Source organism: Shewanella nanhaiensis (genome assembly GCF_019457885.1).
GTDB lineage: Bacteria > Pseudomonadota > Gammaproteobacteria > Enterobacterales > Shewanellaceae > Shewanella > Shewanella nanhaiensis.
Genome location: NZ_JAHZST010000020.1, coordinates 1 through 82,036 on the forward strand (window position 1 = coordinate 1; position 82,036 = coordinate 82,036).

An 82,036-nucleotide genomic window follows, 5' to 3' on the forward strand; every position below is an offset into this window, starting at 1 on the left:
AATGTGCTTTTACCTAAATCAATCCCTATAACGCGAAAGTTAGACATGATGACCACCTCTTCTTTGTTAACCAGACAAACTGGAGTTTAACACTAGGTTGGGGCGTACCATCTTATTAATGCGTTAGTGCATTGAGTTGAATTAAGCTGATATTGATTAGAAAAAGTATCTTAATTTCCTAATTCGCTCCGACCCCTTTATCCGCAATAGAATCCACAACACTCCGCCGGTCAACCTTGTTTCTGGCTTATCCAAGTCTTAGTAAGTAAATGCCTAGCTAACCTCTATACTTCTTACTTAGGTAACAACACTTCATGACAAGTAGAGGCCGATTATGCACTTTACTTCTATGTGGATAGCAATTCCCTACCTGCTACCTTCACTAACAATGGCTCATGCAGATCTCTGCTCTGAGCATTTACAAAATGTCATCAACATTGAAAGTTTCGATGATATTGCCTCACAACTTAAGACCATTCCAAACTTGAAAGATGAGTATGAAACCACAGCGGCCTTCAATAACCGAGTCACCGTGGCAACTAATAAAATCAACAAAAAGTTTTTTGTCTACACATCATTCGATCCTAGCCAATTGACCTATGATGCTGACAATAAAACGCTATCGATTAAATCCTATGCTATTGATAACAAGAGAACTAAGTATTCTAGAATCTTTGGTTATGGCAGTAACTTTTTAGATCAAGTTGAATACTCCTCCGACAACATAGATGTTGTAGTGTCGTCAAAAGATAAGCGTAAAGGTACCTACACAGGTCAAAATAGCTTTGGGGTTAAAACTAAGATCTCGGCTATTGAACGCACAACAAAGGCAATTTTCGATAAAAAAGCTGCTTATGGAGCCGATATACTTGTAACACCTTATCCTAATGGCCGCTCTGTAGATCGCTCTTATGTCATTGGTGTTTTCGCTAATGTTAGCCCTGAAATAGCGAAAAAGTTTAAAGAAACAGCCTTGTCTGCAGTATTAATTGAGCCTAAACATCCTTATTACGTCAAAGGAGGGACTTCAAAATGGGGGGAACCTACCTTGTCAAACCCGGTGAAAATTGTTGAAACGCTTGAAGTTATAGTTGCCGATATACAGTGCGCTTTTATCACAAATGCCGAGCACAAAGTCTTTCTCAGTATTAAAACCAATTGATACCAGTCAATGTCTAGAAATCTGATCCATTCATGCTTCTATTTACCACAAACTTTATAAGGCTTTTCTTTATCATCGACTAAAATTGTACTCACTTCTTTAGTCGTGAAATGGATATTATTCATGGTTAAGTTTATTCAAACATTGGGGGTAGTCATTGTATCAGTGTGGCTTTGGGGTACAGCTGGTATGACTATCTATTACGAAATTGACCGTAAAATTGACTGTGTAGAAAACGAAGGATTTTTCAAAGGTTTTTTCTGGTGTGAAACCACAACCTTATCACGCACAGCTTTTTATGCCAACCACACTACACTGTTCTTCAAAGCAATGCTTTGGCCTGTAACTGCTTATGATAGTTTTTTAGAAGAATCACATGACGGCTCAGATGTAGAAAGGAGACTGGGTGTAGCTGTTATACAAGAGTCACACGATATTACTAGTTTAGATCTGTCTCATGAGTACTTATGCCATCAATTTATGGAAGACTCTAGAAGCGTATACCTTGGTGAGAAGGAATTTGAATCCATTCCGAATCTATATCAATACGGTACATATATTGCCACCGATGATGTACTGGCCAATAAGTTGATTAATTTAGCTCAGAGCTATTATGGTAAGTCGCCAAATAATGAAGAGTTTGAATATTTCGGTAAATTGATTTCTACTGAAATATTCAATGTGTGCAACAAAGAGCCTTTTATACATGTCAAAAAAGCTATGATAATCGCTGCGAAAAATGTTTAACCAGCAACGAGTCAATCAGTATCAATTACACCAGCGTTCTGGCTTCCCTTGCCATGTTCGGCCTAATTATGATTAATGTAGTGGACAAAAATATTGGCCACTGTTTTGTATGTTAACCAGCTACAACTCAAGATCTATCATTATAGATAGCTATGTCATTAGCAATAGTGAGTAACTAAATCCTACCAAGTAAAACCAAATCGAAGAGATAAATTATCCGGTGTAAGTGAGCTCGAGGACTTCGATTTCAGGGATGAAATCGTAGAGCGCCCATGGACGGGTTTACAGCGTACCGAGAGATTACTTGCACATAAGCCTGCAGCAGGCAGTTGATTGTAAATGAAGGAATGACCTTCAATCCCCCCCCAATACCAAACTAGTCAAATGAATCAGATCAAAAAATGTAATCAGACTTCATTCGAAGGCCCACTAAAGAACCAGTAGAACTTTAATCCAAGGGAGAGTTTCCGAGAAACCAAGATCAAGTTTTCAGTGATTTCCAAGCCAATCAGTTCCCCAGTACCACCATATCCAACCATATCCAACCTTATATCGACCTCATCGTTCATCAAGAACAAGTTCTTCCTGAATTAGAAGTTACAAATTAAGCCTCTGATATCAATAAGATATTGCACAAAGCACTATCTAAGAGCATTCTATACACTAGTGAGATTTTAAATAGACCCAATTGAAATCTAGCAAGAGGAAAAGAGCTCACAATGCCATCTCTGCTTCGAACGGCCTCAATAATATTCCCAGTTATCTTATTACCGATAAAGACACACGCCACCGTTATTGAACTCACCACTTACCTAGGGGGCAGCGAAGGAAAGCTGGCTAACAAACCTGCGCTTATCTACAAGTTCAGTGACGGTTCGCAGCAAAACCGCTGCAGTATTATCACCACAGAGAGCTACCTCGTTAATTCAAAAAACAGATTGGAGAACATCAACCTAAGCGAGCCTAACTTCTACTTCGACTGTGTATGGGATGGAAGATACTATTTCCTATCTAATCGGCACAGAACCTATGCAGAGGTGATAATCAAGCAACCAGATATGAATTTTCCTATGTCGATGCACATAGAAGCAAAACTTATCAACATCATAGGTGAGCGCGCCGAAATCATCAGCGGTGATATATCTCTGAGAAGAACTGGAAAGTAACCAAGAAAAAGGCTCCCCAGCTCCATCATTCACCTTAAATTAGTTTTCCAAAAAACACTCTGAGTAGATCACTTTCTTATACTGGTTGGTATAACTAATCAGCCAAACGGATCAGATGTTCAGCATAAAGCTTAACGTCATCCCAGTCGGTGTAATCGATAACTGATTTAGGATCAGTTGGTCCATCCGTCATCTTCATGATGAGCTGAATAGCGAGTCTGTCCCACCAGCGCCATGAGGGGTAATCGACCTTACCAGCAATCACTTTGACATCGTTTGGCTTCCAAGGTGAAAGCTCAATAAACTTCTGCAGATACTTGTTGTTTTCAGGCACACGCTTTTCTGGATTACGCGCCACCACATTGACACTGTAGAAGCTGTTTGGTTTCTCACTAAGGGCGGCTTGATGCTCGGTTGTAAACGCAAAAACACTTTTATCGTAGCTGCCATACATGACACAAGCTCCCAGTGCGACGCTGTCATACTTGGCCCAATCTAGCCCCTCTTTTACCGCTTCGCTAATATGCATCACCCGAGATTTATGGCCTTGGTGTTCAATATGCTCAGCAATGGCACGACTAATTTTAGCGGTATGCCCGCCTCGGGAGTAATACAGTACGAGAATAGATTTCATTCATATGCCTAATTTATAATCTTGATAGCTTCCTATATTGTTTCAGTCTGTCGAAGAATAAACAGGATAATTGATCACAAATTAGCGCTAGCTCATATAATTTACACTCAAAATTGAGATCTCGACTAGGGTCGGTATCATTGTCATTACAGAACAACTCAATTAGAATTGGCTAATCCTAGGAGTGAGTCACCCTATGCAAAAAGAAATCGATGTAGATGCTATGGTATCTAATGCAGAAAATGCAGCAAAGTGGCTAAAGGCGATCGCCAATCCCTACCGCTTGATGATCTTATGTTTATTACTTGAGAATGAATATAGCGTCACTGAGTTGAATGAAACTGTCCCGCTAAGCCAGTCTGCACTATCACAACACTTAGCTGTGTTACGGGCACAAGATCTTGTCTCTACACGCAAGAGCTCTCAGGTTGTTTTCTATAAGCTTAAAAATGAGCAGGTCACAGAAGTGATCTCCATACTGCATAAGCAGTACTGCGCTTAACGATGAACCACTGGAATTAGCAGTTCTAGAAACAAGCAAGCCTGCTTAAAGCAGGCTTTTTTATAGGTGAAAATCAAAATCTATCTATCGGCAAATGCCTTGCCAAACTCCTCAACCTGCTGCCAGTTGGTAAACTCATAAGTGCCCGATGTATCCGTGGGCCCCTTAGTCATCCACATGATAAAACGTATCATGGTCTTATCAAAAAAACGGTATTTTGGGTAATCGATTTTACCGGCAAAGACACCTAACTGCTGAGGCTTCCACAGCGATAGCTCAAGAAACTTCTTCATATAGGGGTTCGTTTCTGGAGTGTTTTTCTCAGGCTTTCTTGCCACTACATTCACGGTAAAAAACGCATTGGGCTTGGCACTCAGTACCGCATGATGATTATTGATATACTGATAAAGTTCAGGCCTGTGCTTACCATATCGAATACTGGCACCGATCATCACCTTGTCAAAGTCAGCCAAACTCAACGCTTTGGCCTCCTCAAGTGAAGCCAATGTCACCTCACTTTCAGCGGTTTGATTTACCCCTTTCATTAACTCACAAATTGCACGGGTTTGTCCGTCAACCGTCGAGTAGATAATAAGCGTCTTATTCATCAATAATCCTAAAGTAGTGTTTGCTAGTTTTTCCAGAATGTAGGGGTAAACAGCACGAGCAAGGTGAACACCTCAAGCCGACCAAACAGCATGGCCATTAACAGTACCCACTTCTCACCATCACCTATACTGGCATAATTACTCGCCACTTCACCAAGGCCTGGGCCTAGGTTATTAAGACAAGCCGCGGTGGCGCTAAATGCTGTGATGTTATCCATTCCCATCGCCATCAATAGCAGCATACAGAGCACAAATACCAAAGCGTAAGCTGAGAAGAAGCCCCACACAGCATCGATAATTCTATCTGGCAGGGCCTTATCACCGATACGGATTGAGAACATGCCTCTGGGATGGACAAGACGCTTTAACTCTCTCGAGCCCTGCTTTAACAACAAGATCATACGTATCACCTTGATGCCGCCAGCGGTAGAACCACCACAGCCACCGATAAAGCTGGAGAAGATGAGTAGCATAGGAAGAAACAGCGGCCACATATGGAAGCTCTCGGTACCGAAACCTGCCGTCGTCGAGATAGATACCGCCTGAAATAGAGCGAAATCTAATGTCTGCTCGGGGGAGTCATAGATCCCCGAGTGGTATAGCACACCAAAACAGATCCCCGTGAGCACCAACTGCACTATCACTAAGGCTTTAAATTCCGCATCTTTAAAGTAGATCTTCAGGTTGATCCCCCGCCGTGTAAACGCGGCAAAGTGCAAACTAAAATTAAGCGCAGCGATCAATAGAAACACCACACAAACCATGTTTATCGCAGTGCTATCAAAGTAACCCATACTGGCATCATGGGTAGAGAAGCCACCTATGGCTATGGTTGAGAATGAGTGACAGATGGCGTCAAACACATCCATCCCTGCCAGCCAATAAGCCACGGCGCAGGCGATAGTCAGCGCAAAGTAGATATACCAAAGCGCCTTAGCGGTTTCGGCAATACGTGGGGTCATCTTGCTATCTTTTACAGGTCCAGGCATCTCGGCCCGGTATAACTGCATCCCCCCAATACCTAACATAGGCAAAATGGCCACAGCGAGTACAATGATCCCCATGCCACCCAGCCACTGCAGCAGATGTCGATAGAAGAGAATGGCCTTAGGAAGAGAATCCAGACCAACAATCACAGTCGCCCCTGTGGTCGTGAGTGCAGAGAAGGATTCAAAAAAACTGTCGGTTATGCTCAGATCTGGTTGATTCGTGAAGATGAATGGCACTGCACCGATAGATCCCAATACGGCCCAAAACAACACGACCAGCAAGAAGCCCTCACGAGTTCGAAGATCTTTTTTGTGTCTACGATTAGGGTACCAGAGCAGGAAGCCTAAAAAGAGACTGAGAAAAAAAGCCTGGATAAAAGCGGTACCACCACCATCTTTGTAGATCACCGCAACCAAGGCTGGAGGAAGCAGTGATAGGGAGAAGAGTCCCATTAAGAATCCAGTGATTCTTATTATTGTTCTATATTGCATTCAGGTTTTATCACGTCCATTTTCCATAGGTGGCAATTCGGCCACGAATGCTAGTTTCTCACAAAATGGTAACCCATCACAGAAACAAATTAATGGGTTGAATCACTCTTCTGAAAATCAAACTTAGCCGCTAAAAGCCCTTGGCTCATGGTTGCTAGGTCACGGTTTAATTCAGTTTGAAACCGCTTAGGGATCGCAAAGTTGAGGGTCACCTTCTCCATAAAGTCCCGCTCCTCAATCACGCCATCATATTGCGCTAATAGATACTCAACATCTTTAAGCTGGCCATAATCACATACAAGTAAGCCGGGATAACGGATCTGTTTTAACTGAGTCTCTAGCTGAGTCAGCCCCTGTTTTATCCCTGAGCTATATGCTCTCACTAATCCACCAACACCTAACTTAGTACCACCAAAATAACGCACCACAACGGCACCTATCTCACCCACATCGGCACCCTGCAAAGTCGCCAACATAGGACGACCAGCACTACCTGATGGCTCACCATCATCACTGGAGCCCATAGCGACGGTATTATCAGGCTCAGCAGCGACAAAAGCATAGCAATAGTGGTTAGCTCCAGGGTAATCAGCTTTTATGTTAGTGAGTGCACACTTAAGCTCTTCGTAAGACTGGCAGTGAAAAAGAAAAGAGATAAAGCGACTATGCTTTATCTCCTCCTCTATAATCAATTCAGCCGACGGGATCCGATAACTGTCAGTCAATATCGCTCACCACTTTAAAAACATACATGCAATAATTTCCATTCTTTATGCCAATACACATCAAATCCAACGAGATAACTTCCATCTCTTAAACAATAATCTGCTCGCCACGCAGTGAACTAAAATTGAGGTGCGAAGCAGATCAATTTAAGCCACAATCACGAGTCATATTCTCATTTTGATCAGCATGAACGATGACATTATCTTCAATTCTGATCCCACCAAATGGACGCAAAAGGTCAACAGTCTGCCAGTTCACCTGTTTCTTACGATTATCCTGTTTTAACTCATTTAGCAGAGAGTCAATGATATAAAGACCCGGCTCGATAGTCAGCACCTGATTTGCGGCTAATGTACGTGTACATCGCAAAAATGGATGTGCATCAGGAGCGGCAATATGGGTGCCGCGCTCATCATGGAGGAATCCCCCCATATCATGAACCTGAAGCCCCAACATATGCCCTAGTCCATGGGGGAAGAAAACATTGGTAATGCCCTGCTCCACTAGTGACTGAGGATCCCCTGAGGCGATATCGAAATCGACTAATATCTTGGCCAGTTTTTGATGAGTTGCAATATGCAGGTCCACGTACTTCACACCGGGGCGCATCATAGAGATGATCTCAAGTTGCATCTTATCCATGGCCTCAATAAGCTCACTGAAGATATTTTTTTCGAAAGCGTAAGTACGGGTGATATCTGAAGCGTAGCCAAAAAAGTTAGCCCCAGCATCGATAAGGAAGGAGTTTCTACTCTCAGGGCGCACACTCTCTAACTTGGTGTAATGCAAAATAGCAGCGTTCTCATTGAGGGCCACGATATTACTGTAAGGTACCTCATTCTCCCCCTGATTTGTTGCAGTCAGATACTCCTGCTGGATCTCAAACTCGCTCCCACCATTAAAGAAGGCATTTTTAGCAGCAAGATGACCCTTAACAGCTATCTCGTTTGCGTTACGTAAACAGCACAACTCATATTGTGTCTTACTTGCTCTGTGATAGTGAAGATAGCTCATCACAGCATCTGGATTACGGGTTTTAAATCCAAGTACTTCAGCCACATCTAAGTGCTCACCAATATAAGCCCACTGACTGATATCACTTGGTAAAAGTTCAGCCACTTTATCGGCTTTAGTGAGCAGTTTTATCTCCACATGTTCTGTCCAGAAAGCATCAGGAAGGTCGGCAACCTTGTGCCAAAAATCAACGGGGCGATAAAAGATCAATTGTGGTTTATCTCGTCCATTGACCAATAACCAGCAGTGAGGATTATCTAAAATAGGTAGCCAAGCTTTAAAGTGCGGATTCACCTTAAAGGGGTAGTCCATATCATCAAGAAACTGACGGTGAGGTTGACCGGAATGGATCACTAAACCTGAGAGGTTTTCACGGGAGATAATCTCAGCAACACGATGATTTAATTCTGCTATGTGAGATTTAAAATGATTAGCCAGTTGATCCATATCTTTTATCCTATTATTAATTCTAATTCTTTAAATCGGAAGCAAATCTGTAACTAAAAACAGTTTAACATAAAGCATAAAAATCACTCTACTTAAGCAACAATCAAACAAGTGTTTAAATTGGGTGTTGTAATTTATTTGATTTCGTCGCACACTGACAGCAACTGGTCAGATGATGACCTAAGGCGAGATAGAGAAATTACCCGGGTAAACAGACCCTACAGTCACAACATTCTAAGACGGGTATCACGCAAAAGGAAGCAAGCAATGATCTACCAAAGTCCTACGATTCAGGTTGAGTTACTTGAAGACAATATTGCTCGGTTATGCTTTAACGCTGCCGGCTCTGTCAATAAACTAGACAGAGAGACAATAGACTCACTCAATGCTGCATTAGACGCAATTAAGCAAGACACGAATATTCAAGGTCTAGTTCTGACTTCAGGAAAAGGCGCTTTTATTGTCGGTGCTGACATCACTGAGTTTCTCGGTCTATTTGCTCAAGAGGAGAGTGTACTTCTTCCTTGGATTGCTGAAGCAAACGTTGTTTTCAATAAGATTGAAGACCTGCCATTCCCCACTATCTCAGCCATTAATGGCTTTGCACTGGGTGGCGGTTTTGAAACCGTACTCGCAACGGATTTCCGTATTGCAGATACCACAGCCAAGCTTGGCCTACCAGAAACTAAGCTAGGATTAATTCCAGGTTTTGGTGGCACAGTTCGTCTGCCTCGCCTTATTGGTGCCGATAACGCACTGGAGTGGATCACGACGGGTAAAGATCATAAACCAGAAGCCGCTCTTAAAGTTGGCGCTATCGACGCAGTTGTTGCCCCAGAGAATTTAGAAGCATCGGCTATCGCCATATTGAAAGAAGCCTTAACTGAAAAGTTAGATTGGCAGGCACGCCGCGCCAAAAAGCAGGCTCCGCTAAACCTACCTAAGCTTGAAGCTATGATGTCATTCGCCACCGCTAAGGGCATGGTATTTAAGATTGCTGGCAAACACTACCCAGCGCCGATGACAGCGATTAGCGTTATCGAGCAAGCTGCTCGCAGTGAACGCGCTGACGCATTAATGGTCGAGCATCAAGCCTTTATCAAGCTCGCTAAAACCGACGTAGCACAGGCACTAATCGGTATCTTCCTTAATGACCAACTAGTCAAAGGCAAAGCTAAGAAAGCCGGTAAGTTAGCTAAAAATGTCGACAGTGCAGCTGTACTTGGTGCAGGCATCATGGGTGGTGGTATCGCATACCAGAGTGCCAGCAAAGGCACACCAATTGTGATGAAAGATATCGCACAGCCAGCGCTTGATCTTGGCCTAGGCGAAGCATCTAAGCTATTAGCCGCTCAAATTAAGCGTGGCCGCTCTACACCAGAGAAGATGGCTAAAGTACTGAACAACATCACCGCAACACTGGACTACGCACCAGTTAAAGATGTCGATGTTGTGGTCGAAGCCGTTGTCGAGCATCCAAAAGTAAAATCCATGGTGCTTACTGAAGTTGAGCAAAATGTCAGTGACGATGCCATCATCACATCAAACACCTCAACCATCTCAATCAACCTGCTAGCTAAGAGTCTTAAGAAGCCTGAACGCTTCTGTGGAATGCACTTCTTTAACCCAGTGCATAAGATGCCACTTGTTGAAGTTATTCGTGGCGAAAACAGCTCTGAAGAGACTATCGCTTCGGTCGTGGCTTATGCCAGTAAGATGGGTAAGACACCTATCGTTGTTAATGATTGCCCAGGCTTCTTCGTAAACCGCGTACTCTTCCCTTACTTTGCTGGCTTTAGCGGCTTACTCGCCGATGGCGCAGATTTCGCGGCAATCGATAAAGTGATGGAGAAGCAGTTTGGTTGGCCTATGGGTCCTGCATACTTGCTTGATGTTGTCGGTATCGATACCGGTCATCATGCTCAAGCAGTAATGGCTGAAGGTTTCCCTGATCGCATGGGTAAAGATGGCAAAGATGCCATCGATATCATGTTTGAGTCAGAGCGTTTCGGCCAGAAGAACAATAAAGGTTTCTACGCTTACTCAGTAGACCGCCGCGGCAAACCAAAGAAAGATCTCGACCCAAAGAGCTATGAGCTACTTGGCGCAGAGTTTGGTGAACTAAAGGCATTTGAGTCCGATGAGATTATCGCTCGTACTATGATCCCTATGATTATCGAAACAGTTCGTTGTCTCGAAGAGGGGATTATCGCAACGCCTGCAGAAGCTGATATGGGGCTAGTATTTGGTCTTGGCTTCCCACCATTTAGAGGTGGTGTATTCCGCTATATCGATACCATGGGTGTCGCTAATTTCGTCGCACTTGCTGATAAGTACGCCCACTTAGGTGGACTATACCAAGTGACTGATGCGATGCGCGAACTCGCCGCTAATAATGGCAGCTACTATCAAGCTTAATAAGTGGGAAGGAATAGAACAATGAAACAAGCAGTTATCGTAGATTGCATCCGTACTCCCATGGGCCGTTCTAAGGCTGGAGTATTTAGAAATGTACGCGCAGAGACACTCTCTGCAGAGTTAATGAAAGCCCTCTTGGCTCGCAATCCAAAACTAGATCCAAAAGATATCGAAGATGTGATTTGGGGATGTGTACAGCAAACCTTAGAGCAAGGTTTCAATATCGCTCGTAATGCCGCTCTACTTGCTGGCATTCCGAAAGAGGCTGGTGCTGTTACCGTAAACCGTCTATGTGGTTCATCTATGGATGCCCTACATCAAGCGGCACGTGCCATCATGACGGGCCAAGGTGATACCTTCATTATTGGCGGCGTCGAGCACATGGGTCACGTCCCGATGAACCACGGTGTCGATTTCCACCCAGGTCTTGCTAACAATGTCGCGAAAGCCTCAGGCATGATGGGTCTTACCGCTGAGATGCTGGGTAAGATGCATGGCATTAGCCGTGAACAGCAAGATGAGTTTGCAGTACGTTCACATCAACGTGCTCACGCTGCAACGGTTGAGGGTCGCTTTGCAAATGAGATCCACCCAGTCGAAGGTCATGATGCTAACGGCGTTTTGATCAAGGTTGAGCATGACGAAGTGATCCGTCCGGAGACCTCAATGGAATCACTGTCGGGTCTTCGCCCAGCTTTCGATCCAGCAAACGGCACAGTAACCGCAGGCACCTCATCGGCTCTCTCTGATGGCGCATCAGCCATGCTAGTTATGGAAGAGGAGAAAGCCAAAGCGTTAGGCCTACCTATCCGTGCACGCATTCGCTCAATGGCTGTTGCTGGTTGTGATGCGGCAATCATGGGTTACGGCCCAGTACCTGCCACAAAGAAAGCGCTAGAGCGTGCAGGCCTAACAATTGATGATCTCGATGTTATCGAGCTTAACGAAGCCTTCGCCGCTCAGTCTCTACCATGTGTTAAAGATCTTGGTTTGATGGATGTGGTTGATGAGAAGATTAACCTTAACGGTGGCGCTATTGCGCTAGGTCATCCACTAGGTTGTTCAGGCGCTCGTATCTCGACAACACTGATCAATCTGATGGAAGCCAAAGATGCAAAATATGGTTTAGCAACCATGTGTATCGGTCTAGGACAAGGTATCGCAACCGTATTTGAACGCCCATAGATCTGGATAGATTTTATTGCGTTAATACCCAATCGATATTAACTAAACGGCAAGCTCTGTGAGCTTGCCGTTTTTATTTACAGTAAAAATTCATCAGGCTATTGTATCCCTAGAACATACGATAACTAGGTTGATAATATGGAAATTAATTTACTTAAGGATAAGCCAAATTTTATTCCTCAAATCGCAAAATGGTATAGCGATCAGTGGGGCTATATCGATGATGGCTCTGACAAAGAGAGTCGCTCCACAATCGCTCTGGAGATCAAGCTCGCCGAGTACCTCAATTCCGACACGATTCCATTGATGCTAGTCGCAACTAAAAAACGATCTTTAATCGCCGCCGCTCAACTAAGATTTCAGGAAAACTCTCTCTACCCTAGCGACTCACATTGGTTAGGAGGCGTTTACGTGTGTGAGTCTCATCGTGGCAATGGTGCAGGCCAAGCTCTGCTAGAAGCTATCGTTACCAAGGCTAAGCAGCTAAACGTCCAACAGCTTTACTTGCAAACTGAAGATCTCTCAGGAGGACTCTATAAAAAGATGGGGTGGAAAGCTGTAGAGGAGGTAAAATACTGTGACATCGATTTATTGATCATGAAGCGAGATCTAATAACCTAATGAGCATTGAGTTATGACACCAGCAATCAACAGCCTGAAACGTGCAAAACAAGCGTACCGTATCCTTGAATATCATCATGATGCCAATGCAGGCGCTTATGGGATTGAGGCCGCCACTAAGCTAAGTTTAGATCCCTCCTTGGTCTTTAAAACCTTAGTGGCCAAACTAGACAATGAAAAGCTCGTTGTCGCCATCATTCCTGTAGCTGAGAAGCTCAATATGAAGCTCTTAGCTAAAGCAGCTGGCGTAAAGAAGGCTGCGATGGCATCGGCACAGGAGGTGGAACGCTCAACGGGTTACGTACTGGGCGGTGTCAGTCCCTTAGGTCAAAAACGCCCTCTTGCCACTTTCATCGATATCAGTGCAGAGTCACTTGAACAGATATATGTTAGTGGTGGTAAGCGCGGACTTGATATCGAGCTGACTCCAGCGAGCCTGCAGCAGTTAACCAAGGCAAACTTTACCCCTCTGACGGTTTAGCATCTAAATGTTCCACGTGGAACATCTGCCACTTGTTAAGCATAACTTCACAAATTCACCTGCCTAACTTGGCATCGTTTTAAGGCTAGCGTAATATTAGCCTCCCCTGTTAAAACGACCTTGGCAATTAGGCTACACACATGAGCAATCAATTTTCAGAAGCACAACATCAACTCGACGCACTTGGACTCAGATGTCCGGAACCCGTAATGATGGTTCGCAAATCAGTGCGTAAGATGGCTCAAGGTGAAACCTTACTTATCATTGCCGATGACCCAGCAACCACTCGTGATATTCCTAGCTTCTGCGAATTTATGGATCATAAGCTGCTTGCCAGCCAAACAGAGACAACCCCCTATCAATACTTGATCCAAAAAGGCTTATAGGCGAATCTAAGCTTTCAGCACTTAAAAGAACATGAAAGTAGCAGGAGCCAAAATGCCAACACTAACAGCTATAGGATTTAAACCGGTAAAGCAAGGCCCAATGACGCTTGTCAATACAGCTCAAGTTACCAAATCAGCTGGCGTGGAACAGGACTTTTTTGGCCGGCCAGGAAAGCGACAGGTCACTGTAATGTCACAGGAGCAATGGAGCCTAGTCTGTCTTGAGCTTAATAAACCCCTTCCGTGGATAACACGACGCGCTAACCTACTTATCCAAGATTACAGTTTTTCGGCTTCAGATAGAGGTAAGCTATTAAAAATTGGAAGCTTAGAGTTGCTTATCACAGGTGAAACCGATCCCTGCAAGAAGATGGAGATAGCACAAGCAGGCTTAGAAAAAGCGCTGACTCCAGATTGGCGAGGTGGTGTTACCTGCCGAGTACTCAATGATGCACAAATATCTCAAGGTGATCTTGTCACCATTTCAGAGCTCCCAGAGTAACTTTCACTTACCAGCTAATTCATAAAAAACCATCTACTCCAGTAGCAAATAGCACAAGATGTTTGTTACTGAACCTTTCATCCCCATCCCCAACATCCTTTAACAAAATTACTACACTGTTTTTGTTTTCCTGCTCAGCTAAATATGCGATAAATAACACCAAATATTTTAAAGAAACACCAATACCTACAACAAGTTTAACCAAGCAGTTAACCCTAACAATAACTAAAAATGCCGCACCGCGGCCATCATAGAGATGCACAGCAGATCTATTAAGGGACCCACCAATGTTAAAACATAAATTAACGCCACTGTACGCGGCTATAGCGCTCAGCTTCAGCTCCCCCTCTTTTGCCGAAGAGTCTAGTGATAAAAAAGAGGCCAAATGGCAGGTCAATGCACCGGCCAATGCGCCATTAGAAAAGGTCGATATCAATGTAACCGAAGGCACTTGGATGAACGTTAGTGTCAGCCCAAACGGTAAAAATATCGTATTCGACATGCTAGGTGATATCTACCAGATGCCGATAGAGGGTGGCGAAGCCAAAGTGCTCGCTGAAGGGATCGCTTGGCAGATGCAGCCAGTATATAGCCCAGATGGTAAATATATCGCTTTCACCTCAGATGAGGATGGCGGTGATAATATCTGGATAATGGAAGCCGATGGTAGCAACCCTAGAGCGGTAACAGAGGAAACATTTAGGCTGCTCAATAGTCCAGCCTGGAGCCCTGACTCTCAATACCTAGTTGCCCGTAAACATTACACAGGTTCACGTAGCTTAGGCGCTGGTGAAGTTTGGATGTACCATGTTGCTGGTGGAGAAGGCGTCAAACTCACTGAGCGACCTAACGAACAGAAAGATCTAGGCGAACCCGCCTACTCTCCAGACGGCCGCTATATCTACTTCAGCCAAGATGCAACCCCAGGAAAGACCTTCCACTACTCAAAAGATTCGGTCAAAGGGATCTACAAAATAAAGCGTTATGATACTCAAACCGGTGATATAGAGGTATTAATCGAGGGCACAGGTGGTGCTATTCGCCCAACCCCAAGTCCTGATGGTACTAAACTTGCCTATATCAAGCGCGACGGATTTCAATCATCTTTATACCTACTAGATCTTAAGTCGGGTAAAATCGATAAGCTTTACGGCAAGCTCGACAGAGATATGCAGGAGACCTGGGCTATTCATGGCGTCTACCCAAGCATGAGCTGGACCAGTGACAACCAAGAGATTGTCTTCTGGGCTGGCGGCAAGATCAATAAGCTAGATGTCGAATCTAAGTCAGTTGAGCAGATCCCCTTCTCCGTTAAAACTAAACTCGATGTGCAACCTGCAGTTCGCTTCACTCAAAACTTAGATCAAGATAAGTTCGATGTGAAGATGCTACGAATGGCTCAGGTATCACCAGATGGTAAAAAAGTCGTCTATGAAGCATTGGGTAAACTTTGGGTCAAATCCCTAGCTAATGGCAAGCGAACGCGACTAACTAAGCTCGATTCCGAGCTAAGAGAACTATTTCCTCAGTGGTCACGTGATGGGAAAAGCATTGTCTTTTCAACATGGGATGATGAAAAGCAAGGTAGTGTCCGTGTCGTCAATGTCAGAAACAAGCGAGCTAAAACCTTAACCAAAGAGCCTGGCAAATATGTAGAACCCACCTTCTCTCCTGACGGCTCATTCGTGGTTTATCGCAAGGCTAAAGGCGGCTATATAACGCCGAGAACTTGGTCTCAAGAAACCGGTCTTTACCGCGTCGATATCAAAGGTAAAGAGAGTATTAAGATCACTCCTGACGGCTATCAACCGCAATTTGGTGCCGACTCAGATCGTGTCTACTTTATGGATCACGGTGAAACACCTGAACTGGCTTCCATCAACCTAAACGGTTTTCAAAAACGTGTTCACTATACCAGTAAGCATGCCACAGAGTTTCGCGTCTCTCCCGATGGAAAGCAGCTCGCCTTCGCCGAACGTTTTAAGGTTTTTGTCACCCCTTTTGCTAAGCATGGTGAGACCATCAATATCGGTCCTAAAGCTAACAACCTTCCAGTGACTCAACTCAGTGTCCGTGCAGGTGAGAGTATCAGCTGGAACAATGATAGCGACCAGCTTTACTGGACTTTAGGTCCTGAACTTTACCAAGTGGCAGTCGACAACTCCTATGGAACAGATAAGTCCACAGCCTCTGATAGCAAAGCAGATAAGGCAGCAGAGCCGAAAATTACCGACCTTGGATTTACTCAAAAAGCAGATGTTCCACGTGGAACAGTTGCATTTGTCGGTGGCAATATCATCACAATGGAAGACGATAAGGTGATAGAAAATGGTATCGTAATTGTCAAAGATAACCATATTGTCAGCGTTGGTGATGCCAGTACTGAAGTACCAAGCGATGCTCTGGTGATCGACATTAAAGGTAAGAGTTTGATGCCGGGTCTATTCGATGCTCACGCTCATGGTGCACAGGGCGAGAACGAAATAATCCCGCAACAAAACTGGGAACTATACGCAAACCTTGCACTGGGTGTCACCACCATTCATGATCCATCCAATGACACAACTGAGATCTTTGCCGCATCAGAGCAACAGAAAGCAGGTAATATTGCAGGCCCTCGTATCTTCTCAACCGGTACCATTCTTTATGGTGCAAATGCACCAGGTTACACCTCACACATAGACTCACTCGACGATGCTAAATTCCATCTAGAACGTCTTAAAAAAGTCGGTGCTTTCAGCGTTAAGAGCTACAACCAACCGAGACGTAACCAGAGACAACAAGTGATAGCAGCAGCCCGTGAACTTGAGATGATGGTGGTTCCAGAAGGTGGAAGCTTACTGCAACATAACCTGACGATGATCGCTGACGGTCATACAGGTATCGAGCATTCACTTCCAGCTGGTGCCATCTACAACGACATTAAGCAGTTCTGGAGTCAGACTGAAGTGGGTTACACCCCTACTCTGGTAGTTGCTTACGGTGGTATCTCTGGTGAGAACTACTGGTATGATAAAACTGATGTTTGGGCTCATCCTCGTCTCTCTCAATATGTGCCAGGGGATCTACTCCAAGCGCGTTCTATGCGTCGCCCAACGGCACCAGATGAACACTACAACCATTTCAATGTGGCACGAGTGGCCAATGAGATGAACGATTTAGGCATTAAGCCAAATATCGGTGCTCATGGTCAACGTGAAGGTTTAGCTGCTCACTGGGAGATGTGGATGTTTGCCCAAGGTGGCATGTCGAACCTTGAGGTATTAAAAACCGCAACAATCAATCCTGCAAAACATTTTGCGATGGATCATCAAATTGGTTCGATCAAGCAGGGTAAACTTGCCGACCTGATTGTTATTGACGGTAACCCGCTGGAAGATATTCGAGTCACAGATAGGGTCACCCACACCATGGTCAATGGCAAACTTTATAATGCCGAGACAATGGATCAACTAAATGGAGAGGAAGATAAGCGAAAGCCGTTCTTTTTTGAACTTTAAGAGCGGTTTTTAATTTTAAAATCTGGCTAACTTTGGGCGCAAATTTATATTTCATAAAAATTATTTTTTAAGTGAAAAAGCCAAAAAATAATTGAAATCGCTTCGCGATGTTGATTTGTGAAAAGCCAAAGACTTCCAAATGCAAAAAGGAGTGTTCCACGTGGAACACTCCTTTTTATTTGTAAGCTGATAAAGACAAGCTAGAAAAACAAGAAGCAAAGAAAGTAGATCCTGAAACAAGTTTAGGATGACGGATAAATAAGTGAGCTTTCGAACCTTCCGTAATCCGTGAGCGAAGCATTCACGCCTGCCTTTATCCTTCCTAGGATCTTTCTTAGCTTTTCCTCGGCTCACCTAAATCATAGCAAAAACAATCTGTTGTATGATCATTTACCAAGCCTACAGCTTGCATAAAGGCATAACAGATAGTAGGGCCAACAAAATTAAAGCCTAGTTTTTTCAAGGCCTTAGACATAGCTTCAGACTCAGGCGTTTGAGCAGGTACTTCTGACATAGAGTTAAACTTGTTAACTATGGGCTTTCCCCCGACAAAACTCCAAATAAACGTAGAGAAATCATCACCCTGAGTGTCAGAAAAATGAGTCATATAAGCACGAGCATTTTTGATGATCGAGTTAACCTTTAATCGGTTACGCACAATCCCTTTATCAAGTAGTAACTCCTCCACTTTATCATCATCAAACTTGGCAATGATAGCAGGGTCAAAATTGGCGAAAGCGGCTTCATAATTATGCTGCTTTTTAAGGATAGTGATCCAAGATAAACCCGCCTGTTGACCGTCAAGGCAGAGCTTAGCAAACAGCTCTTGGCTATCAAAAACAGGCCTTCCCCACACCTCATCATGATAGGCTTGATATAGATCATCAGCGCCAACCCAGCTACAACGTTGCTTTTCCATGGTAAAAATTCCAAGTTTTATTTGATGAGATAAAAAATAACCTACATATGCCTTTTTCTTCAAGGTATAATCGAAACCATTTTTTAAATTTCCAAACTAGCTCTGCATGCTGAAATAGCATAATTGAGAGGTTGGTTTCATCTTGACGGCGTAGATAGTAGACATGACGACGAAACATGACGTAAAGACATTCCAGGGCTTCATTATGACCCTGCAGGAATACTGGGCGCAGCAAGGTTGCGCTATCGTTCAACCTCTGGACATGGAGGTTGGTGCTGGTACATTCCACCCACAGACTTTCCTACGTTCATTAGGTCCAGAGCCAATGAGCAGTGCTTATGTGCAGCCATGTCGCCGCCCTACTGATGGCCGCTACGGTGAAAACCCAAATCGCCTTCAGCACTATTATCAGTATCAGGTCGTTCTAAAGCCTTCACCAAGCAATATTCAAGAGCTCTACTTAGGCTCACTTGAAGCCCTTGGCGTCGATATGAACGTCCATGATGTCCGCTTCGTAGAAGATAACTGGGAGTCACCAACATTGGGCGCTTGGGGCCTAGGCTGGGAAGTCTGGTTAAATGGTATGGAAGTATCACAGTTCACCTACTTTCAGCAAGTTGGCGGACTTGAATGTAGCCCAGTAACCGGAGAGATCACTTACGGTCTTGAGCGTCTGGCCATGTATATTCAGGAAGTAGACAGTGTTTACGACCTAGTGTGGACCGATGGCCCAATGGGCAAAGTCATGTATGGTGATATCTTCCATCAAAATGAAGTTGAGCAATCAACCTATAACTTCGAACATGCTGACGTCGATGTACTATTTAAGATGTTTGATGACTGTGAAGTTGCTTGTCAGCGCCTGTTGACCTTAGAGAAGCCGCTTCCGCTGCCAGCCTATGAGCAGGTAATGAAAGCATCCCACGCATTTAACCTGCTAGATGCTCGCCACGCAATCTCAGTAACAGAGCGCCAGCGTTATATTCTCCGCGTTCGTACTATGGCCAAAGGCGTAGCAGAATCCTATTATCAAGCCCGTGAAGCTCTTGGCTTCCCAATGTGTAAGTAGAGGTATATAGAATGAATTTTGAAAACTTACTCATTGAAGTTGGTACCGAAGAGCTGCCTCCAAAAGCCCTGCGCAAACTGGCTGAGTCTTTTGTTAGCAACTTTACCGATGAACTTGAAAAAGCAGAACTAAGCTTCGAATCGGCCCAATGGCACGCAGCTCCTCGTCGCCTAGCCTTTACTGTAAACCAGTTAGTTCTAGCACAGGCTGACAAGGTCGTTGAGAAGCGCGGACCTGCGATTGCTCAAGCATTTGATGCCGATGGCAACCCAACTAAAGCCGCCATGGGCTGGGCTCGTGGTAACGGTATTACTGTTGAACAAGCTGAGCGTCTAAAAACAGATAAAGGTGAATGGCTACTTCACCAAGCTAAAGTTGTTGGTGTTGAAACTAAAAGCCTTATCAATGACATGGCACAACGTGCCCTCGATAAACTACCAATTCCTAAACCAATGCGTTGGGGAACAAGCAAGACTCAATTTATCCGTCCAGTACACACAGTCACTATGCTACTAGGCAGTGAGCTGGTTGAAGGTGAGTTACTTGGTGTTAAATCGGCTCGTGTTATTCGCGGTCACAGATTCATGGGTAAGAAGAGTTTTGAGTTAGATCATGCAGATAACTACCTGTCAGCACTGAAAGAGCAAGGCATGGTTCTCGCCGATTATGAAGCGCGTAAAGCGATCATAAAGGCAGATGCAGAAGCTGCAGCCGCTAAGATTGGTGGTGTTGCAGATCTTGAAGATGATCTACTTGAGGAGGTTACCTCCCTAGTTGAATGGCCAGTTGTGCTAACCGCAAACTTCGAAGAGAAGTTCCTCGATGTGCCGGCAGAAGCCCTGGTTTACACCATGAAAGGCGATCAGAAATACTTCCCTGTCTTCGATAAAACTGGCCAGTTACTACCTCACTTCATCTTCGTGACCAATATCGAATCGAAAGATCCTCAAGTGATCATCTCTGGTAATGAGAAAGTGGTTCGTCCACGTCTTGCCGATGCAGAGTTCTTCTTCGAAACCGATAAGAAACAGACTCTTGAGTCTCGCCTTGCAAGCCTAGAAACGGTTGTTTTCCAAAAACAACTTGGCACTATCAAGCAGCGTGTTGAGCGTATCTCACAACTGGCAGGCTATATTGCTAATTCAATAGATGCAGATAGCGATGAAGCGTCACGTGCAGGTCTACTCTCTAAGTCAGATCTGATGACAAACATGGTAATGGAGTTCACCGATCTTCAAGGCACCATGGGTATGCACTATGCGCGCCTAAATGGTGAAACAGAAGCTGTCGCTGTAGCTCTTGCTGAGCAGTATAAGCCTAAGTTCTCTGGCGATACCGTACCAACAGCGCCTATCTCTGTCTGCGTTGCACTGGCTGAAAAGCTAGATACCTTGGTCGGTATTTTCGGCATCGGACAAGCACCAAAAGGCGCAGCGGATCCGTTTGCACTACGCCGTGCTGCCATTGGTGTATTGCGAATCTGTTTAGAGAACAACCTACCACTAGATCTTGTAGATTTGATAGCTAAAGCACAAGAACTACACGGTGATAACCTCACCAATGACAAGGCCGCAGAGCAGGTACTTGAGTTCTTTATGGGTCGTTTCCGCGCTTGGTACCAAGACCAAGGTGTGAGCGTAGATGTGATCTTAGCTGTACTGGCTCGACGTCCTACAGCGCCTGCCGATTTCGATAGCCGCATTAAAGCCGTTGCGCACTTCAGAGGACTTGAACAGGCCTCTGCACTTGCCGCAGCCAACAAGCGTGTATCAAATATTCTGGCAAAAGTTGAAGGTGAACTTGCCACTGACATCAGCAGTGAGTTATTGGTAGAAAGCGCTGAAAAGGCACTAGCAGAAAAACTAAATGAGCTTCAGCCTCAACTAGCACCTCTGTTTGCTGCTGCTAACTATCAGCAAGCCCTATCTTTGCTCGCCGATCTACGTGAAAGCGTCGATACCTTCTTCGAAGATGTGATGGTGATGGCAGATGATGAAGCCCTGAAGAATAACCGCTTAGCCCTGCTATCAAGCCTGCGCGAACAGTTCCTTCACGCTGCAGATATCTCATTGCTTCAGTAAAGAAGCTACGAGGGCATAAGGGCGAGTTCCTAGGAAAGACATCAAGCCCCAGCTAGACTGGGGCTTTTTTTTAGAACATTTTCAACTTCTCATGGTAGATATCGAACTGCTCACGGGTCAAATTTGCATCCATCAGCAACCTGCTTAAACAATCCTCATCCAACTGATTTGCCTGAAATAGCATTGAACATTCGCTGACTAAATTTGCTCGCCAAACAGCCAGAGCAAGCTCATCTGATGGTTTAGAGTGGCTACTGGCAAGCTGACTCAATGACGTTTCAAAGATAGCGGGAAGCTGCCAATGCTTTGCCAACAGGGCACTTAAACTGAGCGACTTTGTGGTCATCACCTGCTTAAACAGTGAAGAGTTAGGCTGCTCACCTGGTTCAGCCTGATGAAACGCATCTAATAGCATCTTAAAGATCGCAATCTTCCCCACATCATGGAGTAGACCCAGCATAAATGCCGTGTCAGGGTCGCACTTGCCGAACTCGGCCGACAGATAGGAAACCTGCTGAGAATGGCGCCAAATCTGTAGACCAAAACGGCGATAATAGATGGGCTTTATCTCAACGACCTCCGCCATCAGAGATGTAGTAACCAGCCGCCTAATCTGCTCCCTACCTAGCTGAACAAAAGCTTGTTGCAGGTTAGTCACCTCTTTATCAGAGCGTTTAAAAGCTGGAGAGTTACATAACTTAAGTACTTCAACACTCAATACAGGCTTAGTCTTAAACACCTCCAGCAGAGTCTCAATATCAACACTGTCATCCCTAAGTTTCTGATCTAAAGCCGCCAGTTGGCTGGGAAGCTTCAATACTTTTTCAGCAATATCTCCAGGGCAGGCAAGCGCACTCTCTACCTCTGAGATCACACTCTTCTCAAGGTTATTGGCAATACCTGTGTCGGCCCCACTTTGAGAGGGAAACAGCATGCCATAGAACAGGGCTGAAACATCAACGCTTCTTTCTGGCGTCACAACATTCAGAGGAGTCTGGGGTTTGAGAGTGGCATTATTTGCTGCGGTTGATAGCTTTTGGAAGCCAAGCTCGGTAGAAAGCACCTTAGGCTTTTCTACTGAGACCTTGTCTCTAACATTGAAAATTTTCTTAATGATTCTCTTAACCAATTTTAATGACCAATCATCTATTTGATAGTAGTAAAGTATAGCAAGTCGAATCGAAGTTTGATGAGATAAAATCGTTTCTAGCTTGTTTTCCTAGTAACAAATACCGACACTATCAAAATACAATAACTTAATATGATTAAGGTCAAGAATGATCAATACCAGCCCTAAGGTATATCGCTTAGGGGAGAGGGCTATCGTACTCGACTGCAGCGAACTTTTCCCAGCACTCTCCAAGCTAACCATTCAGAACAGGATCTGGGAATTGGCTCAAAAGTGCAGAGAAAATAGGATCTTTACCGATCTTGTCCCTGGAATGAATAATCTGACCCTATTTATTAAAGATGCCAATCAACTGGCAGACTGGATTGCGAGGCTTCCAGAGCTTTGGAGCGATACCACAGGCATAAAGCTTGATAAACCAAGCGTAGAGATCCCTGTTGTTTACGGTGGTAAATATGGTCCAGATCTCGACGAGGTTGCCAGAATCCACCAGCTGGACACGAGTGAGGTGATCCGCATGCACACAGCTCCTGAGTACACGGTACTATTTCTTGGTTTCCAGCCGGGATTTCCCTACTTAGATGGCCTTAATAATCAGTTATTCACCCCAAGACTTAGCACTCCAAGGTTATCCATACCGGCAGGCTCTGTAGGTATTGGTGGCGAGCAAACGGGTATTTATCCCAAAGAAGCACCGGGTGGCTGGCAGCTCATCGGCCGCACAAATCTTCCCCTGTTCACACCTGACAACCCAGAGAGTCCAACCCTTCTCGCTCCCGGATACAGAGTACGATTTACACAAGTCAGCAGTTTAGAGTTTCCCCAATGATAAATAGTCCCCAAGAAGTGGCACACTCGAGTGCAGATATTGAGGTTCTCACCCCAGGACTATTTAGCACAGTCCAAGGCATAGGTTTAACTGGATACCGACATCTAGGCATCCCCATTGGCGGCGCGCTGGACAGTCACGCACTGATCTTAGGAAACCGGCTATTAGGCAATCCAGATAACACTCATGGGATTGAACTGACCAGCGGAAAAGTGGAGCTTAAGTTTAACCGTGACAGTTGGTTTGTCGTCACCGGGGCTCAATATCAGATATCCATAGGTGACCGAAATATCTGGAGTGGTTGGCGTAACAAAATCAAAGCCGGTGAAACCTTAACCCTTAAAGGTCCAAGCTCCAAAATGCACGCTTACCTGACGATAGATGGCGGTATTGTGCAGCACTCACCTCTAGGCATAGGAGGCTCTACCTCCCAAGCACTTGGGCGGGGAGATCGACTACAACTCGGTAAAACTCTCTCTATCACCAAGCCTATAGGTGCAGTGCAAAGAGGTTACTGTGATGAGATCCGCGCTTTACCTGGGCCGGAGATGTCACTTTTTACAGCCACATCACGCAAAGCCTTCTGGCATAACCGATGGCAGCTGACGAATGCCAGCAACCGCATGGGAGCTCGGCTTGATGGCGAAGCGCTCTCTCTGAGTGCACCTAAAGAGCTTAACTCTCATGCCGTGATGCCAGGCGTAGTGCAAGTACCGCCATCAGGTCAGCCCATCGTTCTGCTCGCCGATGCACAAACTACAGGTGGATACCCTAAAATTGCTACCGTGATTGAGGCTGATTTATGGAAGCTGGCTCAAACTCGGCCTGGACAAAGCATTCGATTCGTTCATGTCAGCCCAAGCCAAGCCGATGATGCAAACTACGAGTGGCAACAATATTTTTATCGCCTCCAAAGAGCCATGAATGGCTCGTAACTCATAGAAAGTAAGGTTATATGGTTATGGCCAGAGTAAACGTGAAAAACTACCCTATCGACCTCAATGCGGATCTGGGTGAAGGAGGTCTCCATGATGAAGCTCTGCTTCAAATTGTCACTTCGGCCAATATCGCTTGTGGTGGTCACACTGGCGATCAGCAAACCATGACTGCTGCTGTTAAAGCTGCAGTAGAGAACAAGGTAAAAATAGGCGCCCACCCCAGCTATCCCGATACCATTCATTTCGGACGCGCTCCCATGGAGATCTCAAATCAGGCATTACGTGAGTCTATATCTAAGCAGATAAGGGCACTAAAGAGTGTCTGTGAGCGACAGGGCGCAGAAATGTTCCACGTGAAACCTCATGGTGCCTTTTACAATAAAGTCGCTAAGGATGAGGCTATGGGGCTTATTTTAATAGAGGTGATTAAACAGATAGATCCTAATCTTAAGTTGATGATCTTGGCAGCAAGTCCCTTAGTCAAGCAAGCAGAACTTGCGGGTCTCACAGTGATTCAGGAGGCGTTCGCCGATCGCGCCTACCTTAACGATGGCTCGCTAGCCCCCCGTGACAGAGAAGGAGCAGTCATACACGATAAGCAGGCCGCACTAACTCAAGTGAAACAGTTTATCGCCCAGCAACCAGTCACCAGCTTAGATGGCCAAGCTTTGACAATTAAAGCCGATACCATCTGCCTCCACGGTGATAATGAACACGCATTAGAGTTTGCCAAGCTGATAAAAGACTCGCTTTAAAGACATTTCCCAACTCCCTATAGGTCAGTGATAGAAATGCACAGAGATGTAGGAACATCTCCTGCCATGTGCAACGTCTATTTGTATACATCCCTGTGCAAACCCCTTCATACAGGATGTATGAAATGTGCTACAGATGTAGGGAACATTTCAAGTGCCGTGGTGCTCAGGGATAAATACATCCTAATACAAATCCCCTCTAACGCTGTGACCAACATGGATGTATGGAAATGTGCTACAGATGTAGGGAACATCTAGCCCCCATGCGTTCGGGGATAAATATATCCTTATACAAATCCCCTCTAACGCTGTCCCTGCGTTCGGGGATAAGCACATCCATGTGCAAAAAAGCCCCAGATTTTCATCTAGGGCTTATCAATTTTGCAGTTAACTCTTAATATCTTTACCACGCAGTGGTCTCAATAGAGGTGCGCAGCAGATCTATTAAACGTCCAGATTAGCTACGTTCAAGGCGTTAGACTCAATAAAGTCACGACGCGGTTCAACGTGATCACCCATCAAGCAGGTAAACAGTTGATCCGCGGCAATCGCATCTTCGATGGTCACAACTAGCATACGGCGCGACTCAGGATCCATTGTAGTTTCCCACAACTGCTCAGGGTTCATCTCGCCCAATCCCTTATAACGTTGGATATAAAGGCCACGTTTAGAGTCATTCATCAACCAGTTAAGTGCTTCAACGAAGGTAGAGATCTCCTTCATACGCTCACCACGTTTAACGTAACCACCCTCTTCAATCAAACCTTCAAGGGCATTGGCTAGCTTGGTCATCAACTCATAATCATGTGAGTGAAGGAAGTCGTAAGTAAACAGGAAGTTAGTGTCGATACCGTGCTTACGGATAGTCACCTTAGGTAGGTAAACCTTACGCTCAGGATCGAGGAAAGCTTCAGCACTGTAGTGAACGCCACCGGTGTCACGATCTTCGAGGTCAGCCACATAGGCATCACACCACAGCTTCACTTTAGCCTCATCGGTCAATAGCTCATGGCTAAGACCTGGGTGATAAAGCATACGCTCAGTCAGTAATGTCGGATATCTCTGCTCAAGACGCTCAAAGATAGCTTCAACTTCACGGTACTGATAAACCAATCTCTCTAACGGTGCACCAGACATAGCAGGCGCATCGGCAGATGGATGGATCTCACCACCATCAAGTGCCAAGTTAGTTAGGTACTCAGTTAATGCAGGATCATCTTTAAGATACTGCTCTTGCTTACCTTTCTTCACTTTATATAGCGGTGGCTGTGCAATATAAACGTAACCACGCTCAATCAACTCAGGCATTTGACGGAAGAAGAAAGTCAGTAGCAGAGTACGAATGTGCGATCCATCGACGTCCGCATCGGTCATGATAACGATATTGTGGTAACGGGTCTTATCAGGATCGTATTCATCACGGCCGATACCACAACCTAGGGCGGTAATAAGCGTGACCACTTCCTGAGATGAAAGCATCTTATCGAAACGGGCTTTCTCAACGTTTAAGATCTTACCTTTAAGTGGCAGAATCGCTTGGTTCTTACGGTTACGCCCCTGCTTGGCGCTACCGCCAGCAGAGTCCCCTTCCACTATGTATATTTCAGAAAGAGCAGGGTCTTTCTCTTGGCAATCTGCAAGCTTACCAGGCAGGCCACCTAAATCTAATGCGCCTTTACGACGAGTCATTTCACGGGCTTTACGCGCCGCTTCACGGGCACGGGCTGCATCGATAATCTTACCGACAATCAGCTTAGCTTCGTTTGGATGCTCCATTAGGTAATCACCTAACTGCTCACCCATGGTCTGTTCAACGGCAGACTTAACTTCGCTCGATACCAACTTATCTTTAGTTTGTGAGCTGAACTTAGGATCCGGTACCTTAACTGAGATAACAGCGGTCAAACCTTCACGGGCATCATCACCAGTCGCACCAGTCTTACCTTTCTTGTTATAACCCTCACGCTCCATGTAGGAGTTAAGGTTACGGGTTAACGCACCACGGAAACCAGCAAGGTGAGTACCACCATCACGCTGAGGGATGTTGTTGGTGAAACAGAAGATATTCTCCTGGAAACCATCGTTCCACTGCATCGCCACTTCAACGGTAATGCCGTCATCTCGCTCTTGGATAAAGTGGAATACATCTTTGTTAACCGGAGTCTTGTTCACATTCAAGTAATCAACGAAGGCACTGATACCGCCCTCATACTTGAAAAACTCATCCTTGTTATCACGCTCATCAACTAAGCGGATACCAACACCTGAGTTTAGGAAAGAGAGTTCACGAACACGCTTGGCCAGAATATCGAAGTGAAACAGGGTATCGGAGAAAGTTTCGCTGCTTGGCCAGAAACGGATCTCGGTACCTGTGTTTGTTGCATCACCAATCGCTTTGATCGGTTCAACAGGCTCACCCATGTTATAGAACTGCTCATAAAGCTTACCATCACGACGGATCGTAAGTTGAAGCTTGCTAGATAGGGCGTTTACAACCGAAACACCAACACCGTGAAGACCACCGGAAACCTTGTAAGAGTTATCATCGAACTTACCACCAGCATGCAGTACCGTCATGATCACTTCTGCAGCAGAAACCCCCTCTTCAGGGTGAATGGCTACCGGGATACCGCGTCCATCATCTTTTACAGATACTGAACCATCAGCATGGATAGTGATGATAACGTCGTTACAATGGCCCGCTAAAGCTTCATCGATAGAGTTATCGACCACTTCGAATACCATGTGGTGCAGACCAGTACCATCGTCGGTATCACCGATATACATCCCTGGTCTCTTACGTACCGCATCAAGGCCTTTTAGAACCTTGATACTCGAAGAATCGTAACTATTCTCTGACATATTATTCTCTCGTCGGTTTATCTATTACCGTTACACACCCCTGTTCCACATGGAACATCTTACTTGGTGGTGTGGTTAACGAATCGACTATCGCTGCAGGATCGATAGCGGTGACAAAAATTTGTGCGCCGGTATCCATCAATTGCTGCAACAATAGTTGCCTGTGCTTCGCATCCAATTCCGATGGAAGGTCATCCACCAGATAAATACTATTTTTATCTGTTTGTTGTTTTAGCAACTTTCCCTGTGCAATACGTAATGCACAGACTAACAATTTCAATTGACCCCTAGACAAGGCATCTTGTACGGGCAAGGTGCCAACACGCAATCGTAAGTCGGCTTTATGGGGACCACTGCCTGTATTTCCCGCCGCGACATCTCTAAGATATTGCGTCTCGAGCAGTTGTCCAAAATCCGTTTTACTGTCCCAACCACGTGTAAATGAAACTTTCACTTCAACCTGAGGTAAAAACTCTACGATTATACCCTTAAGTTGTTCATTTAACGAGTCTACATATTCTTTTCGTATCTGGGTTACCAGCTCAGAATAACGCACCAACTCCTTATCCCAAAACTGAATCTGGCTATAGGAAACTTGATTTTTAAGTAGCTGATTTCTTTGCTTTAAAATTCGCTTCACATTGGCCCATGCCGAGTGAAAACTTTTATCACTATGAAACGCTCCCCAATCGATAAACTGACGCCTCGATTTAGGCCCCTCAAACAGCAAAGAAAAACTCTCAGGCGTGATCACCTGAATGGGTAAAGTCTCGGCTAAGGTCGATAAACGTTTTATCTTATCGCCATTGATCTTAACCTCGGTTTCACCACTTCTAAAACGGCGCAAACCGATTTTACTCTCCTGCTCGCCCAAACTCAGATTGGCAAACAGGGTCAACTTATCATCTTGGTGCTGAATCACCCTTTGAGACAGATGACTCCGAAAAGAGCGCCCCATTCCCAGAAAGTAGATCGCCTCAAGCAGACTCGTTTTACCACTGCCATTTTGCCCATAAATCAGATTTAAACCGTCACTGGGATGCAGTTGAGCAGAACTAATATTTCGAAAAGTTTCGATATGAAGACGTGTCAGGCTCATTTAGTACTCAATTCACACCCAGATGCTTGGCTTAGGCAACAATGACAATCTGTTGATAAAACGCAAAATAGCCAAGAAGATTAGCATATCCGTAAGCGACATCAAAGCCTCTAAAAATCATCAAATTAGCCCCAGATATAACCTAAAGAACAGAAACAAAAAAAGACTGAATAATCAGTCTTTTAATATAAACTCTTTCAGTATTGCTTTGCAGTAAAGCCCTACAGACGCATCGGCATCACAACATACATAGAGTCCTCTTCGATGTGATTCTCAATCAAGGCACTAGAGTTGCCATCAATTAAGGTGATACGCACATCATCCGAGGGTAGGTTATTGAGCACATCAAGCAGGTAACTCACATTGAAGCCAATCTCAAGGGGGGTATTCTCATACTCCACATCTAAGATCTCCTCCGCCTCCTCCTGTTCAGGGTTATTGGCAGTGATCTTAATTAAGTTCTCTTCAAGCTGAACACGCACACCACGGAACTTCTCATTCGACAGAATCGAGGCACGAAGTAGTGCTTGTTTTAGATGATTACGGCTCGCAACCACGACCTTGTCGCCGCCCTTAGGCAGAACTCGACGATAATCAGGGAAGCGGCCATCAACTAGCTTACTGGTAAACACAGCGCTTGCTGTCGTCGCTCTAATAGCGTTGTCACCAATCGCAATAGTGATATCTAACTCTTCACCTTCAAAAAGACGTTGAAGCTCAACAACACCTTTACGGGGAACGATAACCTGCTTTTCAGGCAAGGTATCCTGTATCTGTCTATGACTTAACGCCAAGCGATGACCATCGGTCGCAATGGCGCGCAGCACATTGCCCTCAGTCTCCAGCAGCAAGCCATTAAGGTAGTAGCGGACATCTTGGTTAGCCATAGAGAATTGAGTGGCATCGATCAGCGACTTCAATGTGCCCTGATTTATAGTGAACTCTATCTCAGCCTGAAAGGCCTCAACATTGGGATACTCTTCCGCCGGGAGTGTGGCTAAAGTAAAGCGGCTACGACCAGAGCGGAGTAACAGGCGATTTTCCTGTTGCTCAATTTTAAGCTCAACTTGATCGGGTAGTGATTTAACAATATCGAGGAATTTCTTCGCCGGAATCGTGGTGCGTCCCTCTTGGACCTCGCCTTCGAGCTGAACCTGACCAACCAATTCAACCTCTAAATCGGTTCCGGTCATCTTAAGTGAGTGACCACTCACTTCTACTAAAAGGTTTGCCAGGATGGGTAAGTTATGTCGTCTCTCCACCGCGCCTGTAACGAGTTGCAACGGCTTTAATAGGGCGTCCCTATCAATTGAAAATTTCATCAGTTCCAATTTCCCAGATTTATGAAGATAACGTACGGATCAAGTTAGCATAATCTTCTTTCGTGTCATGACTTTCTTCACGTAACTGTGCAATTTTACGACAGGCATGCAAAACAGTTGTATGGTCACGACCACCAAAAGCATCACCAATCTCTGGCAAGCTATGGTTCGTTAGCTCTTTAGACAGTGCCATCGCCACTTGACGTGGACGAGCAACACTGCGCGAACGACGCTTAGATAGCATATCGGCCATCTTGATCTTGTAGTATTCAGCTACAGTTTTCTGAATATTATCTATAGTGACCAATTTTTCCTGCAGAGCCAAGAGATCTCTAAGGGCTTCTCGCACAAAATCAATAGTAATTGGTCGACCTGTGAAGTTAGCATTCGCAATAACACGATTCAATGCGCCTTCGAGCTCACGAACGTTCGATCGTAAACGCTTAGCAATAAAAAATGCCACTTCATCTGGGAGGTTAATGCCACTCTCTTGTGCCTTACGCATCAAGATCGCCACACGTGTTTCTAATTCTGGTGGTTCAATTGCAACCGTTAGGCCCCAACCGAAACGCGATTTAAGTCTATCTTCAACACCATCGATCTCTTTTGGATAGCGATCTGAGGTTAAGATGATTTGATGATTTCCCTCTAACAGTGCATTAAAGGTATGGAAAAACTCTTCCTGAGATCTATCTTTATTAGCAAAGAATTGAATATCATCAATAAACAGTGCATCGACACTGCGGTAGTAACGCTTAAACTCTTCGATGGCATTATTTTGCAATGCCTTAACCATATCTTGAACAAAACGCTCAGAATGCATATATACCACTTTTGCATTCGGCTTATTCTTAATGATGCCATTACCCACAGCATGTAATAAGTGAGTCTTACCTAAACCGGTTCCGCCATAAAGGAAGAGTGGGTTATAAGCACCACCTGGATTTTCAGCGACTTGTAGCGCGGCCGCCTTACCAAGCTGGTTAGACTTACCCTCGACGAAGTTTTCAAACTGATAGGTAGGATTGATATTACTTCTGTGATTAGCCGTCGCTGCTGGCTCAGGGGCGTTAACATTAAACGCAGTCTGGCTCTTTTGCGGGCTCGACTCTAACTTAGGCTTAACCACCGCAGCGGTCGCCTGAATAGGTTTAGGCGCAGAAGGTTTGCTACCAATATCAAAACGTAGCTTAGGTGCATCGCTTCCCATCTGTTCAGTAAAGAACTGATTGATGATATTGATGTACTTATCTCTAACCCAGTCGAGTACAAAGCGATTTGGCGCATAAAGAACAAGTGTGTCCCCATCCATCTCTGCTTGCAAAGGTCTGATCCACATACTGAACTGCTGAGCCGAAAGCTCATCTTGTAGTCGCCCGATGCATTGCTGCCAAAGTGAAACCGCCACGTACTTATCCCCAAAAGATCACTCAAAGAAAGGTATTCTATAGTGAGATCACAATGATCGCTATCCTTATAATAACTTTATCCCCAGATAGATCGTCTTTTTGTGTAAATACCGATCCAAAAGGATCCCTAGGGATCCTTCTATTTTAAAAAAGCGTTAAATCCAGCTTTATTAAGCGATCCAGATCGATCTATAATTGGCGGCCTTAGATCAGCTTTATGATCACTGGATCCACAAGATGTAGTGTCCATGCACAGAGTTATCCACACTCAGTGGTAGCTTTGGATAACTGACTAAGGAATAATTTGCCGATATTTTTAACGCTTGATGCTTTTGCTTGTTGACGAGCAAACTTAAAGTGATTACAATTCGGCCTCTTTTTTGCCCTTACCTTAATTATTTTTTGAGTGTAAGGATTGTTAACTACCAAAGACGGATTGCCACAATGAGTAAACGTACTTTTCAACCAAGCACCCTAAAGCGCAAGCGTTCTCACGGCTTCCGCGCTCGTATGGCTACAGTAAGCGGCCGTAAGGTACTGGCTCGTCGCCGTGCCAAGGGTCGTGCTCGCCTTTCAGCTTAATTTTAAGTTGGAACTCAGGTGACTATTAGCTACACCTTTACGCGGGAGTTACGTTTGTTAACTCCCGCGCAATTTAAATCTGTATTCTCAAAACCCATCAAAGCTTCCTCCGCTGAAATAACTTTACTTGCTATTCCAAATACTGAACAACATCCGCGTATCGGACTCACTGTTGCTAAGCGTTTTGTAAAGAAAGCCCATCAGCGAAACAGAATTAAACGTATCATTAGGGATAATTTTCGTCTGCATCAGCACGAACTTCCCGCTATCGATATCGTTGTGCTCGTCAGAAATGGCGTGGTAGAGATGGAAAATGCAGAGCTCCATAAATTGGTAGAAAAGCTATGGCGAAAACTCAATCGCCGTTACAATGGCTAGCAACCACGTTAATTCGTGGCTACCAAGTCTTCATCAGCCCCTTTTTAGGGGCTAATAAGTGCCGTTTTCATCCAACTTGTTCCACATATGCGATTGAAGCGATTCGTTTGCATGGATCTGTAAAAGGTTGTTGGCTTGCTGCACGACGCATACTAAAATGTCACCCTTTGCATCCGGGCGGAATCGATCCCGTCCCCCCAAAAACACACAGGTGTAATAAATAGGCTATGGAATCTCAACGCAATATATTGCTTATCGGTCTGCTTTTTGTCAGCTTTTTGCTTTGGCAACAGTGGCAGACAGATCAAGCCCCACAACCAGTAGCGACTCAATCTTCATCGGTTGTCACTGCTTCGTCAGCTTCTGATTCTCACAGCTCTGATGTACCCGATGCAGACTCAGCACTTCCTGCTGCCGTTGTCGCATCGAAAGATCTCATCACAGTGAACACTGATCAGTTAATCATTAAGATTAATCCGGTTGGTGGTGATATCGTTTATTCAGCCCTAGTTGAACATAAACTTGAGCTAGAAAATGACGAGCCATTCGTACTACTAGAGCAAACTAATGATATTAACTATATTGCTCAGAGTGGACTTATCGGCCGTGACGGTATCGACAGCAGTGTTAAGGGCCGCGCGCACTTCGACAGTGCTTCACGCAACTACAGCTTAGCTGCAGATCAAGACACTCTAGAAGTGCCACTGACCTATGTTGCTGAAAATGGTGCAACTTACACTAAGATGTTTATCTTCCATCGTGGCAAGTTCGACGTAGATGTCGATTATGTTATCGATAACAAAACAGATAAACAGCTGCAAGTTCAGATGTACGGTCAGATTAAACACAGCATCAAGAAAAGCGAAAGCAGCATGATGATGCCTACCTATCGCGGCGCGGCTTTCTCGACTCAAGACACACGTTACGAGAAGTACAGCTTCGAAGATATGGCTGATAAGAATCTAGACAAGAAAACGTTAGGTGGCTGGGCAGCGATGCTACAGCACTACTTCGTATCTGCTTGGGTACCACCAGCGAACGATCAAAACATCATCTTCTCTAGCATCAGTGCTGGCGGTCAGGCAAACATAGGTTTCCGTGGCGCCATCTATGATGTAGCACCTGGAGCGACTCAAGAGATCACCTCTCAGTTCTACGTTGGTCCTAAAGATCAGGCAGCACTATCGGCTATCTCTCCAAGTCTTAACTTGGTTGTCGATTATGGTTTCCTATGGTGGCTAGCAGTACCAATCTACAAGCTATTGATGTTCTTCCAATCAATTGTAGGTAACTGGGGTGCAGCAATTATCCTTATCACCCTAACGGTACGCGGTCTGTTATACCCACTGACTAAAGCTCAATACACCTCTATGGCTAAGATGCGTAATCTACAGCCTAAGCTTGCTGAGATGAAAGAGCGTTTCGGTGATGACCGTCAGAAGATGGGTCAGGCCATGATGGAGCTGTACAAGAAAGAGAAAGTTAACCCTATGGGTGGCTGTCTACCTATCTTGTTACAGATGCCAATCTTCATCGCCCTATACTGGGTACTGCTTGAAAGTGTTGAACTGCGTCATGCACCGTTCATGCTTTGGATCACCGACCTTTCGGTACAAGACCCTTACTACGTGATGCCAATCCTAATGGGTGTCTCTATGTTTGTGATGCAGAAGATGCAACCTATGGCACCGACAATGGATCCAATGCAGGTTAAGATGATGCAGTGGATGCCAGTGGTATTTACCGTGTTCTTCCTATGGTTCCCTGCAGGTCTAGTACTTTACTGGTTAGTGGGTAACTTAGTTGCAATCACGCAGCAGAAGATCATCTACGCTGGTTTGGAGAAAAAAGGGTTAAAATAACCCTTAACTCCAACTAAGAAAAAGCGGTTAATACTTGGTATTGGCCGCTTTTTGCTTTTTATGAGAGATATACTTTTCTAACTTATCTTCATTTTTCATTATCCAAATGTAGGAATCACAGTAATGACAACAGATACTATCGTGGCACAGGCAACCGCTCCCGGGCGAGGCGGTGTAGGTATCATTCGGATCTCAGGAGACAAGGCCAGCGATGTTGCTATGGCCGTGTTAGGTCACCTGCCAAAGACACGATATGCCGATTACTGTGACTTTAAAGATGCCGATAACGGTGTAATTGACCAAGGTATCGCCCTCTACTTCCAAGGCCCAAACTCCTTTACTGGAGAAGATGTGCTTGAGCTACAGGGACACGGCGGCCAGATAGTTCTAGATATGCTGATTAAGCGTGTTATGGAAGTGGACGGTGTACGTATCGCTAAACCAGGTGAGTTCAGCGAGCAAGCCTTTATGAATGACAAGATGGATCTAACTCAAGCGGAAGCGATTGCCGATCTTATCGATGCCACCAGCGAACAAGCGGCTAAAAGCGCCCTAAACTCACTACAAGGCGAGTTCTCGGTGCAGATACATGAACTCGTTGAGCAGGTCACCAACCTGCGCTTATATGTCGAAGCAGCCATTGACTTCCCCGACGAAGAGGTCGATTTCCTCTCTGACGGTAAGATTGCAGGCTCACTTAATCGCATCATCACTAAACTCGGCAACGTACAGGCCAGTGCCAAGCAAGGCGCCATCATACGTGAAGGGATGAAAGTGGTGATTGCAGGCCGTCCCAATGCAGGTAAGTCTAGTCTACTGAATGCATTGGCAGGCAAAGAGTCCGCTATTGTCACCGAAATAGCCGGTACCACACGTGATGTCCTGCGTGAGCATATCCACCTAGATGGTATGCCACTGCATATTATCGACACTGCCGGTCTTCGTGATACCGATGATACCGTCGAGATGATAGGGATTGAGCGCGCCTGGGCTGAGATAGAGACCGCAGATCAGGTACTCTTTATGGTTGATGGCACCACAACCGATGCCGTCGATCCCCGCGAGATCTGGCCAGACTTTATCGACCGTCTGCCTAAAAATTTAGGGATCACTGTGGTGCGCAACAAAGCCGATATCACAGGGGAGCCTTTAACCTTAACCCAAGATCATGGCCACAGCGTATTTAAGATCTCAGCCAAAACAGGCTTAGGCGTTGAATCGCTACAACAGCACCTTAAATCATTAATGGGCTACCAAAGTAACCTTGAAGGTGGCTTTATCGCACGACGTCGTCACCTAGAAGCCCTAGATCTTGCCAGCAGTCATCTGATGATAGGTAAAGAGCAGTTAGAGGTCTATTTAGCGGGTGAACTGCTAGCCGAAGAGTTAAGGATGACCCAGATGGCCTTGTCTGAGATTACCGGTAAATTCACCTCTGATGATCTGCTCGGCAAGATCTTCAGCAGCTTCTGTATCGGTAAATAGCAAAATAAAAGAGTGCCATCTATTTCTCAGATGGCACTCATACAACCCCAATGTGAATACTCATCTGCGCTCAACTTATCCCCAAACCACTTCAAAAAGATGGATCCTGAAACAAGTTCAGGATGACGAAAACTGCTCAAAATAGAGCGATCTACAAGGGTAAAAAAAATGATGAATTTTATCCCCAAACGGTGGATAAAACTCCATCTATATACTACCCACCACAGGATCCCACAGCTATCTTGACCCCATAAAATTCAATGATCTTGATCAAAACAATCAACAGAGATATCAACAAGCTGTGCAAAGTCAACTTAAGATCTTAACCCCTGTTTAGATCCTTGTGTAAGATATTGATTTTTATTTATTTAAAAACAGATCTACTTTTAAATAAAACTAAATAATTATTAAAAAATATTTTCGCTGTAGATAAGTTATACGCAAATAGATCGATTAAAATAGTGATCTACACGGTAAAAGATCTTTTTATCCACAAGGGATCATAATTGCCTTAACAGAACCTAGCTTGTTTTCGGCCATTTACACCTCAAAAAACAGATTAAAAATTTAAATCTCAGCAAAAAGCATCGAGGTATTCTGCTATTTTAAAAAACTAACTTTTTAACTTTTTCTGCTTTTAAAAATCACTAAGCCAAGTCTGTTTCATAAAAATTTAAAAACGGTTCATTTTATGTCCAATACGCGACTTGCTTTACGATATTGGATCTTCCAACCAAGCCAACGAGGCAGCTCCCAACGCTTAGGACCCCCCTTTCTTAATCCACTGGCATAAACTAGGGTGACCAGCTTACGTTTTGGTTGATACTCTACACTCAACTTAAGCTCAGCCAGTTCCAGCTTTAAGGGGTACATGGCATCAAACTCCTCACGCTCCCACTCAGGTATCCCCTCAAACAGAAGATCCTCAGGCTCTACAAGCTCAAGATCATCGAAAGACTCAACCCCTAACTCAGATAACTTATCCTTAAGGTAAGTGTTAAGTTCCAAGACCGGCATCTCACTCTCTGCTCTACCTAATGCTAACCAGATATTCCAAGCTGAGATATCACGCTCCAAACGAGCTGCAACGCCCTTAAAAATTCGTCCAACGCTGATACTACGTACTATCGCCTCAATGGCTTGCCCCCCCTCAACCTCCTTGAGGTGAGTACCTATCACCCTGCCAGCATAGAGGGTTTCCACAAGAAGTTTATGTTTACTTCCCTGTTCACGATTATCCGCCAGGCGCTCCTCACCTAAGCCAGCTTCAAGCAGCATCTTCACACTAATAGGTGCCATGCAGCTGGCTAAATTAAGCGTCTGCTTACTGCCTTTACCTGCAATAGAGTGTTGATCAAACACCAGAGCAGCAAGGGCGCTCTCTCGGCCCTGGCTATCTTTAAGTTCACTGCAGAAACGACTATCTCGACCTATCTGAACCTCACTAAAACCATTGCCTAGAGCTGTTATTCGTTTTTCACGACGCACAAAAGCCAACTCAGGTAGCGCCTTTATCACCTCAAGTAACCAAGATTGACGCAACTCTTGCCTTGCAGCTTGTAGAGGACTCTCTTGAGCCAGCGACACTAGACCAAGAGAGCTGCGGATTTGATTCGATAGCAAACACGCCTCCTTTCGAGCATCACTATTTACCTGTACAAATTCAGGCGGTTTCTCACGAACAAGCTTAACTAACATCCAAGCATCACAGCCGATTGGCTCCCACTCATTAAGCTCTTTTAACTCTTGTTCAGAGCTTGGCAACATAAATAGACGTTGTGACACACTCAAACCAGCAGCAAGGTCCACCATCAAGCCACGACTCTCATCATCAGGCATGGCGCTTATCAGATGAGCAAATTGGGTGTCTATCGGTAGTGGCAGTAACTTAATACCGTGAGGAGTAATGGCTCCCTGTTTGTCGATTGCTCCCATGGCAATTAGCTTAGTCTCGGCTATCTCCAATGCTTTAACAGGAATAGCATCGACAAACTTAAGCTCACTTAAAAGATGATCATTGGAAGCAGCCGCTAACATAGGTTCCACCAGCTCTTCACGTTGTAACTCAGGAGGAGTGATAGCCTCCAGTGGCGCCCCCATTCCCCATAAACGAACACAGATCCCCTCCGCAGTTCGACCTGCGCGTCCCATACGTTGATTACTGCTGGCTTTAGAGATCCGCGCTAACGACAACACAGTACGGCCATTTCGTTGATGAGTTCTACGCTCAAGTCCTGAATCCACCACAGCAGTGACTCCAGGGATAGTCAGCGAAGTCTCGGCAATGTTAGTGGCAAAAATAACCCTTTGTTTATCTGAGTTTTGCAATATCGCTTTTTGCTCGTTGGCAGAGATGCCACCATGGAGCCCAAATAGCTCAAGTTGTGATTGTGCTCCTGTCAGAGACACGCATGCCTGCAAACAAGATTGGATCTCACGCTTACCAGGAAGAAAAACCAGAATATCCCCTTTGGTTTCAGATAAAAGCCCAGATATCACTGTTTTTACCCTCTGCTCCACACCACGAACATCAGGCAGATGGTGACTCTCTTTCGCCTCATACCTAAGTTCCACGTGGAACCTTCTTCCCTGTGCCTGTAATCGGCGAGCACCAATAGCAGAATCTCTTCCTAAATAATCAGTTAACCTCTCACCATCTATGGTGGCTGAGGTCAGTATTAGCCTAAGGTTTTTATGCTTTTCAGCCTTAGCTTTAAGCATCGCCAACAGCAGATCTGTATCCCAACGTCGTTCGTGGAACTCATCGATAATCACAGTATCAAAACAAGCTAAACCCGCCTTCTCATCATCACCCTTTGGCATCGACAGCCAGCGCAGTGCTATCCCTGGGGTCACAAAGGCTATCTGAGTCTTATCTGTCACCGTAGAATCGAAACGTATGGCATAGCCCACCTTATCTGTAGAGCCATCAGCCTCCTGCATTAAGGTGCTAACAAAAGCGCTTAGCGCCAAACAAGCCACCCGCCTTGGTTCCACAACCAGCACCCGCTTACCTTTGCCACTTTCACCAGACTTGATATTACTCACTTCAGCACACCAAAGGGGCAAACGGGTAGATTTACCCGAGCCAGTATCGGACTCAATCACTAAGTGATTGTCTTTAAATGCTAATTTAAATTCATCATAGATTGCGTCGATTGGCAGAGAGGTGAGCATAGATTGGTGGCTTTTAGAGGGCATAGGGATAACGACAAAAGTGGAAAAGTTCAGACAAGTCTAACGGGCAAAGTCTGTTGAGGAAACAAGGTAAAGCCAATCAATATCTGAACGGCACTATTAATATCAGAACACCCATATTAATAAAATTTGAACCAATACTAAACCTGATTAAATCAAACTAATTTATAGTCAAAAAACTTACGATTTTCAGGGCCTGCGGCATTACTGCTGATCTTATTCCCATGTTTATACTCATCCCAGCTGGCCACGTTTCGGCCCCTATTTAAATGTGGAAAGTTTAGATGTGGAGAGCTCTGGTGTGAAGGGCTTAGATGTGAAGAGTTCATCTCAGAAGCGTTTTGTTCACTATCAAAACTTAAAAAATTGAGTAACTTAGACAAACTTCCCTCTTCACTGATATTTATACTCATCAAGTTATCTTGATGCTGCTCTGCTGGGCTGAAAAACTCAAATACCTCTCTCTTATGGCGCTGATAACACTCAACTAAATGTTGTCCATCCATAGGCTCTCTCACCTCGCCTACACCGAAACTGTGGCTAAAACTACGCTTTAAGATGGGATGAAAGCGCCCAGTTTTCCTGTCTAGATGGGGCAACATACGGCTTAATAGCATCTGCATCGATGGCACCCAAGCCTCAAGCTCTCTATCGAGATAGATGAATTTAGCTTGTGGATATAACCTAGCTAACTGCTTGTAATCACTGAAACAGGGAGCATCAGACACGATATCCGCCAACTCAAAGGTCTGCTTAGTGAATCCCTGATGTGCCACTTTAAAACCCTGCTCAAGCAGTGCCACGCTGACGCTTGTTGTACCCGATCTTGGTAGGCCTATGATGAAGGCCTTAGTCATCTTTTTATGGTTAGATGTTGGGTTTGCAGTAGTGTTTGTTGTTGATTTACTGGTTTCGGTCATAGATTTGGCTTTTTAGCAGGTGTTAGCCAGCGGTGGATGGATTGTAACACTAGATTGAGGAACCTTGTCGGTTAACAAGTTTGGCAAATAACTTTCTGTGTTAGGTTTTAGTTTCATCTGGCTGTCATTTTTACTTTGAAGTTTGTTAGCTTCAACGATGAAGCTATTTCATCGCTTTAACCATTTAATCTAATTTGGTTTTTTATACTTAGTCGATAATTGGAAACCATAACCTTATTGGTGTTAATCGCCTCCAGCGGGGCTATGTGTAGACACTTCTACGAGACGCCGTGAATATATCCCTATAGGCTCTACCAAAACATCCTTGTTTTGGAAGCTCGTAGCCGTATCTACACCTGTTGGTAGAGCCACTTATGTCTCTTCGATTTGGCTTTTCTTCGTGTTCTCCGTGGTGGGTTGCTTTTGATTGTCTCTTTAGCCGTTAAGTTGATCTATTTTTGATGACCGACTCAGATTTTTTGCAAATACTCAGACAAGCTTTACGCAAACAAACAGTCGTGATGAGGCAATTAGGATCCCTGTTTGCCTCACTATATGAGGCAAATAACTTGTTATTCGACTCATATAGTGAGTAGAATAAAGTGTGTATTCGACTCAAGGCGATAGATATGTGGATTTGGCAGCAGACTGATTGGCCTAATTTTCGTTGGGATAACGGCAAAATCTCGCAGTTACTGCGTCAGATTAACTTCAATCAAGGTCTACTTCTTGGCAAGTTAGATCAAGACCCTTCAGCCCAAATCACACTCGATACGCTTTTGGCGAACATCATACATTCAAGCGCTATTGAAGGTGAAAAGCTCAATGCCTTCTCGGTACGCTCATCCTTAGCCAATAAACTTGGTGTCAGTGACAAAAAGCCATTCCCCACCACAGTGCAAACTGATGGCCTGGCAGAGATGACCTTAGATGCATTACAAAATTGGCAATCAGAGTTAACCTTAACGCGAATACTAAACTGGCATCATCTACTATTCCCTGAAGGCCATAGTCTATTTAACTCTATCCAAGGTGGAACCTTACGGGGAGAGGAGCCAATGCAAGTGGTATCGGGCCGTATAGATAAGCCCAAAGTACACTTCGAAGCGCCTCCTCGCTCAATACTCGATGGTGAACTTGAGCAGTTTATTGCTTGGTTTAATCATTCTCGTCACGATACTGATCTAGATCCCTTAATTCGTGCGGCAATAACACATCTATGGTTTGTGACCTTGCACCCTCTCGATGATGGTAATGGCCGTATTACTCGACTACTTACAGATTTAGCCCTAACCCAAGCTGAACACAGGTCAATCCGTTTTTATGCCATGTCTGTTACTGTGTTAGAGCGCCGCCAAGCCTATTACGAGATGCTAGAAACAAGCCAAAAAGGTGAACTCGATATCACAACCTGGCTTGTCTGGTTCTTAGATACGCTCAACGCGAGTTTACAAAAATCATTAGATGATATAGCGCAAACGGTGGCCAAAACCAACTACTGGCAACGAGTCGAGCAGACATTAAGTGGTAAAAAGCTGACAACTGAGCAAGTCAAAGTGCTTAATCGGCTTTTAGACGGTGAGTTTGAGCTTGGAATTAGCAGTAGCCAGTACCAAAAGGTCGCTAAAGTAAGCCGTGCAACAGCCACACGTCATTTAGCCCAGTTAGTTGAACAAAAGTGTTTGGTTAGGACGGATGCTGGTGGACGAAGTACCCGTTACTTGCTAGCTAGCAAGTAACGTAAATAGCTTTTCTGGTTAGGTTTCTTGATTCATTTCGATGTTTTAGTACTTGGTGGATTAAAGATAATCAAACCTTCATTGGTGTTTATCGCCTCCAGCGGGGTTACGTGCAAGTAATCCTTCAACACGCTATAAACCCATCCATGGGCGCTCTACTATTTCATCCTTGAAATATAAGGTCTCAGTCTCACTTACACCTGTTGGTAGAGCCATGACTCACTTCTTCGATTTTGCTTTTCTCTGAGAGCTCCGTGTTCTCCGTGGTGATAGCTTTAATGCTGTGAAAGCTCATCTTGCTTTGGAAGCTATAGCCACATCAACACCTGCTGGTAAAGCCACAGTTATCTCTTCGATTTAGCTTTTCTTCGCGTTCTCTGTGTTCTCCGTGGTAGATAGCTTTGATTGTCTCTTTGGCCGTTAAGTTGATCTATTTTTGATGACCGACCCAGTATTTACTGATCAAATTACAGATATGAGGCAATTAGAGGGCTTATTCGCCTCATATAGTGAGGCAAATAGATATATTTAATGAATGCATACACTATTGTTCGCTAAGGGCACCTTTTAATGCGCCTCTATTCGTTTCAACCACCATGATTGCGATGGCAAGAAACACCCAATCTTTGAGCAGAAAGAAGTTCGTTATCAGTACTCCATCTGAGACTTTCCAGGTATCTGGTGTCGTCAGCATAAAACTGAGTGTCACTACAAAAATACCCATCGCAGATAACCCAGATACCAAACCGACTTTCGCGTTTTTAAATCCCAACAGCAGGCCTATGCCTACAAGAATTTCAACCGAGCCAATAAGATTCGAAACAGTTTGTACAGAGAACAGCTGGTAAACCCAACTTAACAAGGGGTGGTTCACTATCAAGGGCTCAATCAACTTAGCCTCAGTAGCAGTGAACTTATAAACGCCCAACCACAGCAACACCAAAGATACACCTAGCACACCAAACAGATAGCCAAAATTTGTTGTTTTCATCGTATTTAATCCCAAAGACACTACTTCGATTAAGTAGCAATGAATGAGACAGCTGTTATCAAAAAAATCTTTCAACTTGTCGAATAACAAGTTGATCAAATATTTTCTTAGTTCGCTTTTGGTTTCATTTGGCTTTCATTTTTACTTTGAGGTTTATGGAATAGCAAAATCTTACTTTGATCTATAACCTGCGGTTCGCTGTATGTGTAGACACTTCTGCGAGACGCCGTGAATATATCCCTATAGGCTCTGCCAAAACATCCTTGTTTTGGAAGCTCGCAGCCGTATCTACACCTATTGGTAAAGCCACAGTTATCTCTTCGATTTAGCTTTTCTCCGCGTTCTCTGTATTCTCCGTGGTGGATAACTTTTATCTTGATATTAGAAAGGAGCGGCGTAGCCCTTCAAGAACGTTCACAGGCTCACAACTAAGACACTACGCTGCGAGTAGAAAGATATAAGACAAATGCAAAAGTAAAAATAAAAGGAGTCTCATCGATGCTACTTGTTGCTTGCAAAAAATGACTTACCTGGCATAGTTCCTATCAATCTAATCGTATTTGAGTTTTATAATGCAAACAGGTATTTATGAGCAGCTTATAACGAAAGTTATCAACAATAAGTTGGATAAAGATAAATTCTTTATTTCAGAGAGAAATATGGATACAGCAGAGCAGACGCTTTGGCTAACTCGTGCATTAGTTCATGTTTTTCATCTAGCTATCTCAGAATCAAAAAATACCAAAGACTCTCCATTAACCCAGATAGAACTAGCAAACAAGTTAATCTATTGGCTTCAAGAAAGAGTCGATAATCTTGATTTATCCGATTTCACAATAGCCCAACCAGCAAAACTGCTTACGGCAATTTTCGATAAGCATGATCCTATAGCAGCTAAATTGTCCTCACATATAGACAAAATAACTCCTCTTACAGGCCTCACGCAAAGCGAGTTATTCTGCGGTAGTAATCAAGGGATCTCACTAGAAAGTGAAATTAAGCGTGAAATTCTATCCTCTAATAGAATCTGTTGGATCGTTTCATTCATCAAATGGACTGGTCTTAGAATTTTTATGGATGAACTTCGAACCTTTACCAGCAATAACAAACACAAATTTCAAATTATTACGACATCCTATATGGGGGCAACGGATCTAAAAGCCGTTCAGTGGCTGGCCCAACTACCTAACACCGAAGTAAAGTTAAGCTATAACCATAACCAGGAACGACTGCATGCTAAATCTTACCTATTTATGCGAGATTCAGGGTTTCATACTGGCTATATAGGTTCATCAAACCTCTCACGTTCGGCCCTAACCAATGGATTAGAGTGGAATTTGAAGATAACCAATCAAGAAATTCCACATATCATTGAGAAAACATTCAGTACATTCGAGACATACTGGCAGCAACCAGAATTTGAAATATTTGATGGTTCAGAAAAAGCGAATAGTAAATTAAAGCATTCGCTTAGTGCAGGCAGTGGTGATAAAGAACACTCCAATACGGTATTTTTCGATTTAACGCCTCATCAACATCAAATTGAAATTCTAGACAGACTAGATGCTGAGCGGAATATACATGATAGAAATAGAAACCTAATAGTAGCCGCTACAGGTACTGGAAAAACTCTGATATCAGCTTTTGACTTTAAACGTTTCTATCTAAAGAACCCTATAGCAAAAATTCTGTTTATTGCACACAGAGAAGAAATATTAGTACAAGCAATAGAAAGCTTTAGAGCTGTACTAAAAAAATCGAATTTTGGTGAGTTGTGGGTAGGACAACATAAACCAGATTCATATAATCAACTTTTTGCATCAATTCAAAGTTTTAATAATCAACTAGACAATATAAACCTCAGTTCAGATTATTATGATTTCATTGTTATCGATGAAGTCCATCATGTATCAGCAGATAGTTACCGAAAATTCATCAATCACTTTTCACCAAAAATATTATTGGGGCTTACCGCCACACCTGAGCGTCATGATGGTAAAAATATATTAGATGATTTTGGGGGAATAATAGCAGCTGAACTCAGATTACCTGAGGCTATAAATCTAAGGCATTTATGTCCTTTCCAATATTTCGGTATTGATGATAATACCGATCTAAGACAGGTAAAATGGGAAAATGGTCGTTATAACCCAAGCGAACTAACTCAACTCTATACCCAAAATGATCAACGGCTACAGAAAATACTGCAGAATATCGAAGAACTTGTAGCAAAACCATTAGAAATGCGAGCTTTAGCCTTTTGTGTCAACCAAGAACATGCTCGATATATGGCTGAAAAATTTTCCCTTAAAGGAATACCAAGTGCAGTACTTACTAGTCAAAACTCTTCCGAAAGACATTCAGTAAGACAAGCTTTGCAACGAGGGGATATAAACATCCTTTGTGTTATTGATATATTCAATGAAGGCGTCGATATCCCAGAAATAGATACTCTTCTATTTTTACGTCCAACAGAGAGTTTAACGATATTCTTGCAGCAGTTAGGACGTGGCTTGCGTCATCACGATGATAAAGAATGTGTCACGGTGTTGGATTTTGTTGGCAATGCGAGAGCAGAATATGATTTTTCACAAAAGTTCAGAGCATTGATAGGAAAAACTCATACATCCATAAGCAAAGAAATTGAACACGGCTTTCCCCATCTTCCACTTGGTTGTCATATTGAACTACAGAAAAAAACCAAAGAGATAATCTTAGAAAATATTAAGAAAGCAGTATTAAATCAACAAAAACTAAAATCATATCTTCAAAATTTTCAGCATCATACAACTCAAAAACTGACTTTGAGTAACTTTTTAAAGTTCTACTCCAATATTCAGCTGCTTGATATTTATAAGAATAAACCTAAAAAAGGAGGAGGTTGGACTCGTCTGTTAAGCGATCTAAAACTAATTGAAAAAGTAAACCAAACCCCAATAGCTGAAAATTACCACAAAGCAATTAGCAATAGTTTAATGAGATGTGATGCCCGAACTTACCTAAAGTTTATACGCTCGCTAGCAATGAATGACTTCACATGGATTGATAATGGCGATCCAATAGAGCAAAAAATGGCATTAATGTGCCACTATGACTTTTGGAACTGTTCTGGTAGCAAGCTAGATTTCGACTCTTTATCTGAAAGCTTAGCCGCACTTGCTCATCCTGAATACCAATGTGAGTTAATACAAGTTATCAATTATTTACTTGATACTAACGACACTCAAGTTCAGAAATTTGAAACAGACTTCCCTTGTCCATTACAGCTCAATGCTCGTTATACTCGAGAGCAAATTATTGCAGGGTTAGGCGGTTCAAGCTTTGAAAAACAAGCTGTTAGCCGTGAAGGAGTATTCAACTTAATAGATCTCAACGTAGAGCTATTATTTGTCACATTACAAAAATCAGATCAACATTTTTCACCTACTACGCGCTATCACGATTATGCGATGAGCCCTACACACTTTCACTGGCAATCTCAAAACTCATCAAAGCCGGAAAGTGGCAAAGGATTAACCTATATTCAGCATAAAGAGATAGGTAAAAGGCTTATGTTATGGGTACGAGAATCCAATAAAGACGAAAATGGAAATACCATGGGGTTTGTGAACTTAGGTTGGGTAAACTTTATTGAAACAAGTGGCTCTCAACCTATGAATATTACTTGGGAACTACATGAGCCTATGCCCAGTTATCTATGGAAAGATGCTGCAAAATTAGCAAATAGTTAAAACCTAAATCGAAGAAACACACAGTTTTTTTAGAGATAAGGTGTAGATGCAGCTATGACCTTCCAAAGCAGGGATGCTTTGGTAGAGCTTACAGGGATTGTACTAGCGGCGTGTCATAGAAGCATCTACACATAAAGCCTGCTGCAAGCAATAAACATCAATGAAATTATGCTTAACTATTAACCCAGCCAATATAAGAAATATCCAAGAATAAAAACCTAACTTGAAAAGTTACTTATGTGACTTGTTAACCAACAAGTCACTAAAAAAATTGGTTAATTAATGAAGGTTTGATGTTAGCGATTGAGTACTTCCAACAAAATGCTTTAGATCCTATTGAGTGTTTAGAAGCCCATAAAGAGCAAAATACCAACAATAACGAACTAACCCAACATTGGCTTACGGCACAAGCTGAAGCTAACAAACCACTAATCGGTCATCAAAAATACAACAACTCAATGATCTGTCTAGAGATAACCTAAATCGAAGAAACACCACTTAGATTTACCACCAAGCAAAGTGAGTTTTAGAGAAATAAAGCTACCCACCACAGACAACACAGAGAAAAGCAAAACAAAAATAAAAAAGCCAAATCGAAGAATAGACCTCTGGCTTATCAACCTGTGTAGATACGGCTGCGAGCTTCGATGACAAGGCCGATAATGTTCCCTTCATTATTCGGCATTTCCTACTATCCCTGTAGGTCAGATTTCATCGCAGAGCCTATAGGGATATATTTACGGCGTCTCGCAGAAGCATCTACACATGGCCCCGCTGGAGGCAATAAACACCAATAAAGCTTTGCTTACCAAGAATCAATCAAATATCAAAAATGTAGTGGAACACTCAAAGCGATGAAACAGCTTCATCGATAAAGCTACCTCACCTTGTTAACCAACAAGTCACTAAACAAATTGGTTTCAACCAACTCCCACTCATCACACTTGTTAAACGCGGCATACTCATCAACCGCTAACCTAAACGTAGCGATAAACTCCTCAAGTTCAGAGCTAGTTGCGCTAGTGCTAAAAGCGCCCTCCTCTATGGTGAGTTTCTGCAATAAAAGCACACCTTGCTTTCGCTCTGCCTTAACATCGACTCGACCAATAAAGCGATCTCGCCAGAGTATTGGTAATGAGTAATAACCAAATTGCCGCTTGGCAGCGGGTACGTAAACCTCTATTTGATAATTGAAGCCAAATAGCTGATTTAGTCGCTGCCTTTGGATCACTAAGTTATCGAAGGGGTTTAGCAGCCAAACACTATCTGGTACCGAAGTTAATGTTTGTTGCTGGGGCAAATAGAAGTACTCTAATCCTGACTCAGTAAAGCGGGCTACTTCGCCTGCTAAACACAGCTCATTAAGGGTTTTTATTAGGCTAGGTTTAATCTTTTTACGCAGATAAACCATCTGCTGCACTGTGCCGAAACCATGGGCGGTTAAATAACGATAGATGAGGTAGCGGGAAAATTCAGTGTCATCGGGCAGCTGCATATTAATATGAGAGGGTAAAACCCGCTCGGTCAGATCATAAACCTTTTGAAACTTATCCCGCTGCAACACCATAAGATCGCCATGCATAAACAACTGCTCTAACGCACGCTTAGCAGGTTTCCAATCCCACCAACCTGTAGTGGCAGTTTTTGAAGTATTGCCAAAATGGCTGGCTTTTAATGGTCCTTCAGCTGTAATTTTAGCTTTTACCTCCCGCAGCACCTTATGATCGGGTTCAAACCAGTGCTTACCGCCCTGCTTTAGTTGTTGTTTCTGCCACAGACTAAAACGGAAATCTTCAATTGGCAGATAAGCTGCGGCATGGGACCAATATTCAAATACCTCACTCTTGGCCATGGCAGAGTCCAACATCGATGTTTGATAGTCAGTAATTCGATTAAAGAGTACATGGTGGTGCGCACGTTCCACCACATTGATGGAGTCTATCTGCACATAACTCAACTGCTCTACAGCTTTATTCACTGAATCAGCAGGTGTAAGCAAGCCCTGCTGCTGCAGATTGAGCTGTAGCCACTCATTCGCTGAATATGGACTCGACATCATTCCCCTTCAATAAATTAAAATTTATTGATATCAAAGTCGAAAAAGCACGACTTTAGAACACCAAAAAGCATCGGTCATCAAAATATAACCTTATGTAGAATAAACTTAAACCTAAGATAATGTTTCAATACGTAATAGCTTTTTTACCACGGAGAAAACGGAAGTTTCAGAGAAAAGCAAAATCGAAGAAACAAACAGCTTTTTAAAGATAAGGTGTAGGTAGGAACGAGGGTCTCGAAAACATGGTGAGGTATTACGAAGTAATACTCTTCAAACGAGAGATAGGGATATCGAACTGGCCGTTTAACATGGACGTTATTGGTTTTCGTGAAGCGGCCATGGCAGAAAATGTTCCCTACATTTTTCTGCATTTCCTACTATCCATGTAAGTCAGATGGCTTCACAGCGTCCCGAGAGCTTACCTACACATGAGCCTGCTGCAAGCAATAAACATCAATAAAGCTATGGTTCCCAACTATCAATCAAGTACCAAAAAACCAAATGGGAATGAGATGGTAAAAACGATGATTAGCTTCATCGCCGAAACTAACACGCCTCGTTGGAGGCGGTAAACATCAATGAAGCCATGGTTCACAACTATCGACCAAGTATTAAAATCCAAATAAGATGAGATAATAAAAACGATAATATAACTTCATCGCTGAAGCTAAATTACCTTTTGTTTAATCGAGCAAAGTAATCATCTGCCGCCTCTTTCACCTTAGGTGCCAGCAATAACGCCGAGACCATAGTGGGTATCGCCATTAAGGCGTAGGCACCATCGATAATATTCACTATCTCATCTAAGGTCGCTGTCGCGGCAAACAAGATAGCCAGCAGAAAGAAGTACTGGTAATACTTCACTCGCTTGGCTCCAAACAGAAAACTAAAACATTGGCCGCCATAGAAGGCTTGGGTAAAGATGGTGCTGATACTAAAGAAGAACACACAGATGATCAGCAAATAAGGTCCCACTCCCGGCATGGTCGACTCAAAGGCTCTGGCAGATAGACTAACGCCGGATACATCTGTGGTCTGCCACACGCCAGAGATCAATATAATCATCGCAGTGGCGCTGCAAACCAGCAAGGTATCGATAGCAGGGCCCAACATGGCGACTAAGCCCTCTTTAACCGGCTCACTGGTTTTGGCACTGCCGTGTGCCATGACTTCGGTACCTATTCCAGCTTCATTAGAGAACGCAGCGCGGCGGATGCCGATCAACATGGTGCCCAGTATGCCTCCACCCACAGAGTTGAGTGAGAAAGCTTGCTCCACAATTAAACTGAAATACCCAGGGATCTCCTCAATATGGGTGGCGATAACATAAAAAGCGCAGCTCATATAAAGCAGTATCATGGTCGGCACAACACTAGATGCCACGCTGGCGATCCGCTTTATTCCCCCTAAGATCACGCTTGCCACGAGAAACATAACAACAATTCCCATGGAAAGATCTAGCCAAAAAGTGGGTTGCTCCTCACCATAAAAGCCCGGCTTGATGATCAGCCACTCTTTGAGAATTTGAACCAGCTGATTGGTATTAAACAGAGGGAAGTTACCCACTAAGCCAACCACACAGAAAAAGACCGCCAAGAAGTGCCACTTTTTCCCTAGGCCCTGAGTAATGATATACATGGGCCCACCCTGCACTTGGCCATTTTCATCTTTGCCCCGATACATAATGGCGAGAGTACAGGTAAAAAATTTGGTAGCCATACCAACAATGGCGCTGATCCACATCCAGAAAATAGCCCCAGGGCCGCCCACCACTATCGCCACCGCCACACTACCAATATTGCCCATCCCCACTGTGCCCGCCATGGCACTGGAGAGTGCACCAGCATGGCTGATATGGCCGACAGCCCCCTCATCAGGATGTTTACCTCGGACAATGGCCACCGCATGACCCAGATATCTAAAAGGAATAAAACGAGAGTAGAGAATAAAGAAGAGCCCGCCACCCACTAAGAGCACCAACATATGTGGCCCCCAAGCAAGATTGGCAAAATCAGCTGAGATAGATGCTAACATCATAGTTACCTAATGTAGCTTTATAAGATATAAACCCAAACTATAGATAAACAGATGAATTAACAAACAGTAAGTGGTTAGAGGAAGTCGGGATTAAAACAGAAATCAATCAAGAAGAGAGTGACTCTTATGGATACCAGCTTAAAACTTACTCCTGTGACAGGTTAAAATCACTACCCATTATCGTTTAGATCTTATCATTTAACTCTTATCACTTAGATCTTGCTCAAGCTGAGCCACCTCTTCCGATGGCGTATCTAAATACGCAGACAGGTCTTGGTAAGTTAACCAGATAGCGTAACAGATAATGGCATAACACAGGTTGCGGAACATAATAACGACTCATAATTTTACTCTGACACAGTAAATATAACTGACAAATTATGAAGAAAACACTGTCAATATCTCGCCGATTTTATTCATGTTTTTGCCATTATTGACCCTTTTTAAATATGTCAAAAACTCGCTAGAACGTCATTTTTTTGAACATTTTTTAAGCTAATTATTTGACTTAATCACAAGCATAAACTACTCGATCATTTTACGCTTTTAGCTCTTAAACCTCACAGTTTAACTCTCTACTTAGCTTCTACTCCTTTAATAAAATATAAGTAAAAACTAAAATAAATAGATTGATAAACAGCAAGTTAAAAACCTTTCTTACTCCATCTATCAAGTCAAACAACAAGATAAGCTCATCCTTAATTAGCTAATCCAATCACCGCAAGTTATAAGATAGTGGCAAGTAAAGTGGTAAACCAATGCATCACACTGTGGATTTAAGAGGCACAAGTTAAGGTAGCAGTGACTTTTAAAAAGTTTTAAAAAACTCTTTAACTATTCAAATTAAATCTAAACCGATCACAATAAAGATCGGTAAATCTTCTATCATTCCCATTTTTGACACTTTTTGAGCACTTATCAATCAGTCGAATTAAAACTCGCTGTAAAAAACAGCAAATAGGAGTAGAATCCCCGCTTCTTTAAATACCAGTGCATTTTTGATGATCGATCTCGCTCTACTCCCTCTCTATATCACAACCGTTATAGCGCTACTTTTGATCCCAGGCCCAGACATGTTGTTGATCGCCAGTTCAAGCCTTAGTTATGGCAAAAAAGTGGGCCTCTATGCCAGCCTTGGTAATGCTACCTCAGGATTACTGCTCACCCTGTTAGCAGCAATGGGAGTGTCGGCCTTAATTGCCATGAACCCAATGGCACTGCAACTTCTGCGCATATTAGGCGGCGCTTATCTATTAAAGATGGGCTGGGATTGCATGCGCGCTGGGCCTATTGATGCTCCAGAGGTGGCTCAGGACAATAATTTGGCCAAAATTCTCTATCGCCGCGCCGTATTCAGTAATCTGCTCAACCCTAAGGCTCTGCTGTTTTTTGTGCTGTTCCTACCCCAATTCGTGTCGGCAGAGTTAACGGCCAGCTCAGGCGAACAGATGTTGGCACTGGGTCTACTGCTAAATGTGATGGGATTACTGTTTAATCTTTTGCTGGTGGGCATGGTGGGTAGCTTAGGTAAACCGCTACTGAAAAATAAGAAGTTTAGAGCCAATCAAAACAAGTTTATGGGGCTGATCTTCTTCACCTTAGCCATCTGGTTACTGGCCTCTCAAGTACAGACCATGAGCTAATATATAGGCAGAGCCAAAGGCCTGCCTACTCCTCTCAATTCAACTTCCTTTTAATCATATCTCGCTAAACAATAGTGAACCGGCTCGGGTTTCATACATATATAATCTCTGTACTTTTTAAGTAATAACTTAGGAGAGTGAGATGTTAGATAAGAGTCGATTAACGCCTCGAAGGCTAACGTTTTAGCCTTATTTACACCTTTTTACTCCCAAATTTACCTTTAAAAAAGCAACCTTAGCTCTGTTTTCCCTTATGATGACCTCAAATATTGAACAGAAAAGGCGATAAACAGCTGCTTTATTGCCGCAAAATGAGAGTTCCCATGTCAAAAATAGAGATATTAATAGGTACAACCTTAGGTAATGCTGAATATGTAGCCGATGAGATAGCCGCACAATTAAGCGGATTAGGCCATGAAAACCAGCTCCATATCGCAGCAAAACTGCAAGATCTAGATACAGAATCACTCTGGTTAATCGTATCTTCAACACATGGAGCAGGCGATCTTCCCGACAATTTAGCCCCATTTTTAAGCGAGATCTTCGCTAAAAACCCAGATCTATCTAAGACAAAATTTGCCATCTGCGCGATCGGAGATTCGAGCTACGATACTTTTTGTGAAGGGCCGGAAAAATTAGCTCAAGCACTGCAAGATTGCGGTGCACAAGTTTATGTGGATAAGATCCAGATCGATGTTCAATACGATACGATCCCCGAAGACCCAGCCCTTGCTTGGTTATCTCAGTGGCAAGATCGACTATAAGATCTGTTTTTAGGTATAAAGCCAAGATCAACTCACAGATTAGATCTACTTTATCCACATATTACGATCTAAAATGATAAATGTGTGGATAAGGTATTATTTTGATCTGATCAAACTCTGTATTGATCCACATCCGATCTGCCTACTTATCCACCTTGTGGATAAGTAGGCGATCTATCCCCAAGCTTAAGTCAGTTAGATCTTAAATAGATCACAGGATCTGATCGCAATTAACTGTTGATTTTAAATAGAAAAAAGGATTACCCACAGAAAACAGCGATCCTAATAGTAAACATAATAAAGGATCTATATAAAGATCTTAAGATCTATTAAGCAGATCTTCAGTGGATCTCCAGAGTGAAATTGATCTTTCACCAAGGTCTGTTCAGGTGCTAAAATACTCGGCTCAAATTCACAGTTTGTTCGTTATCTACTAAAGTTTAAATTTAAGGTTTACTCATGCATTTTCATGAAAGGTTCGATGTCATTGTTATCGGTGGTGGTCATGCTGGTACTGAAGCAGCATTAGCCGCAGCAAGAATGGGTTCTAAGACTCTACTGCTGACGCATAACATCGACACCTTAGGACAGATGTCTTGCAATCCAGCTATTGGCGGGATCGGTAAGGGACACTTGGTAAAAGAGATTGATGCCTTAGGCGGTGCAATGGCAATTGCGACTGACTATGCTGGCATTCAATTCAGAACTCTTAACTCAAGCAAGGGACCTGCGGTGAGAGCCACCCGTGCTCAAGCTGATAGAGCCCTATATCGAGCAAAAATCCAAGAGATCCTACAAAACCAGCCTAACCTTAGATTATTTCAGCAAGCCGTAGATGACTTGATTGTTGAAAACGGGCGAGTGACAGGCGTTGTAACTCAAATGGGATTAGCATTTGAAGCACCTGCTGTGGTGTTGACCGCAGGGACTTTCCTCAGTGGTAAGATCCATATCGGTATGCAGAACTACAGTGGTGGGCGAGCGGGTGATCCACCATCGATCACACTGGCTGATCGTCTACGTGAATTGCCGATCCGCATTGGTCGATTAAAAACGGGCACACCACCTAGAATCGATGCTAATACCATTAATTTTGATCTGATGACCGAGCAGAAAGGGGATACGCCTCTACCTGTGATGTCATTTATCGGTGATGTGAGTCAACATCCTAAGCAAATCTCATGCTTTGTGACTCATACCAATGAGAAAACTCACGATATTATTCGTGGTGGTCTAGACAGAAGCCCAATGTATTCAGGGGTTATTGAAGGTGTTGGCCCGCGCTACTGCCCCTCTATCGAAGATAAGATCCACCGTTTTGCCGATAAGTCGTCCCATCAGATCTTTATCGAACCTGAAGGCTTAAACACCAATGAGATCTACCCTAATGGTATCTCTACGAGTTTACCCTTCGATGTACAGTTAAATCTTGTTCGCTCAATCAAGGGGATGGAAAATGCTGAGATTATCCGCCCAGGTTATGCGATCGAGTATGATTACTTCGATCCAAGGGATCTGAAGAACTCGCTTGAGACCAAATCTATCGATGGTCTCTTCTTCGCAGGACAGATCAACGGCACGACCGGTTATGAAGAAGCGGGAGCCCAAGGACTTTTAGCGGGGATGAATGCATCACTGCAGGTTCAGGGCAAAGAGATCTGGTGTCCACGCCGTGATGAAGCGTACCTTGGGGTTTTGGTTGATGACCTGTCGACCTTGGGAACCAAAGAACCATACCGTATGTTCACTAGCCGTGCGGAATACCGTTTACTGTTACGGGAAGATAATGCCGATCTACGTCTAACTGAAAAGGGACGTGAAATTGGATTAGTCGATGATGATCGTTGGGCTAAATTTAGTGAAAAGCGTGAATCGATAGAGCTTGAATTGCAACGTCTACGTAGCCAATGGGTTCACCCTAATTCACCTTTGATTGATGTATTAAATCCTGAACTTAATACACCGATTTCACGTGAAGCTTCTTTTGAAGATCTACTGCGTCGTCCTGAGATGGATTACCCTAAGTTGATGTCATTAGAAGGCTTCGGCCCTGGGCTTGATGATCCACGCGCCGCTGAGCAGGTGCAGATCCAGGTTAAGTATTCAGGCTATATCCAACGTCAACAGGATGAGATCGATAAAGCGATCCGCCATGAGACCACAGGTTTACCTCTAGATCTTGATTACCAAGAGGTGCCAGGTTTGTCGAACGAGGTGATCGCTAAGCTTAACGACCATAAACCTGAAACCATAGGCCAGGCATCGAGGATCTCTGGTATGACACCAGCAGCTATCTCTATTTTGTTAGTGCACCTGAAACGTCGCGGCCTATTACGTAAAAAAGCCTCATAAAAAATAGTTGTTTTACAATTATGCCGTTAAGGGAAGCCAATAGCGCTTCCCTTAGCCTTTTCTGGGCTTCATAATAGCCAGTTAGTAATGGCTCGCTTTTGTTATTAAGGATCTACCCTGTGTTATCTGTCCAATTAGATGAGTATCTGGCTGAAATGAATCTGTCTGCAACTGCAGAGCAGAAAAAACAGCTTATTGGTTTTGTTGAGATGCTCAACAAGTGGAATAAGGCTTATAACCTGACCTCTATCCGCGATCCACAGCAGATGTTGATCCGTCATATTATGGACAGTTTAGCTGTGTCTAAGCATCTTGTGGGTGAGCGTTTTATCGATGTTGGTACTGGACCTGGCTTGCCTGGGATCCCCTTAGCTATTATGAATCCAGAGCGATCCTTTGTATTGCTAGACAGTTTAGGCAAACGGATTCGTTTTCAAAAGCAGGTTCAACATGAACTTGGCATCCACAATATCAGCTCAGTCGAAAGTCGAGTTGAAGCTTTTGAGCCTGAGGTTAAATTTGATGGTGTGCTCAGCCGTGCATTCGCCTCTATTGAGGATATGCTGCATTGGTGTCATCACCTTCCGGCCGAAACGGGTTGTTACTATGCTCTAAAGGGTCAATTAGCCGACAATGAGATGGCTAATATTCCACAAGGGTTTGAAGTTACTGATATTATCGAACTTCAGGTTCCTCGTCTTGATGAGCAAAGACACCTTCTTAGAGTGATTAAAAAATAGCGATAAAGTTGCATTTCTTTAGTGCTTCAAGCAACTTGGTATTGGTTTCAACAGTGTTGAATAGCAGAAAGTGACATACAGGATGGTATTGTGGGTAAAGTGATTGCCGTAGCTAACCAGAAAGGTGGTGTGGGAAAAACAACAACTTGCGTAAATTTAGCCGCATCTTTAGCCGCCACAAAGCGTAAAGTATTACTGATAGATCTCGATCCTCAAGGCAATGCGACCATGGGAAGCGGTATCGATAAGTACAGTGTTGAAAATACAGCCTATGAGTTGTTGGTCGATGAGAAGTCTTTCGATGAGGTTGTCTACCGAGATACCAGCGGCAAGTATGATCTGATTGCCGGTAATGGGGATGTGACGGCAGCTGAGATCAAGTTGATGGAGTTCTTTGCTCGAGAGATCAGATTACGCAATGCATTGGCGCCTGTAAAAGATGAGTATGACTTTATCTTTATCGATTGTCCGCCATCACTGAATATGTTGACAGTGAATGCCATGTCGGCGGCCGACTCTGTGTTAGTTCCTATGCAGTGTGAGTATTATGCGCTGGAAGGTCTGACTGCATTGATGGATACCATCAGTAAAATTGGAGCCATGGTGAACCCTGGTCTCTGCATCGAAGGGATTTTACGTACCATGTATGATCCCCGTAATCGTTTAGCCAATGATGTTTCCGATCAACTTAAACAGCATTTTGGTGAAAAAGTTTATCGTACGGTTATACCAAGGAATGTACGACTCGCTGAAGCGCCAAGTTTTGGTGCTCCAGCCATGTATTATGACAAATCCAGTGCAGGCGCAAAAGCATACCTGTCACTGGCAGGTGAGATTATTCGTCGTGCTGAGCAGCATGACCTTCAGGGCGAACAGGCGTAATTTAGGGCTATGGAAATGACAGTTAAAAAGCGTGGTTTAGGCAAAGGCCTAGACGCACTTCTCAGCACCAGTAGCGCTGCGAGTGCTAAGTTAAATCAAGGACAGAGTGACTCAACGGATCAAGATATTAAGAACGATGACCTTATCATGCTAGATGTAGACATGATGCAGTCAGGAAAATATCAGCCACGTAAAGATATGTCGCCGGAGGCTCTGGATGAGCTATCTGAGTCGATAAAAGCCCAAGGTGTTATTCAACCTATTTTAGTGCGTAAAGTCTCGCCTACCATGTACGAGATCATTGCCGGTGAGCGTCGCTGGCGCGCTGCTCAGTTGGCTAAGCTTGAAAAGGTGCCCTGTATTGTTAAACAGGTGCCAGATGAATCTGCTGTCGTTATCGCGCTTATTGAGAACATTCAACGTGAAGATCTTAATGCGATGGAGGAGGCTATTGCCCTCGAACGATTGATGCAGGAGTTCAATCTTACTCATCAATTAATTGCCGATGCTGTGGGTAAATCACGAGCCACGGTTTCTAACCTACTTCGTCTCAATGGCCTCAATGAGCCTGTTAAGCGTATGTTAGAGTATGGTGATATCGATATGGGCCATGCCCGAGCTTTGTTAGCAATTGATGGCGAAGAACAGACGGTAATTGCCAGAATGGTTGCTGCAAAAGAATTAACTGTTCGTGAAACTGAACGCTTAGTTAATAAAACCTTAAACCCACCTGAAATTGCAGATAAACCTGCAAAAGATCACGATGTCGCGCGCTTGGAAAGCCAATTAATTGAGAGGTTAGGTGCGAAGGTTTCCATTACCCATAATAAGAAAGGTAAAGGTAAATTAGTAATAAACTATCAAGATCTCGCTGAATTAGACGGCATTATCAGCAAAATCGGTTAAAAAACTCATGTTACCGCTATATTATGTAACTTTGTGACATCTGTTAGTTTTAGACTTTTGCATCTTTGGTCGTAGATCACGTTAAAAGAGTCGATTTTCCTCAGCTTAAACTTGCTTTGAAGGCCCGAAAAGGTATACTTTCGCAAGCTTTTTTGTTGTTCGGTATTTTTTGGATATTGTGATCCGGTCATCGAAACAGGAAAGCCTTAATGCGGAGAAGGTAAATTGAGTAAGGTTTTAGCACGCCGTGGCCGATGGTCAGCCTATAAATTGGTATTGATGCAGGCGGCGGTTGCTGGGGGTGCTTCTATTTTCTTTTTCGCCACGTGGGGAGCTCAGTATGGTTTGTCTGCATTAGCAGGTGGCGCCATCGCTGTACTCCCTAATTTTGTATTCGCAACCCTCGCTTTTTCCCACACGGGAGCAAGTTCAGCTGGAAAGGTCGTTAAGACTTTTTACTGGGGGGAAGCGGTAAAGTTGCTGCTTACAATAGCAATGTTTTCACTAGTGTTTATCAATATGGAAATTGGTTTTATGCCACTTTTTGTTTGTTATACCTTAGCGTTAATCGTGCATTGGACAGCTCCTTTATATTTCAAGCAAAGTTAAGTGGGATGAATCATGGCTGCAACTGGTGAAGCGTTAACACCGCAGGGCTATATCCAGCACCACCTTACCAACTTAAGTGTTGGTGAAGGCTTCTGGACATGGCACATTGATTCGTTGTTCTTTTCGGTTGGGCTTGGTGTTCTATTCTTATGGCTATTCCGTAGCGTTGGAAAGAAGGCTACAACAGGCGTTCCTGGCAAACTTCAGTGTTTTGTCGAGATGATTGTTGAGTTTGTCGATTCTAGCGTGAAAGAAACCTTCCATGGCCGCAATCCTGTTATTGCTCCGTTGGCATTAACGATTTTTGTTTGGGTATTCATGATGAACTTCATGGATATGGTACCAGTTGACTGGATACCTGAGTTAGCTATGGCAGCTGGCATCCCTTACATGAAAGTGGTTCCAACGACTGACTTAAACATCACCTTTAGTATGGCTATTGGTGTGTTCTTGCTGATTATTTACTACAGCATTAAAGTCAAAGGCATATCAGGTTTTGTTAAAGAACTGACACTGCAGCCTTTCAACCATAAGGCAATGATACCCGTCAACCTCCTGTTAGAAACTGTAACTTTGATCGCTAAGCCTATTTCATTGGCACTGCGTCTGTTCGGTAACTTATATGCAGGTGAGTTGATCTTCATCCTTATTGCGTTGATGTATGGTGCTAACTGGGCATTATCTACTCTAGGTGTGACACTACAACTAGGCTGGTTAATTTTCCATATTTTGGTTATTACCCTACAGGCGTTTATCTTCATGATGTTGACCATTGTTTACTTAAGCATGGCGCATGAAGATCATTAAGGATTGCTGAAAATTTTTTTAGCTAAAAAATAAACTAACTAGATTTAGATATTTGGAGATAGAGATGGAAACTGTATTAGGCATGACAGCAATCGCTGTTGCTCTACTAATTGGTATGGGTGCACTTGGTACCGCTATCGGTTTTGGCCTATTGGGTGGCAAGTTCTTGGAAGGCGCTGCGCGTCAACCAGAAATGGCTCCAATGCTGCAAGTTAAAATGTTCATCGTTGCTGGTCTTCTTGATGCGGTAACTATGATCGGTGTTGGTATTGCACTATTTATGCTTTTCACCAATCCATTAGGTGCAATGCTGTAATAAACGCTTCTGTCTTTAAACTAACTAGGAGGCTGTTGTGAATATCAACGCTACCCTACTCGGTCAGACGGTTGCCTTTATTATCTTCGTGTGGTTCTGCATGAAGTTTGTTTGGCCTCCTTTGATGAATGCCATCGAAGAACGCCAAAAAAGGATTGCCGACGGTTTAGCTGATGCTGACCGTGCCGTGAAAGACCTTGAGTTGGCACAGGCTAAAGCCACTGACCAACTAAAAGACGCCAAAGCCACTGCTAATGAGATTATTGAGCAAGCGAACAAACGCAAAGCTCAAATAGTTGATGAAGCAAAAGCCGAAGCAGATGCTGAGCGCGCTAAGATTATCGCTCAGGGTCAAGCAGAAATTGAAGCTGAACGTAATCGCGTTAAAGAAGACTTGCGTAAGCAAGTTGCTACTCTAGCCATCGCTGGCGCAGAGAAGATTCTTGAGCGTTCTATCGATGAAGCCGCCCACAGTGACATAGTTAATAAACTAGTTGCTGAACTTTAAATAAGGAGTTTGAGTTATGGCTGAAATAACCACCATCGCTCGTCCTTACGCAAAGGCAGCTTTTGATTTTGCTATTGAAAAGAACGCAGTTGATAGTTGGGCAGAGATGCTGAACTTCGCGGCCATGGTCAGTGAAAACGAAACCATGAAGCCACTGCTAACTGGCTCTTTAGCCAGCCACCAGCTTGCAGAACTCTTTATTGGAGTTTGTGGCGAGCAGGTCAATGAGCAAGGTCAAAACCTGTTAAAGGTAATGGCTGAAAACGGTCGTTTAGAAACACTACCTGCTGTTTCTCAACTTTTTGTTGAGATGAAGCATGAATGGGCAAAAGAGATTGAAGCTAATGTAGTTTCAGCCACTGAGCTTAGTTCAGAGCAGCAACAGGAAATTAGTGTTTCTCTAGAGAAACGTCTCACACGCAAAGTTAAGCTTAATTGCAGCATAGATGCCAGCCTTATTGCTGGACTAATTATCACGGCAGGAGACCTAGTCATTGATGGCTCGGTCCGCGGAAAAGTTTCGCGTCTGTCTGATTCGCTGCAATCGTAATTGGGAGTTTGAGCATGCAACTGAATTCCACTGAAATCAGCGATCTGATTAAACAGCGGATCGAGCAGTTCGAAGTCGTTAGTGAAGCTCGCAACGAAGGTACTATCGTTGCAGTTAGTGACGGCATCATCCGCATCCACGGCCTAGCCGACGTGATGCAAGGTGAGATGATCGAGCTGCCTGGTAACCGTTTCGCAATCGCGTTGAACTTAGAACGTGATTCTGTCGGTGCCGTAGTTATGGGCCCTTATGCCTCTTTGGCTGAAGGCGACAAAGTAAAAACAACTGGTCGTATTTTGGAAGTCCCAGTTGGCCGTGGTCTTTTAGGCCGCGTAGTCAACACATTGGGTGAGCCAATCGACGGAAAAGGACCTATCGATAACGATGGTTTCTCTCCTGTTGAAATGATCGCACCAGGTGTTATTGAACGTAAGTCAGTAGATCAACCAGTACAAACTGGTTATAAAGCCGTTGACTCTATGATCCCTATCGGTCGTGGACAGCGTGAGTTGATCATTGGTGACCGTCAGATCGGTAAAACCGCTCTAGCGATCGATGCCATCATCAACCAAAAAGATACTGGCATTAAGTGTGTATACGTAGCAGTAGGCCAGAAGGCTTCTACTATCGCTAACGTGGTACGCAAGCTAGAAGAACATGGCGCTTTGGCGAACACCATTGTTGTTGTTGCTACAGCTTCTGAAGCTGCTGCTCTACAATACTTGGCTCCATACTCTGGTTGTTCAATGGGTGAGTACTTCCGCGACCGCGGTGAAGATTCACTGATTGTCTATGATGATCTTTCTAAGCAAGCAGTTGCTTACCGTCAGATCTCATTGCTACTTAAGCGTCCACCAGGACGTGAAGCATACCCAGGTGATGTATTCTATCTTCACTCTCGTCTGTTAGAGCGTGCTTCACGTGTTAACGCCGAGTATGTTGAGAAGTTCACTAAAGGTGAAGTGAAAGGCCAAACTGGTTCTTTGACTGCTCTGCCGATTATTGAAACTCAAGCGGGTGACGTATCTGCATTCGTACCGACCAACGTAATTTCGATTACCGATGGTCAGATCTTCCTTGAAACTGACCTATTTAACTCTGGACTACGTCCTGCTGTTAACCCAGGTATTTCGGTTTCTCGTGTTGGTGGTGCGGCTCAGACTAAGATCATCAAGAAACTGTCTGGCGGTATTCGTAGCGCACTAGCACAGTATCGAGAGCTTGCAGCGTTCTCACAGTTTGCATCTGACTTAGATGATGCAACACGTGCTCAGCTTGAGCATGGTGAGCGTGTTACTGAACTTATGAAGCAAAAACAATACGCCCCTATGAGCGTAGCTGATCAGTCTGTGTCTATTTTCTCAGCTGAAAAAGGTTACCTAAAGAGCGTAGAGCTTAATAAGATTGGTGATTTCGAAGCGTCTTTGCTCTCTTACATGAACAGCGAGCATGCTGACCTTATGAAGACCATCAACGAGACTGGCAACTACAATGCCGACATCGAAGGTGAGTTGAAGGCTGGCCTCGATAAGTTCGTCGAAACTCAAACCTGGTAAAAACAGAGGTGCCTTTGGCGCCTCAGGTCCAGATTGGAGAGTAAAGATGGCCAACGCTAAAGAGATTAAAACCAAGATCGCGAGTGTACAAAACACTCAGAAGATCACGTCTGCTATGGAGATGGTTGCCGCGAGTAAAATGCGTAAAGCACAAGATCGCATGGCAGCAAGTCGTCCATATGCAGAAAATATGCGTAAGGTGATCGGTCACGTGGCGCAAGGTTCTCTCGAATATAAGCATCCATATTTGGAAGTGCGAGAAGCCAAGCGTGTTGGTTACATTGTTGTGTCAACCGACCGTGGTCTTTGTGGTGGTCTGAACGTTAACCTTTTCAAGAAGGTTGTGTCAGACGTGAAGAAGCAGCGTGATGCTGGTGCAGAAGTTGAATTCTGCCCAATCGGCGCACGAAGCGTACAGTTCTTCAATAGCTTTGGCGGACAAGTTTCTGCTCATGCTTCAGGTTTAGGTGATGCTCCAAAGCTAGCCGATCTGATCGGAACAGTACGTGTCATGCTTCAAGCATACAACGAAGGCAAGCTAGATCGTTTGTACGTGGTATTCAACAAGTTCGTTAATACTATGTCTCAGACGCCTGTGATCGAGCAGCTGCTACCTTTGCCTAAGTCAGAAGAGGATGAGATTTCTCATCACTGGGACTACCTATACGAGCCAGATCCAAAAGAGCTTTTGGATACTTTGTTGGTCCGTTATGTGGAGTCTCAAGTTTACCAAGGTGTTGTTGAAAATATTGCATCCGAACAAGCGGCCCGTATGGTTGCTATGAAAGCTGCAACAGACAACGCTGGTGAACTTATCAGTGACTTGGAGTTGGTCTATAACAAGGCTCGTCAGGCTGCGATTACGCAGGAACTGTCGGAAATTGTTTCAGGTGCCGCTGCCGTTTAGGCTAGGTAACGAATACAAGTTTTAGAGGATTTATCATGAGCACAGGTACTGTTGTCCAAGTAATTGGCGCGGTTGTGGACGTTGAGTTTCCACAAGATGCCGTACCTCAGGTATATGACGCTCTAGAGATCAAAAGTGAAGATTTGGTGCTGGAAGTACAGCAGCAACTAGGTGGTGGTGTTGTTCGTACCATCGCTATGGGTTCTTCAGATGGTCTGCGTCGTGGTCTTGAGGTTGTAAATTCTGGTTCACCTATTTCTGTTCCGGTTGGGGAAAAGACCCTAGGCCGTATCATGAACGTATTAGGTCAGCCAGTTGATGAAGCGGGTGAAATTGGTGAAGAAGAGCGTTATGTTATTCACCGTGAAGCGCCTTCATATGAAGATCAATCAAACACAACTGAGCTTTTAGAGACTGGTATCAAGGTTATCGACCTTGTATGTCCATTCGCTAAGGGTGGTAAAGTTGGTCTGTTTGGTGGTGCTGGTGTTGGTAAGACCGTCAACATGATGGAGCTTATTAACAACATCGCTAAAGCACACTCAGGTTTATCAGTATTCGCTGGTGTAGGTGAGCGTACTCGTGAGGGTAACGACTTCTACTACGAGATGGAAGATTCTGGCGTTCTAGATAAAGTGGCCATGGTATATGGTCAGATGAACGAGCCTCCAGGAAACCGTCTACGTGTGGCACTGACTGGTCTAACTATGGCTGAGAAGTTCCGTGACGAAGGTAAAGACGTTCTTTTCTTCGTTGATAACATCTATCGTTACACCTTGGCGGGTACTGAAGTATCTGCACTGCTAGGCCGTATGCCATCAGCAGTAGGTTACCAGCCAACACTGGCTGAAGAGATGGGTGTACTTCAGGAGCGTATTACATCGACTAAAACAGGGTCTATTACCTCTGTTCAAGCCGTATACGTACCTGCGGATGACTTAACCGATCCGTCACCAGCAACAACCTTCGCTCACTTAGATGCGACTGTTGTACTGTCACGTAACATCGCTTCTATGGGTATTTACCCAGCGGTTGACCCATTGGATTCGACTTCACGTCAGCTAGATCCTTTGGTTGTTGGTCAAGAGCATTATGATGTTGCTAGTGGTGTTCAAACTGTACTTCAGCGCTATAAAGAGCTGAAAGATATCATTGCGATTCTAGGTATGGATGAATTATCTGATGAAGATAAGACTACCGTAGCTCGTGCTCGTAAGATTGAAAAATATCTTTCTCAGCCTTTCTTCGTAGCAGAAGTATTCACTGGTTCTCCAGGTAAGTACGTTTCTCTTAAAGACACCATCCGTGGCTTTAAGGGCATTCTAGAAGGTGAGTATGACAACCTTCCAGAGCAAGCGTTCTACATGGTTGGTTCAATCGACGAAGTCGTTGAGAAAGCTAACAAAAAATAACTCAGTGCTCTGCACTTGTTGAGAACTCTTAGTTCAAAGTATGAGTGCAGATAACTAGTTTAAGGAGAACCGATGGCAGCCATGACAGTACAACTTGATATTGTTAGTGCAGAAAATAGCATCTTTACTGGCCTTGTAGCACACCTACAAGTGACTGGTTCAGAAGGTGATCTAGGTGTTATGCCTGGTCACGCGCCACTGCTGACAAATATCAAACCTGGCATGGCACGCATCGTCAAGCAAGATGGGAAAGAAGAGGTGTTTTATCTTTCGGGTGGAATCCTGGAAGTTCAACCTTTTTCTGTTTCAGTATTGGCTGACGTCGTGTTGCGTGCCGATGAGATTGACGAGAAGGCCGCTGAAGAAGCTAAGCGTCGTGCAGAGTCTGCTATGGCAGATGCTGGCGCTGACTTCAACTATGCTGCCGCAGCAAATGAGTTAGCTCAGGCTGTTGCTCAGTTGCGTGTTGTTGATACCATCAGAAAGAACATTGCCAGATAAGGTTATTGTTTGATAAAAAAGGCGCCTTAGGGCGCCTTTTTTGTGTCTGGAACACTTATGCCAAAACCTATGGATGGAAAGTTTTGGTATTTGTTTTTTACTGCTGATCTCTGGCTATTTTGCACTATTTCTTTGTCAAAGCTGCTCACTTATAGGCATAAGTTCTGCGGCTTTTCATTAATTAAGCCACAAACTATCTGGAAGCTAACTATATAACCTTGTCACTCCACCTTTTTTAATCATTATCATTCTGATTATGTGAAGTATGAGGTTCTCACTATCCCCTCTATTGCCATGCTGAGTGAGACGTTATAGATGGAAAGTGACCCAAAGTGCACTAGCCATCGCAATTGTCGGGCTAATGGATTAAAATTGCCCGATAACAAAGACCTCTTTTAGATTTTAATCTCTTTATTTTATCAAGCATTTTTAGCTCAAGGATATCTCCATGGCATTGAACGTAGTGATTTTGGCCGCAGGTAAGGGAACCCGCATGCGCTCAGATCTCCCTAAAGTTTTACATCCTATTGCCCATAAAAGTATGGTGCAGCATGTGATCGATACGGCTCACAATGTTGGTAGTGATGCGATTCAATTGGTATATGGCTATGGTGGTGAGAAGCTACAAAGCGTGTTGGGTGAGCAGCAGCTTAACTGGGTACTACAAGCTGAGCAGTTAGGTACAGGTCATGCGGTGGCTCAGGCTAACGCTAATATTAGCGACGACGATACTGTGCTGATTCTTTACGGTGATGTGCCGTTGATTCAGGCATCCACACTGGAAGCTCTGCTAGCTGCACGTGAAGAGAATGGATTAGCTATTTTAACCGTTAACCTACCTAACCCTACTGGGTATGGCCGTATTGTGCGCACTCCTTGTGAAGGTAAAGAGCAGGGTAAGGTTGTTGGTATCATTGAGCAGAAAGATGCTAATGCTGAGCAGCTTGCTATCAATGAGATCAACACAGGCATTATGGCTGCTCCTGGCAAGCAGTTAAAAGCTTGGCTTGGTCAGTTATCTTCTGATAATGCGCAGGGCGAATACTATCTGACCGATATTGTGGCTATGGCGCACAGAGATGGGGTTACTATTACCACTGCTCAGCCTGATTCTGCGATTGAAGTGGAAGGGGCGAACAACCGAGTGCAACTAGCTCAACTAGAACGTGCTTATCAGGCTCGTGCTGCTGAAAAACTTATGCTTGAAGGGGCTAACCTAAGAGATCCTGCTCGTATCGATATACGTGGTGAGGTGAGCGTTGGCATGGATGTGATGATAGATGTTAATGTCATCATGCAGGGGAAAGTGACCATAGGTAATAATGTCACTATTGGTGCAGGTGCTATCTTGATCGATTGTGAGATTAGCGACAATGCCGAGATTAAGCCTTACTCTATCGTTGAAAGTGCCAAAGTGGGTGCTGAGGCGAGTGCTGGCCCATTTGCTCGCCTTCGTCCAGGTGCTGAGCTTAAACGTGATGCTCATATAGGTAACTTTGTTGAGATGAAGAAGGCGGTATTGGGTGAAGGTTCAAAAGCGGGTCACCTTGCTTATATTGGCGATGCGCAGATTGGCAGTGGTGTAAACATAGGTGCTGGGACCATTACCTGTAACTATGATGGCGTCAATAAACATCTGACAGTAATCGAAGACAATGTCTTTGTGGGCAGTGATACGCAACTTGTAGCACCGGTAACCATAGGTAAGGGAGCGACCTTAGGGGCAGGCTCAACGATTACCCGTGATGTGGCTGCTGATGAGCTGGTTATTACCCGTGTTAAGCAGCGCCACCTGACTGGATGGCCACGTCCTGTTAAGCTGAAAAAGTAGTTTTACCTCTCCTCGATTAAGGCAGCTTATTAGCTGCCTTTTTTGTTTTTCATCACGCGTTTCTACCGTTTTTTAGAGCTTGATCACCAGTATTTGTAAACTTGTGTAAAGAAGCTTAAATAAAAATAGTTCTCATTTATATTACGCCCAACTTTCGCTCTTGATATCCATATTGGGGTTGGCAATGTCTTCTATAAAGCGTGTTTTAAAAAATCGTATTTTTAACTATTCATCTATCAGTATTGCAATATTCTCTGCACTCTCTGCGACTTCAGTTGTTGCAGAAGAGCTGGAAAGCATAGAGATTCCTACGGCTAATATTGAACGTATTACTGTTACTGGTCGTAGCTTTAATGACTACAAAGCTGGAACAGCATCAGGCGCTATGCGTGGTGATATCGATTTGATGGATACGCCTCAATCGGTCAATGTTATTCCTGACTTTGTGACCGATGAACAGTTGGCAACTAACCTTTCTGAAGTACTGGTTAACGATTCAAGTGTGACAGGTGGCTCAGAGAAGTGGAACCGCCAGGTATTTAGTATTCGTGGTTTCGAGCTATCTTCAGGCTCTGGTTATTTGATTAATGGTCAGCAGCAGTGGTCTCACTATGTGCAGCCTATTGAAACATTACAGCAAGTTGAGGTACTAAAAGGCCCATCTTCTATGTTGTATGGTCAATCAGGCCCTGGTGGTTTGATCAATATGGTGACCAAGAAGCCTACCTACGAAACTATGTTTGATATCGGCTTCGATACCGATGAACATGGTTCTACACGTTTTCAACTCGATGCGGGTGGCAGCTTAAACGAAGCTGAGACGATCCGTTATCGCACTGTGTTAGTTAAGCAAGACACTAAATACTGGCGTGAATATCAAGATGGCACTAACCAAGAGCGTGATCGCTGGTTAGGCTACCTTAACCTAGAGTTTGATATCACTGACGATCTACTTTTGTCACTTAAGTATGACCATACTCAAGATAAGACTGGTATCGATACAGGGGGCTGGTTAAACAGCAGTGGTGACTTAATTGGTGGCCGTGACATTATCTGGGATCAGCCATGGGCCTTTACCGATAATACCATCACTAATATGGGCGCGGATATCGTTTACCACATCAGTGATGATTGGAAGGTAAAAGCGGGTTATAACGATCAACAGTTTAACCGTCAGCGCTTAGATTCATCACCTCAATACTCTGAAGACCCATTCAGTAATGGTTACACGGTGAAGCCGTTCGATCGCTATGATGATTGGCAGCATAAAACAAGTTATATGGACTTTGTGGGTGAGTTCTCAACTGGCGGACTCGATCATCAGTTCCTGATTGGCGCTAATATGCTGGACTATTACTATGGCCAGTTACGGGTAAAAGGTGCACCAGAGACTGTTATTCCTGGTCAGCCAATCGCTAACCCTGGACTGGATTACAATGATGATGACTCTAAGTATGAGAGTGATTATAAGCACTACGGCTTCTATATTCAGGATCTGATCACCATTAATGACAGTTGGCAGGTGCTTGCTGGTGTTCGCTACGATGAGCAGAAAAAAGATGGCGAAGGCAATAACAGCTACGCAGTTTCACCTAAGTTTGGTGTTATCTACTCGCCCGCTGATAACGGCAGCATCTATGTAAACTACTCTAAGAGCTTTACACCTCAAGGGATAGTTAACGATTTTGAAGATGTGAATGATAAGATGAACCTTGAGCCTGAGTATGGTGAACAGTATGAGATAGGCACAAAGTGGGAGTTGTTTAACGATAGCTTGCTACTTACCGCAGCAGTATTCGATATCACTGTATCAAACGTCACTGTGACAGAAGATCTTACTAACCCAATTTCTGGTGGCCATCAAACTATTACGACCCAAAGTGGCGAACAGCGTCATAAAGGTTTCGAGATGGGCGCACAGGGGCAGGTTAGCGATAACTGGTTCTTAACCGGTTCTATGATGTACCTTAATGCTGAGTATCAAAGACCCGAAGGTGATAAGTTAAATGGTAAGACACCTATTGATGCGCCCGAATGGTCGGCTAACGTCTGGACTCGTTATGAGATGACCGATGATTTAGCCCTTAACTTTGGTGCTGTCTATGTGGGCGAGCGTTTCGCTAATACAGAGAATACTATCTCTAAAGATGGTTATGTACGTTTCGATATGGGCGCAGCTTACTCAATGGATGTGATGGGCAGTGATGTGAGCGTGCGTTTGAACGTGAAGAACCTGTTTGATACTGACTATATTGCCGGTGGTAACTACAAAGATGTCACTGTGGGTGAAGGACGTCACTTCGGTTTAGCAGTGGAAGCTAAGTTCTAATTAATACTTATTGATTAATTCTTTAATAAACTCTTTGATAAACAAAGCCTCTATCTTGGATAGGGGCTTTTTTTTGTCTAAATTTTGGCACTTTTTGATCTTTATCTAGTTTCAAAACTGGTAAAAAAGTTTCGTTTCACTATAATGCTTCTTTCGAAACGAAACTTAACTGAAAGGTTTTATGAACAAACGTAATACTCAACAGCGCCGACATAGCATTATCAGCATCCTAAATGATCAGGGTGAGGTCAGTGTTGATGAGTTATCTACTCGTTTCGAAACATCTGAGGTCACTATTCGTAAAGACCTAGCTGCACTTGAGAAAACAGGCCTCTTGTTACGTCGTTATGGTGGCGCCGTTGCGATCCCCGATGAGGTGACACAGCAATTCACTGCCAAGATAGCGCCTAATAAGCTATCTATTGCCGAAACAGCGGCTGAGCTGATCAATGATCATAACCGCATCATTATCGACAGTGGCAGTACTACATCTGGGCTTATTCAGCAGTTGAATAGTAAGCGTGGTCTGCTTGTGATGACCAACTCCCTGCAGTTGGCCAATGCGATTCATGAGCTGGAAAATGAGCCAACTCTGTTGATGACAGGAGGTACCTGGGATCCTCACTCGGAATCTTTTCAGGGGCAGGTCGCCGAGCAGGTATTGCGCTCATATAACTTCGATCAGCTTTTTATCGGTGCCGACGGTATCGATCTCGAGCGTGGCACAACCACCTTCAATGAGTTAACAGGTCTTAGTAAGGTGATGGCCGAAGTATCACGGGAAGTGATTGTGATGCTTGAGTCCGACAAGGTTGGACGACGTATCCCTAATTTAGAGCTGCCATGGAGCAAGGTTAGTGTGCTTGTTACCGATGACAGACTTGCCGCTGAAGCGGTTGAAAGTATTACTAACCATGGTGTGCGGGTCATACTTGCACGCCATGTAAGTTAAGCAAATTCATTTTAATTTTAACTCTGGTTTATAGAGATTAGGTAATCAATATGTGTGGAATCGTAGGCGCTGTGGCGCAAAGGGATGTTGCTGAAATTTTGGTTGAGGGACTTAGACGTCTTGAATATCGTGGATATGATTCAGCTGGTGTCGCCGTGATTAATGATGGAGAGCTGAGAACGACTCGTCGTGTCGGTAAGGTGCAGGAGCTATCGGCAGCGCTGGATGACTCTCCATTAGTAGGCGGTACAGGTATCGCTCATACACGCTGGGCAACCCACGGTGAGCCAAGTGAGCGTAATGCCCATCCTCATCTCTCTAGTGGTGATATTGCAGTTGTTCACAACGGTATTATTGAAAACCACAATAAGCTACGTGAGATGCTTAAAGGCTTAGGTTATGCCTTCACATCAGATACTGATACCGAAGTTATCTGCCATCTAGTCCACCATGAGTTAAAGAGCCATGACACACTGTTAACTGCAGTACAAGCAACGGTGAAACAGCTTGAAGGTGCTTACGGCACTGTGGTTATCGACCGTACAGACAGTGACCGTATGATTGTCGCCCGTAGCGGTAGTCCATTGGTGATTGGTTTTGGTCTTGGTGAAAACTTCGTTGCCTCTGATCAGTTAGCACTATTACCTGTTACACGCTCTTTTGCTTTCTTAGAGGAGGGGGATGTTGCTGAGGTGACACGTCGTACGGTTAGCATTTTTGATATTGATGGTAATGCTGTTGAGCGCGAAGTAAAAGAGTCTGAAGTGACTCATGATGCCGGTGATAAAGGCGAATACCGTCACTACATGCTAAAAGAGATCTACGAGCAGCCACGTGCTATTGCCCATACTTTAGAGGGCCGTATTGCCAGCGGGACTGTGTTGGACTCAGCATTTGGTGAGAACGCTGCTGAGTTTCTTAAAGATATTAAGCATGTACAGATCATCGCCTGTGGTACGAGTTATCACGCGGGAATGGCTGCACGTTACTGGCTAGAGGATTGGGCTGGTGTTTCCTGTAATGTTGAGATCGCATCTGAGTTCCGCTACCGTAAATCTCATATGTTCCCTAACAGCTTGTTAGTGACTATCTCTCAGTCTGGTGAAACGGCGGATACTTTAGCTGCACTACGTCTGGCAAAAGAGATGGGCTACAAAGCTACTATGACTATCTGTAACTCACCGGGCTCATCTCTGGTACGTGAATCAGATATGGCGTATATGATGAAAGCGGGCGCCGAGATTGGTGTTGCATCAACCAAAGCATTTACCGTTCAGCTTGCGGGCCTGTTGATGCTAACAGCAGTTGTGGGTCGCCATAACGGTATGTCAGAAGAGATGCAGGCTAAAATTACTCAAAGCTTACAATCTATGCCAGCTAAGGTTGAGCAAGCACTTGGATTAGATGATGCTATTGCTGAGCTTGCCGAAGATTTTGCTGACAAGCATCACGCCCTGTTTTTAGGTCGTGGCGATCAATATCCAATCGCGATGGAAGGGGCACTTAAGCTTAAAGAGATCTCCTATATTCACGCCGAAGCTTATGCATCCGGTGAGCTAAAGCATGGTCCATTAGCTTTGATCGATGCTGATATGCCAGTGATTGTGGTTGCGCCAAACAATGAACTGCTTGAAAAGTTAAAGTCGAATGTTGAAGAGGTACGTGCCCGTGGTGGTTTGATGTACGTATTTGCCGATGTGGATGCTGAGTTTGAATCTGATGACACCATGAAAGTGATTCAAGTGCCTCATTGCGATGAGTTTATGGCAGCGCTTATCTACACGATTCCTTTGCAGTTACTCTCTTACCATGTTGCCTTAATTAAAGGTACCGATGTGGATCAGCCACGTAACTTAGCAAAATCAGTGACGGTAGAGTAATCGGTTTAACCTTTACTCTATTTGATGAGGTTTAAATGGCGGTTTCCTTAATGGAGCCGCCATTTTTTCAACTAATGATACATAGGCGTTATAGAACAAGCAAACCATAAGCTCCTAGCTTTGGTAATCCGTTTAGTGTCTGCTTAAGTGCTAAGTCACCATTGCTTTGAATATCGAATATCATCACCTGACCCATATTGCCGACAAGTTGGTATAACTCCTTACCGTCATGACTAGTATCTAAGTCGCTAAAGAAAAGCATCTCAGGTTTAGATTTGTAGGCGGTGGCATTCTTTAATCGAACTGAGCCATCCTTGTTAATATCAAATGAACTAATGGAACTCGATAGTGCATTAGCAGCCCATAGTGTTTTTTGATCTGGAGAGAGTGCAACCCAGCAGTTGGCTATCTCTCCACCCTCAACGTTATCGCCAGTGAGAACATCTGCTGAGACTAGGCTTATATTGCCTTGCCCATCTAAGGTGTAACTGGAAAGAGAACCGGTTTGCCAAGAGTATTTTGGTGTTTGCGGTACAACATTGGCTTGTTCACGTAATCCAAATTCAGGGGTTAAAAAGCGAGCCTCTGACATAAAGATCAGATCGCCACTGTCTGATACTCCAGTATCAAATCCCACTGGAATAGCTTGAAATCGCCTAGCTGTACGTGGGGAGTTGATAGTGGAAATGGGTTCTGCTGACAATGAATTATCTAACATTCTAAAGATTTTGATTTTTCCAGTAACGAGCTCATTTACGATTAAGTGTTTTCCATCATGACTAAAGGAGGTCGTAGAGGGTCTAGCTTTGAGATCTCGACGAGAACCTGGTACTAGGGTTAATCTATTGTCGTTATTGATAATATAAGCGCTGATACTGCCGTTACCGTTATCAACACCGACGCTAGCGACCACCACATGTTGACCATGACTGGCAATACTCACTGGAAATTTATCACCGGCTTCGACTGTATTTTGCAGTGTGAGTGAGCCGTCCTTATTAACCTTTAATAGGCTGACACTTGAATCACCAGCGTTCACGACGAGTACGTGTCGACCATCATCGGTCGCGACAATACCATTGGCAGAGATAAGGGGATCATCGCCATTGGCAAGGGGGTGTGTTTCATCTTTTTGCAGAGCTGGTATTTCAAGATCGCCCGTACCCTCTCCACCTGTTGGAAACTCACCAAGCTGTTTAAATTTCCCATTTGCTAGACTGCGAAAGCCGACCACTGTGTTGCCGTCAGTCTTGTTGGAGGCGACATAGATAGTGGATAAAGCTTCTTGATCTGTGTGAACTGCTTTTGATTCACACCCTAAAAGAGAGATGAGTCCGGCTGCGGCTATAGGAAGTAGAAATTGGTGTAGTTTCAGAGTATCTGTTTTTTTCATTGATAAGCTCCATCGTTAGGCGTTGTCATACCTTCTATACATATTTTGGAATTATTTTTGTATTTACAGACAATATCTTACTGTTCTAGTTAAGTGGGGTTGGTATCTGAAGTGCTCAAAAAAGGAGTCGGCCATCTCTAAATGAGCGGGAGTTTATGCAGGCTTAGTCATACTTGGGAGAGGGGGAATTCGCGCTTATCTGGTTTTGGTCTATATTTAAAAGAAAACTCCCGCTTATAGCGGGAATTTTTTTGTCTGGAAAAAATCAACGCCCTTAAAGGGCGTTAATTATCTGACTAGCTAAATGCCATAAAAGGAGAGATACAAAGTAGTACACCAGTGATAATGATGAAGTTTGTCGCCATGCCTTTGTACTTGTTTAGCTGTGGCACTTTATACACAAGGTAAGCAGGGATTAAACAACCAACCAGGCCAAAGATAGGGCTGCAGATTGAAGTAAATGACAAAATAGGTGCATTTAGTGCGATGGCTGACCATGCGAGTAGGATAATAAAGACTGTAACTAGCTTATCTACCTTCGCTTTATTCACTTGAGATTCTTTGAATTTACGTAGCAGTAGATTCATCGCTAAACCTTTACAGGCTTCCTTAAATGCGAGGAACACACCGAAGAATGAGGTTACAATGGCGAAGATGTTAATCACAACACCTGTGATTGTTGCCCAGCTCCCAGGAAAGTAATGCGCGATAATGGCTAGAGCAGAGATATTCTTGTTCATCGCTTCAGTGGCTTGCTCTTGGCTAATGGCAAAGGTGAACGATACCGCGAAGAAGAACACAATAACGAAGAGGAGAGAGAAAGCTATTGTCATTGCACGTGTTGCTTTATAGCATGCCACCTCAATTGATTTTTCATGGGATCGGTATGAGATCACCATAGGGCTTAATGATTGAATAAAGAGAATTGAGGTTAGTGTAAATGGTAAGGTGATAATCGCATCTTTCATCATAGAGCCAAATTGACCTATCTCTGGAATATTGTTGATATCCCAGCGAGCAATCAGAAGTACACCCATCACGGCAACTAGACAGAGAACTGTTACAGCCATAAAGCCTGACAGTTTAAACAGCAGGTTTTCGCCTTTAGAACCGATGAAAACTAGAGCGCAGATAAGCCCTAAACCGTAGAACACATTATCACTCAGATCTCCTTCGGTTACGCCAAATGAATGAAGATAAGAGGCGCTATCATTGGTGACAGCAAGTGAGTAAACCAGTACCCAAATAACTAACATTAAGAAGTAGAGCACCCCTAATGCAACTCCCCAGTTTTTACCAAGATAACCTGAAATTACACCAGGATAATCGGTACACTTTTTAGATTCAGCTAATGTATTAATAAACAGTTTTTGAAATAGATACATGGCTGGGTAGCCAATAATGGAGGAGAGCAAAAATACCCAAAGCCCCATGACGCCAACTTGAATAGGTAAGAAAACGATACCTGCACCTATGGCCATACCTATACTCATTACAATCCAGCCCCAATCGGTACTGTCAAATCGAGTCGCTTCTTTCCATTCCGCCGCTGTTGAGGTGTCGCGGGATATATCTACTGTCGCAATACTTGCTGTCATACATCACCCTAGTTGATCTTATTTTAAATTATTGCGCAAATATATTTGAACTTTTTAAAGTCCACAATCAAAATCACTTAACTTATTTTCAATGCGAGATAAAGCTCTTAAACTGCTTTAAATATGGGATCTATAGCGTTTGTTTCTACTGTTTTCTAGTATAAAACTAAAATTAAGTTGCATTTTTCTATTGAAATGAAAATAATGTTGCAATGTTAGCTAGCGCTAAAATGAAAAAATATTTGAAGGTATTTCCATGAAACCAGTGTGGCAAAAGTATATTGAGATCATTAACCAAGTTGTTAAACCTGCACTTGGCTGTACCGAACCTATTGCAGCTGCTTATGGTGCAGCGGTTGCCGTTCAGGAGTTGGGTTGTTCTGTGCCTGACTCATTAGAGGTTTTTGTTTCGGATAACCTGTATAAAAACTCAATGGGAGTATTTGTTCCTGGAACAGGAAAGATAGGCCTTGCTATTGCAGCTGCCTCGGGAGCGATTGGCGGGAATGCTGATGCTGGCCTTGAGGTATTAGCTGCGATAACGCCTGAGCAAGTTTTACAGGCTCAGGAGATGATAGATGCAGGTAAAGTGTCAGTGAAGCGTACCGTTACCGATGAGTTTATCTATTGCTGCGTTATCGCTAGATTTGAGGGCAGAGAGTCGCTGGTTAAAATCTGTGGCGGTCATACCTTAATTGTTGAGAAGCAGCTGAACGGCAAAATTAACTTTATTGCTGATGAATCAAGTGCAATCTCCACAGGTTCTATCTGTGAAGGGGTAGATATTAATATCGCCTCTATCTATGAATTTGCCACTCAAGTTGAACTGGAGAAGATAGCATTTATCCTTCAGGCTGCGGATCTCAATACCAAGTTGTCAGATGAGGGGATGACGAACTCCTACGGCCTTGAAGTGGGCCGTACAATGAAGAAAAGTATCGATGAGGGTATTTTATCTAACGATCTTCTTAATAAAATTGTGATGGAAACCGCTGCAGCGTCCGATGCGCGTATGGGTGGGGCAACACTTCCTGCGATGAGTAATCTTGGCAGTGGTAACCAAGGTATTGCAGCAACGATCCCTGTTGTTATCGCTGCAAAGCACTATAAAACCAGTGATGAACAATTGGCGAGAGCGCTGATATTAAGCCATCTTGGCGCTATCTATATTAAGTCTCACTATCCACCTTTATCGGCTTTCTGTGGTAATACTGTGACCAGTGCTGCGGCTGCGATGGCCATGGTATACTTGGCTGGTGGAAGTTTTGAGCAGTCCTGCTTTGCTATCCAAAATGTGATCAGTGATAGCTCTGGTATGGTGTGCGACGGTGCTAAAGCCTCTTGTGCAATGAAGGTTAGTACTTCATCTTGTGCGGCTGTGAGAGCCTTCTTAATGGCAATGAACTCTCGCTCTGTTTCTGGACAGGGGATTATCGCTAAGGATGTTGAGCAAACGATTATCAACATTGGCCAGATGATCAGTCACGGTATGCCGTCAACGGACACCACTATCATCAATATTATGTCTGCATAGTTTGTCATCGTAGATAAAAATAGGTAAATAAAAGGGTTAGATGTGAAACTGCAAGAGCTAACAAAAAGTGATTTTGAGATATTGAAGTCGATGGAGAATGTGGTGGAAGGGATTGCTGCCATGTATGGTGAGCATACCGAAGTCGTGCTCCATAGCTTAGATTCTCGTGATCCTTCGGTGATAAAGATTGCCAATGGTCATGTCACTGGGAGAAAGCTGGGTGCACCAGTTACCAATTTAGCCCTTTTAAAATTAAAAACGGGTCAAGACATCTCTAACTCTTACTTAACTAAATGTGCCACGGGTAAAACCCTACGCTCAATTACCACCATAATCCGTAATGGTCAGAATCGGGCTATTGGACTGCTGTGCATCAATACCGATATGGATGCACCTCTGCAATCTGTACTGCGCACTATGATGCCAGACAGTATGGTTAATACTGAGATGACCAGTACGCCTGAGGTGTTTGCCCGTAATATTGATGAAGCACTGCATAGCACTATTGATAGTGTTAATAATGACGTGAGAGGCAATGTGGATATTGCTCCCTCTAAAAAAAGCCGTGAGATAGTGACACAACTTTATGATCTCGGTGTATTTGAGCTTAAAGACAGTGCGCAAGTTGCCGCTACTCGGTTGGATATATCTGTTCACTCGATCTATCGCTACCTTAGAGAGATCAAGGCCAACCAACTGCCTAGCTAGTGTATAGCGGTGACTTTTAATTAAAGAGGGTTACCTCAAGAATTATTGGCTATCTTCTTATGCGGCAATGGTGTTATCGCTATTTTTTTCAAATCTTTTCCATACCTTTTCATGGAAGTAAAAAACAATAGTATTAATGCTAGGTTCAATAAGTGCGACAGCCCCACCAATGACTATGCTACCTGTCAGCAAATAGGTAATAGTGAAAGCTACGCTGAAATGTAATATTGCAAAGGTAAATGTCTTAGCCATGATGGGTTGCCTCTATTAAGTCGATAATCAAATGATAATAGTTATCATTTGCATTTTAAAGAGGTTTAGATAGATTAGTTTGATAGGATTTATAGATTGGAAATAAGTTTTGGATATAAACCCATCAATATAATGCACGTAATGATGGGTTTACATCTATTGGCTAACTAGTTGTAAATTAGTAGTGCCAAGGGAATTTAGAGAAATCCTGATCCCGCTTCTCCAGAAAGGCATCACGTCCCTCTTGAGCTTCACTTGTACCATAAGCTAAACGTGTCGCTTCACCAGCAAATAGTTGCTGTCCAACCAAACCGTCATCTGCCATATTGAAACCATACTTAAGCATGCGCATTGCGGTTGGCGATTTACTGTTGATCTCACGAGCCCAGTTGAGCGCTTCGGTTTCTAGTTCAGCATGTGGAATTGAGCGGTTTACCATTCCCATATCAAACGCTTCATCGGCACTGTAGTTAAAACCAAGGAAGAAAATCTCACGGGCGCGCTTTTGACCTATCATTTTTGCGAGATAGGCACTGCCGTAACCAGAGTCGAAGCTAGCTACATCGGGATCGGTCTGCTTAAAGATAGCGTGCTCTTTAGAGGCTAATGTCAGATCACAAACCACATGTAGACTATGGCCGCCGCCTACTGCCCAACCAGGCACCACGGCAATAACGATTTTAGGCATAAAACGTATGAGTCGTTGAACCTCTAAAATATGTAAGCGTCCCATACGGGCAATATCGGCACTGTTAGCCTCTTCGCCTTCATATTTATAACCATCTTTACCACGAATACGTTGATCACCCCCCGCGCAGAATGCCCAGCCACCATCTTTAGCCGATGGACCGTTACCAGTAAGAAGCACGCAGCCTACATCTGACCACTGTCTTGCATGATCTAGAGCAGTAAAAAGCTCATCGACGGTTTTAGGTCTGAATGAGTTGCGACACTCTGGGCGGTTAATTGCGATACGCACTGTGCCTTGATCTTTGGCTCTGTGATAGGTGATATCTTCAAAATCAAACCCGGATACCTGATCCCATAGATTAGGATCGAAAATGTCTGAGACCTGTTGTGACATAATATTTAGCCTTTATACCCAATTTAGATTGAGCAAAGGCTAGGCCTAAACAGAACTCAGGTCAATCACAGCTATGGATAATTGCCGCTTGGGATTGATTAATTGTATAGAAAGCTAGTTCAGCTTATCACAGACAAAATAGATATTTTCCTGGCTTAAACTGTCGTGCTTTGGTGTGATACCGGAACAGTACTCCTCTTTAAAATCTTGTAATGAAGAGGGAGAACTAAGTATTTGATCGAGCGTACTTAACTCGCTAGGGGATAAACGTTCAGCAATCTCCCTTTTTAATTGAGGGACTTTATCATCTGTTTTAATGGCTGTAGTGCCTGTCATTCCCTGTATTTTTCGTACGGTTTCTTCAAGCATAGCCTCAGATTGAGCGATAGGCTCATCCAGTTTATTGGTTTCGGTTGCTACGTAATAGAGCAAACCGACACCTAATCCTAATATTACCCAGCCTCTCATTTTAGATCCAACTTTGGTGAATAACGAGTATCATAAGGGGTATAATAAGCTAATTTTCGAGCAATATTAAAGTAGTAAGGCTGCTAAAGATGAGCACAGAGTCTAATAAAAAGGATTATTCAAAGGCTAACAGGATTAAAATCCACCAACCTGATGCTAATAAAGCCGATAGATTTAATCCTCGTAACCGTATCTATGTTAGGGCAGTAGAGGGGCTATGGAGTCGTTTACGTACCCGACTTGGTTGGGTTGCAATGTTGTTCTTTCTTATTCTGCCTTGGATCCCTTGGGGGGATAGACAGGCGGTATGGTTTAACCTAGCTGAGCAGAAGTTTCATATATTTGGCTTAACCATCTGGCCGCAAGATCTTACTCTGCTCGCTGCACTTCTGATGATAGCCGCTTTTGGCCTCTTTTTTGTGACGACTTACCTTGGACGTGTCTGGTGTGGCTATACCTGCCCACAAACTGTGTGGACCTTTATCTTTATCTGGTTCGAAGAAAAGCTCGAAGGTGCGCGTAATAAGCGAATGAAGCTAGATCAGATGCCATGGAGTTTTAATAAGCTTTGGCGTAAAACAGCCAAACATGCCTCTTGGGTATTTATCTCTCTAATTACAGCAATGACGTTCGTGTCTTACTTTGTGCCTACTCGTGAAGTCTATGTTGATGTCTTTACCCTTAGTGCTAGTGGTGGTATCTATTTCTGGGTGGTGCTATTTACTTTAGCTACGTACGGAAATGCTGGCTGGATGCGCGAGATCATGTGTATCCATATGTGCCCTTATGCTCGTTTCCAAGCTGCTATGTTCGATAAGAATACCTATATAGTCGGTTACGATACTAAACGAGGTGAGAGTCGAGGACCGAGATCCCGTAAAGCTGATCCTAAAGAGATGGGCTTAGGTGATTGTATTGACTGTGATCTTTGTGTGCAGGTTTGTCCTACTGGGATAGATATCCGTAATGGTTTGCAATATGAGTGTATTAACTGTGGAGCTTGTATTGATGCTTGTGATACCACGATGGAGCGTATGGGCTATGACAAAGGCTTAATTGCTTATACTACTGAAAATAAGCTTGATGGTATTAAAGAGAAGGTATTACGTCCTAAGTTAGTTGGTTATGGGGTCGTGCTTACGGTTATGATCCTTATCTTCGTTTATGCCAGTGCTACAATCGCACCTGTGCGTGTGGATGTGATTCGCGATCGTAATCAGCTGTTCAGGGAAAACAATGAAGGTTTAATAGAAAACACCTTTACCCTGAAAATTCTGAATAAAACAGAGCAAGAGCATCATTACCAATTATCTGTAGAGGGATTACCTGAATATATCTGGTATGGAGCGCAAGAGGTTAAGATCGACGGGGGAGAGGTGTTAACTCTGCCCATTAGTGTCGCAGTTGATCCTGTGGACCTTTCCAGAACCATGACTAAGATAAACTTTAAGGTGGTGGCCGAGCCTTCATCTACAGATTCTAATAGTGAGAAGATAGAAGCTACTCAAGAGTCACGCTTCTTTAGTAACTAATTTTTGACTTCGAGCAGGGCTTATTGAGATTAATACCAATCAGTATAAAGATTTGATCGCTCAGCGAGAGTTTAGCGGTCCTGAGGCAAGACAATGAGTGAAGAGCATAGTTATTCTACGGTTAAGCTCATTAACGCAGCATCAGAACCGCTAAAACTCGCCTGTAAGGAGTGTTTTTAGCTGCCTACTTCTGCGTTGAATGAACTCACAAGGGCACACCATTCTATCATCCATTCGCCTTGAATTAGTTTGCTAAAAGACACTCTGAGTAGATCAACTTCTTATACTGATTGGTATAAAGGGGCTTTCAGCCCCTTTTTTGTACGTATCGTTTGATAACTACGCATCCAATCCTATTATTTCATTTTTCTCAATAAAAGCCCTTGCACAGTTGCGAGTAATCCCTATAATGCGCATCCACTGACACGGCACAGCAGGCCAACTAGGCTAATTCTTAAAGCTTATAAAGAGTCGAAAGAGTAGATAGCACGGGACTTGCAGCAGTGTTAGAGAATCAAAACTCCTCGGAGATTTGATTCAGGTGACAAATGCTTTAGAAGCTTTATTAGATGGTTGTTGACACGAGAGTGAACAAAGAATCATCGCTTGAAAAACTTCTTCAAATAAGCGCTTGACGCCAACCACGGAGAGTGTAGAATACGCCTCCTCAAGCCAACGACCAAGCGTCAACGGCCACACAATAGTGTGATGCTCTTTAACAATTCAAAACAAGAAATCTGTGTGGACACTCACAGGTGTTGAGTTATTCGAAATTGTCTTCTGTTCTTCGGAATGTTGGCAATCAAAAATTTTCTCAATGAACCACTGAGTGACCATAGCAATATGTAAACTTCATTAGCCTTTAGGGTTGATGAAAAACAGTATAATTCGTTGAGCCGTTCTTCATCCTTAATCGGATGAGAACAAAAAAACTTTAATTGAAGAGTTTGATCATGGCTCAGATTGAACGCTGGCGGCAGGCCTAACACATGCAAGTCGAGCGGAAACAGGAGAGTAGCTTGCTACTTTCGCTGTCGAGCGGCGGACG

The 82,036-nt window shown here is 43.8% G+C and carries 69 protein-coding genes and 1 rRNA gene; 47 read left to right on the plus strand and 23 right to left on the minus strand.

The genetic code is table 11. From position 1 onward, the window contains the following. Positions 1 to 388: 388 nt before the first annotated feature. The 3 genes from K0625_RS20760 (at position 389) to K0625_RS20770 (ending at position 3,075) form a co-directional block, all read left to right on the plus strand. A complete protein-coding gene (locus tag K0625_RS20760; RefSeq protein ID WP_220111393.1) occupies positions 389 to 1,162 on the plus strand; it encodes a hypothetical protein in 774 nt (257 codons plus the stop codon). Positions 1,163 to 1,285: 123 nt separating this feature from the next. Beyond that, positions 1,286 to 1,909 carry a hypothetical protein gene (locus tag K0625_RS20765; RefSeq protein WP_220111394.1) on the plus strand — a complete coding sequence of 208 codons (624 nt, stop codon included), beginning with the start codon at positions 1,286 to 1,288 and terminating at the stop codon, positions 1,907 to 1,909. A 719-nt stretch (positions 1,910 to 2,628) separates the two neighbouring features. Further along, positions 2,629 to 3,075, plus strand: a complete 447-nt coding sequence (locus tag K0625_RS20770; RefSeq protein WP_220111395.1) for a hypothetical protein — start codon at positions 2,629 to 2,631, stop codon at positions 3,073 to 3,075. A gap of 94 nt (positions 3,076 to 3,169) precedes the next feature. On the opposite strand, the gene hemG (K0625_RS20775) is transcribed toward K0625_RS20770, so the two are convergent. Further along, on the minus strand, positions 3,170 to 3,709 hold the full coding sequence (gene hemG, locus K0625_RS20775) for a menaquinone-dependent protoporphyrinogen IX dehydrogenase (protein ID WP_220111396.1): 540 nt from the start codon (positions 3,707 to 3,709) through the stop codon (positions 3,170 to 3,172). 196 nt (positions 3,710 to 3,905) lie between these two features. On the opposite strand from hemG (K0625_RS20775), the gene K0625_RS20780 reads away from it, so the two are divergent. Continuing rightward, positions 3,906 to 4,211, plus strand: coding sequence for an ArsR/SmtB family transcription factor (locus K0625_RS20780; RefSeq protein ID WP_012322676.1), 306 nt, complete (start codon positions 3,906 to 3,908; stop codon positions 4,209 to 4,211). A gap of 80 nt (positions 4,212 to 4,291) precedes the next feature. Here K0625_RS20780 and hemG (K0625_RS20785) read toward each other — a convergent pair whose 3' ends face one another. The 4 genes from hemG (K0625_RS20785) to pepQ form a co-directional block, all read right to left on the minus strand. Then, positions 4,292 to 4,819: a menaquinone-dependent protoporphyrinogen IX dehydrogenase gene (hemG, locus tag K0625_RS20785; protein WP_220111397.1), complete on the minus strand. Its 528-nt coding sequence runs from the start codon at positions 4,817 to 4,819 to the stop codon at positions 4,292 to 4,294. Positions 4,820 to 4,842: 23 nt separating this feature from the next. After that, positions 4,843 to 6,300, minus strand: coding sequence for a TrkH family potassium uptake protein (locus K0625_RS20790; RefSeq protein ID WP_012322674.1), 1,458 nt, complete (start codon positions 6,298 to 6,300; stop codon positions 4,843 to 4,845). An 89-nt stretch (positions 6,301 to 6,389) separates the two neighbouring features. Then, positions 6,390 to 7,025, minus strand: coding sequence for a YigZ family protein (locus K0625_RS20795; protein WP_220111398.1), 636 nt, complete (start codon positions 7,023 to 7,025; stop codon positions 6,390 to 6,392). A gap of 142 nt (positions 7,026 to 7,167) precedes the next feature. After that, positions 7,168 to 8,487 carry a Xaa-Pro dipeptidase gene (gene pepQ, locus K0625_RS20800; RefSeq protein ID WP_220111399.1) on the minus strand — a complete coding sequence of 440 codons (1,320 nt, stop codon included), beginning with the start codon at positions 8,485 to 8,487 and terminating at the stop codon, positions 7,168 to 7,170. A gap of 267 nt (positions 8,488 to 8,754) precedes the next feature. Here pepQ and fadB point away from each other — a divergent pair, with 267 nt between their 5' ends. The 6 genes from fadB (at position 8,755) to K0625_RS20830 (ending at position 14,080) form a co-directional block, all read left to right on the plus strand. Continuing rightward, complete coding sequence (gene fadB / locus K0625_RS20805) at positions 8,755 to 10,905, plus strand: fatty acid oxidation complex subunit alpha FadB (RefSeq protein WP_220111400.1); 2,151 nt, start codon at positions 8,755 to 8,757, stop codon at positions 10,903 to 10,905. 21 nt (positions 10,906 to 10,926) lie between these two features. After that, positions 10,927 to 12,090, plus strand: coding sequence for an acetyl-CoA C-acyltransferase FadA (gene fadA / locus K0625_RS20810; protein ID WP_012322670.1), 1,164 nt, complete (start codon positions 10,927 to 10,929; stop codon positions 12,088 to 12,090). A gap of 138 nt (positions 12,091 to 12,228) precedes the next feature. Then, positions 12,229 to 12,711 (plus strand): GNAT family N-acetyltransferase, encoded by a 483-nt coding sequence (locus tag K0625_RS20815; protein WP_220111401.1) that lies wholly within the window; start codon positions 12,229 to 12,231, stop codon positions 12,709 to 12,711. 13 nt (positions 12,712 to 12,724) lie between these two features. Further along, positions 12,725 to 13,192, plus strand: coding sequence for a Cys-tRNA(Pro) deacylase (ybaK, locus tag K0625_RS20820; protein ID WP_220111402.1), 468 nt, complete (start codon positions 12,725 to 12,727; stop codon positions 13,190 to 13,192). 140 nt (positions 13,193 to 13,332) lie between these two features. After that, positions 13,333 to 13,578 (plus strand): sulfurtransferase TusA, encoded by a 246-nt coding sequence (gene tusA / locus K0625_RS20825; RefSeq protein ID WP_012322667.1) that lies wholly within the window; start codon positions 13,333 to 13,335, stop codon positions 13,576 to 13,578. A gap of 52 nt (positions 13,579 to 13,630) precedes the next feature. Further along, positions 13,631 to 14,080, plus strand: coding sequence for an MOSC domain-containing protein (locus tag K0625_RS20830; RefSeq protein ID WP_220111403.1), 450 nt, complete (start codon positions 13,631 to 13,633; stop codon positions 14,078 to 14,080). Positions 14,081 to 14,099: 19 nt separating this feature from the next. Here the strand turns inward: K0625_RS20830 and K0625_RS20835 are convergent, their stop codons facing one another. Further along, the gene (locus K0625_RS20835) at positions 14,100 to 14,342 is read right to left on the minus strand and encodes a hypothetical protein (protein ID WP_220111404.1); all 243 of its coding nucleotides are present in this window, start codon (positions 14,340 to 14,342) and stop codon (positions 14,100 to 14,102) included. A gap of 25 nt (positions 14,343 to 14,367) precedes the next feature. Between K0625_RS20835 and K0625_RS20840 the strand changes: the two genes are divergently transcribed. Continuing rightward, positions 14,368 to 17,580 (plus strand): amidohydrolase family protein, encoded by a 3,213-nt coding sequence (locus K0625_RS20840; protein WP_220111405.1) that lies wholly within the window; start codon positions 14,368 to 14,370, stop codon positions 17,578 to 17,580. 334 nt (positions 17,581 to 17,914) lie between these two features. Here the strand turns inward: K0625_RS20840 and K0625_RS20845 are convergent, their stop codons facing one another. After that, complete coding sequence (locus K0625_RS20845) at positions 17,915 to 18,499, minus strand: DNA-3-methyladenine glycosylase I (RefSeq protein WP_220111406.1); 585 nt, start codon at positions 18,497 to 18,499, stop codon at positions 17,915 to 17,917. Between the two features lie 163 nt (positions 18,500 to 18,662). Between K0625_RS20845 and glyQ the strand changes: the two genes are divergently transcribed. Together glyQ and glyS are read left to right on the plus strand one after the other, a co-directional pair. Beyond that, positions 18,663 to 19,568 carry a glycine--tRNA ligase subunit alpha gene (gene glyQ / locus K0625_RS20850; protein ID WP_220111407.1) on the plus strand — a complete coding sequence of 302 codons (906 nt, stop codon included), beginning with the start codon at positions 18,663 to 18,665 and terminating at the stop codon, positions 19,566 to 19,568. Between the two features lie 11 nt (positions 19,569 to 19,579). After that, on the plus strand, positions 19,580 to 21,649 hold the full coding sequence (gene glyS / locus K0625_RS20855; protein WP_220111408.1) for a glycine--tRNA ligase subunit beta: 2,070 nt from the start codon (positions 19,580 to 19,582) through the stop codon (positions 21,647 to 21,649). Between the two features lie 70 nt (positions 21,650 to 21,719). Here the strand turns inward: glyS and K0625_RS20860 are convergent, their stop codons facing one another. Further along, positions 21,720 to 22,778, minus strand: a complete 1,059-nt coding sequence (locus tag K0625_RS20860) for an HDOD domain-containing protein (protein ID WP_220111409.1) — start codon at positions 22,776 to 22,778, stop codon at positions 21,720 to 21,722. A 148-nt stretch (positions 22,779 to 22,926) separates the two neighbouring features. Here K0625_RS20860 and pxpB point away from each other — a divergent pair, with 148 nt between their 5' ends. Genes pxpB through pxpA form a run of 3 tightly spaced genes read left to right on the plus strand, consistent with a single transcriptional unit; the run spans position 22,927 to position 25,300 of the window. Continuing rightward, positions 22,927 to 23,607: a 5-oxoprolinase subunit PxpB gene (gene pxpB, locus K0625_RS20865; protein ID WP_220111410.1), complete on the plus strand. Its 681-nt coding sequence runs from the start codon at positions 22,927 to 22,929 to the stop codon at positions 23,605 to 23,607. Next, entirely contained in the window at positions 23,604 to 24,542 is a 939-nt protein-coding gene (locus K0625_RS20870) for a 5-oxoprolinase subunit C family protein (RefSeq protein WP_220111411.1), read from the plus strand. The genes pxpB and K0625_RS20870 overlap by 4 nt, the downstream gene beginning before the upstream one ends. 26 nt (positions 24,543 to 24,568) lie before the next feature. Then, positions 24,569 to 25,300, plus strand: coding sequence for a 5-oxoprolinase subunit PxpA (gene pxpA, locus K0625_RS20875; protein WP_220111412.1), 732 nt, complete (start codon positions 24,569 to 24,571; stop codon positions 25,298 to 25,300). Positions 25,301 to 25,744: 444 nt separating this feature from the next. Here pxpA and gyrB read toward each other — a convergent pair whose 3' ends face one another. From gyrB to dnaA, 4 genes are all read right to left on the minus strand, one after another. Beyond that, positions 25,745 to 28,162, minus strand: a complete 2,418-nt coding sequence (gene gyrB, locus K0625_RS20880; RefSeq protein ID WP_220111413.1) for a DNA topoisomerase (ATP-hydrolyzing) subunit B — start codon at positions 28,160 to 28,162, stop codon at positions 25,745 to 25,747. Between the two features lies 1 nt (position 28,163). Continuing rightward, positions 28,164 to 29,261, minus strand: coding sequence for a DNA replication/repair protein RecF (recF, locus tag K0625_RS20885; RefSeq protein WP_220111414.1), 1,098 nt, complete (start codon positions 29,259 to 29,261; stop codon positions 28,164 to 28,166). A gap of 221 nt (positions 29,262 to 29,482) precedes the next feature. Next, the gene (dnaN, locus tag K0625_RS20890; RefSeq protein WP_220111415.1) at positions 29,483 to 30,583 is read right to left on the minus strand and encodes a DNA polymerase III subunit beta; all 1,101 of its coding nucleotides are present in this window, start codon (positions 30,581 to 30,583) and stop codon (positions 29,483 to 29,485) included. Between the two features lie 19 nt (positions 30,584 to 30,602). Next, positions 30,603 to 31,991 (minus strand): chromosomal replication initiator protein DnaA, encoded by a 1,389-nt coding sequence (dnaA, locus tag K0625_RS20895; RefSeq protein WP_220111416.1) that lies wholly within the window; start codon positions 31,989 to 31,991, stop codon positions 30,603 to 30,605. A 445-nt stretch (positions 31,992 to 32,436) separates the two neighbouring features. Here dnaA and rpmH point away from each other — a divergent pair, with 445 nt between their 5' ends. The 5 genes from rpmH (at position 32,437) to mnmE (ending at position 36,299) form a co-directional block, all read left to right on the plus strand. Further along, on the plus strand, positions 32,437 to 32,574 hold the full coding sequence (rpmH, locus tag K0625_RS20900; protein ID WP_012327497.1) for a 50S ribosomal protein L34: 138 nt from the start codon (positions 32,437 to 32,439) through the stop codon (positions 32,572 to 32,574). A 24-nt stretch (positions 32,575 to 32,598) separates the two neighbouring features. Beyond that, positions 32,599 to 32,952, plus strand: coding sequence for a ribonuclease P protein component (gene rnpA, locus K0625_RS20905; RefSeq protein WP_157582146.1), 354 nt, complete (start codon positions 32,599 to 32,601; stop codon positions 32,950 to 32,952). Next, positions 32,919 to 33,176, plus strand: coding sequence for a membrane protein insertion efficiency factor YidD (gene yidD / locus K0625_RS20910; protein WP_012327495.1), 258 nt, complete (start codon positions 32,919 to 32,921; stop codon positions 33,174 to 33,176). The genes rnpA and yidD overlap by 34 nt, the downstream gene beginning before the upstream one ends. A gap of 3 nt (positions 33,177 to 33,179) precedes the next feature. Next, positions 33,180 to 34,814: a membrane protein insertase YidC gene (gene yidC, locus K0625_RS20915; protein ID WP_220111417.1), complete on the plus strand. Its 1,635-nt coding sequence runs from the start codon at positions 33,180 to 33,182 to the stop codon at positions 34,812 to 34,814. A 123-nt stretch (positions 34,815 to 34,937) separates the two neighbouring features. Beyond that, entirely contained in the window at positions 34,938 to 36,299 is a 1,362-nt protein-coding gene (gene mnmE / locus K0625_RS20920; RefSeq protein ID WP_220111418.1) for a tRNA uridine-5-carboxymethylaminomethyl(34) synthesis GTPase MnmE, read from the plus strand. A gap of 684 nt (positions 36,300 to 36,983) precedes the next feature. Here mnmE and K0625_RS20925 read toward each other — a convergent pair. Next, positions 36,984 to 39,500 (minus strand): helicase-related protein, encoded by a 2,517-nt coding sequence (locus tag K0625_RS20925; RefSeq protein ID WP_220111419.1) that lies wholly within the window; start codon positions 39,498 to 39,500, stop codon positions 36,984 to 36,986. A 152-nt stretch (positions 39,501 to 39,652) separates the two neighbouring features. Then, a complete protein-coding gene (locus tag K0625_RS20930) occupies positions 39,653 to 40,417 on the minus strand; it encodes a sulfotransferase family protein (RefSeq protein WP_220111420.1) in 765 nt (254 codons plus the stop codon). Positions 40,418 to 41,046: 629 nt separating this feature from the next. Between K0625_RS20930 and K0625_RS20935 the strand changes: the two genes are divergently transcribed. Then, entirely contained in the window at positions 41,047 to 42,156 is a 1,110-nt protein-coding gene (locus tag K0625_RS20935) for a Fic family protein (RefSeq protein WP_220111421.1), read from the plus strand. A gap of 544 nt (positions 42,157 to 42,700) precedes the next feature. On the opposite strand, the gene K0625_RS20940 is transcribed toward K0625_RS20935, so the two are convergent. Then, the gene (locus K0625_RS20940; protein WP_220111422.1) at positions 42,701 to 43,147 is read right to left on the minus strand and encodes a DUF417 family protein; all 447 of its coding nucleotides are present in this window, start codon (positions 43,145 to 43,147) and stop codon (positions 42,701 to 42,703) included. Positions 43,148 to 43,719: 572 nt separating this feature from the next. Here K0625_RS20940 and K0625_RS20945 point away from each other — a divergent pair. After that, the gene (locus tag K0625_RS20945; protein WP_232847219.1) at positions 43,720 to 46,878 is read left to right on the plus strand and encodes a DUF3427 domain-containing protein; all 3,159 of its coding nucleotides are present in this window, start codon (positions 43,720 to 43,722) and stop codon (positions 46,876 to 46,878) included. A gap of 293 nt (positions 46,879 to 47,171) precedes the next feature. Beyond that, positions 47,172 to 47,360, plus strand: a complete 189-nt coding sequence (locus K0625_RS20950; protein ID WP_220111423.1) for a hypothetical protein — start codon at positions 47,172 to 47,174, stop codon at positions 47,358 to 47,360. Positions 47,361 to 47,755: 395 nt separating this feature from the next. Here K0625_RS20950 and K0625_RS20955 read toward each other — a convergent pair whose 3' ends face one another. The 3 genes from K0625_RS20955 to K0625_RS24725 form a co-directional block, all read right to left on the minus strand. Next, positions 47,756 to 48,934, minus strand: a complete 1,179-nt coding sequence (locus K0625_RS20955; RefSeq protein ID WP_220111424.1) for a winged helix-turn-helix domain-containing protein — start codon at positions 48,932 to 48,934, stop codon at positions 47,756 to 47,758. 675 nt (positions 48,935 to 49,609) lie between these two features. Beyond that, positions 49,610 to 50,974, minus strand: a complete 1,365-nt coding sequence (locus tag K0625_RS20960; protein ID WP_220111425.1) for an alanine/glycine:cation symporter family protein — start codon at positions 50,972 to 50,974, stop codon at positions 49,610 to 49,612. 198 nt (positions 50,975 to 51,172) lie between these two features. Beyond that, positions 51,173 to 51,304 carry a hypothetical protein gene (locus K0625_RS24725; protein ID WP_269902817.1) on the minus strand — a complete coding sequence of 44 codons (132 nt, stop codon included), beginning with the start codon at positions 51,302 to 51,304 and terminating at the stop codon, positions 51,173 to 51,175. 671 nt (positions 51,305 to 51,975) lie between these two features. Here K0625_RS24725 and K0625_RS20965 point away from each other — a divergent pair. The 19 genes from K0625_RS20965 (at position 51,976) to glmS (ending at position 72,419) form a co-directional block, all read left to right on the plus strand. Next, complete coding sequence (locus tag K0625_RS20965; RefSeq protein ID WP_220111426.1) at positions 51,976 to 52,617, plus strand: LysE family translocator; 642 nt, start codon at positions 51,976 to 51,978, stop codon at positions 52,615 to 52,617. A 323-nt stretch (positions 52,618 to 52,940) separates the two neighbouring features. Beyond that, complete coding sequence (gene mioC, locus K0625_RS20970; protein ID WP_220111427.1) at positions 52,941 to 53,381, plus strand: FMN-binding protein MioC; 441 nt, start codon at positions 52,941 to 52,943, stop codon at positions 53,379 to 53,381. 459 nt (positions 53,382 to 53,840) lie between these two features. Then, positions 53,841 to 55,733: a tRNA uridine-5-carboxymethylaminomethyl(34) synthesis enzyme MnmG gene (gene mnmG / locus K0625_RS20975; RefSeq protein WP_220111428.1), complete on the plus strand. Its 1,893-nt coding sequence runs from the start codon at positions 53,841 to 53,843 to the stop codon at positions 55,731 to 55,733. Positions 55,734 to 55,852: 119 nt separating this feature from the next. After that, positions 55,853 to 56,473: a 16S rRNA (guanine(527)-N(7))-methyltransferase RsmG gene (gene rsmG, locus K0625_RS20980; RefSeq protein ID WP_220111429.1), complete on the plus strand. Its 621-nt coding sequence runs from the start codon at positions 55,853 to 55,855 to the stop codon at positions 56,471 to 56,473. Positions 56,474 to 56,563: 90 nt separating this feature from the next. Further along, positions 56,564 to 57,355 carry a ParA family protein gene (locus K0625_RS20985; RefSeq protein WP_012327472.1) on the plus strand — a complete coding sequence of 264 codons (792 nt, stop codon included), beginning with the start codon at positions 56,564 to 56,566 and terminating at the stop codon, positions 57,353 to 57,355. A gap of 15 nt (positions 57,356 to 57,370) precedes the next feature. Continuing rightward, positions 57,371 to 58,261, plus strand: coding sequence for a ParB/RepB/Spo0J family partition protein (locus tag K0625_RS20990; RefSeq protein ID WP_220111430.1), 891 nt, complete (start codon positions 57,371 to 57,373; stop codon positions 58,259 to 58,261). A gap of 225 nt (positions 58,262 to 58,486) precedes the next feature. Beyond that, a complete protein-coding gene (locus tag K0625_RS20995; protein ID WP_012327470.1) occupies positions 58,487 to 58,870 on the plus strand; it encodes an ATP synthase subunit I in 384 nt (127 codons plus the stop codon). Positions 58,871 to 58,882: 12 nt separating this feature from the next. Beyond that, positions 58,883 to 59,677, plus strand: a complete 795-nt coding sequence (atpB, locus tag K0625_RS21000) for a F0F1 ATP synthase subunit A (RefSeq protein WP_012327469.1) — start codon at positions 58,883 to 58,885, stop codon at positions 59,675 to 59,677. Positions 59,678 to 59,741: 64 nt separating this feature from the next. Then, positions 59,742 to 59,993 (plus strand): F0F1 ATP synthase subunit C, encoded by a 252-nt coding sequence (atpE, locus tag K0625_RS21005; protein WP_011639455.1) that lies wholly within the window; start codon positions 59,742 to 59,744, stop codon positions 59,991 to 59,993. A 37-nt stretch (positions 59,994 to 60,030) separates the two neighbouring features. Beyond that, positions 60,031 to 60,501 (plus strand): F0F1 ATP synthase subunit B, encoded by a 471-nt coding sequence (gene atpF / locus K0625_RS21010; RefSeq protein ID WP_012327468.1) that lies wholly within the window; start codon positions 60,031 to 60,033, stop codon positions 60,499 to 60,501. A gap of 16 nt (positions 60,502 to 60,517) precedes the next feature. Further along, positions 60,518 to 61,051 carry a F0F1 ATP synthase subunit delta gene (gene atpH, locus K0625_RS21015; RefSeq protein WP_220111431.1) on the plus strand — a complete coding sequence of 178 codons (534 nt, stop codon included), beginning with the start codon at positions 60,518 to 60,520 and terminating at the stop codon, positions 61,049 to 61,051. A gap of 14 nt (positions 61,052 to 61,065) precedes the next feature. Then, positions 61,066 to 62,607 carry a F0F1 ATP synthase subunit alpha gene (gene atpA / locus K0625_RS21020; RefSeq protein WP_012327466.1) on the plus strand — a complete coding sequence of 514 codons (1,542 nt, stop codon included), beginning with the start codon at positions 61,066 to 61,068 and terminating at the stop codon, positions 62,605 to 62,607. A 46-nt stretch (positions 62,608 to 62,653) separates the two neighbouring features. Further along, positions 62,654 to 63,514 (plus strand): F0F1 ATP synthase subunit gamma, encoded by an 861-nt coding sequence (gene atpG / locus K0625_RS21025; protein WP_220111432.1) that lies wholly within the window; start codon positions 62,654 to 62,656, stop codon positions 63,512 to 63,514. A 35-nt stretch (positions 63,515 to 63,549) separates the two neighbouring features. Then, complete coding sequence (gene atpD / locus K0625_RS21030; RefSeq protein ID WP_220111433.1) at positions 63,550 to 64,926, plus strand: F0F1 ATP synthase subunit beta; 1,377 nt, start codon at positions 63,550 to 63,552, stop codon at positions 64,924 to 64,926. Between the two features lie 72 nt (positions 64,927 to 64,998). Then, entirely contained in the window at positions 64,999 to 65,427 is a 429-nt protein-coding gene (locus K0625_RS21035) for a F0F1 ATP synthase subunit epsilon (RefSeq protein WP_220111434.1), read from the plus strand. 448 nt (positions 65,428 to 65,875) lie between these two features. Further along, complete coding sequence (gene glmU / locus K0625_RS21040) at positions 65,876 to 67,258, plus strand: bifunctional UDP-N-acetylglucosamine diphosphorylase/glucosamine-1-phosphate N-acetyltransferase GlmU (RefSeq protein WP_220111435.1); 1,383 nt, start codon at positions 65,876 to 65,878, stop codon at positions 67,256 to 67,258. 184 nt (positions 67,259 to 67,442) lie between these two features. After that, the gene (locus tag K0625_RS21045) at positions 67,443 to 69,587 is read left to right on the plus strand and encodes a TonB-dependent siderophore receptor (RefSeq protein ID WP_220111436.1); all 2,145 of its coding nucleotides are present in this window, start codon (positions 67,443 to 67,445) and stop codon (positions 69,585 to 69,587) included. A gap of 181 nt (positions 69,588 to 69,768) precedes the next feature. Next, complete coding sequence (locus K0625_RS21050; RefSeq protein ID WP_220111437.1) at positions 69,769 to 70,539, plus strand: DeoR/GlpR family DNA-binding transcription regulator; 771 nt, start codon at positions 69,769 to 69,771, stop codon at positions 70,537 to 70,539. A 50-nt stretch (positions 70,540 to 70,589) separates the two neighbouring features. Further along, complete coding sequence (glmS, locus tag K0625_RS21055) at positions 70,590 to 72,419, plus strand: glutamine--fructose-6-phosphate transaminase (isomerizing) (protein WP_220111438.1); 1,830 nt, start codon at positions 70,590 to 70,592, stop codon at positions 72,417 to 72,419. Between the two features lie 88 nt (positions 72,420 to 72,507). Here the strand turns inward: glmS and K0625_RS21060 are convergent, their stop codons facing one another. Together K0625_RS21060 and K0625_RS21065 are read right to left on the minus strand one after the other, a co-directional pair. After that, on the minus strand, positions 72,508 to 73,812 hold the full coding sequence (locus tag K0625_RS21060; RefSeq protein WP_220111439.1) for a lactonase family protein: 1,305 nt from the start codon (positions 73,810 to 73,812) through the stop codon (positions 72,508 to 72,510). Between the two features lie 296 nt (positions 73,813 to 74,108). Then, a complete protein-coding gene (locus K0625_RS21065) occupies positions 74,109 to 75,410 on the minus strand; it encodes an SLC5/6 family protein (RefSeq protein ID WP_220111440.1) in 1,302 nt (433 codons plus the stop codon). Between the two features lie 256 nt (positions 75,411 to 75,666). Here K0625_RS21065 and K0625_RS21070 point away from each other — a divergent pair, with 256 nt between their 5' ends. Beyond that, entirely contained in the window at positions 75,667 to 76,944 is a 1,278-nt protein-coding gene (locus K0625_RS21070; protein ID WP_220111441.1) for an L-cysteine desulfidase family protein, read from the plus strand. Between the two features lie 42 nt (positions 76,945 to 76,986). Beyond that, positions 76,987 to 77,652, plus strand: coding sequence for a helix-turn-helix transcriptional regulator (locus K0625_RS21075; RefSeq protein WP_065187391.1), 666 nt, complete (start codon positions 76,987 to 76,989; stop codon positions 77,650 to 77,652). A gap of 57 nt (positions 77,653 to 77,709) precedes the next feature. Here K0625_RS21075 and K0625_RS21080 read toward each other — a convergent pair whose 3' ends face one another. The 3 genes from K0625_RS21080 to K0625_RS21090 form a co-directional block, all read right to left on the minus strand. Next, on the minus strand, positions 77,710 to 77,904 hold the full coding sequence (locus K0625_RS21080; RefSeq protein ID WP_220111442.1) for a DUF2061 domain-containing protein: 195 nt from the start codon (positions 77,902 to 77,904) through the stop codon (positions 77,710 to 77,712). 178 nt (positions 77,905 to 78,082) lie between these two features. Further along, entirely contained in the window at positions 78,083 to 78,988 is a 906-nt protein-coding gene (locus tag K0625_RS21085; protein ID WP_012327452.1) for a 1,4-dihydroxy-2-naphthoyl-CoA synthase, read from the minus strand. A gap of 114 nt (positions 78,989 to 79,102) precedes the next feature. Continuing rightward, the gene (locus K0625_RS21090) at positions 79,103 to 79,456 is read right to left on the minus strand and encodes a hypothetical protein (RefSeq protein WP_220111443.1); all 354 of its coding nucleotides are present in this window, start codon (positions 79,454 to 79,456) and stop codon (positions 79,103 to 79,105) included. An 89-nt stretch (positions 79,457 to 79,545) separates the two neighbouring features. Here K0625_RS21090 and ccoG point away from each other — a divergent pair, with 89 nt between their 5' ends. Next, positions 79,546 to 80,988: a cytochrome c oxidase accessory protein CcoG gene (gene ccoG / locus K0625_RS21095; RefSeq protein ID WP_220111444.1), complete on the plus strand. Its 1,443-nt coding sequence runs from the start codon at positions 79,546 to 79,548 to the stop codon at positions 80,986 to 80,988. Between the two features lie 935 nt (positions 80,989 to 81,923). Continuing rightward, positions 81,924 to 82,036, plus strand: a 16S ribosomal RNA gene (locus K0625_RS21100); the annotation flags it as partial.

What these genes read in the sequence shown, in the direction of transcription:
- K0625_RS20760 (WP_220111393.1), top strand. Translation starts at nt 389, where the DNA reads ATGGCTCATGCAGATCTCTGCTCTGAGCATTTACAAAATGTCATCAAC.
- K0625_RS20765 (WP_220111394.1), top strand. Translation starts at nt 1,286, where the DNA reads ATGGTTAAGTTTATTCAAACATTGGGGGTAGTCATTGTATCAGTGTGG.
- K0625_RS20770 (WP_220111395.1), top strand. Translation starts at nt 2,629, where the DNA reads ATGCCATCTCTGCTTCGAACGGCCTCAATAATATTCCCAGTTATCTTA.
- hemG (WP_220111396.1), bottom strand. Translation starts at nt 3,709, where the DNA reads ATGAAATCTATTCTCGTACTGTATTACTCCCGAGGCGGGCATACCGCT.
- K0625_RS20780 (WP_012322676.1), top strand. Translation starts at nt 3,906, where the DNA reads ATGCAAAAAGAAATCGATGTAGATGCTATGGTATCTAATGCAGAAAAT.
- hemG (WP_220111397.1), bottom strand. Translation starts at nt 4,819, where the DNA reads ATGAATAAGACGCTTATTATCTACTCGACGGTTGACGGACAAACCCGT.
- K0625_RS20790 (WP_012322674.1), bottom strand. Translation starts at nt 6,300, where the DNA reads ATGCAATATAGAACAATAATAAGAATCACTGGATTCTTAATGGGACTC.
- pepQ (WP_220111399.1), bottom strand. Translation starts at nt 8,487, where the DNA reads ATGGATCAACTGGCTAATCATTTTAAATCTCACATAGCAGAATTAAAT.
- fadB (WP_220111400.1), top strand. Translation starts at nt 8,755, where the DNA reads ATGATCTACCAAAGTCCTACGATTCAGGTTGAGTTACTTGAAGACAAT.
- fadA (WP_012322670.1), top strand. Translation starts at nt 10,927, where the DNA reads ATGAAACAAGCAGTTATCGTAGATTGCATCCGTACTCCCATGGGCCGT.
- K0625_RS20815 (WP_220111401.1), top strand. Translation starts at nt 12,229, where the DNA reads ATGGAAATTAATTTACTTAAGGATAAGCCAAATTTTATTCCTCAAATC.
- ybaK (WP_220111402.1), top strand. Translation starts at nt 12,725, where the DNA reads ATGACACCAGCAATCAACAGCCTGAAACGTGCAAAACAAGCGTACCGT.
- tusA (WP_012322667.1), top strand. Translation starts at nt 13,333, where the DNA reads ATGAGCAATCAATTTTCAGAAGCACAACATCAACTCGACGCACTTGGA.
- K0625_RS20830 (WP_220111403.1), top strand. Translation starts at nt 13,631, where the DNA reads ATGCCAACACTAACAGCTATAGGATTTAAACCGGTAAAGCAAGGCCCA.
- K0625_RS20840 (WP_220111405.1), top strand. Translation starts at nt 14,368, where the DNA reads ATGTTAAAACATAAATTAACGCCACTGTACGCGGCTATAGCGCTCAGC.
- K0625_RS20845 (WP_220111406.1), bottom strand. Translation starts at nt 18,499, where the DNA reads ATGGAAAAGCAACGTTGTAGCTGGGTTGGCGCTGATGATCTATATCAA.
- glyQ (WP_220111407.1), top strand. Translation starts at nt 18,663, where the DNA reads ATGACGACGAAACATGACGTAAAGACATTCCAGGGCTTCATTATGACC.
- glyS (WP_220111408.1), top strand. Translation starts at nt 19,580, where the DNA reads ATGAATTTTGAAAACTTACTCATTGAAGTTGGTACCGAAGAGCTGCCT.
- pxpB (WP_220111410.1), top strand. Translation starts at nt 22,927, where the DNA reads ATGATCAATACCAGCCCTAAGGTATATCGCTTAGGGGAGAGGGCTATC.
- K0625_RS20870 (WP_220111411.1), top strand. Translation starts at nt 23,604, where the DNA reads ATGATAAATAGTCCCCAAGAAGTGGCACACTCGAGTGCAGATATTGAG.
- pxpA (WP_220111412.1), top strand. Translation starts at nt 24,569, where the DNA reads ATGGCCAGAGTAAACGTGAAAAACTACCCTATCGACCTCAATGCGGAT.
- gyrB (WP_220111413.1), bottom strand. Translation starts at nt 28,162, where the DNA reads ATGTCAGAGAATAGTTACGATTCTTCGAGTATCAAGGTTCTAAAAGGC.
- recF (WP_220111414.1), bottom strand. Translation starts at nt 29,261, where the DNA reads ATGAGCCTGACACGTCTTCATATCGAAACTTTTCGAAATATTAGTTCT.
- dnaN (WP_220111415.1), bottom strand. Translation starts at nt 30,583, where the DNA reads ATGAAATTTTCAATTGATAGGGACGCCCTATTAAAGCCGTTGCAACTC.
- rpmH (WP_012327497.1), top strand. Translation starts at nt 32,437, where the DNA reads ATGAGTAAACGTACTTTTCAACCAAGCACCCTAAAGCGCAAGCGTTCT.
- yidD (WP_012327495.1), top strand. Translation starts at nt 32,919, where the DNA reads ATGGCGAAAACTCAATCGCCGTTACAATGGCTAGCAACCACGTTAATT.
- yidC (WP_220111417.1), top strand. Translation starts at nt 33,180, where the DNA reads ATGGAATCTCAACGCAATATATTGCTTATCGGTCTGCTTTTTGTCAGC.
- mnmE (WP_220111418.1), top strand. Translation starts at nt 34,938, where the DNA reads ATGACAACAGATACTATCGTGGCACAGGCAACCGCTCCCGGGCGAGGC.
- K0625_RS20925 (WP_220111419.1), bottom strand. Translation starts at nt 39,500, where the DNA reads ATGCCCTCTAAAAGCCACCAATCTATGCTCACCTCTCTGCCAATCGAC.
- K0625_RS20930 (WP_220111420.1), bottom strand. Translation starts at nt 40,417, where the DNA reads ATGACCGAAACCAGTAAATCAACAACAAACACTACTGCAAACCCAACA.
- K0625_RS20935 (WP_220111421.1), top strand. Translation starts at nt 41,047, where the DNA reads ATGTGGATTTGGCAGCAGACTGATTGGCCTAATTTTCGTTGGGATAAC.
- K0625_RS20940 (WP_220111422.1), bottom strand. Translation starts at nt 43,147, where the DNA reads ATGAAAACAACAAATTTTGGCTATCTGTTTGGTGTGCTAGGTGTATCT.
- K0625_RS20945 (WP_232847219.1), top strand. Translation starts at nt 43,720, where the DNA reads ATGCAAACAGGTATTTATGAGCAGCTTATAACGAAAGTTATCAACAAT.
- K0625_RS20950 (WP_220111423.1), top strand. Translation starts at nt 47,172, where the DNA reads ATGTTAGCGATTGAGTACTTCCAACAAAATGCTTTAGATCCTATTGAG.
- K0625_RS20955 (WP_220111424.1), bottom strand. Translation starts at nt 48,934, where the DNA reads ATGTCGAGTCCATATTCAGCGAATGAGTGGCTACAGCTCAATCTGCAG.
- K0625_RS20960 (WP_220111425.1), bottom strand. Translation starts at nt 50,974, where the DNA reads ATGATGTTAGCATCTATCTCAGCTGATTTTGCCAATCTTGCTTGGGGG.
- K0625_RS24725 (WP_269902817.1), bottom strand. Translation starts at nt 51,304, where the DNA reads ATGTTCCGCAACCTGTGTTATGCCATTATCTGTTACGCTATCTGGTTA.
- K0625_RS20965 (WP_220111426.1), top strand. Translation starts at nt 51,976, where the DNA reads ATGATCGATCTCGCTCTACTCCCTCTCTATATCACAACCGTTATAGCG.
- mioC (WP_220111427.1), top strand. Translation starts at nt 52,941, where the DNA reads ATGTCAAAAATAGAGATATTAATAGGTACAACCTTAGGTAATGCTGAA.
- mnmG (WP_220111428.1), top strand. Translation starts at nt 53,841, where the DNA reads ATGCATTTTCATGAAAGGTTCGATGTCATTGTTATCGGTGGTGGTCAT.
- K0625_RS20990 (WP_220111430.1), top strand. Translation starts at nt 57,371, where the DNA reads ATGACAGTTAAAAAGCGTGGTTTAGGCAAAGGCCTAGACGCACTTCTC.
- atpB (WP_012327469.1), top strand. Translation starts at nt 58,883, where the DNA reads ATGGCTGCAACTGGTGAAGCGTTAACACCGCAGGGCTATATCCAGCAC.
- atpE (WP_011639455.1), top strand. Translation starts at nt 59,742, where the DNA reads ATGGAAACTGTATTAGGCATGACAGCAATCGCTGTTGCTCTACTAATT.
- atpH (WP_220111431.1), top strand. Translation starts at nt 60,518, where the DNA reads ATGGCTGAAATAACCACCATCGCTCGTCCTTACGCAAAGGCAGCTTTT.
- atpA (WP_012327466.1), top strand. Translation starts at nt 61,066, where the DNA reads ATGCAACTGAATTCCACTGAAATCAGCGATCTGATTAAACAGCGGATC.
- atpG (WP_220111432.1), top strand. Translation starts at nt 62,654, where the DNA reads ATGGCCAACGCTAAAGAGATTAAAACCAAGATCGCGAGTGTACAAAAC.
- atpD (WP_220111433.1), top strand. Translation starts at nt 63,550, where the DNA reads ATGAGCACAGGTACTGTTGTCCAAGTAATTGGCGCGGTTGTGGACGTT.
- K0625_RS21035 (WP_220111434.1), top strand. Translation starts at nt 64,999, where the DNA reads ATGGCAGCCATGACAGTACAACTTGATATTGTTAGTGCAGAAAATAGC.
- glmU (WP_220111435.1), top strand. Translation starts at nt 65,876, where the DNA reads ATGGCATTGAACGTAGTGATTTTGGCCGCAGGTAAGGGAACCCGCATG.
- K0625_RS21045 (WP_220111436.1), top strand. Translation starts at nt 67,443, where the DNA reads ATGTCTTCTATAAAGCGTGTTTTAAAAAATCGTATTTTTAACTATTCA.
- K0625_RS21050 (WP_220111437.1), top strand. Translation starts at nt 69,769, where the DNA reads ATGAACAAACGTAATACTCAACAGCGCCGACATAGCATTATCAGCATC.
- glmS (WP_220111438.1), top strand. Translation starts at nt 70,590, where the DNA reads ATGTGTGGAATCGTAGGCGCTGTGGCGCAAAGGGATGTTGCTGAAATT.
- K0625_RS21060 (WP_220111439.1), bottom strand. Translation starts at nt 73,812, where the DNA reads ATGAAAAAAACAGATACTCTGAAACTACACCAATTTCTACTTCCTATA.
- K0625_RS21065 (WP_220111440.1), bottom strand. Translation starts at nt 75,410, where the DNA reads ATGACAGCAAGTATTGCGACAGTAGATATATCCCGCGACACCTCAACA.
- K0625_RS21070 (WP_220111441.1), top strand. Translation starts at nt 75,667, where the DNA reads ATGAAACCAGTGTGGCAAAAGTATATTGAGATCATTAACCAAGTTGTT.
- K0625_RS21080 (WP_220111442.1), bottom strand. Translation starts at nt 77,904, where the DNA reads ATGGCTAAGACATTTACCTTTGCAATATTACATTTCAGCGTAGCTTTC.
- K0625_RS21085 (WP_012327452.1), bottom strand. Translation starts at nt 78,988, where the DNA reads ATGTCACAACAGGTCTCAGACATTTTCGATCCTAATCTATGGGATCAG.
- K0625_RS21090 (WP_220111443.1), bottom strand. Translation starts at nt 79,456, where the DNA reads ATGAGAGGCTGGGTAATATTAGGATTAGGTGTCGGTTTGCTCTATTAC.
- ccoG (WP_220111444.1), top strand. Translation starts at nt 79,546, where the DNA reads ATGAGCACAGAGTCTAATAAAAAGGATTATTCAAAGGCTAACAGGATT.